Genomic DNA, 108591 nt, shown 5'->3' with positions numbered 1-108591 from the left:
CTTCGGCGCGGTCGCGGTCTCGTTCGCCGAACCCCTCCTTCCCTACGCGATGGGCTTTGCCGCCGGCGGGATGCTCTACGTCATCATCGACGAAATCGTCCCCCAGACCCACGAGCGCGGCCACGAACGGGTGGCGACGCTCGGCACAATCGTTGGTCTCGTCGTGATGCTCTCGCTCGACGTCGCGCTCGGCTGAGTTCGATACTGTCCGTTCGTTCCCGGACCCCGCGAACCGTCGAGCGTCGCTACTCGCTCAGTTCATCGAACTTTTCGACGCCGGCGCGTGCGATTTCGACGTCCTCGTCGGGCATCCCGCCGCTCGACCCGATTGCCCCGACGATTTCGCCACCGCTTTCGAGCGGGAACCCGCCACCGAAGACGACGAGTCGGCCCTCGTCGGTCGTTTGGAGACCGTACAGCGGGCCACCGGGCTGGACCGCCTCGGCGAGTTCGTGGGTCGGCATCTCCAGCCCGGCGGCTGTGTAGGCCTTGTTCCGGGAGATAGTGACGCTCGGCAGCCACGCCCCGTCCATCCGATGCTGGGCGACGAGGTTCCCCTCCGAGTTCGACACCGTGAGCACCGACGGAACGCCGATTGCCTCGGCATGCTGTTCGGCCGCTTCGATTACCGTCGTCGCTCGTTCGAGTGGGATGGTTGCTACCATGTTCTCCACCCATCCGTTCTCGCCCATCACACAAAACCTGAACGTCCGTGCGCTTTCGCGACCTCGTGGCGCTGTTCGTCATGCGGACGGTCATCCTCGTGCCGCTGGTCGCCGGCATGACTCACCTCGTGAGCGCGCTCGGCGTGCTCTAAGCGCGCACGTACTCGATGAGCGCCGCGACGAGTTTGTTCTCCGCACGTCGGAGGTGCTCTTCGGCGGTGCGTCGCTCGACGCCGACCGTCTCGGCGATGGCAGTCGTCGTGGTCTCTCGGGGAATCTCGTAGTAACCGTTGTCGTATGCGGTCGCGAACGTCTCACGCTGGCGGGGCGAGAGGTCGGGAAGGACGCCGTCGAGGGTGAGTAACGGCGCGTCGTGGGCGACGGTCTCGATTTCGCGCTTGCGCTCGACGGTGACGGCGAACCCATCGTCGAGAAGGGCGCGATAACACGACGTGAGGTTGGCCGGATCGAGCGCGAGCACGCGGCAGGATTTCGCGCCGTCGGCGTAGCGCAACGGTGGGAGGAGCAGGCAGTCGTGGCGCGCGAGATACGTCTCGATGAGGTTCCCCTCGTGACGCTTCAGACACTCGCCGGTGATTATCACCACCTCGTCCGGCCGCTGGAGGCGGTCTTGCACGCCGACCTCCTCGCGGACGTGGGCGAGAATCTCGTCGGTCGCGTCCTCCGTGACGTACAGGAGGTCACAGTGGTCGTTACACCACAGCTCGACGCGGGCGTCCGTGCCGGCGGTCGCGGCGGCATAGGTCCCATCGCCCTCGATTCGAAATGTCGCCTCGTACATACGTCGGGGGAACGGCCGCATCGTCCTAAACCCTGCTCCAGGTGGAGGTCAATCCTCGCTGGAGGCGGCAGACGCGGTTCCACCACTCGCCGGCGTAGTGTCGTCGGCTTTCTCGGAGTCTTCGTACGCGATCTGCCAGCCGGTCACTCCCATGAGCAGGAGAACGAGCGGTGAGAGGAACCCGAAGAAGTAGTACGGGGCATACGAGAGCGTCGGAACGCCGAGCGTGCCGGCCATGAACAGCCCGCCGCTGCCCCACGGGATGAGTGCGGCCGTCGTCGTCCCGGCGGCCTCGACGGCACGCGAGAGGTTCTTGCTCTTCAGTCCCTGCTCGCTGTAGAGGTTTCTGAGGGTCATCCCCGGCACGACGATGCTGATGTACTGCTCGGCGGCGAGCATGTTCATCGCAACGGCCGAGATCGCCGTCACGCCGGTGAGACTCGCCACGCCACGGCTCAACCGGCCGAGGTGGTGGGCGAGCACGGCGAGAATCCCGGCCCGTTCGAGGATGCCGCCAAGCGAGAGCGCGGCGAGGGCAATCGTCACGATCCACGCGCCGCCGAGCAGCCCGCCGCTTTCGAGCAGCCCGTTGACGAGTTCCATTCCCGTCTCGGGCCCGGTACCTGACTGGGCGGCCGTCCACGCGGCGGCGAAGTCGGTCCCTTGGACGACCACCGAGGTGAGCACGCCCGCGAAGACGCCCGTCCCGAGCGTCGGCAGCGCCGGAATCCCGTAGATGGCGAGTCCGAAGGTGACGACCAGCGGGACGAACACGAGCGGCGTCACGGCGTACGAGCCCGCGATGGCGTTTTGAATCGCGCCGACGCGCCCGGCGGGAATGCTCCCGGACGCGCTCAGCCCGAGGAACACGTAGAGGACGACCGAGAGACCGAACGCGACGAGCGTCCCGGCACGCATCGCGTTGATGTGGTCGTAGAGGTCGGTGTTCGTCACGGCGGCCGCGAGGTTCGTCGTGTCCGACAGCGGCGACTGCTTGTCGCCCGTGTACGCCCCCGAGAGGATGGCTCCGGCGGTCATCGGGGCGGGAATCCCGAGACCGGAGCCGATGCCGATGAAGGCAACCCCGAGCGTGCCCGCGGTGGTCCACGACGAGCCGACCGCAAAGGAGACGATTGCGGCGAGCACGGCTGTCAGCGGCAGGAATATCGCTGGCGTGAGGAGTTCGAGACCGTAGTACATCAGCCCCGGAATGGTTCCGGCCTGAATCCACGTGGCGATGAGCGCGTAGACGACGAACATGATGAGGATGACGCGCATTCCCATCAGAATGCTGTCGGTGATGCCGTCGTAGAGGGCGTCCCACGAGAAGCCGAGGTGATAGCGGACGAACAACCCGGTGAAGGCGATGCCCCAAAACAGCGGGAACTGTGGGTCCAAGCCGAAGACGACGATGCCGACGCTGAGGAAGAGTATCATCGCCGCGACGGGAACGAGCGACGCCGTGAGCGACGGCCGTTCGTCGGGAGCGATGTCCTCGAACAATCGCGGTTCGTAGGCTACCATCCGTTCACCTCACCGTCGGTGGTAGCCCCACTAAATGGCTTTTCACTCCGCTTGTTCCCGTGCGTTCCGTCGGAACCATCGTATCGGCCACAACACATCGGTTTCACGGGCGACACCTGCTCTGTGGCCGGCGACAGCCATCGCCACGGGACGAATCGACACGTCAGTCCACACGTCTGCCGTTCGGTAGCCGTTCCCATAACACTCCGTCGTTCCAGAACAGGCAAGGATGGTCACCTACCGAATGGAGCGGTGTTTAAGTTCTCACCCGAGATGACAACCGTTCACTATCTCGACGAGGTTGCTGGTTCGTCCCCGTCTGGACCGGACGTGAACACTCGTCCACACAGGGAGACGTTTGTGCTAATAAATAATGCTCCAAGCGGAGGGCGAACTGTCTCGTGTGTCGTTCGCATACACTCCCCTGATGAGCGAACAAGAACCCGCATCGACCGACACCGGCATCGGCGAACCGTCGGATGAGTGGCGCGAGTACCGGGGCGCACCGACCGGCACCGACATCGAGTGCGAGGGGTGGCGACAGGAGGCCGCCCTCCGGATGCTCAACAACAACTTGGACCCCGAGGTAGCGGAAAACCCCGAAGACCTCGTGGTCTACGGCGGCACGGGTCGTGCGGCCCGCTCGTGGGACGCCTACGACGCCATCCTCGACGAGCTGCGCGAGCTGGGTGACGAGGAAACCCTGCTCGTGCAGTCGGGCAAACCTGTGGGACGGTTCCCGACCCACGAGCGCGCGCCACGGGTGCTCATCGCGAACTCGAATTTGGTGGGGAAGTGGGACGACTGGGAGCACTTCCACGAACTCGAAGCCGAGGGCAAGATCATGTACGGCCAGATGACCGCCGGCTCGTGGGCGTACATCGGCACGCAGGGCATCATCCAGGGGACCTACGAGACGCTCGCCGAACTCGGCCGACAGGAGTACGAGAGCGACCTCGAAGGCAAGATCGTCGCCACGGGCGGTCTCGGCGGGATGAGCGGTGCGCAGCCGCTCGCGGTCACGATGAATCGAGGTGTGTGTATCGCCGCCGAGGTCGACGCCCGCCGCATCGAGCGCCGACTGGAGACCGATTACCTGATGGAACGCGCCGAGAGCCTCGACGAAGCGCTCGAAGCCGCCGAGGCAGCGGCCGAAGCTGGCGAACCCTACAGCGTCGCCGTCGAGATGAACGTCGCGGACATGCTCGAAGCGATGGCCGACCGCGAGTTCGTCCCCGACATCGTGACCGACCAGACGAGCGCCCACGACGAGCTTGAGGGGTACTACCCGAGCGGCTACACGGTCGCGGAGGCCGACGACCTCAGGGAATCTGACCCCGAGCGCTACGTCGAGGCAAGCCTCGACACCATGGAGCGCCACGTCGACGCGGTCCTCGACCTCCAGGAGCGCGGCGCGGTCGCCTTCGAGTACGGCAACAACCTCCGCGGACAGGTCGAGGAGCATCGCGGGCGCGAGGACGCCTTCGATTTTCCGGGGTTCGTCCCGGCGTACATCCGTCCGATGTTCTGTCGCGGTCGCGGGCCGTTCCGGTGGGCGGCGTTGTCAGGCGACCCCGCTGACATCCACCGCACCGACGAGGCGGTCACCGAACTGTTCCCCGAGAACGACTCGCTTACCCGCTGGATAGACCTCGCACAGGAGCAGGTCTCCTTTCAGGGCCTTCCCTCGCGGGTCTGCTGGCTCGGCTATGAAACCGATGATGGTCTCACCGAGCGCGCCCGCTTCGCGCTCCGGATCAACGAACTCGTCGCGGAGGGCGAGATTTCGGCACCCATCGTCGTCACGCGCGACCACCTCGATGCGGGCAGCGTCGCCAGCCCGCACCGCGAGACCGAGGCGATGAAGGATGGCACCGATGCGGTCGCCGACTGGCCGATCCTCAACGCCCTGCTCAACTGCGCGGCGGGTGCGGACATCGTGAGCGTCCACGACGGCGGCGGCGTCGGCATCGGCAACGCGCTCCACGCGAACAACCACGTCGTGCTCGATGGCTCCGACCTCGCGGCCGAGAAGGCCCGGCGGGTCTTCACGACCGACCCCGGCATGGGCGTGATTCGCCATGCCGACGCGGGCTACGACGAGGCCATCGACGAGACCGACCAGTCCGACGTGCCCGTGCCGATGCGGGACCGACGATGAACCTGCGCGAGCCGCCAGCGTGGGTCGGTCCCTCCGGGGACCCGAACGACGAGCAGTTCGGCGATGTCGTCGAGCCGACGGCCATCGACGACGCCGGCGAGTTCGACGCCGTGCTCGTCGGCGAGCCGTACGACGGCGCGGTTATCGGTCGGCGCGGTGCGCGCGAGGGACCGGCGGCACTTCGTGAGGAACTCGCCGGCGTCAAGACCCATCACTTCGAGTCGGGACCCGTCGGCTCGGTCGGCGACTGCGGCGACATCGAGATTCCGGATGGTGATGTGGGTGCGGTGCAGGAAACCGTCCGCGAGAGTACCCGTGAAATTCACGCCGGCGACGCGCTGCCGGTCTTCCTCGGTGGCGACAACTCGCTCACCTACCCGAACGCTGCCCCACTGCTCTCGGAGTCACTCGGGGTCATCAACTTCGATGCCCATCTCGACTGCCGTGAGGTGCGCGACGGGCCGACCAGCGGAACGCCCTACCGACAGCTTCACGAATCGGGTCTCGATGCCTACGCCTGTGTCGGCGCGCGCCACTTCGAGACTTCCACTACCTATGCCGAGTACGTCCGCGAGCAGAACGGTGAAATCGTCACGAGCGAGGCGGTCGGCAGCGGTTCCGTGACGGCCGCCGAGCGCGCACTCGACGCGATGGCCGAGGTCGATGCGGTCTACGTCAGCGTGGACCTCGACGTACTCGACGCGACGGCCGCACCGGGCGTGAGCGCACCCACACCCGGCGGACTCACGACGCGCGAGCTGTTTCGAACGCTGCGGGCGGTCGCAGCCGACGCCCGTGTGGCGGGCTTCGAGGTCGTCGAGTGTGCGCCACCGCTCGACACCGATGGGCGGACCGCAGCCGCGGGCGCGCGCGCAATCGCTCACTTCCTCAGCGGATACACCGGAGATTCATCATGACTGAACGCACGACAGTGGTCCACGACGCGAGCGAAATCGTCGTCGGATCCGGAACGGACGCACCGCTCGAAACGTACGAAGACGCCGCCCTCGCCGTCGTCGACGGCCGCGTGGCCGCGGTCGGGCCGACCGACGAACTCACCGACGAGTATCCACCCGAAAACGCCACCCACGCCATCGACGCAGGCGGGCGGAGCGTGATTCCGGGCTTCGTCGATTCCCACACGCATGGCCTGTTCGCCGGCGACCGCTCGGACGAGTTCGCGGCGAAGCTCGGCGGCGAGAACTATCAGGACATCCTCGCCGAGGGCGGCGGCATCCTCAGAACTGTGCGCGCCGTCCGCGAGGCGAGCGACGAACAGCTTCTCTCGAATCTCCTCACCCATCTCGACACGATGCTTGCCCACGGCACGACCACGGTGGAAATCAAATCCGGCTACGGGCTCGACACCGAGACCGAGTTGCGAATGCTCGACGTCATCCAGCAGGCCGACGAGCAGCATCCGGTCGACGTGGTGCCGACGTTCATGGGCGCACACGCCGTGCCCGAGGACGAAGACACCGATGCGTACGTCGACGAAGTGGTCGACGACCAGCTCCCGGCGGTCGCCGACCAAGGAATCGCCGAGTTCTGTGACGTCTTCTGCGAGGAGGACGTCTTCTCGGTCGCACAGTCCAGACGGGTGCTCGAAGCCGGGATGGAGTACGGACTCACCCCCAAGGTCCACGCCGAGGAGTTCGTCCGGCTCGGCGGCGCACAGCTCGCGGCCGAGGTGGACGCGGCGAGCGCCGACCACCTGCTCCACGCGAACGACGACGACCGCACGGCACTCGCCGAGGCGGGCGTCACACCCGTCCTCCTGCCCGGAACGGCCTTCTCGCTCGGCGCGGACTACGCCGACGCGCGGGCGTTTCTCGATGAGGGCGGGTCGGTCGCGGTGGCGACCGATTTCAACCCGAACTGTCACTCCCAGAGCATGGGCTTCGCCATCGCACTCGCCTGTGTCGGGATGGAGATGACGCCCGCCGAGGCGCTCGTCGCCGGCACGCACGGCGGCGCACGCGCGCTCAACAGGGCCAACGAGGCGGGCACACTGTGGGAGGGGATGCCGGCCGACGTGGCCATCGTCGACGCGCCGTCGCATATCCACGTGCCGTACAACTTCGGGGTGAACACCATCGAGACGGTGCTCAAAGACGGCGAGCCGGTCGATGGAGGACAACGGTGAGCGACCGCGAACCCGTGATGCTCGACGGCGCGTCGCTCACGCCCGAGGACGTGGCTGCGGTCGCTCGCGACGGTCGTACAGTCGCCATTGCCGACGCCGCACGCGAAGCCGTCAGGGAATCGCGGGAGCGCGTCGAGGACGTTCTCGACAGCGATGAAGCGGTCTACGGGCTGAACACCGGGTTCGGCCAGCTCGTGACCGAACGCATCCCCGAGAGCGACCGCGAACAGCTCCAGACCAATCTCGTTCGGAGCCACGCCTCGGGTGTGGGCCGCGAACTCGAACCGGAGGAAGTGCGTGCGATGTTGCTCACCAGAATCAACGCCCTCGTGAAGGGGTATTCGGGGGTTCGCGAGGTCGTCATCGACCACCTCGTGAGGATGCTCAATCGAGGTGTGCATCCGGTCGTCCGCTCGCAGGGAAGCCTCGGCGCGAGCGGCGACCTCGCCCCGCTGGCCCATCAGGCGCTCGTGCTGCTGGGCGAGGGTGAGGCCGAGGTCGACGGCGAGCGACTCGATGGAGAGGCGGCGCTCGCGCAGGCCGGTCTCGAACCGCTCTCGCTCGCCGCGAAGGAGGGGCTGGCGCTCATCAACGGCACGCAGCTCACTGTGGGACTGGGTGCGCTCTGTGTGGTCGATGCCGAGCGCGCACTCAGGGGAGCGGACGTCGCCGGTTCGCTCACCACGGAGGTCTCGATGGGCACGACCGCCGCGTGTGACCCGGCGATTCAGGACGTGCGCCCGCACTCGGGACAGGCCGCGAGTGCGCGCAACGTCCGCACCCTCACCGCCGATTCGGACATCGTCGAGTCCCATCGCAACTGCGACCGCGTGCAGGACGCCTACTCGATTCGCTGTCTCCCACAGGTCCACGGCGCGGCCCGGGACGCGGTTTCCCATCTGCGCGAAGCGGTCGAAATCGAGTTAAATAGCGCGACCGACAACCCGCTGGTCTTCGCGGGAAGCGCGGTCGACGACCGCGCGAGCGGTACCGAGAGCGCGGGCGTGCTCTCGGGCGGGAACTTCCACGGCGCGCCGCTCGCACTTCGACTCGATTACGCCACGAACGCGCTCACCGACCTCGCCGCCATCGCCGAGCGCCGGGTCGACCGACTGCTCAACCCGAACCTTCAGGAGGAGCATCTCCCGCCGTTCCTCACGCCCGAGAGCGGCGTGCGCTCTGGCTACATGATAGCTCAGTACAGCGCCGCCGCGCTCGTCAACGAGAGCCGGTCATTGGGCTCGCCCTCGACGGACAACACGCCCGTGAGCGGCGGCCAGGAGGACCACGTGAGCATGAGCACCCAGAGCGCGCTCAACGCCCGCACCGCCGTCGGGAACGCGCTGACCGTGGTTGGCATCGAGCTGCTCTGTGGCGCGCAGGCGATGGAGTTCGTCGACGACGCCCTCGACCCCGGCACCGGCACCGGTGCGGCCTACGGGGCGCTCCGCGAACACGTGCCACCGCTGGATGCGGACCGACCGCTTCACGACGAAATCGAGGTCGCAACGGAGCTGGTGGCCGCGGGGCGGCTCGACGAGACCATCGAGCGCGCACTCGACGAGCCGCTGGCGTAGCACGGTCGTCCTCGCATTCTCGGTCCGTCGAGCGGATGTGGATTGGTGCCACCGAACATTTATTAGCATCTCACCGATAGTGGCTTCGATGAGCACCGACGAGCCGAGCGAGACGGAGACTGCGCACGGCCACGAACACCACGACGTCGAGGGACCGGGCTATCCGACGCCCGCAGCAATGCGGACCGAGTCCGCTCGGGAGAAAACCGCGTTCGTCATGGCACCGCGAGTCGGGATGAACAGTGAGAAAGCCGATTTCGTCGGCGTCGTCGATATCGACCCCGAATCGGCAACGTACTGCGAACTCATCGACACGGTGGAGATGCCGAACAGGGGCGACGAGCTGCATCACTTCGGCTGGAACAGCTGCTCGTCGTCGTGTCATACTGAGGGGTTGCAGCGTGACCACCTCGTCGTTCCCGGCCAGCGCTCCTCGCGCATCCACGTCCTCGATGCCTCGGACCCACGAAACCCCGAAATCGAGCGCGTCATCGAACCGGAAGAGGTCTTCGAGTACGACCTCTCGGCACCCCACACCGTCCACTGCGTGCCGGGCGGGAAGATCGTCATCAGCATGCTCGGGGACGCAGACGGCGAACTCCCCGGCGGATTCCTGCAACTCGACCAGGAGGACTTCACCATCGACGGCCACTGGGAGGCCGACCGCGGCGACATGGCGATGAACTACGACTACTGGTATCAGCCCCGACACGACGTGATGCTCTCGACGGAGTGGGCCGCCCCGACGACCTACTATCCCGGTTTCGACCTCGATGACGTCGAGGCGGGCAACTACGGCGACAGTATCCACATCTGGGACTGGAACACGAGAGAGCACCGCGAGACGCTGACCTTCGGTGAGGAGGGGCTGATTCCGCTGGAGATTCGGATGCTCCACAACCCCGAGGCGACCGAGGGCTACGTCGGTGCGGCGCTCTCCTCGAACATCATCCGCTTTTGGGAGTGCAACGACGGCACGTGGGACTGGGAGAAAGTCATCGACATCGAGGACCGAGAGCATCCCGACTGGGAGATGCCCGTTCCGGGGCTCGTAACGGACACGCTCATCTCGCTCGACGACCAGTATCTGTTCTTCTCGAACTGGCTGCACGGCGACTGCCGGATGTACGACATCAGCGACACGGGCAACCCGCGGCTGGTCGACCGAATCTGGGCCGGCGGCAACTTCGGCGACCGCCAGCAGATACAGGGCACCGACATCCGCGGTGCGCCACAGATGCTGCAACTCAGCCGCGACGGCCGACGGCTCTACTGGACCACCTCGCTGTTCTCGTCGTGGGACAACCAGTTCTATCCCGACATCGGTGAGCGAGGCTCGCTCATGATGAAAGCCGACGTCTCTCCCGAGAAGGGCCGCATGGAACTCGACGAGGACTTCCTCGTCGATTTCGGCGACGCACCGGGTGGGCCAGCACGCGCCCACGAGATACGCTGGCCCGGCGGCGACTGTACGAGCGATGTCTGGCAGTAGATGCTCCACGAAGTGCGGCTCGACTGGCGGAACGGTCCATGTCGGACCATCGAGGTCGATAGTACCGAAACCGTCGTCGAAGCCGCCGAACGAACAGGAGTGAATCTTCCCTACGGCTGTCTGTATGGGGCCTGTGGCACCTGTACGGCCCGTCTGATTGCCGGCGACCTCGCGCACGTCGAACGCCCGCGCGCGCTGAAGCCCCGGCATAGCGAGGCGGGATACGTCCTGCTCTGTATAGCGACGCCGCGTTCGGACTGCCACGTGGAGGTCGGCACGACGGTTCAAGCCGACCTCGTTTCGAATCCATGGAAATAACTCACACACCGCTGGCGCGGTGCGGTTCGATGGGCGCTGCAGGATTTGAACCCGCGACAGCTTGGTCCGAAGCCAAGTACTCTGTCCAAACTGAGCTAAGCGCCCACAGGGAGGGCTATCGGCGAGTCGCAGTTAAATCCCCCGGTCGGCGCGTTTCGCGTTCTTTATCCGCCCACCGGCGGGAGGGTGGCCATGCCCGGCGAGCGCGCTCGCGGCCTGCTCGAACTCACTCGACCCGTGAACGCCGTCGCCGCGGGCATGCTCACGTTCATCGGCGCGTTCGTCGCCGGCGGTCTCGGTATGTCGGTGGCGGTCGGTGCGGCCGTCGGCGCGACCGTCTTCGCCACCGCCGCGGGCAACGCGATGAACGACTACTTCGACCGCGAGATAGATGCAATCAACCAGCCCGACCGCCCGATTCCCCGCGGTGCGGTCACGCCTCGTGTGGCGCTCGGGTTCAGCCTGCTGCTGTTCGCCGGCGCGGTCGTGCTCGCGCTCGCCTTGCCCCTCACTGCCATCGCCATCGCCGTCGTCAACCTCCTCGCGCTCGTCGCCTATACTGAGATTTTCAAGGGCTTGCCCGGCGTCGGCAACGCGGTCGTCGGCTACCTCGGCGGGAGCACCTTCCTGTTCGGCGCGGCGGCCGTCGGGCGGGTTACCGAGGCGGTCGTCGTGCTGTTCGCGCTCGCGGCGCTGTCGACGGTGGCTCGCGAAATCGTCAAAGACGTCGAGGACATCGCTGGCGACCGCCGCGAGGGACTCAATACCCTCCCCATCGCCATCGGCGAGCGGCCAGCGCTCTGGCTTGCCGTGGCCCTGCTCGCGGTCGCGCTGCTCGCCAGCCCGCTGCCCTACCTTCAGGAGACCTTTGGCTGGCCGTATCTCGCCGTCGTCGCGGTCGCCGATCTGGTGATGGCCGTCGCTGCCGTCGAGAGCTTTTCCGACCCGACCGCCGGACAGGAACACCTGAGCTACGCGATGTTCCTCGCCGGCGGGGCGTTCGTCGTCGGCCGACTCGCGGTCGCCCTGTAGGCCGGTGTTCTTTTCCTCGCTGGCGACCTACCGCTACTATGCCAGTCACTGACGATGACGAACTCCGCGCGATACTCGACGGCGAGACGGTGGCGGTCGTCGGCTGTTCGTCGACGCCGGGCAAGGACGCCCACGAGATACCCCAATACCTCCGTGAGCACGGGTACGACGTGATTCCCGTGAACCCGCACGCCGAAGAAATCCTCGACCGTCAGGCGTATGACTCGCTCGCCGATGTCGAAGAAGCAATCGACGTCGTCGACGTGTTCCGGCCGAGCGACGAAGTGAGTGGAATCGTCGATGCGGCGCTCGACCGCGATGACTCTCCAGTCATCTGGACGCAGTTGGGCATTCGAGACAGTGAGGCGACCGAGCGCGCCGAGGAAGCCGGCCGGCAGGTCGTCGAGGACAAATGTATGAAGGTCGAACACCAGCGCCTCTGCTGAACCGTGTGGTGGCCCGTGGAGTCCTGACTCGGATTATTCGCCCGGCGCGGTCGTTTCGTTCGTCTCGTCGGCCGTCGATTCGCCGTCGCTCCCGCCGCCGGGTTCGGCTTCCTCGATGGCCGCCTCCGCGACCAGCGAATCGACATCGATGTCCTGTTCGCGCGCCAGCGCGTCGAGGACGGCACGCTGCTCGTCGAGGTCGCGCTCGATGCGCTCGACGCGCTGGCTGGTGGTTTCGACGTGTGCCTTGACCTCGTTGACCTGCGAGCGCAGCTCGTCGACCTTCTCGTAGAGCGTTTCGGCCATGTCGGCCACCCGCTGGAGCTTCTTTGCCGTGGTGCCGAGTCCCATATCGAGGGGTCGGCACGGAGCTACGTGGCTTTTGTGTTCGCGCTCGAACGGGGCGATTAAGGCGCTGCCACGTCGAAGAGGGGTATGGACGGGTCGCGGGTCGCCCCGCTGGTCGGCATCGTCGGCTGTTGTCTCGTTTTGCTGGCGCTTCTCGCGCCGTATCTCGGTCTCGGCAGCGGGGCGGTCGGGACGTACTACGCCGCCGGCGCACTCAACCCGCTCGTCGGCGGACTGTTCGCGGCGGTGACGACAATCGTTCTCGCCGCCGGCCGCACCGGACGGACCGACCCCGCAACCGCCGCTGGCGTCGCGCTCGTGTTCGGTCTCATCGTTGCGGGCGTGTCGCTCGCGTGGAGCCTGACGGTGCCCGAAAGCATCGTCTTCCAACTTACGACCACCTCGCTCATCGAGTTCCATCGCTGGACGCTGGCGCTCGTCTCGCTCGTGATTCCGGCCAGCGGCGCGTGGTATACCCGCGCGCTCGGACTCGTATAGCGAAAGGTCCTTATTCGGGGACTCGGTAGGTTCGGGTGGACTAGGTCGGGCAGTTAGGCCCTGCTCGTTTCCCGCACCACGGTCTTCAGCGGGGACCGAACCCCGGGTGCGTCCGGACAGACCGGCGCGGGCCCCGCAAGCCAACGTCGAAGCCTCGTCCGTCGGGGGCGGCGGTTCGCGGCCGTTCGTCTGCAGGGACGACCGACCGCGATTGACCGGCGGCAGTCCGTCAGGCGCGGAAGCGAGCAGCGGACCGCCGGACAGCCGTCGCTCGACGGGTCGCGGGGTGGAGGAGGCACGCGGGCTTCCCCGCGCCGGAACGCCGGGCAATCCCGGGCGTCCGTCTCCATTCATTCACCATCAGTCAGACCGCTCGGCTCCCCGTTGGTTGTCCGTCGATGCCGAAACTATCGCGCACTCATTCGAGGTCGATCTCCTCGCCGTTGACGTAGACCGATACGTCGCCCTGACTTTCGAAACTCGTGATGTTGCCGGTGATGCGGTAGGCGTCGCCGCCGCCGCCGAGTCGTCCGGCGACGGTCGACCCGGAGATGATGTCGAGGTCGGGGTCCTGCGTGACGGCATCGTCGTCGATGGGTGCGCCGTAGCTCTGCCCGCGGCGTGCTATCGACCCCGAGACGGTCATGCGGTAGTTCACTTTGTCGTCCGGCTCACCGCCGACGATGACGACGTACTTCGGTTCCGGCGTCGCCGTCGGCGTATCGGTTGCGGTCGGTGTCGGCGTTGGAGTCGGCGTACCGGTCGCGGTCGGCGTGGGCGTGTCGGTCGCCGTCGGTGTCGGCGTCGGAGTGGGCGTATCGGTTGCGGTCGGCGTGGGCGTGTCGGTCGCCGTCGGTGTCGGCGTCGGAGTGGGCGTATCGGTTGCGGTGGTCGTGACCTGTCCCTGAATCGTTTCGGTCGGTGCTCGCGTCGCCGTCTGGGTCGTCTCGGCCATGCTCGTCGTTGTCGCGTTCGACTGGACGGTGGCCGTCTCGGTCTCCTCGCCCGGGGCCGACGCGAGCTGCGAACAGCCCGCGAGCACGAGCAGGGCCGCGAGCAACACGGCTATCACGAATCGTCTGGTCATACCTCAACCAGCCAGCGTGTGGACCATAATACCCTCGATAGTTGTTCCCGGTAGCAACCGTTTCATCCGTGAACAGCCGCTCCACACGAGCCGCGGCCCATCGACCGTCGGCTGCCGGCTCAGTCGCTCGCCAATTCCTCGCGGACGAGGTCGGCGGCGTTTTCGATTGCGCCGACCGAGGAGAGATAGCCCGCGCCGACGGTGGTCTTGAGTGCCTTCGCCGCCGTTCCCCGAAACACCGTCGGGCCGACCTGTGCCACCGCGCCGTCGCCGATGCTGACCAGCCAGCCCGGCGCGTCGAACCTGAACCGTTCCGGTCGCGGCTCGAATATCTCACTACCCTCGTCGTGTTCGGCAAGTGTGACGATGCTCTCGGCGACGCTGCGTGCCTCGCGCACGGCGGCCGCGGCGCTCGCGGGCACCGCCGCCCCGTCGGCATCCGTGACGCGCCCGGCGTCACCGACGACGAACGTGTCCCCGCCGAGGCGGAGCGTATCGGGGACCATCGGGCGTTCGCCGGAGAGTGCATCCGGCCCACGGATACCGCCGGTCCAGAGGAACTGGTCGTAGTCGATTGCTTCCGCTCCGCACTCGACCGTCGAATCGGTGGCACGCTCGACGGCTCGCCCCGTCCGGACGGCCACGTCGCGGCGTTCGAGTTCCTCGTGGACCGCCTCCTGGAAGTTCGCCGGGAAGTTCGGGGCGACGCTGCCGAGGCGTTCGAGCAGGAGGACCTCGCGGTCGATACCCTCCTCGCGCGCGAGCGCGGTCAACTCGCCCGCCACCTGCACGCCCGATAGCCCCGCGCCGCCGACGACGACCCGCCCGCCCGCCGGGAGCGAGAGGAACTCCTCGCGGATGCGCGCGGCGTCGGGCAGTCGCTTGAGTGGGGTGGCGTGGTCCTCGACGCCGGGGAGGTCATGAAAGGCCGTCTCGGCCCCGAGACAGACCGCGCCGATGCCGTAGTCCAATCGGCCGTCGTCGAGTTCCGCAACGTTTCGCTCGTGGTCGACGTCCGTGACGCGCGCGACGCGAACGGTCGCACGGTCGAGAACCTCGTCGAGCGCGACGGTGATTTCGTCGGCGAGGGTCGGCCGGCGCACTACCCGATGGAGTTCGTGCTGGACGAGGTGGTCCGGGCGGTCGTTGACGACGACGAGGTCCGCCGATTCCGGAAGTTTCTTCTCCAACTGGCGGGCGAGCGTGAGACCGGCGTAACCGGCCCCGAGAACGGCGATTCGCATCGTCGTAGGGAGGAGGTCGTCGGTTAAATGGCTTGAGAACGCGAGTGTTCACACGGAACGCCCGACGGGCACACCACCCACTCAGAACAGCGCCTCGGAGTCATCGAGGACGCGCGCGGGACCACCGACCTCCCAGACCCCTGTCTCGACGCCACAGTCGGCGACGGCGCTCTCGACGCGCTCTGCGTACTCTGCGGTGGTGTTGACGTAGACGCTCGCGCCCGTATCGGTCGAGAAATATGCTGGGACGCCGGATTCGCGGAGGTCACGAACCACGTCGAAGATTTCGAGCGTCGCGGGCTGCCAGTAGACCCATCCAGCGGGACCGGTCATCGTGGTCGCGGCCAGCGAGAGCGAGTCGCCCTCGGCGAGTTCGAAGGTGCGCTCGAAGTCGCCCGTCCGAAGCGCGTCGCGCATCTCCGCGAGCTGGCCGTGGATATGAGCGAGTCGCGCCTCGAACATGTGGCTCGCCTCGGCCTCGCGGTGGGCCTCCTCGGTTTCCTTGTAGGCTGGCACGAGCGCGCTCACGATTCGTAGCTCGTCTTCCAATCCCGTGTCGATGCGCTCGGACCGACAGTCTTCGTCGTTGAGACCGGCGTGGAGGTCCGAAAACCCGCCCGTCACCGCGCGCGCGGCCGAAGCCGACCCGCGCCGTGCGACGGTCGAGATTTCAGGGAGGGTGAGGTCGAGGTCCGCCGCCGCACAGAGCGCCCGCGCCGCCGCCGCAAAGCCCGACGACGACGAGCCAAAGCCCACGTTCGTCGGGAAGTCGTTTACACTCTCGAAGCGCACAGGTAAATCGGTTTCCGCGCGCTCGCGCACGTGTGCGACGACTGCTTCGATGCGCTCGCGGCCACGTCCATCGACACGTTCGCTATCCACGACGTAGCGGTCGCCGTCGAGTGATTCGTCGAATTCGACGGTCGTCGTCGTGTTGCTCGGGGCGGTGCAGACGCTGATGGAGTCGTGGTACGGAAGTCGGAGGTCGGCGTCGCGCATCCCGTGGTACTTCACGAGCCCCTGAATCGGGTGTGCCCGCGCGGTGGCTTTCATACCCGTTCGGCGGGTGACGCGCGAATAAACGTCCCGGAAAGCGCTCCGCGTCGAGTCCGATGGTCCAGCCGCTGAACCGAACCCCTCAAACCGCACTCGGTCGGACATCGCTCATGGGAACGCCGCTCGATTCGCGCGAGGCACAGGCTGACGAGGTCATCGACCGCCTCGACGCCGAGTACCCGGACGCAACCATCTCGCTCGATTTCTCGAATCGGTTCGAGTTGCTCGTCGCGGTCATCCTCTCCGCACAGTGTACCGACGAACGGGTCAACGACACCACTCGGGACCTCTTCGCACAGTACGAATCGCCCGAGGCGTTCGCGAACGCCCCACAGGACGAACTCGCCGAGGCGCTGAACTCGATCACCTACTACAACAACAAGGCGAGCTACATCCGTGAATCGGCCCAACTCATCGTCGACGAGCACGAGGGGAAAGTACCCGATTCGATGGGCGAACTCACCGAGCTTCCGGGTGTCGGGCGCAAGACTGCGAACGTCGTGCTCCAGCACGGCCACGATGTCGTAGAGGGCATCGTCGTCGATACCCACGTCCAGCGGCTGACGCGACGGCTCGGACTCACCGACGAAGAACGGCCCGAGCGCATCGAGGAAGACCTGATGGAGTTCATCCCCGAAGAGCGCTGGCGGGCCTTCACCCATCTGTTCATCGCACATGGAAGGGCGACCTGTACGGCCCGCAATCCCGACTGTGAGGACTGTGTGCTCGAAGACATCTGTCCGTCGTCGAAACTCGATTCGCCCATCGACCGTGCCAGCGGCGAGGAGTGGACCTGAGTCGTTTCGAACGATTTCGTCCCCTTTCGGTATGAAACGAGCAAACGGTCGCCGGGGATTTTTATGTGGGCTGTGTCGGCCCGCACGCAGCCCGCGGGCTGCACTGCTGCGCGTGGCATTCGTCGTCCGGCTCCCGGCCGGGCGATTTCGTGTTCAGCCGATGAGGTAGCGCGCGACGTAGCGTGCGATACCCACGAGATAGGCCAGCAGCCAGAAGACCACGTAGCCGAAGACGCCGATACGGAGTCGAGAGCGCCAGTGGGCCATCCGTTCGGAGCCGATTTCGGAAAGGAGAACGTCCTCGTCGTAGTCGTGATAGAGGTTGTGCTCTCGCTTCGCGCGGAAGATGCGGAGTATTCCTGTGAATCCGAAGGCGAGCATCGCGTAGGCCTGGAGTCCAAGGAAGGCATGCAGCGCGGACGCACCGCCGAGCTGGCCGAACAGGCGGGGTAGCATCCAGACCACGAGTGGGACCGTCGTCAGCGCGAGGCCAGTGACGATGAATTTGAGGTGGTAGGTGAGCACGCCCCACGTCACGTTCTCGGTGTCGATCATTATCCACGCGCCGTAGAGAAAGCACGGAAAGCTCGCCGTGACCAACACGGCGACGACCGTCGCCACCGTCGCGTCGGCCAGCCCGAACATGGCGAACGTCGGCGTCGCGCGCGCTAAAGGCTGCCGAAACCCGTGCGTGGGCGGTCGGAACACCTAACCGGGTCGGTGGCGTAGAAGCGGCGATGGCCGACTCCCGACCCACGGCGGACGAGGGAGACGAACAAGCGAACGCGGACGGAGACGAGACGACGGCCGATTCGGCTGCGGCGAAATCGACCGACCAGCTCCGCCAACGGGTCGAGGAGACCTACGACTTCGACGACTTCGGGCCGTCGGACATGGCCCAAATGAGCGCCGAGGAGTGGGAGGCGGCCTTCGACGCCGACTCGTGGATCACAGGGAAAAAGCTCCTCGCGCGCGTCGAAGCCGACCTCAGAAACCGCATCGCCGACCGGGAGGTGTTCGCCCGGCTCGAAGCCGTCGAGGACGGCCTGCTCGCCTATTCCGACGAGGGCTACGCCGTCGTTCATCCCGACGGCAGCGTCGAGGGGCGGGGAACGGTGTTGCGGGACGTCAAACCCACGGTTGCGCTCTGTTCGATGGACGAGTACGACGTCGCCGAACCGCCGGAGGGCGACCTGCTGCCGGAGCCGGAAGCGGTCCCCGAGGGCGGCGGTGAACTCGGTAACTGGATGTTACAGTTCGTCGCTGCCGCACAGCTTCTGGCCGGGCTCGGTCTCATCGTCGCGTGGATGTTTTTCTCCGTCGAGACGCTGTTCGCGCCGGTCGCCGGTCTCGTGTTCGCCCTCTTTGCCCTACTTTTGTTCGTGCAGGTGGCGAACGCGCGGCTGTCGGATAAGTTCCGCTCGGAGGAGTACCGCAATCGGCTTCGGGCGGTCGGCATCGGCTCCGACGAGCGCCCCGAGTTCCTCCCCGAACGGTATCGCGAGCCGGCCGATAGCCCCGCCGTCGAAGGAGAGATTGGGGGCGATTCCGTCGACGAGCGGGACGATTCGGCCCCCTCCGCGTAGCGTGCGATACCCGCATCCGGTGGACTTATGCGAAGCCAGTCCCGAGTGCGGACACACATGAACAGGCGGGATTTTCTGCTGGCAGCAAGCGCCGCGGCGGGTGGCTCGGCCGCCGCCAGCGGGACCGCCGCCGCACAGCAGGCCAACGGTTCCGGCGGCGGTGGCGGGAACGCTACTGGCGGAGGTGGCGGCAACGCCACCGGTGGCGGTGGTAACCAGAGCAGTGGCGGTGGCAACCAGAGCGCTGCCGGCGGGGGCGGCGGAGGTGGGGGTCCGACGAAAACCGTTACTGTGGGTCCCGGCGGTGCACTGACCTTCGAACCCGAGACGCTCACCATCCCGACGGGCGGGAAGGTGAAGTTCGTCTGGGACTCGGGCGGTCACAACGTGAATCCAAAAAGCGGCGACTGGGGCCATCAGCCAATCGAGGACAAGGGTTTCAGCTACACGACACCTCCGTTTCAGAAGACAGGCTCGCAAAAATACTGGTGTGACCCGCACAAATCCGCCGGCATGGTTGGAACCATTCAGGTCGGTTCCAGCGGTGGTGGGGGTGGGGGCGGCGAGGAGGAACCGAGCCCCGAGGAGATGGGCGTTCCCTTCCAAGCGCACTTCGTCGGCATCGCCACCCTCCTGATGATGGTGCTGTCGCTTGTGTACACCTTCTTCCTCGTGAAATACGGCGAATCACCGAACGCGAAGGGAGGCGACTGAGATGTCCTCCTCGAACAGTACCTACGGCGATATCCACAGGTACGAACCGGCCAGGGAGAGTACCGCCGCGGCCGTCGCCATCGTGTTGCTCACCATCGTCGAGGTGGTGTTCGTCGGACTGTTCACGTACGGACTCATCAACGGCTGGGGGACCGAGGAGGTCGGCAACATGTATCTCGGCGCGGTGTTGGCGGTGATCTTCGTCGACCTCGCGTTCGTCCTCCTGCTCTACCGCAAGGAGTTCCTCCCGGACGTGATGATCGTCAAAAAGCGCCGACGCAAGTGGGAGGACCTCTACATCCGCGAGGAACAGATGGAGGGGACCAGCATGGGCGGCGGCGCGTGGGACAGTGTGAAACGAGCGGTCTATCCGTACTACAAGAGATAACAATGCCAGAAAACGAAGACAGCTATCCGGCTGAATCGGGACGCAGACGGTTCGTCAAGGGCGTCGTCGGCGCGTCGGCGCTCGGCGCGACCGGCATCACCGGCGCGACCGGCATCAAATACGCCACCACCTCCTCGGGGACCGGTGGCGGAGCGACGCAGTATTTCGGCATCGAGAACACCGGCGGTCCGGCCCCGCGCGGGATGCCACAGATACCCATCGAAATCGATTCGGACGGCTACCTGAAGGGCGTCTGGCCGGAGGTGAAGACGAAGACGGTCAACGGTGAGGAGGTCAAGGTCGCCGAGATGAAGCTCGGCGGCATCACCTACTCCAGCGAGTGGTTCCAGTACTGTGGCGTCCAGACTTACTCCGGCATCGTGCCGGATGCCGACCAGGACAACTTCTTCCGCGTCTCGGAGTCGGCGTCGACGACCTACGACTGGATGAGCGACCTGAGCGCCGGCGACAAGCTCAACGTCAGCGATTTCGAGAATTACGAGACGTGGGGTAACGGCATCGGCAAGCCCGGTCTCGGCAAACCGGCGATGGCGCGGTGGCGGTCGGAGGACCTCCCACCACAGGAGACGATACCGGTACAGGTGCTCAGAAGCACGCGCATCAAGGATTTGGCCAAGAAAAGCGACCATCCCGAGTGGATTCGGGCGAGCACCGAGAAGGGGTTCATCGCGTGGCTGAACAAGTGTACGCACTTCTGCTGTGTGCCCGGGTTCAAATCGTCGGCTCAGAGCGCGAAGTTCGGCGGGTCGAACGACGTCTACTGTCCGTGCCATCAGTCGGTGTATAACCCGTTCAACCCCGTAAAACTACAGTTCACCTCGCTCCCGCGACCAGAGGACGCTGGAAGCAGCGGTAGTAGCGGGAGCAGCAGCGGCGGGGAGAGCAGCGCATGAGCCTCGAACGCCCCGACGAACACGACCACGGCGGCTGGATGGAACAGAAGGACCTGACACCAATCGAGGAGACGTACCTCACGGTGTTGATGTGGCTCGACAAGCGCCTGCGCATCGTCGACTACCTCGAAGTGCTGGAGAACCTCTACTACAAGGTCAACCTCCAGATGCCAAAGAGCCACACCGAGCAGTACAACCTTGACAACAAGTTCTGGTACTGGTATCCTTTGTATGCGCTCGGAAGTTTCTCGACGATAGCCTACGTCGTCGCCGCACTCACGGGCGCGTTGCTCGGCTTCTATTACGCACCGGCGACCGCCGGCGACCCATCGGCGGCGTACAACTCCCTGGCGATGATCATGACCGAACTCAACTTCGGCTTCTTCCTCCGAAGTCTCCACCGATGGTCGGCGCAGGTGATGACCGCCGCCGTCTTCCTGCACATGCTGCGGGTGTACTTCACCGGCGCGTACAAGGAGCCGCGCGAACTCAACTGGATTCTCGGCATCGTTCTCATCAGCCTGACGATGGTCTTCGGCTACACGGGCTACCTGCTGACGTGGGACCAACTGGCCTACTGGGCGGGCCAGATCGGCGTCGAGATGGCGCTCTCGATTCCGCTCATCGGCCAGTGGGTCGCCCAGCTCATCTTCGGCGGGTTCGCGCTCAGCCAGTCGACGCTCATGCGGATGTATCTGTTGCACGTCTTCTTGCTGCCATTCGTCGTGACGGCGCTGATCGCCGTCCACATCGGCATCGTCTGGATGCAGGGAATCGCGGAGCCACACTAGTACAATGACAGACACAACCGACACTGACGACACGAGAGACGCCACCGAGGAGGTCGCCGCCGACGGCGCGGGCATCGTCGCACCGGACGACGAGACGCCGACGTGGCGTGAACGCAAGGAGCGCCGCCAAGGACTCTCGCGGCTCACCTACGAGTACTTCGAGCGCTCCCGGCGCGAGGACCAGGATTTGCGAAGCGAATCGAGCTACGTCGAACGCGACGTGCTCGCGTTCCCGACGTGGCCCCACGAGATGATCCGAAATCTCTCGTTGACGAGCTTCTTCGTCGGTCTCATCCTCTTTCTGGCGGCCGCGCTGCCGCCGCACCTCGGCGCGCCGGCGGACCCGTCGACGACGCCGGCGATCATCCTGCCGGACTGGTATCTCTACTGGTCGTTCGGACTCCTCAAACTGGGTCCGCTGAACCCCGAACTCGCCATTCTCGGTGGCGAGAAGCTCATGAAGGACGCCACCTACGGCGTGCTCGCCAACCTCGTCGTGGTCGGCATCATCGCTATCGTCCCCTTCCTGAACAAGGGGAGCGCGCGCCGGCCGGTTGAGCAGCCGTTCTGGTCGGCCGTCGGCGTCTTCGGCGTCGTCTTCGCCGTGATGATCAGCGGGCTGTCGATCAAGAACCTCTGGCCGGCGTGGGTGAACGTCCACCTACTGTTCGACATGACGTTCCTCCTGCCCTTCGTGGCCGGATTCATCACGTACGGCATCCTAAAGGCGATGCGTGAGGGCTACATGTTCGAACTCAACCGGCGGTACTACCGGCTGCGTCCACCGCGGTGAGCGACGACAGCGAGGGCGCGAGCGAATCGCGCGAAATCGTCGTCCCGCTGCGCGCCTACAAGGCGGTGACGGTGTTCTCGACGCTGCTGGCCATCGTCTGTGTCATCCTCGGCTTCGGTTTTCTCGACGCCGCCACCGGCGGTGCGGGACCGCTCTCGGTACTGTTCGAGACCATTGGGGTGGCCGACGCCGGCGGGAGCGTCTTCACGCTCGTGAGCGCGCTCGTCGGCATCGGCTTCATCGCGCTCGGGGCCGGCATCTACGTCCTCGGCACGCGCTTTCGTACCGAGAGGATGGGAAAGGCTCAAGACGACAGCGGCGAAGGTTCGGACAATGAGTGACGAATTCGCCAAGGGTCTCGTCGTCCTCTGTGGCGGGCTGTTCGGTTGGATGATCTTTTCGGGCTGGTACACGACCGAGGGTTTCGAGAGCACGCAGCTCATCGCGGAAGTCCCATCGGACCCCGCGATCTATGGGACGATTGCACTCACGCTGCGCGAGGCGCTCTTTTGGTTCGCCATCTTCGGCGCGATCACGTTCTGGGTGCTCATTCCGGCAGGCAGACAGGCCCGCGCCGCGTGGCGTGACCGTCGTTCCTCGAACTGAATCGGAACGATACCTACACTTCAATCGCGGTTTTCGTTATATTCTCCAGTATGTCCCGGTTCTCCACTAGCTCTCCTACTGAACAATCGGCCACAACACGCTCGTTCGGGGACTCAGCACCGAAATCAGTTTGCAGTAGCTGAATCCGTTCACCATTCGTCAAGAGTCCCCAGTCAGCGCCGACCTGTCTCATGTAGCTGGAAAGCTGATCTGCGTGACGATCAAGTGGTTTCTGGAGGTTTTTCGCTTCGACACAGACCGTTGGGATTCCATCAATGCACAGCGCGTAATCGACACGCTTCTCCGCTGAGCCGGATTGTGTTGGATATTCGAATACCACTTCTGGAGAATAGATATTCCAACCAAGAAGATCGATGAGGGGCGTCACCAGTTTTGCTTTCACGTTTGTTTCGGACATCATGGATGAACGATTGATAACTTGTTGAGAGCGAATAACGTACGCTTCGAGCGCTGTTGCATCTCCTTCGTTTTCGCTATCTCTATTTGCTCCGTCTTTCAGCCAAGAGTCGCTGGCGGTAATCGCAGGTGGAACAACCTTCTTGATGCTCTGTGCGGCAAGATGTGGTTCATAAACTGCTGATGTATCGTTAGTCTGCTCAAGCGAGTAAACACCGACAACGCGAACATAGTCTCCCTTAGACGCCATGCCAGCAATATCTGCCTCTAATCGAAGTTCGATTTCCTTGGTCGATACTGGGTCATTCGTCATGATTGCGGCATCGCAGAATATCGCTCTCTGGAAATCACAAAACTCGGACTGGTTCTGGTTAAGGATGAATGGTCCTTTTCGTTCACATCCCCCACACTCGTGGGGCTGCTGAAGATCGCTGTTCTTCTGGGGAATGCGTGTGAGCGTACCGCAGCGTTGGCACTCGAATGTCGCTTCTACGACCCGTGGTGAAGTATCAGAGGTGTTGTGAATCCACCCTTCGAGTTGAATGAGTTGGCCACGGTGCTGTGATTCGAGTTTGTTAATGTCCGTTACATCAGGAAGGTTGAATATTCTAATATTCGCTCGGCCCAAGCTAGGAGATTCCGATAAATCATGCAATCGAAGAGCTTCCTCGGCATATTCCTGAAGACGCTTAGGTTGATTCCTGTAATCGTCTGCAATCTCAGTATCAAATCGGTATATGTCCCGCCAGTCGACGTACAACGAACGTTGTTTCTGTGGGTAGCTCTCTACCAGCTGTTCAATCTCGTCATAGTAGTATTCAGTGTAGAAGTCTCGAAATATACCAATTAATTCTGCATTCTCCGCATGCCCTGCGCACATTCTGTTACCCATCTGGTTACTCGATAATGAAACTGTTGGGAGAATTTAGCCGAAGTCCAAACCACGACTGGTGATTTGTATCGGTATCGTCAGACGACCGCGTTCCAAAGTGGGGCGACGACGAAGAAGACGCTGATGTAGGCCGCATAGAGCACCACGAGCACCGAGGCGGCGATAGCCCCGTTCGGCCGGCCGATTTCACGGTCGTTGCGCGCTTCGACCCGTCTGGCTTCGAGTTCGAAGAAGTCCGTGATGAACATCCCGACGACGAGCACCGACAGCACCATCCCGGAGTGGAGTTCGACGGTTCCGAGGTAAAACGAACCGAGGATGAGCAGGAGCGTGGTGGCGATGTGGGCGGGATGCTGTTCGATGGCATCGGCACCCTCGCTGGCCTGTTGGACGTTCGAGCGGTGTGAAATCGCGCGCGTGATGACGTTCAACACGGCGAGGACGACGAGCACGTACACGATGGCCGGCGGGTGACCGCTGCCGAGCACGGCATCGACCGGACCGAACAGCGAGAGCGGATACATGGGCTACCGTCCGGCGCGACTCCATTAGAAGGTTTCTCATTCCCGGCCGGATTCGGGCAGCGAGACGACCGGCAGCGTGCCGGCCTGCGCCAGCCGCACCGCCGACCCCGATTCGACCGTCCCGGCCACTCGCCCATCGACCAGTAGCTCCACGTCGGCGTCGTCGCGCTCGACGGTGAGCGACAGTCCGGAGAGCGGGAGTACCCAGTGGTCGGGGTCGGTCGCAAAGGGTGAAATCGGCACCACAGTGAGAACGTCGCTACCGTGGACGACGACCGGCCCGCCGGCGGCGTGTGCGTACCCACGACTGCCGGCCGGTGTCGTGGTGGCCACGCCGTCGGCCCGGAACCGCGCAATCGGCGAATCGTGGGCGGGACTATCGAGGGAGAACTCCGAGATGGTCGCCGCCATCGCCGTCGAGAGGGTGATGTCGAACAGCGCGTGAACGGACGCGTCGGCCGTCTCGACGGCCACGAGGGGGCGTTTCTCGACGGTATATCGCCCCGCGAGCACCCGCTCGATGTTCGCCGGCCGGATTCCGTCGGCAGCGACCGGGAAGACCGGTGTGGAGACGTCCGCGGTGGCGAGGTCGGCGAGCGCATCGCTTCCGAGCGCCATCGCGAAATCCGCGGCGGCAGCGGCACCGATGCCGGCTTCGACGACGCCGCCGGCAGCGCGGATCGCCTCGGTGATATCGGCTGTCCCGCCATCGAATGGGAGAATCGCAACGCTCGGTCGGTCGTTTCCATCGGCCCTCTCGCCCTCGCTCATCGCCGTCGATTGTGGCCGCCCGGCCAAAAGACTGCGGGCTTGTGGCAACCTTCGCGCGGGCGAGTCGTTTCGCCGTGTCGGGAAACGCTTTAGCAGCCACGCCGCCATCTCGCCATATGAGCCTCGCCGTCGAGACCCCAGCACCCCCGACGCTCGACCCCGGCGTCGATGCCGACGCCTACGAGGACGCCGACGTGGGTGGCGACGAATATCGCCGCGAGGACCTCGAAACCTTCCTCGAAGCGGGCGCGTGGGCGGAGGCGTTCGAGCGCTGGGCCGCAGAAACGGCAATGACCGAACGCGAGTTCGCCATCGTCCGCGACCTCGGACTGCTCGACCGCTTCGATTTCTTCTGGGACGACTTCGCCGACCGGGTGGGCTATCACGCCCCGGGCCTGCCCGAAGACTGGAAGGAGCGTAACGTCCATCCCGACCTCGATTCGTGGGGGGCGGTTTCGTCCATCAACGCCGGTCTCACCGAACTCGGCCAGCTCGTCTGTGAGGTGCTCAAAGACGATTACATCGACTGGGAAGCCGACTACGAGGCCCCCGACGACCTGCCCGATTTCTGACGCCAATGGTCCCACGAATCGTCCAAGCGGTTAATGTCCCCGGCGGCGAACGGCCGGTATGAGCGAGACGGTCACTCCACCGAGCGAACGCGAATGTGAACTGTGTGGTCGCCGTGACGTCTGGGACGCGACGGACGAAAACTGGCGGGTCGTCGAGAACGGCTCGCCGCACTGTATCCACGAGTGGGACATCAACGGCAGTTACAATCCCTTCGACGGGTAGGCGAGCGAACTCGCCAACAGTTAAGTCCCCGTCGGCGTACGTTCGCGTATGGATGCGACGGAAGCCGAAATCGACTCGCTCGTCGGCCGCGAGGTCTACTCGAACAACGGTGCGTTCGTCGGCGAGATCGAGGACGTCCGCCTCGACCTCGACCGCGAACTCGTCACGGGATTGGCGGTCGGCGGACTGAACCGCGAACTGCTCGCCGGGCGCGCCCGCACCGCTCGCGGAGTCATCGTTCCCTTTCGCTGGGTGCGGTCGGTGGGCGATATCGTGCTCGTCAACGAAGCCATCGAGCGTCTGCGCGAACCCAGCGAGGAGACCGAGTCCGAAGCCACAGTCTAGTTCCCGTTGTCGTCGACGCCGAGCGCATCGAAGAGCTTTCTCCGGACCGCTTGCTCGGTGAGCTGTAGCAGCGTCTCGCGGTTGCCGTCAGTCGTTTCGATACCGGTGAAGATTCCCAGCGGAATCGAAACCGTTGCATCCGTCGAGTGGCCGACGGTCTCGCCGTGTTCCTCGAAGGCGCTTTCGAGGACGTTGCGGATGTTGATGCGGATGTCCTTCGAGCGTGCCGACAGCGTGATGCGCTCGTCGTCGATGGCGAAGACGGCGGTCGTGCTCACTCCCTCCAGATTCAGGAGATGCTGGGCGGCCTGTGCGAGCGCGTCGCGGTCATGGATGTAGCCGGCGTTCGAGACGAGATACGAGCCGTTCACCTCACGGTTGCCGATGGCCTCGGCGAGCACGTCGAGCGTTTCCGGCGACATCGACGGCGATTCGACCTGTTCCAAGGTGTCGTGGTCGGCGAAGGGATAGAGATAGGATGCAGCAGTGAGGTCGGCGGGCGTCGTGTCCCGCTTGAAATCGAGCGTTTCGGCCCGAATGCCATACAAGAGTGCGGTCGCGACGGTCTCGTCGAGGCTGAGATCGAACTCCTGGACGTATTTCGTCAGAATCGTCGAGGTCGAGGAGACGTTCGCGCGCACGTCCGAAAACGCCGCGTCGTAGTCTTCTTCTGATTCGTGATGGTCAATGAGGATGTCGATGGGGCGTTCGATGGCTTGCTCCATCGATTGGGCGTGGTCGACGAGCGCGAGCGTGTCGTAGTCGTCGAAATCGACGTCGGCGCGTGCCAGCAGGTCGACGCCGATGAGGTTGACGAACGCGCGGTCCTCCTGATGGCCGATTTCGCCGTCGTAGAGGATGTCCGCCTCGATGTCGCGTTCCTCGGCGATGGCTTGGAGGGCGACCGCGCTCGCTATCGAGTCCGGGCCGGGGTTGTCGTTGGCGAGGATGGCGAGTCTTTTCTCCGTGCCGTCGAGCACGTCGGCGAGCCGGCCCGCCTTGTGTTCGAGTTCGCCGGTCTCCAGTGCACGCAACGCGGCGTCGGCGATGACCTTCGAGGGGTTGACGACGGCGTCAGCCCCCGCCTCTCGGAGTTCGTCGGCGGTCACCGGGTCCGAGGCGCGCGCGATGACGAACTGCTCGTCGCCGCGTTCGCGGACGTTCTCGATTGCCGCCTCGTTCGCCTCGATGTCCGTCGAGAGCACGAGGAGCACATCCCTCTCCGCGACCGCCTCCGAGACCGCTTCGTCGGCGATGTCGGCGGTCTTGGCGTTCATGTCCTGGTCACGCAGGGCCTCGACGCGTCCCTCGTCGACGTCGACGATGAGGACGTCTTTGCCCTCGTCGACGAGTTCCTCGGCGACGGCGTAGCCCACGCTGCCACAGCCCAAAATCGCGTAGGTGGACATCGAGGCCATCGTGATGCCGGTGCTCATTATCCGTCCACTCTGGGGGAGCCGTGCTTATAATCTGCCCGCTCTCCGGAAGTGACGGCGACGGCGCGCTCTCACGCAAACTATTTGTCGGTGACGACGGAGATTGAGACATGCTCTCGCTTGCAGACTCACCGCTCGCGCGCGACGGCAAGATACTGATTCTCGCCTACGACCACGGTCTCGAACACGGTCCCTCGGACTTCACCGAGCACCCCGAGCGAATGGACCCCCAAACCGTCTTCGACGTGGCAACCCACGACGCCGTCACCTCCATCGCCGTCCAGAAGGGCGTCGCCGAAGGCTACTACCCCTCCTACGAGGACGACGTCTCGCTGCTGACGAAGCTCAACGGAACCTCGAACCTCTGGATGGGCGAACCCGATAGTTCCGTGAACTGCACGGTCGACTACGCCGCCGACATCGGGGCCGACGCCGTGGGATTCACCCTGTATGGCGGGTCGAACAACGAGATCGCAATGGCCGAGGAGTTCCGCGACGCACAGGAGTCCGCCCGCGCCCACGACCTCCCGATGGTGATGTGGTCGTATCCCAGAGGCCAAGGTCTCAAAAACGACACCGACCCGGGAACCATCGCCTACGCCGCCCGCGAGGCGCTCGAACTCGGTGCGGACGTAGCGAAGGTCAAATATCCCGGCAGCCGAGAGGCGATGGAGCACACGGTGCAGGCCGCCGGCGGTGACAACGGCGCGAAGGTCGTCATGTCCGGCGGTTCGAAGGTCTCCGACGAGGCGTTCCTCAAGAACGTGAAGGCCGTGATGGATGCCGGCGGTGCGGGACTCGCCGTGGGGCGGAACGTCTGGCAGCGCGAGAACCCCACCGAACTCCTCGACGCGCTCGAAGCGGTCATCCACGAGGGCCAGTCCGTCGACGCCGCGCTCTCGTGATGGACAGTATCGAAGCGGTCTTCGCGGTGCTCGCGGAAACGGCTCCCGACATCCGCGAGGGGCTGGTCGGTCGGCGCGAGTATCAGGAGGGCGAGAACCCGAGCGGCGAGGAGCAGCTCGCGGCGGACGTCCACGCCGACCAATTGTTGGAGGAGCGCCTGCTCGCCATCGACGGCGTCGGCAGCTACGCGAGCGAGGAGCGCGAGGAAACCGTCGGCGACGAGTCCGGACTCGCCGTCGCGGTCGACCCGCTCGATGGCTCCTCGAATCTGAAGCCGAACAACACGATGGGCACCATCGTGGGAGTCTACGACGCCGAACTGCCGGCCAGCGGGCGCGACCTCGTCGGTGCCGCCTACACGCTCTATGGCCCGATCACGACCATGATGACCGCCATCGATGGCGAAGCCACCGAGAGCGTCGTCGAGGACGGCGAGCGCCACACGGTAAACGAGAGCGTGTCGCTCCCGGCGGAGCCGACCGTCTACGGTTTCGGCGGGCGCGTGCCCGACTGGACCGATAGTTTCACCGACTATGCGCGCGAGACCGAAGCCGATACGAACCTCAAACTCCGCTACAGCGGCGCGATGATCGGCGACGTGAATCAGGTTCTCACCTACGGCGGGGTCTTCGCCTATCCGGCGCTCGAATCGGCTCCATCGGGCAAACTCCGCCTCCAGTTCGAGGGCAATCCGATAGCGTACATTGTCGAGTCGGCCGGCGGGCGCTCCTCGGATGGAAACGGATCACTACTCGACGTCGATCCCGACGAGCTTCACGGGCGGGTGCCGGTCCACGTCGGCAACGAAGGTCTCATCGACCGGCTCGAAGCGACGCTTGAGGATTAATCCTCTCGATTTTTGGCGAGAAGGACCTCGAACGCACTGTCCTCGATAGGCCGTCTTTCGAGGACCTCGAACCCGGCGCTATCGAGATGCCGTGCGCTCGTCTCGGTATCGGGAAAGCTCCAACGCATCTCGACACCTGTCTCCAGCCAGTCTGGGTTATTCCCGCTCCAGCCGTCCGCGCCACCGACGGTGAGCACGGCCAGTCCGCCGGGCCGTAGCACGCGATGGAACTCCGTTGCGACGCGGGTGTGCTCGTCGAGCGGGACGTGAATCAGCGAGAAGAAGGCACACACCGCGTCGAAACTGTCTTCGGCGAATCCGAACGTGCTCATGTCGCCCTGTACGAACAGCGCCTGCGCGACGTTCTCGCGGGCACGGCGGAGCTGTTCGCGCGAGAAATCGATACCGACCACGTCGTGGTCGGTGGCCAGCCGTCTCGCAACCGGCACGCCCGCACCGCAGCCGGCGTCGAGCACGCGCCCATCGTCGGCGAGTCGTTCACACAGCCAGTCGAGAGGGGGCGATTCGGCGGCATCGTCCGAACGCCGCGCCAGATACTCGTCGGCGACCTCGTCGTATCCATCCTTGATGGCGCGCTTGTCGCTCGTCATCGTCCGTCGATGGCGGGGTCGACCCGAAAAGCCACCGGTGGGTACCGGCTCAAATACATGGAAAAGTCTTTCAGCAATTATTGCGCAGTATGGGTATGCAAATCCGTATCGGCGAGGGGGCGAGCGACGAGGAGGCCCACGTCATCGGGAGCGCGCTCGCCGAGCACACCGGCGAGGCAATCGAGGTGTACGTCGGCGACGGTGACGCCCCCGCGACGACCGTCGAACCACCGGCATCCACAGAGCCGTCCGACCAGTCTGCGGAGTCGCCGGCATCGGACACAGCGGGACCGACCGAGCGCGAGCGATTGCTACGGGAGGAGATCGCGGACATCGAGCAGGGTGGTCCGGAGAAATACAAGAACCGACTTGACGAGCAGGGCAAACTGTTCGTCCGCGACCGCCTCGACCTCTGGTTCGACGACGGATTCACCTTCGAAGATGGGAGATTTGCGAACTTCGACGCCGAGGACAGACTGCCGGCCGACGGACTCCTCACGGGAGCCGCCGAGTTCGAGGGCCGCACGCTGCACGCGATGGCGAACGATTTCACCGTGAAAGCCGGCTCGATGGCCGGCAAAGGCGTCGAGAAGTTCCTCCGGATGCAACAGCGCGCGCTCAAGACCGGCCGCCCAGTGCTCTATCTGATGGATTCGTCGGGCGGGCGCATCGACCAGCAGACGGGCTTTTTCGCCAACCGCGAGGGCATCGGGAAATACTACTACAACCACTCGATGCTCTCCGGTCGGGTACCCCAAATCTGCGTGCTCTACGGGCCGTGTATCGCCGGCGCGGCCTATACTCCTGTGTTCGCCGATTTCACGGTGATGGTCGAGGGGATGTCCGCGATGGCCATTGCCTCCCCGCGGATGGTCGAGATGGTCACCGGCGAGGAGATAGACCTCCAAGAGTTGGGTGGCGCGCAGGTCCACGCTGCCGAATCGGGGAGTGCGGACCTCGTGGCCGAGGACGAAGAACACGCCCGCGAGCTCGTCGCTCAACTGATCACCTATCTCCCCGACAACGCCGACGAGAGTCCCCCACGAGCCGACTCGCGCCCGCCGGCGCGTTCGCCTGCCGGCATCGACTCCGTCGTACCAGAGCGGCCGAACCGTGGCTACGATATGCACGACCTCATCGAGCGCGTCGCCGACCAAGGCTCGGTGCTCGAACTCCGCGAGCAGTACGGCCCGGAAATCATCACGGCCTTTTGCCGCATCGACGGCCGACCCGTGGGTGTCGTGGCGAACCAGCCGGCCCAGCGCGCGGGTGCCATCTTTCCCGATGCGGCCGGGAAGGCCGCCGAGTTCATCTGGACCTGCGATGCCTACAACATCCCTCTTCTATACCTCTGCGACACGCCGGGGTTCATGGCCGGCTCCGGTGTCGAAAAGGAAGGTATCCTCGAACAGGGCAAGAAGATGATCTACGCGACCTCCTCGGCCACAGTACCGAAGCAGTGCGTCGTCGTCCGGAAGGCCTACGGCGCGGGTATCTACGCCATGTCCGGGCCGGCGTATGACCCGGAATCCACCCTCGCCCTCCCATCGGGCGAAATCGCCATCATGGGTCCCGAGGCGGCCATCAACGCCGTCTATCGGAATCGTCTCGACGACATCGAGGACGAGGAGGAACGCGCCGCGCGCGAGGCCGAACTCCGTGAGGAGTACCGCGAGGACATCGACGCCCATCGGATGGCCAGCGAGGTCGTCATCGACGACATCGTGCCGCCGAGCGAACTCCGCGACGAACTCGCCACGCGATTCGCGTTCTACGAGGGTATCGAGAAATCGCTGCCCGATAAGAAACACGGCACGATACTCTGAACCGCTCGCCTACCCACAGGCTCACTCGTAGCCGATGTCGGCGGTGAGTTCGGCGTTGCTTTTCTGGAACGTCCCGGAGCCACGGGCGAGTTCGTTGCCGGCGTCGTCGTGGGCGACCGCTTCGGCGATCAACTGGTTCGGGTTGTCGTTGACGACCTCACCCGTAGCGTGAATGGACCCCTCCGACACCGGGCGTTCGAGATGGATGTTGAAGTTCGTCGTGAGCACGAAGACGTCCTCGACCAGCGAGTTGGCCGCGAAGAAGGCCGCGTCGTCGAGCGCCTTGAAATACACCGCGCCGTGGACGGCACCGAGCGGATGGTAGCTCTCCCGGGAGACCGGAATTTCGAGCGTCGCCGTGCCCTCTGCGACGGTGAGCGTCGTTTCCCCGCCGTCGTTGATGGGTGCGCGTTGATACATCCGCTCCAACTTCCGAAAATGCGTCTCGTTCACGGTCGAGAACGGGCGCGGTGGACGATACCGATTTCGATGGCAGTCAGGGCGCGCCGGTGATGACGAACTGGCTCTGGGTATCGCCGTTGGTCACCTGTCGGGTTGCGTCGGGAGAAACCCGAACCGCGTCGCCGGATTCGAGCGACAGCTCCTCGCCCTCGACGAGGAGATACACTTCCTCGTGGCCCTCGTCGCCGTGTTCGTGTTCGAGACCCTCCCATCCCGGTTCGGCATCGACGACGGTCACACCATGACCCTCGCAGTCGAGCGGCTCCCGGAGGAAGTTCATTCCGTGCGTGGTCTCGGTCTCCTCGTAGTTCACCTTCGTGTGCGACATCACCGCTGGTTGGCAGGCCGGACGGAAATACGCAGCGACGGCCAGAACCCAGATAGCCCGCGTGCCGACATCGTCCGTCAGCAACGTTTAGGTTCGGTCGTCACGAGTATACAGACACGTTCCCGAGCTTTCGGGTCAAGGTCCGTAAGCAACGTTTAGGTTCGGTCGTCACCTGCCCCACTCGTGCGCATCGAGAACAGCTTCGTCCCTGTGCACGGCGTCGGCGAGAAGACCGAGCGCCGGCTCTGGGAGGCGGGCGTCACCCACTGGGACGAGTTCGAGCCATCGCTCGTCGGCAACGTGCAGAGCCAAAACATCACCGAGTTCATCGAGCAGGCCCGTGACCGCCTCGCGGCGGGCGACGCGGCGTTTTTCGACCGTGCCTTCCCGTCGGGTAGCCGCTGGCGACTCTACGAGAACTTCCGGGAGAGTGCCTGCTTTTTCGACATCGAGACCACAGGTCTAGACGCCCGCCACAGCGAGGTGACAACTGTGAGTTTCCACCGCGCCGGCGAGACGACGACGCTCGTCCGTGGCGATGACCTCACACGGACGGCCATCGAGCGCGAACTCCACAGGAGTAGTCTGCTGGTCTCGTTCAATGGCAAGCGCTTCGACGTTCCCTTTCTCGAACACGCCTTCGACCTCGACATCACCCAGCCGCATCTCGACGCCATGTATCCCTGCCGCCAGCTCGATCTGACGGGTGGACTGAAGGCAATCGAGCGCGCGGTCGGCATCGAACGCGACCGGCCCGACATCTCGGGGCGGGACGCGGTACGGCTCTGGCACGCCTACGAACGCGGCGACGAGGATGCGTTGACGACGCTGGTCTCGTACAACCGCGCCGATACCGTGAATCTCAAAACGCTGATGGATACCGTTTCGCGCCGACTCCACGATTCGGTGTTCGTCGATGGAAACGAACCGTAGTAAACCAGTCCTGATTCGAAATCCGCTATCGACCGCCGACAACCGTCCGCGCCGCAAAGAGATGGTTTCTGAGGGACTCGAAGGGGTTAGCTGCGTCGCGTGGCGAGCAGCGCGGCCCCGAGCAGCGCGACGAGCGCGACCGCGATGCCGAAGCCGGGACCGCCCGCTTCGGTTCCCTGTCCGCTGCCGTTCGTTCCGCCGGCGGTTCCGGCCGTGGTTTCGCCGCCAGCAGTTCCGGCTGCGGTTCCGGCACTGGTCGTCCCGGTACCGGCCGCTCCGCCCCCGGCGGTTGTGGTAGCGGGCGCGGTGGATTCGGTGACTTCGAGCGTCGCGTTCCGGACGCTGCCGTTGTTGAGCGTGATACCGACCGTGTAGGTGCCCGGCTCGGGTGGGTTCGTCACGCCGCCGTAGCTGATGTTGAGGCGGTCGCCCTCGCTGACGGTGACGGTTCCATCGAAGCCGATGGTGAGGTTCCGTCCCTCGGCACCGATGGTCGGGGCGGTCGTGTTGTTGACGACGCTCTCGCCAGCGAGCGTCGCCGAGAAGATGCTGCCGCCGACCAGACCGATGGAGGCGTTGCTATCGCGGTAGTTGACCGTGAGTTCGGTCAGATTGCCCGTCGCGTTCGGTCCGGCGACCACCGACACGTTGTGGCTGGCGCTCTCGTTGCCGGCTCCGGACGGAACAGCCGTAATCGAAGCATTTCCGGTCGCGGCTCCCGTCTCATCGGTGGCCGTTGCGTTGCCGGTCGTCGCGTTCCCACCGATGGTGAGCGTCGCGTTCCGGAAGCTGCCGTTGTTGACCGCGACGCCGACGGTATAACTACCGTTCTCGGGCGGGTTCGTGACGCCGCCGAAGGTGACGTTCAAACGGTCGCCTTGGCTGGCTTCGACCGTACCGTCGAAGCCGATGGTGAGGTTCCGTCCCTCGGCACCGATGGTCGGGGCGGTGGTGTTGTTGACGACGCTCTCGCCGGCAAGCGTCGCCGAGAAGATGCTGCCGCCGACCAGACCGATGGAGGCGTTGCTATCGCGGTAGTTGACCGTGAGTTCGCTCAGGTTGCCCGTCGCGTTCGCGCCGACGACCGTCGAGACCGTGTAGTTGGCGCTGGTGTTCGGCGCGCTCGGGACGGCCGTGACCGTGGTGTTGCCGTCGGCGGTGGCTGCCGTTCCGTTGCCCATCTCGGTCTCGTTCGCTGCCTCGGCCGTCGTCGTCGCGTTGGCCGTTTCGTCGCCCATCGACTCGTTCGCGGCGGTCGTCGTGTTCGCCGCGTCGGTCGTCTCGTTTGCCGACTCGTTCGTCGTGGTCGTCTCGTTTGCCGTGGCGTTGGCCGCGTCGCTCTCGCTACCGGTGACTTCGAGCGGAACTGTGCGCTCTGCGTCGCCACCGACGACGCTCACGGTGAACTCGTAGTCGCCGGCCGGCACGCCGGTGAAGTTCATGCCGACGATTTCAGTGCGGTCGAGGTCCTGCGTGTCGTATTCTTCGCTATCGAGGATTATCTCGTCTATCTGCTCGTCGCTGAGACCGGGGGCGGTGATTTCGACGTCGTACGTCTCTCCGTCGAACAGTCCGTAGACGATGTTGAGGTTGAGCACGCCTTCGGCGACCGACTCGACGGTATTCGCCGCGGCGTCCCTGAAGCGGACGTTCAACGGCTGTTCCTCCGATGGGCTGTAGAACCCTTCCTCGCTTGCGCTCGCGTTGGTGGCGTTCTCGCCAGCGTCCTGTGCGGCGACCGTGCCGGCTGCGGCGACGCTGCCGACGACGGCGGCAAGCACCACCAGCGCGACGAGACCCACGCTTCGATATGTATTGTCCTGTGTCATGTTTTTCTCGTATCGTGTGGCGAGGGCGGCCAGCGAGCGATTCGGTCATCGAATCGCCCGCCGGAGAGACCGCCATCGCTCCGGTTGGCGTCGATGGGTATGATACACCAACGTGATATATTCTTTTTGGTGCTCCTCGTCACGAACTCATTCGTTCGGGCGTTTCAGTGAGAGGATAGTCCTGTGGAACTCACAGACGAGGGCGTCGTCCCCATTGAACGTCTCGACGTGCATCGTGACGACGCCGCGCTCGCCGTCGCTGGTCTCGCGCTTTTCGATTACGGTCGAACGGGCACGTATCGTATCGCCGTGGAAGACGGGATGGGGGTGTTCGACGTCGTCGTAGGAGAGGTTGGCAACGATGGTGCCATCCGACGTGTCGGGAATCGTCAGTCCCACCGCAAGTGAGAGCGTGTACAGCCCGTTGACGAGGCGCTCGCCGAACTCGGTGTCGGCGGCGAACTCGCTATCGAGATGGAGGGGCTGTTGGTTCATCGTCATATCGCAAAAGCGCTGGTTGTCGCTTTCGCTTATCGTTCGTCGCTTGTCGTGCTCGATGGTCTCGCCTTCCTCGAACTCCTCGTAGTAGCGCCCGGTCATGGCGGACGCTCGCGCGCCGAAGCCAAAAGCCATCGGTCGCGGCTCGCAAATGATGGCGACGCCGATACGGTTATAACAATACCTATAGGGCCGGGCGCACAATCGCCACGGCACGGTCGATGGCGCTGCATCCCGCCGATGGGATGTGCCGTCGAACACTCATCCATCATGACGACGACAGCTCCAACCGAGACCGAGGACCCGCCCGAGACCGCCGCCGAGACCGCCCGCCACCAGCTCGACCGGGCGGCCTCGCATATCGACGTCGACCCCGGCATCGTCGAGCGGCTCAAATACCCGAAATCGGTCCATCGGGTCTCCATCCCGGTCGAGCGCGACAGCGGCGAGACGGAGATATTCACGGGCTATCGTGCCCACCACGACAGCGCGCGCGGGCCGTTCAAGGGTGGGCTGCGCTATCACCCCGACGTGAGCGCCGAGGAGTGTGTCGGCCTGTCGATGTGGATGACCTGGAAATGTGCGGTGATGAACATCCCCTTCGGCGGCGGCAAGGGCGGCGTCGTCGCCAACCCGAAGGAACTGAGCGAGAAAGAAAACGAGCGCCTCACCCGCCGGCTCGCCGAGGAGCTGCGCGATGTCATCGGTCCCATGAGGGACATTCCGGCCCCCGACATGGGCACGAACGCCCAGACGATGGCGTGGTTCATGGACGCCTACTCGATGCAGGAGGGCGAGAGCCATCCCGGTGTCGTCACCGGCAAACCGCCGGTCATTGGTGGGAGCTACGGCCGCGAGGAGGCCCCCGGTCGGAGCACGGCCATCATCACCCGCGAGGCGCTCGACGAATACGGCAAGGACATCGCGGACGCGACGATTGCGATTCAGGGCTTCGGCAGCGTCGGCGCGAACGCCGCCCGCCTGCTCGACGAACTCGGTGCGAACGTCGTCGCCGCCGCGGACGTCAACGGGGCCATCCGCGACCCCGACGGTCTCGACACGAAAGACGTCATCTCACACGAGGAGGAGCCGGGCATGGTCTCGGGCTACGACGCCCCCGAGAGCCTCTCGAACGCCGAACTGCTCGAACTCGACGTCGACGTGGTGATTCCGGCCGCCATCGGCAACGTTCTGACTGTGGACAACGCCGACGACATTCGGGCAGGCCTCGTCGTCGAGGGTGCGAACGGCCCCACGACCACGCGCGCCGACGAGATTTTCGCCGAGCGCGATATCCCGGTGATTCCCGACATCCTCGCCAACGCCGGCGGCGTCACCGTCTCGTATTTCGAGTGGCTCCAGGACATCAACCGCCGCGCGTGGACGCTCGAAGAGGTCAACGACGAGCTGGAAAACGAGATGCTGACGGCGTGGAACGACGTTCGCGGGGCGTACAAGGCCCACGAGGACGTGACGTGGCGCGAGGCCGCCTACATCGTCGGTCTCACGCGCGTCGCCGAAGCTCACAAGGTCCGCGGTCTCTGGCCGTAGATTCAAGCCACGCGCCCGTGTTTTTCGGCTATGGCCAGACGAAGCGTGCTCTTTACACCGGCGGACCGGCCGGACATGTGCAGGAAGGCCCCCGATAGCGGGGCCGACGTTGTGGTCTTCGACCTCGAAGACGCGGTCGCGCCCGCCAGAAAAGACGAGGCGCGCGAAGCGGTCAGCGAGGTCCTCACGAGCGACTTCGACCCCGACTGCGAGGTCTGCGTTCGGGTCACACGGGAGCACGACGCCGACCTCGACGCCCTGCTCGACGGCGACCCACGCCTCGACGCACTGATGTTGCCGAAAGTCGAGGGCGGCGAAGACGTTGCCGCGCTCGCCGACTCGCTCGCCGACCGCGACGCGACGTATCCGGTGTTCGCGCTGGTCGAGACGGCACGGGGCGTACTCAATGCCGACGCAATCGCCGCGGCCGAGACCACGACGGCGGTCTGTTTCGGGGCCGAGGACCTCGCCGCCGATATCGGCGCACGACGAACCGACGACGGTACCGAGGTACTCTACGCGCGCGAGCGCACCGTGCTCGCGGCGAGTGCGGCCGGCATCGACGCTATCGACACGCTCGTGACCGACATCGAGGCGACCGAGCGCCTCCGTGAGGACGCCGACTTCGCCATCGACCTCGGTTATGGAGGAAAGATGGCCATCCATCCCGCACAGGTCCCCGTCATCAACGACGCCTACACGCCGGACGACGAGCGCATCGCGTGGGCCGAACGCGTGCTCGACGGGAAAGACGAAGCAGACGCCGAGGGTCGCGGCGTCTTCCGCGTCGACGACGAGATGATAGATGCGCCGCTGGTCGCACAGGCCGAGCGGGTTCTCGACCGTGCGCGCGCCGCCGATTCGACCTGAAAGCAACGCCTGCGGCCACGGAACCGTGAGATAGCCCGACTCTCGTTTCTGGCCGGTACACGATTATTTATATGAGAGGACGAGAACCCACAGTTGGAGGAAAGAGGAGGGTTAAACACACCCATACACCCCGGGTCATTACCCTCCACACCACATGACACCAGGTAGCTCGATACGGAGACATGACAACGGCGTTCCGAGCGAAAACACGGTACTGAACGGAGTGAACGATGGCGGCAGGTAGCCGGGACGAACGCGAGGGAACGGTGATACAGCGGCTGGGGTCGCGGCTCTCGGCCAGAGTCGAGCGGTGGATGCCGAGTCCGTTCCTGTTCGCGATCTTTCTCACGTACATCGTCTTCGTCGCCGGTCTGCTGGTCGAGGGAGAAGGCCCGGTCCAGATGACACAGTACTGGTTCGACGGGTTCTGGATTCTGCTGTCCTTTACGATGCAGGCGGTGTTAGTGTTGGTCACCGGGTTCGTCCTCGCCTACCATCCGTTCGTCCAGCGACAACTCACACGGCTGCTCTCGATTCCATCGACCGGCAGGCGAGCGTTGCTGTTGGTCGGACTGTTGGCGATGGTCATCGCGTGGTTCCACTGGGGGCTTGGCCTCATCATCGGTGCGATTCTCGCCCGCGAGATGGGGCGACAGGCCCACGAACGCGGCCTGAACGTCCACTACCCGTTGCTCTGTGTTGCCGGGTTCATGGGACTGGCGCTCACGTGGAACATGGGGCTGTCGGGGGCGGCCGTGCTGTTGATGAACACCCCGAACAACGTCTTCATCCAGCAGGGACTCATCGACAGTCTCGTCCCCATATCGAGAACCATCTTCCACCCACAGATGATAACGCTGCTGATACTCGGCATCATCTATGTGCTCGCCCTGCTCTATTTGCTCTCGCCGCCGGATTCGGAGAAGGAGGGGATGACCGAGTTCGTCCCCGAGAGCGAACTCGGTGAGTTCGTGGAGACGGAAGACGAACCGGCGACCCCCGACGGCGGCGAGACAGCAGCGGCGACGGACACCACCGACGGGCCACACTCGACCGAGACGGTGCCCGCAGACCGCATCAACAACAGCCGGATTCTGGGCGGGGTCATCGCCCTCTCCGGCGTCGCCATCACGATCTATACGTTCGCCACACAGGGGCTGAACGCACTGAACCTGAACACGGTGAACTTCGCGTTCCTGTTCATCGGGTTCGCGCTGTTCACCAGCCCGGAAGCCTACGCGGAGCAGTTCGGCGAGGCGGTCACCTCGGCGAGCGACATCATCCTCCAGTTCCCGTTCTATGCGGGCATCATCGGCATGATGACGAACTCGGGACTCGCCGGGACCATCGCCGAGTCCATCGTCGGGTTTGCGGGGACGGAGACGTTCCCGGCCGCCGTCGTGATTATTTCGACAATCGTCAACACGTTCGTGCCCTCGGGCGGCGGCGAGTGGACCGTCATCGGCCCGATAGTCATCCCGGCGGCCCAAAATCTCGACGTTCCTCTCGGGCAGACGATGATCGCCTATACCTTTGGAGCCTCGCTCGCGGACCTCATCCAGCCGTTCTGGGCGCTCCCGCTGCTCGGCATCACCTCGATGCGCGCCCGGGACATCTTCGGCTACACCATCATGATGCTCATATTGGCACTTCCCTTCTTCCTCGTCGCAATCACCGTCGTTCCGTATGCCGGCTCCTTCTGGTCGGGCATCATCCCGTTCTAGCGCCGCGTGCTGCGTTTCGCCGTTCGATGACTGCTCGTGGACCGTTGATTCGGCTGGGGACCACTTCCCGCAGTGGTCCGTCTCGACACGCTTAACATCCGCGTCTCCGACTGTCAACCATGCCCGAGGACGTAAACCCCTTTGAGAGTCTACAGACCCAACTCGACGAGGCCGCAGCCGCGCTGGATATCACGGAGGGCGAACTCGAACGGCTCAAACACCCCGAGCGCGTGCTCGAAACCACCCTCTCGGTCGAGGACGACGATGGCTCGCTGGCGACGTTCAAAGCCTTTCGCTCGCAGTTCAACGGCGACCGCGGCCCGTACAAGGGCGGGATTCGCTACCATCCGAACGTCTCACGGGACGAGGTGAAGGCGCTGTCGGGCTGGATGGCCTACAAGTGTGCGCTCGTCGATATTCCCTACGGCGGCGGCAAGGGCGGCATCGTCATCGACCCTCACGAGTATTCGGAGAACGAACTCGAAGCCATCACACGGGCGTACGCCGCCGAACTCCGGCCGTTGGTCGGACCTGATAGGGACATTCCCGCACCGGACGTGAACACCGGCCAGCGCGAGATGAACTGGATAAAGGACACCTACGAGTTGCTCGAAGATACCACCGCTCCCGGCGTCGTCACCGGCAAGGCCATCGCCGTCGGCGGCAGCGAAGGTCGCGTTGAGGCAACAGGAAGGTCGGTGATGCTCACCGCCCGCGAGGCCTTCGACTACTTCGACATCGAAATGGACGGCGCGACCGTCGCCGTTCAGGGCTACGGCAACGCCGGCGCAATCGCCGCCCGCCTTCTCGAAGACCGCGGGGCGAACATCGTCTCGGTTTCCGATTCCAGCGGGGCGATATACGACCCCAACGGGCTCGACGCCGAGGCGGTTCGGGACCACAAGATGGAGACCGGCAGCGTCACCGACTATCCGAGTACCGAAGACCTCTCCGACGAGGAACTGCTGACCCTCGACGTCGATCTCCTGATTCCGGCGGCGCTCGAAAACGCCATCGACGAGGACGTCGCCGGGGACCTCGCGGCCGACCTCGTCATCGAAGCCGCGAACGGCCCGCTCACACCCGCCGCCGACGACGTCCTCGAAGAGCGTGATGTCTACGTCCTGCCCGACATCCTCGCCAACGCCGGCGGCGTCACCGTCTCCTATTTCGAATGGGTGCAGAATCGCCAGCGATTCTCCTGGTCAGAAGAACGCGTCAACGACGAACTCGAAACCGTCATCGAGGACGCCTTCGCGGCACTCATCGACACCTTCGAGGAACGCGACCTCCCCAGCCTGCGCACCGCTGCCTACGTCATCGCCATCCAGCGCGTCCTCGACGCCGACGAGAAGAACGGACGCTTCCCCTGAAAGCCCTCGTTCGCGTGGTTCGAGAGAGCTTCGCTCTCTCGTCATCACGAAAGGCGCGAAGCGCCTTTCGAACGACTCGGCGCGCTCGCTCGCCCTTTCAATGTCCACCGGGAGAGCGTCGCTCTCCCGAGCCCTGCCTCGCTCCGCTCGGCAGGACACCAGGACCGCACAGCACCGCATTGCGCGCGCCGGACGCGTGGCCCGGCACGCGCTCAAGCCCCCGTCCCTCCCCGTGCGGCTGCGATGAACCGCCATCGCAGCCGCGTGGCTCTCCTCCCGCAACCGCACTACCACCGCGACCACACCGCACCGCCGCTACCGTACCGCACAGCCACAGCACCGCAAACCGCCGACAGCACCGCTCAAATTCCCAGCATCAACGGGCCCATCAACACACCCATCAGATGCACGCGACGCGCGCCGAGTGTCGCTGGCACCAGCCCCACCAACGCGCTCGCCGAGAACGCGCCCACGCCGATGAACCCCGAAAAGAGGTACGCGAGGGCGACCAGCAGACAGAGCACGCCGACCGAGAGATACGTGTAATCGACCCGACCGACTGTCCGCAGATAGCGGTCGCCCACGAGCGGCACGAGCACGAACCCGACGCCGGCCGCAAGGGCGACCCCCGACAGCAGCAGTGGAAGGTCGAGCGGCACGCCGGTCGAATCGAGCGCGACCAACACACCAGTCCGTGGTGAGCCGAGCGCAACCAGCGCGAACAGCGCGAAAATCGTGTTACTGGTATTGACGCCGCTCGTCGCGACCAAAAATCCACGCGCGCCGTCGTCGCTCGGGACCGCAGGCAGCGTCACCGTCGCCGCGACCGCCGCCGACACGCCCGGCAGATAGCCGACGACCGCACCCGACACCGTACCCGCGAGCGCTGTCAGTCCAACTGTTCTTCGGGGCGTCGTCACGGCCGCATCGGCCTGTTCCGGGACGCCGGCCCCGTCGATAGCCTCGATGAGGACGGGAGCACCGAACAACCCAGCGAACAGTGGCATCAGCATGCCGCCGCTCGCAAGCGGCGCACTCGGCTCGATGTCGAGGGTGAGCCAACCCAATCCCGCGCTCAGAAGAAAGGCGAGCAAACCCCCGACACGGGCCGGATTCGACCGCTCGGTGAGAACCAGAAAGAGCGCGACCCCGCCGAGCACGAGCGGTAGACGACTCCGCACCGCCGGATATATCGACACCATCAGCTCGGTCATCGGGAGTGCCAACGGTACGGCCAGCACGACCGCCAGCGCGCTCCCGAGCGCCGACAGCCGCAACGCCTCTCGTCCACGGCCCGCGACCACGAGCCGATGGCCCGGCAGCGCCGAGGCGGCCATCGCCGCATCCGGCACCCCGAGCGCGAGCGCCGGCACCACGTCGAGAAACGTGTGCGTGACACCCGCGGCGAGCATCGCCGCCCCCACGAACAGCGCCGGTCCCGGAACCTGCGGCGCGGCCGCCGCCAACAGCAGCGCGAAGTTGTTCGCATGCAGGCCGGGCACGAGACCACTCACCGTCCCGAGCGCGATGCCGCCGCAAACGAACCCGAGCGCCACGAGTCCCGACTCGGGGGCGAACACCACGCTCTCGGCCAGCGAAACCATTCGCTACGAAGTGGTCACGCCATCCGATGTAAACGCTCGCACGCTATCCGCGAAAACAAATCGAAAATTGGGGGGAGGGGGCGCTCAGCCGAACAGCTCGCCGAGACCCTCGCCGCCCGCGTCGTCGTCTTCGTCGTCCTCTTCCTCGGCTTCCTCCTCGGTCTCGGCTTCCTCTTCGACCTCTTCCTCGCCGGTATCGGCTTCGCCGCCGGCCGCTCCGCCACCCGCACCGCCGGCTCCGCCCGCGGGCACTGCGGCGGCCTGCTCGACGGCCTCCTCGATGTCGACGTCTTCGAGGGCGGCCACGAGCGCCTTCACACGGGACTCCTCGACGTCCGCACCGGCCGCTTCGAGGATGTCCGTGACGTTTGCTTCGTTGATCTCTTCGCCCGTCTCGTTCAGGATGAGTGCTGCGTAAACGTATTCCATTGTTGTTGGTAGTCGTTAGCCGAACATTTCGCCGAGACCCTCGCCCGCGTCGCCGTCGTCATCGTCGTCTTCGTCCTCGGCTTCTGTGTCGGGTTCGGACTCGGTGTCGGCCGATTGGTCGTCGCTCGATTCGTCCTCGTCGCCCGTTTCGGCAGGGGCCGTGACGCCGCGTAGCTCCTCGGGCAGGGCCTCCTCGTCGTCGATGTTGGCCGCGAGCGCGCGCATCTGTGCGTCCGCACGGCTCACGAGGTCGTCGGCGAGGTCCGGGCTGGCGATGGCCGCCTCCAGCCCCAGACTCTTGGCCTCCGTACTGCCCTTGCCGAGCAGCGTGCCCGCAGTTCGAGTGGTCGGATAGGCCGCGTTGACCGAGAGATTTCTCCCGGCTGCGGCAGCCGCCTCGACGTCCGCCCGGTACTCGTCGATGTCGATGGCCAGCTCGTCGGGTTCGAACAGGATACCGTCGGCGTACACGGTCCGGAGGTCGAGACCGACTTCCTTGGGTTCGATTTCGAGTTCACCGAGGACGTTCGCGAGGGTCTGTGAGACCTCCTCGCCCTCCTCCAGGACTGTCGAATCCTCGGTGACCTGAATCGAGCCGTCCATGATGCGCGCGGCCGCGCCGACCTGTTGGAGTTCGCCGACGAACGGACCGGGGTCGATGCCGGTGTCGCCCTCGGGAATCACGATGGGATTTGGCGCGACCTCACCGGCGTTGATGGGTGCCGGCGTCTTCGAGGCCTCCAGCTGTCGGTAGAGTCCGAAGGGATTGGCGTCGGCACCGATGAGTCCGACCTGCCCGTCGACCTCCTCGATGAGGTCGGCGACGCCGCCGTCGGCCTCGTCGAGCGCGCGCACCAGCAGGGTGTTGCGCGCGACGCGGAGTTCCGCCGAACCCCTGAGGTCGCGGCGCATCGCCTGCAACTGCCGGCTCGGAATCCCCGCGATGGAGACGACGCCGACGCTCTCGTATTCGTCGATGAGGTCGGCGAGGTCGGCGACTTCCTGCCGTTTCCATTCGGGAACCGTCTCGGTGTGGTGCTCGCCTTCGGCGGCCATCAGGCCACCTCCACGGACGGTCCCATCGTCGTTTTCACGTACATCGTGTCGATGTTGAGCGGTCCCTTTTCGAGGTTGGCTTCGAGCCGACGAACGATGACGTCGATGTTGTCGGCGATCTCCCCGGCGCTCATGTCGGCCGCCCCCACCCGCGTGTGGAAGGTCCGCCGGTCGCGGCTCCGGAGTTGAACGGTGTTTTTCATCCGCTCGATGGTCTCGACGACGTCGTCGTCGGGCTGGAGCGGCGTCGGCATCTTCCCTCGGGGACCGAGCACCGTCCCGAGATATCGACCGATGTCCTGCATCATCCCGGCCTCGGCGATGAAGAAGTTCGTCTCGCCCGCGAGGTCCTTCGCCTCGTCGTCGTCATCGCCCAACTCTTCGAGGTCGTCGCCGTCGAGTACGTCGTCGGCGACCTCTTCGGCGCGCAGGGCCGTCTCGCCCTCCGCGAACACGACGATGCGGGTCTCTTGGCCTGTGCCCTCCGGAAGAACGATGCTCTCGTCGACGCGGTTCGATGGGTCGTTGAGGTCGAGATCACGCAGGTTGACCGCGAGGTCCACCGTCTCACCGAAATTTCGCGGTGGGGCCTCGTCGAGTGCGCGTGTCACGGCCTCCTCTATGTCCTGATCTGCCATTTTCCACCTCCGTAGTACGCCTTCGCGGCTGCTACGGCGTGAAACAGGCGACGCCTGTCTCATCGAAAACCCACCGCCGTGTGCGTTTAAACCCGTCGAAGCGAACCGACTACTTCACGAGGTCGCGCTCGTCGTCCTGACGCGCCCATTCCAACTCGAACTCGACGCTACGTTCGCTCCCACCGAGTCGTGAGGACTCCTCCTCGACCTCGACTTCGAACTCGCAGGGGTCGGTCGGGTCGATGCGGACGTGCTCGCCGCCGACGGCGAGCGTGAGTTCGCCCTCGCTCCGCAACTCCTCGGCGAAGCTCTCGAAGACATCGGCGATTGCCGCGCGGCTCAACTCGCGTTCGGTTTCGTACTCGTTGGACATGGGGAGGAGCCTACTCCGGAGCAATCCCTAAACCTGCTGGTATCGTTCGACAGAACGATATATTGTCGAGAAAATGAATCGGTCTACGCGGCGGCTTCCTCGGCCAGGATGTCGTCGTACTCGCCGTCATCGACGCGCTCGCCGAAGGTACGCGCGTCCTCGCCGTCGATGGTCACGCCGAGGGTCACACAGGTGCCGGCGACCTCCTTGGCGGCGCTTTTGGTGTCGTAGGCCAGCAGGTCCGAGCCTTTCTGGTCGGCGATCTGTTTGACCTCTTCGACTGTGATGTCGGCGACGAAGTTCGTCTGTGGCTCGCCGCTGCCGGTCTCGAAGCCCGCCGTGTCCTTGACGAGCGCCGTCGTCGGTGGGACGCCAACCGAGATGGAAAACGAGCCGTCGTCGTCGTATTCGACTGTGACGGGGACTTCCATCCCGTCAAACGCTTCGGTTTCGTCGTTGATGTCGGCAACGACCTCCTGGACGTTCACCGGCGTCGGGCCGAGTTCCGGGCCCAGCGGCGGACCGGGGTCTGCCTCCCCGCCGGGAACGAGCACTTCGATGGTTCCAGCCATACCCGGAGAACCGTCGCCGCGAGGTTAAGGATTGCTTTTCGGCGAGCGGATGTGAAGGACTTTTCGACGCCGACCTCTCATCCCTACTCGATGGGGCTTGAAGACGAAATCGAGGACCTCCGCGAGGAGATAGCGGAGACGCCGTACAACAAGTCCACGGAGGCCCACATCGGTCGGCTGAAGTCGAAACTCGCCGAGAAGAAGGAGAAGCTCGAAAACCAGTCCTCCGCGGGCGGCGGACAAGGCTACTCGGTCGAGCAGACCGGCGACGCGACGGTGGCGCTCGTCGGGATGCCGAGCGCGGGCAAATCAACCCTCCTCAACGCGCTCACGAACGCCGAAAGCGAGGTCGGCTCCTACGAGTTCACGACGCTCGACGTGAACCCCGGCATGCTGAAGCACAAGGGGGCGAACATCCAGTTGCTCGATGTCCCAGGATTGATCGAGGGTGCGGCGGGCGGTCGCGGCGGCGGCCAGGAGGTGCTGTCGGTGATTCGGACGGCGGACCTCGTGGTGTTCGTGCTCTCGGTGTTCGAAATCGATAGATACGAGCCGCTCGCGCGCGAACTGTACGAGAACAAGGTCCGCCTCGACACACAGCCCCCGAAGGTCCGCATCACGCCGAAGGGCAAAGGCGGCATCGACGTCACGACGGGACCCGAAGTAGAGTTGGAGGACGATACGGTCCGGCAGGTCCTCCGCGAGCGCGGATACGTCAACGCCGACGTCGCCATCACCGAGTCGGTGGACCTCGATGGCCTGCTCGATGGCATCCTCGACAACCGTGTGTATCTCCCCTCGCTCGTCACCGTGAACAAGGCAGACCTCATCGAGCGCGAGTACCTCGATACCGTGAACGCCGACCTCCGTGAGCAGGGTATCGATCCCGAAGAGGCGATTTTCATCAGCGCAGAGGAGGGGAGAGGTCTCGACGCGCTCACCGAACGCATCTGGGAGGAGCTAGAACTCATCCGCATCTACATGGACAAGCCCGGTCGCGGGACGGACTACGAGGAGCCGCTGATGCTTCGAACTGGGCAGACCGTCGGCGACGCCTGCGAGAAACTCGGCGGTGACCTCGACGAGCGATTCAGGTTCGCCCGCGTCTCGGGACCGAGCGCGAAACACGACGACCAGCAGGTTGGTACGGACCACGAACTCCGGGATGAGGACGTGCTCCGCATCGTCGCGCGACGGTGATGGCAGGCATATCCGCCCTGCGGCGGCTGCTCGCCGTGGCCGTGCTCGCACTCGTCCCGTGGACGATACTTTCCGGCGGCGTGTTCACGCTCGTCTTCCCGTTCGGGTTGGTGAACGCGACGCCGCTGCATCTCACGACGCTGCTCGACTATCTCCGGTTTACGGGTGGGTTCGCGGCGCTGCCGGGATTCCTGCGTGCGTGGCCGACGAGCGTGTTGTGCTATCTCGGTGCACTTCTCAGCGCGCTCGGGGGTGTGATGGGTCGCGAAGACCGGCGCGTGACGGGTGGGTTGCTCGTGCTCGCGGGAATCACGCATCTCGGTCTCGCCGTCGGCTTTCTTCGCACTGGTCGACTGGCGATCCCGCTCGGACCATTCCTCGCGTTCGTGCTCGCGTGGTGGCTGTACTGGCCCGCCCGGAGGACGGTTCCGTAGTCTTTTGCCCCCGGCACGAGTGGGGTTCGTATGGACGCGACGCTCGACCACACGATGATGCGCATCGAGGACCTCGACGAGTCGACCGACTGGTACGCCGAGCATCTCGATTACGAGGAGAAGGGCCGGATGGAGGCCGATTCGTTCACGAACGTCTTCATGGGTCCCGCGGACGTTCACGACGAGGGTGCCCTCCTCGAACTCACCTACAACCACGACGGCCGCTCGTACGACATGGGTGACGCGTGGGGTCACATCGCCGTCCGCGTGCCCGAGGGCGAACTCGAAGCGGCCTACGAGGGACTGATGGCCGAGGGCGTCGAGGACTACCGCGACCCCGAGTCCTGCGGCGGACGCTACGCGTTCGTGAAGGACCCCGACGGCCACGAGATCGAAATCGTCCAGCGCGACCAGGGGGCGAGATGGAGCATCGACCACACGATGATGCGCGTCACCGACGCCGACGCACACATCGGCTTCTGGACCCGGAAGTTCGAGTACGACGAGCGCCCCGAGGGCCGCTGGGAGGCCGATTCCTTTGCGAACTACTTCGTCGAGCCGAAGGGCGCGGCCGACGAGGCGATGAGCGTCGAACTCACCTACAACTACGACGGGCGCTCCTACGAGATGGGCGACGCGTGGGGCCATGTCGCGGTGCGGGCCGACGACCTCGACGAGGCGTGGGATACCCTCATGACCCGGGGCGCGGAGGACTACCGCGACCCCGAATCCTGCGACCATCAGTATGCCTTCACGACGGATTCGGACGGCCACGAGATTGAGGTTGTGACGCGGTAGGCGGTTGCGGAGCGGTGGCGGTAGCGGTGCGGTTCCTGGCGTCTCGGCGAACGAAAGCGAGCCGAGGCTCAGGAGAGCAAGCTCTCCTAGCGGATGAAGGGCGACGGCGCGAGTGAAACGAGTGCCGGAGGGCTTCGGCGGTGCTGTGCGGTTGCGGTGTGGTTTGCGGTAGCTGGAGGTGAGTGATTGCACCGCGAGCGCCGCAGGCGCGAGCGGGCCGACGACCGACCGTAGGGAGGGAGGAGGCTTTTGGTCCAGATTTTGCCAGGGAGGGAGCGCGCCTCGCGCGACCGACCGCAGCAAAAGGTGGAATGGTGGCCTTTTAATCACACGGGCGGGTATCCCGGCCCAATGGACGTGGGTTCGGCCGACAACTTCACGCGGATGGGTACTATCGGAGTCGAAGAGGAGTTCTACGTCGTTGACGATGCGGGACGGCCCACGTCGGGGACCGACGAACTCGTCTACGAGACCGACCCCCCCGAAATTCTCGACGACAGGCTGGCCCACGAACTGTTCAAGTTCATCATCGAGACGCAGACGCCGGTCTGTGAGAGTCCGGAGGAAGCCCACGAACAGTTCGTCGCCGTTCGCGAGGCGCTCGTCGGCCATGCCGCCGACCACGGCTACGGTATCGCGGCGGCCGGTCTCCATCCCGCCGCCCGGTGGCGCGAGCTCGAACACGCCGAGAAACCGCGCTATCGCTCGCAACTCGACCGCATCCGATATCCACAGCACCGAAATACGACGGCGGGGATTCACGTCCACGTCGGCGTCGACGACGCGGAGAAGGCGACGTGGATAGCGAACGAACTCCGCTGGTACTTACCGGTGATGCTCGCGCTGTCGGCGAACTCACCCTTCTGGAACGGCTTCGATACCGAACTCGCCTCCGCGCGTGCGAAGATATTCGAGAACCTGCCCAACACGGGCATGCCGACGGCGTTCGGGAGTTTTCGGGCGTTCCGGCGCTTCGAGCGGCGGATGGTCGAGTTGGATTCCATCGACGACCGCGGCGCGCTCTGGTACGACGTGCGTCCCCACACCGGCCACGGCACCGTCGAGGTGCGCGCGCCCGACGGCCAGTCGAACCCCGACTACGTGTTCGGGTTCGTCGAGTACGTCCACGCGCTCGTGACCGACCTCGCCGCACGGTACGAAGAGCACGCCGAGCCGTGGGCGGCGTATCGCTCCGAGCCATCCGAGAGCGGCCGACTACGGCGAGAGTTTCTCGACGAGAACAAGTGGCGCGCGCTCAGGTATGGTCACGGTGCGTCGTTCATCGACCGTGACGGTACCGGGACGATTGAATTGGCCGAGGTCGTCGAGCGCGAGTGCGAGCGCCTCGGTATCGACGGGATTCGCACGGTCGCAAACGCCGACAGCGGCGCGACCAGACAGCGCCGCCTCCTTCGTGAGGAGGGACTCGATGCACTCTGTGCGGCGCTCGTGCTGTGAGGAAGGCTTTTGCCCGACGACCGACTCGCTTCGGACATGGACGACGCCGACGACGTCGAACCGGCCGACGTGCGCGCGGAACTCGACCGCCAGCGAGCGGACGCTGGCGACGACCCGATTGACGGTGGTCTCGTCGACCTGCTCTCGCGGGCGCTCGACACCGACACGCGCACGCGAGTGTACGTCTTCCTCCGGCGACGGCCGCAGTCGACGGTCGAGGAGGTCGCCGAGGGCACGGGGTTGTATCCGGGTGCCGTCCGCCGGGTTCTCTCGGAACTTCACGACGAGCGGGTCGTCGAGCGCCACGATGAGACGGACCCGACCTACACCGCTGCACGACCGGACGAACTCCTCGACATCGCCGCCGAGCGATTTCGGGACGAACTCGAAACGTTACTTGTCCCAGGTCGCCGGTGTTCGCGGGCTGGCCACACCGAGCCAGTGACGATACCCGTCGAGGAGAACGATAGCGACGAGCGGTAAGGAAGCGACACCACTAAGCCACGGGCGGGTCTGTGACGGGTATGCAGGTCGCGCTCGGCGGCACATTCGACCCGATACACGATGGCCATCGGCGGCTGTTCGCACACGCCTTCGAGCGCGGCGATGTCACTGTGGGACTCACGAGCGATAGCTTGGCACAGGAGACCAGACACGAAGAGCGCTACGTCCGCCCGTTCGACGAGCGCCGGGCGGACCTCGACGCTGAACTCGCCACTCTCGCCGACGAGCACGACCGCGAGTACGAGGTCCGGAAGCTCGACGAACCGACCGGCATCGCCGCCGAGGAGGATTTCGACGTCCTCGTGGTCTCGCCGGAGACCGAAAACGGCGGCAAGCGGGTGAACGAGCGCCGCCGCGAGCGCGGTCTCGACCCGCTGGACATCGAGGTCGTCGACCACCTCACCGCCGAGGACAGTGGCATCGTCTCCAGTACGCGCATCGTCAACGGCGAAATCGACGAACACGGAAACCTCACGCCCGAGCGCGAGGGTCGCCCGTCCCCGGAGTGATCACCACGCCGGCGGTTCAAGACCCGCCTCTTCGAGTACGTCCCGCCAGCGGTTCTGTACCGTGAGTCGGGCAACGCCGACCGCCTCGGCGACCACCGATTGGGAACGCCGGTCGCCGGCGATGAGTGCACCGGCGTAGAGGCTCGCCGCCAGCGCCGCCCGCTTCGAACGCTCCGTTTCGGGGACCGTCGAGAGAAACAGGTCGGCCGCGCGCTCGCGAGTCACCGGGCCGAGGTCGAGGTCATCGGCCGCCCCGTCGAGTTCGGCGAGCCACTCCTCGTTTGCGAGTTCGTCGCGCGCCCGATACATACGCACGCTATGGGACCGAGCCGTAAATCCTCGTGGGGAAGGCTATTGGGAGTCGCGGCCCCAGCGAGCACATGGCCACCGTCGAGACGATATACACCACCCACGAGGGGTCCGCGCCGATGGAGGAAGTCGAGCGAATCGAGGCCGTCGAACGGCAGGGTCTCCGTGGGGACCGCTACATGAAGGGCACGGGCTATTACTCGGGGATGGACGAATGCGAGGTGACACTCATCGAGAGCGAGGCCATCGAGGAAATCCGCGAGGAGTACGACATCGACCTCACCGATGGCCGTCACCGCCGGAACATCGTCACGCGCGCGGTTTCGGTCCACGACCTGCTCGACGAGCGATTCCGCATCGGCGAGGCGACCTTCGAGGGAACGCGCCCGCGCCCGCCGTGTGCCCACGTCGAGCAGGTCGCCGACGAATCCGGCGTCGCCCGCGCGCTCAAAAACCACCGCGGCGGCATCTGCGTCAGCGTCGTCGAGGGCGGGGACATCCACGCCGGCGACGACCTCGAAGTGCTCGGCGAAACGGAAGAGGAGGGCGTGGCCGACGCCATCAAAAGTCGACTGACAGACTGAGCCGACAGGTTCTTTTTCGACTCGCGGAAAGCAGGTGTGCGCGCGGGTAGCCAAGCTTGGAAACGGCGCAGCGCTTAGGACGCTGTCCCGTAGGGGTCCGCCGGTTCAAATCCGGTCCCGCGCATCCACCTTTTGCTGCGGTCGCTCGCCGTGCTCGCTCCCTGACAAAATCTGGACAAAAAGCCTCATCCTTCCCGGTGGTCAGTCGTCGGCCCGCTCGCTCACTTCGTTCGCTCGCGGTTGGTGATATCCGACCGCGCGATACAAATCCACTACTCATGTGGAGCCATCGAACTCGTTGTGAAGTTATTCAGCACAAACTTCTTGTAATCGTGACTCGAATCATGTGTATGAAACGGCGATGGTTTCTGGTGCTCGGTGTTTACCTCATCGCCGCCAACCTTTGGCTTCTCAATACTCTCAATTCACCCATCTTCGAAGAACCGATGGCCGTCGTTACGAACGTCGCATTCCTCTTCGCTGGCCTACTGTTCGTACTCGGCGGAATCAGCGAAAACCTCGGCAACCTCGGCTGGTATCGGTTCGTCGGTCTTGCGAACCTCATCATGGGGGTTGGATTCGCCGCCACGTATCTGCTTCCGATAGCGAACCGGACTTCGACCTATGAAGACGCCGGGATGTTCCTCGCCATCTGTGCCGTAGTCGGCGGCGCATCGCTCGCGTTCATCGGATTCGACTGGGTTCGCGGTGGGCGGTATTTCGACCTCTCTACGTACGAGGAGGACCCGATTCTCGGCACGGCTAGCGAAACTCGAAAATAGCGTCGCCTTCGGCCAGAGGATTTAAAAAGCCGTTTCACGCCGTCACGACGGTTATGCTTCGGGAGTCGTAGGGGTCGGCATGAGCATTCGGACGCGGGTAAGTGGGCGCGTGGCGACGGCCCGGACCACCGCCGAGGAGCGCATCGAGGCGCTCGCGGGCACCATCGACAGGGAGGCGCTGTACGCTGGCATCGCCGCCACCTCGCTTGTGGGGTTGCTCTCGCTGGTTGTCCCCATTATCCCGTTTTTCGAATTCATCACCGGTGGCGTCATCGGCGGGTTTATCGCGGCCTACGCCGCCGGCGGGCTGGTGCGCGGGACCGTCCACGGCGTCGTCGCGGCGGTCATCGGCGGCGTTATCCTCGCCGGCTTGGGCGTCGGACAGGGACTGATTCTCGGGTTCGTCTTCATCGAGACACCGACGATAATCGGTCAGTTCACGCCGGCCATCGCGGCGGTGTTCTCCCGGCAGCCGCTGCTCGCGCTCGTCGCCACGCTCGTAATTCTCCCGGCACTCGTGGGGTTCGACGGGGCCGTCGGCGGCGTGGTCGGCAGCGCGCTCAGGTGGGTTCGGAACCGTCTCGCCTGAGTTATCCCGTCGAGTTTTCGAGAATCAGCCCGTAGACCAGTCCCATCGCCCCACCATAGAGTGCCCACGCCACGACGCCGACGATGCCCCCAACTGTGAGATACGGCACCGGCACCGATAGGCCCATCACCAGTCGGAGCCAGACCGGCATGGCGATGAGATGGAAGAGCACGCCGACGGCGACGCCGTAAAGCTGACCCACGCCGGCACAGGTCACGCCGAGCGCCGAGCGCTGGAGCAGCGGCACGAGCATCTTCTGGAGCGCCGAACTCCGAGACGAGAGCATGATGACCGTGTTGGCAAAGGAGTTTATCGAGCCGGAGACGAAGGCGACAAAGGGGATGCCGAACAGAACGCCGAGCGCCAACAGGACGTACCAGCCGCCGTTGAGCGAGTAGAGGCCGACGATGCCGCCGACCTCGTAGACCATCTCGGTCCGGTAGAGGCTCATGATGAGACCGGCTTGCAGCGCACCGAACAGCCCACCGATGACGACGCCCTCGACCGCAGTCATATCGATGCTCGGCGAGAGGCGCGAACCGAGCGCGGCGAGACGCGAACGGACAGCCATGCCCGATGACTCGGCCACCGAGACAAAAGTCTTCGGCGGGGTCATCGCGGCCACTTATATCACTCAGGTCGTGCCGGCGAACGGGTCGACCTCCGAGGAGCGCTGGTCGATGAGGACGAGCTGGTAGCGCGCGACGTCCGCGGCGTCGGTGTTGAGCGCCTGTGCGTTGAATTCCCACGTTTCGCCGACCTCGAAGTCGCTCTGGCTGTCGGAGGCGTGGCCGATGTCGGTGCCCGAGCGGTCGAAAAACCGGACGTACGCCGCGATGAAATCGAGGGTCACGTCGCCGCGGTTCGCGGCGCGGCCACGGACGCCGCCCGAGCCACGACGATAGAACTCGTGGGTGAGCAGGACGAGACCGTGACTCGTCGGCGTGTCGGTCCGCTCCGCCGAGCCGTTCGGGGTTCCGTTGATGGCGATGCGCCGTGCGTACTTGCCCTCGCCAGCGCCGAGACAGCCAGCCAGCCCCAGACATACCGTGCCCACACCGGCGAGCACGCGGCGTCGTTGCATATCCACGCCTCACCCGCGGCGCTCAAAAGACTATGGACGACGGTGAAAAAGAGTGTCGACATCGAGATACATCCGTGCGAACCGTGAGGCATCGGTGTCACAACCTTTTTGCGGTCCGGGCGGACCCTATCGGGTACGATGGCGAACGTACGCGACCTGCTCGACGAACTCGTCGAGGGGGTCGACACGATACTGTTGTTCTCGCCGAGTGAAGCCTACTACGAACGCTGCCGGGACCTCGATGCCATCTCGGTGGTCGTCTGTGCACCCGACAACGGCGTCGGTGCCGAGCGGTTCGTTCCACTCCCGCTCGAATTCGTCGACGCCAAAGAGCGCATCCGTTTCGGCGTCGAGGGCGCGGCCGAGGAGGACTTCGTCGCCGAGGGCGACGAGGTGGCCTGCGCGCTGAAACTGTTCGACGACGCCATCGACGGCGTCTGCCGGGTGCGGGTGGGCGACCTCACCCACTCGGGAGTCTACGACCTCTTCACGAACTCCAGAGCCGACCCGGAGGTCATCAACGCGGTCGTCGACGTGGCGGTCGAACTCGGCCAGAAGGGCCAGAAGGGCAAACCCGTCGGCGCGCTGTTCGTCGTCGGCGACGCCGGCAAGGTGATGAACAAATCCCGGCCCCTTTCATATAATCCCTTCGAGAAATCGCACGTCCACGTCGGTGACCCCATTGTCAATGTGATGTTGAAGGAGTTCTCCAGACTGGATGGAGCCTTCGTCATCAGTGACTCGGGCAAGATCGTCTCGGCCTACCGGTATCTCGAACCGAACGCCGAGGGTGTCGACATCCCGAAGGGCCTCGGCACGCGCCACATGGCGGCGGCGTCGGTCACGCGAGACACGAACGCGACGGCGGTCGTGCTGAGTGAAAGTGACAGGCTGGTGCGGGCGTTCAAGGGCGGCGAGTTGATCCTCGAACTCGACCCGGAGGAATACTGATGGCCACCCTCGGAACGTTCGTTGGAAGCCTGCTGAGCGGCCGATTCGACCTCGTGTTGGTCACGGTCGTATTGGTCGTCGGCGTGCTGGTGGGCTATCTCGTCGGGCGGGTGAGCCAGCGGACGCTCACGGCCGCCGGCGTCGGCGAGGCCGTCGAGGGGACCGCCTTCGAGCGCGCCGTTGGCCGACTCGGCACCTCGACGGTGTCGGTGCTTGCGGGGCTGTTCGCGCTGTTCGTCGTTCTTGTGTTCGTCGTGCTCGCGCTCACCGTCGCCGCCGTGCTCGACGTGCGGGTGTATCTCCGGCAGTTCATCAACTTCCTGCCACAACTGTTCGTCGCCGCGCTGGTGGTCGTCTTCGGGCTGATCGTCGCCGACAAGGCTGAAGTGCTCGTCTCCGAGCGCCTGCGTGGCGTGAAGCTTCCCGAAATCGGACTGCTCGCGCTACTCGTCAAATACAGCATCATCTACATCGCGGCACTTTTGGCACTCGGCCAGCTCGGCGTGGCGAACGTCGCTCTCCTCGTCCTGCTTGGGGCCTACGCCTTCGGCGTCGTCTTCCTCGGTGGACTCGCCTGTCGTGACCTCCTCGCCGCCAGCGCCGCCGGGTTCTATCTCCTGTTCGCCGAACCGATTGCCATCGGCGACGAGGTCCGTATCGACGGGCGCGCGGGCATCGTCCAGGAGGTCGATGTCTTCGTCACCCACATCGAGAACGACGGCGAGGAGTTCATCGTCCCGAACGACCACGTCTTCCGGTCGGGTATCGTTCGCGTCCGCTAGGCGTCGGCAGCGTCGAACGGTGTGCCGACAGGCGAATCGTCTTTGAGGACGGCATCCGTACGCCGACCATGCACTGGAAACTGTTCGCCACGCTCGCCGAGACGGCCGGCGAGCGCGAAATCGAGGTCGATGTCGAACCGAACGCGACCCTCGACGACGCGCTCGCGGCGCTGTTCGAACGCCATCCGGCCCTCGAAGACGAAATCATCGACGACGGCGCGGTACGCGACCACATCCATCTGCTCCACAACGGCGAGGACCCCTTCGTCGCCGGCGATGGCTTCGACACCGAACTCGACGCGGGCGACGAACTCGCCGCGTTTCCGCCGGTCAGCGGCGGTTAGAGCGAGACGGCCGCATCGAGCGCGATGACGATGGCGCGCTCGACGTTGTCCTTCGCCTTTGCAGGAAGTTCCTCGCCGTCGGTTTCGCCCTTCTGGGTGCCCGTGACGAGGTTGCCATCGACGGTACAGAGCGCGCCCGCACGGAGTCCCTTCCGGCGGGCGAGCGTGAAGATCGCGGCGGCCTCCATCTCGACGGCGAGCACGCCCGCCCGCTCCCACGCCTCGACGTACTCGTCGGTCTCGGCGTAGAAGGCGTCGTCGGAGGCGATGGCTCCGACGTGGACCGGCTCGTCGCGCGTTTCGGCCGCCTCCACCAACCCCGAGAGTACGTCGTAATCGGGCACCGCAGGAAGGCTGTCGCGCTCGTAGCGTCCGGTCGTCCCCTCGTCCTTGGCCGCACCGGTCGCGACCACCACGTCGCCGACCTCGATGTCCTGCTGGAGCGCGCCCGTCGTGCCCACACGAATGAGGGTCTCGACACCCACATTGGACAGTTCCTCGACCGCAATCGCCGCCGATGGACAGCCGATGCCGGTCGAGCAGATAGTAATGGGGGTGTTCTCGTAGGTGGCGTTGACGAGTTTGTACTCGCGGTTTTCGGCCACGGTCGTGGGGTTCTCGCAGTGGCCCGCGATACGGTCGACGCGCCCGGGGTCGCCCGGCAGCAGCGCGATGTCGTTCAGGTCGCCCGGTTCGACGAGCAGGTGTGGCTGTTTGGCCATGCCGAGCGCTCGATGGCCCGGATGAAAAGTGAGTCCATTCGTGACCTTGGTTACATTATTACATATTTGGTTTGCAAATCAACTAAATGACCAAACTTGGGCTGCTGCAGCTGCGAGCAATTCTGTTCGATCTTGGATAGTTGCTACACTCCACTCCTCATATTGATTAGCAATATGATTTGTTATCTTGAACTTTGATTCACGATATGCATCTTTTTTATCCAAGTATGGATTTGCACCAATCCTGATATTTATCTCTGATTCAAGAAGAGTAAGATTCCCGAGACGGTCACGGTACTGCTCAAATGTCCCCTCGTCAGTATTCAGCGTAGCAGGCCACGTCGTGTAACGACTTGCAGAAAATGCAGCTCTCGGGGCAATATGTTCTAAATCAACATCAAACACATTCGTTATCTCTGCCCCACCGAAATACTGCTGCTCAAGGGTTGTGAGCATATATTTCGTCCGGTTATTTAATTTTGCTCGTTTGTTTTCAATTCCAGCTTTAAATTCTGCGTCACTGGGGCCGCGCTCGCTAAACAAATTCTGTATTGTAGTCGTTGATTGATCTTCACCAAAACCTTCGGAACAAAGACGTGAATATATTCGATCAAGTTCCCCACCTGTTGCGTAGTTTGCTGTTTTCCATCTAATCAGGAATGTTTCAAGAAGTTGTAATGATTCAACAACTCGATTTGGATTATCAAACTCTCGGAAAATACGAAGCATGAGCGTACGGGCCTGTACTGAACCAATTGCTTCCAGATGTCGGAGTTTTCGATTGATTGCGTCGTTTGCATCCATATGGAAGGAGGCGATATCACACTCTACTATCTCAACATATGTTTCTGCTCTCTGTGCAAGGTCTGTTATATATTCTTCAACAGAAAGCCCTGAAGCCGAGAGTTTATTATCAATTATATCTTTGAAAGTTTCGTACAATTTATATTCTGAAACGCCATCTGGGTGGTTTGGTATAGGGGCTGACATAATATAATGTCTGAAGAAGCGACTCGGTTTGCGTAGGGCAGGAACGATGAGATCAATAATATCTTCCCACTTGCTTTGCACTAATGAATAATCTATACTGGCGTTGGATACAGCAATACTAAACAAATGGTTTTTCATTAGATCAACCGCCGAAAGCTCAAGACCACGATTATTGAGTGTTTCAAAGAGTTTGAATGCTGATTGCTCACTATCACATTTGATGCTCACAATTGTTATTGACCGAAGAATACGACGATACAACTCATCTAGCTCTTCGATAGAAAGTGCAGAAACTTTCTCTTGATAGAACTCCAGTGCCTCAATTAGTTGACTATCTATACCAGTATTTTCCTCCTCAGATATTATCGATTTATAGGCCTCGTTATCAAAACGACTAAGTTCTAGGTTTTGATGTCTACTCATATCAATTTCTCTTTCCCATAGATAGTCCTCGTTTATTGCCTCAACTATCTCATTCTGACCCTCATCTCGATATCGTTCTCGGATAGCCGCCAGTATGAGGGACAAAGTGGTCAGCCGTTGTTGTCCGTCAACAACCTCCAAGACGTTGATGTCGTTGAGTCCTCCGTTTCGCTCGATTACAACCATCGACCCGAGGAAATGCTGGCGATCACCACCTAGCGAGTCGATATCATCCCAAAGTTCTCTCCATTGATCCTCTGTCCAAGAATATCTTCTTTGATAATTTGGCACTCGGTATTTGTAGTTTCTCTTAAGTACGCTTTCCACTGTATCCTCATCGGCGGAGATTCCGATTCCATTACTCATAGGCTGCTTTCATGTTGTTTCTTATTAAGCGTGTCTATGTCAGTCTGGAAAAATATCGACGGTTGATAACAATGCCTTTCGCCTCTCATCACTCAGTATCTACCACCCTATGAACATAGAACCGTTCGCGCTCGAACGCTGGTTCGGCAAGTACGAACACGACGCCGACATCATGCTCGCCGAAAGCGGCATCAGGAGCCTGCCCGCATCGCGCTTCGACACCGACCCCGGCGACCTCGGCTACGTGATTCCGACCGACGGCGACCCCGAGTTCCGCGAAGAGGTCGCCGCGCGCTACGGCCGCTCGGCCGACGAGGTGATATTCACCTGTGGCACACAAGAGGCGAATTTACTGGCGATGCTCGCAACCCTCGACGACGAGGACCACGCGGTCGTCGTCACACCGACCTACCAGTCGCTGCACGCGCTGCCCCGTTCGCTCGCAAGCGTCTCGACGGTCGAACTCACTCCTCCAGAGTGGAATCTCGACCCCGATGCCGTTGCCGACGCCATCGAACCGAACACCCGGCTCGTGGTCGTGAACGACCCGAACAACCCCACCGGCAAATACCACTCTCAGGACACTATCGACGCACTCTACGACCTCGCGGCCGACAACGACGCCCACCTGCTCTGTGACGAGGTCTATCGCCTACTCGCCGACGACCCCATCCCACCGGTGGCGAGCATCGGCCCGCACGCCATCAGCACGACGAGCCTCACGAAGGCTCACGGGCTGGCGGGCTTGCGATTCGGCTGGCTCGCTGGTCCGCCCGAGGTCGTCGATGCCGCCCGCCGCTGGAAGGATTACACGACGATTTCACCGTCGGTCTTCGGCCAGCACGTCGCCCGACAGGCCCTCGCCGACGAGGAGACGATTCTCGACGAGAACCGTGCGCTCGCGCGTGACCACCGCGAGCGCGTCGGCGAATTTCTGACCGAGTACGGTCTCGATTGGCACGAACCCGTCGGCGTGAACGCCTTTCCGACCATCCCGGAGGGATTCGATGGGTCCCGGGAGTTCTGTCGCACGGTCGTCGAGGAGCAGTCGGTCGTGCTCGCACCGGGCGACGTGTTCGGCTTCGACGACCGCTTCCGGTTGGGCTTCGGTCTGCCGACCGACGAATTGGCGGAGGGGCTGGAACGTGTCGGTCGGGTCATCGAAGCGCACGCGGACGGCTGAACGCCCGAGTGAGTCCGGGACTTCCAAACCGTTTATACCGCCACGTCAGCAATCACGCATATGGCCAGACAGCAGACACAAGTCCGCGACCTCGACGAGGGGAGTTATGTGATGATCGACGACGCACCCTGCAAAATCACCGCCTACAGCACGGCAAAACCGGGCAAACACGGCAGCGCGAAGGCACGCGTCGAGGGCAAGGGCGTCTTCGACGAGAACAAGCGCAACTTCACCCAACCCGTGGACGCGAAGGTGTGGGTCCCCATCATCCAGCGCAAACAGGGCCAAGTCGTCAGCGTCGAGAGCGACGACGTCGCGCAGGTGATGGCACTCGACACCTACGAGACCTTCACCATCAAGACGCCCGGCGACACGGACCTCTCGCCGGACGACGAGATCGAGTATCTGGAGATGGACGAACAGCGAAAGATCGTCTGAATGGGCTTTCCCGGCACGAACGAACCGCGCGAGACGAGCGATTACGTTCTTCTGGGTGCGCCACTCGATATCTCGACGACGTTCCAGCCCGGCACGCGCTTCGGCCCCCGAGAGGTGCGCCACCACGCCCACACCTTCGACGACTACGACCGTCGCACCGACCAACGATTCACCGAACTGGGCGTCCACGACGCCGGCGACCTCGACGGCTGGGATGACGCCACCGAGTACCTCGACTTTCTCCGGGGGATGGTCACGGACATCCACGACGAGGGAAGCGTCCCGCTGCTCGTCGGCGGCGAACACACCGTCAGCGCGGCGGGCGTACGCGCGACCGACCCCGATATCTATGTGTGTCTCGACGCCCACCTCGACCTCCGCGAGGCGTATGCGGGCAACGAACTGAGCCACGCCACCGTTACCCGGCGCGCCCTCGACACTGTTGATAGGGCGGTGATTCTCGGCGCACGAACCGGTAGCGAGGACGAATGGAAGCGCGCCGACCGCGACGACGTGACGGTGGTTCAGCCCGAAGCGGTCCCGGACTGGGAACCCGACTTCGATGGCACAGTCTATCTGAGCGTCGATATCGACGCCGCCGACCCCGCCTTCGCACCGGGCACGGGCACGATGGAGCCGGTCGGGCTGACACCGCGCGAACTGCGGCGGGTCGTCCGGGCGGTCGCCCCCGCAACTACGGGCTTCGACGTGGTCGAGGTCAACGACCGCGACGACGGACAGGCCGCCGCGCTCGGCGGCAAACTCCTCCGGGAGTTCGTCTACTCGCACGCAGCCCGAGCGGACGACTGAGCGTTCGCACTGTTTCGATTCGCTCATGGCGATTCCAATCGGCGTCCTCATCGTCGGCAGCGTCACGGTCGATTTCGCGGTCGCCGTGCCGATGCTCGGCGTGCTCACGCTCGCCACGGTCCTGTTGTTTACCGTTCTGCGAACCGAGCTCTCGCTCAGCACCCCCGAGTCGTACGCGCTGCTCGTCGGCTACGGCCTGTTCGTCGCGTGGGTCGTCGCCGAGACCGTCGGCGTGACACACCTGCTCCGTGGCTCGTGAGCGGGGTCAGTTCGGACTCAGGCGAGCGGTCGAAGCTCGGCGCTGAAATGGCGCAGTTCCTCCATCGCTGGCTCGTCGACGACCTCGTAGCCCGGCAGCTCCTCGCGTCGTTCGGCGACCGCCGCGAACGTCTCAGCGACGTGTTCGAGGTGGTCACGGAAGTACGTTCGTCGGGGGAGACAGAGCCGGACGAGCTGGGGCCGCTCCTCGCCAGGGAAGGCGAGTTCGCCGAGTTCGACGGCGCGCACGCCGCCCTCGCGGTAGAGCGCACAGACGAGCGCCTGTCCCGGGAACGCCTCGCGCGGAATTTCGGGGAGGAACGCGCCGGCATCGACGTAGACCGCGTGGCCGCCGGTCGGCGTGCGAATCGGGACGCCGACCTCTTCGAGGAGCGTGCCGAGTTCGGCGACCTGCTCGACCCGTGATTCGATGTACGGTTCCTCGACCGCCTCGCCCAATCCGACCGCCATCGCTTCGAGGTCGCGGCCGGCCATCCCGCCGTAGGTCGAGAATCCCTCGAACAGGATGCCGCGCTGGCGAGCCTGCTCGTAGAGGTCGTCGTCACCCTCGCGCACGCCGACGAACCCGCCGACGTTGGTGAGACCGTCCTTCTTCCCGCTCATCACCACGGCGTCGGCCATCGAGAGCTGCTCGCGGGCGACGCTGGCGACGCTTTCACCCTCGAATTCGTCCTCACGCTGGGCAACGAAGTAGGCGTTCTCGGCGAACCGACAGGCATCGACCACGAGCCGCGCGTCGAGGTCGTTTGCAACCGTCCGGGCCTCCCAGAGGTTTTCGATGCTGACGGGCTGGCCAGCGAGGGAGTTGTTCGTGATCGTGACGACGACGGCCGGAATCCGCTCGGCACCGACCTCGCTCGCCAGTTCGCGGACTGCATCGGTATCGAGGTTTCCCTGGAAGGGGTCGTCGGGGTCGCTCTCGACCGGGCAATCGACCGGCTCGCCGCCGGCGTTCACGATGTGTGCCCGCGTCGTGTCGAAGTGGGTGTTGTTCGGGACGTACTCGCCCTCGGAGACGAGCGCACCGTAGAGGACGTTCTCCGCGCCGCGACCCTGATGGGCAGGGACGATGCGCGAAAATCCCATCACGTCTTCGACCGCGGCTTCGAGGTTCTGGAAACTCTCGCTGCCGGCGTAGGACTCGTCGCCACGATGCAGCGCCGCCCACTGTTCGTCGCTCATCGCACCCGTTCCGCTGTCGGTCAGCAGGTCGACGAACACCGCATCGGCGTCGAGATTGAACACGTTGTGGCCCGCCTCGCGGAGGTGGCGCTCGCGCGCCTCCCGGTCGGGGAGTTCGATTCGCTCGACGGATTTCGCCTTGTACGCTCGCATACCGCATCGACGGCCGAGCGCGTGAAAACCTTACTCGAAGAGAGGTGTGGTCCGACGGCCGCTTTCGACCCTCGATGGCCGACTTCGGTCACTACTGTTCATCCCAGCGAGCATCGGTAGTGCTCTCCCAGCGTGGGCGCTGCCCTCGAACGACGACACGGGGACTACGCCGTCACGGCGAACGAGTCGACCATCACGGCCGCGGTCGGGGCGAAGGCGACGCCGTCGTGCCAGTCGATACCGAAGGTGTAGCCGGTGTCGTCGGTGGTCACGAACAGATAGCACAGCCGCCAGCGCTCGCCGGCATCGTCGCGGTAGGTACATTCGAGCAGCCGTCCCCGCTCGCCGCTCGTCAGTCGTCTGTTCTCGTCGAGACACACGTCGAGTCCGGTGACGTACGCGTCGGCATCGAGTTCGTCGAGGAAGGCCGTGGCGGCGGCCGCCGCGGTTCGTCCATCCCGGTCGACGAACACGACCGCGCCGACGTCGCTGTCCGGGGCGTCGAACGTCGCGCCGCCGTCGGCGTCGGCGTCGACCGACCAGTGGGCGGGGGAGACGAGGCGGTAGCCGTGTTCCTCGTCGGTGTAGGGTTCCAATGTCGGCTCGGCTGCGGCGTGTGTCATCGTTCACTGTCTGGGTGGTCCGGCGCGTTCACGGTCGTCCGTGGCTGCTCACGCCGTGGCGGAATGTTCGTGTCTGCGTTGGGCGAAGAGTGTGGGCGTCAGGCCAGTCGGTCGGCGACCTTCGCGGCGATGGGCAGCCTGATGGTCTCGCCCTGGTAGGCTTTGACCATCATGTACACCCACGCGGCGAAGCTGCCGACGGCGACGACGAGCCAGACCAGCCCGAGGATCAGCCCGAAGAGGCTGCCCGCGAGGAACATCCCGGAACTCCCGCTGAACGTCGCCATCGAGACGACCGTTCCGAGGAACGTCAGCGCGATGTAAGCGACGGCGAGCAGCCCAGTGAACGCCATGCTCTGGGCGGCGTGCCAGCGGACGAAGCGGTCCTCGCGCTCGATGAGATAGAAGAGCAACCCCGAGACGAACCCGAACAGATACGACAGCGCCCCCGCGGTGGTGCTGTCGAGTCCGGAGCTGCCTTCGGTGGCCGGCGATTCCCGTTCGATACCAACGTCTTGTGTGCTGCTTGCCATCTGTGGTCTCCTGTGGTTTCGTTTCCGTTCGTCCGCACGAACGCCGGCGGCAGTTCCCGCCAACGTCCATAGAGAGACGTCTATACCGGTTATAGCCATCGCGTGCGTTCGTCGCACGTCGCGGAACCGTCCCACACTGTGAGACGGTTTCATGCGGTGGCTATAACCCCCGAAGCGGTCTCTCTCAGGACGAGTCACTCCGGTGGCTCGGAGAACACAATGGATTTCGACGAATTCGTCCGGTCACACGGACCCGAAGAGAGCGCGAAGACGTTCGAACGCGAAAGCTCGAAGATGCTCGACATTGCCCTCGATGGGGCAATCATGGCCAAAGCCGGCTCGATGATCGGCTACACCGGCGACGTCTCCTTCGAGCGCAAGTCCTCTGGCGGGCTGAAGGGAATGTTGAAAAAGCGCGTGACCGGCGAGGGAGCCGTGATGATGCGTGCCTCGGGCAGCGGCCACCTCTATCTCGCCGACGCCGGCAAGGAGGTCCAGATTCTCGAACTCGATGCCGACGACGAGGTGAGCGTCAATGGCAACGACGTGCTCGCCTTCGAGGAGTCGGTGGACTCGGACATCAAGATGATGAGTTCCATCGCCGGCTCCGCTTCGGGCGGGCTGTTCAACGTCCATCTGAAGGGACCGGGCCACGTCGCCATCACCACCCACGGCGAGCCGCTGGTGCTCCCGACGCCGGTCCGGACCGACCCGAACGCCACCGTGGCGTGGAGCGCGAACGTCTCGCCGAATGCGAAACGCGACCTGAACATCAAGAGCTTCCTCGGTCGGTCGTCCGGCGAGAGCTTCCAGCTCGAATTCGCCGGACAGGACGGCTTCGTCATCGTCCAGCCCTACGAGGAACTCACCCCTGATGCGGGCGAGTCGGGCGGCGCGAGCGCCAGCAGCGGCCAGAGTATCAACGTCAGCGACTTCCTCTGAGCACACGCTGACGACCGCCAAGCCTTCCTCAACCGTTTTCACCGGCCGCCCGTGACCGTTTAGTTCGGACAGCACTCAGTTCGACCATGACGAACTGGCGCGCGGTCGGAATCGGACTAGCCGTCGAGTTCGTACTGGGCATCGTCGGCCTCATCGTTCCGGGAGTCGGACAGTTCGTCGCCGGTCTCGTCGGCGGGTTCGTCGCCGGCTACCGGGCCGGTGGCACCGTCGGTAGCGGGCTGTGGCACGGACTGCTCGCCGGCTCGCTCGGCGGTTTCCTGCTGGCGATTCCCGTCGGTATCGCCGTCTCGGTCGCGAGCATCGAGGTCGGCATTCTGGGTCAGCTCGGAAGCCTCCTCGCCGGTCTCGGGACGATGCTGTTCGTGCTCGTCGTCGCCGTCGTCCTCGGGGCGAACAGCGCCCTCGGCGGTATCATCGGCAGCCTCGTCGACGCAGGCCGCTCGCGCGCCGCCCCGCGAAATTCACGCAACCGCCCCAAGGACGCCGACCACACGACAGCGGCCGCCGAGTACGAGGAATCGTCGAGCCCGCGACTGACCGATACGATTCTCGACGGCCGTCGGTGACGCTCGGACGATAGGGCGGCTTATTCGTCCGCCGATTCGACCTCTGGTGTGGAGCTATCGATAGTCGATCTGGCACCGGTACCCGAAGGTGGCACGGCGACCGAGGCGTTCGAGAACACCGTCGAGCGCGCTCAGCACGCCGAAGAACTCGGCTACTCGCGCTTCTGGGTGGCCGAACACCACGACTTCACCGACCGGCTGGCGAGCACCACGCCGGAGGTACTCATCGCCCACCTCGCGGCCAAAACGTCGAGCATTCGCGTCGGCTCCGGCACAGTCCTCCTCAACCACTACAGCCCGTACAAGGTGGCAGAAACCTTCGGCGTGCTCGACGCGCTCGCACCCGGGCGCATCGACTGTGGTCTCGGGCGGGCGACCGGTAATCCAGTAAGTGATTACGCCCTCCAACCCGACCGCAGCCAGCGCCGGCGCAGCGACGACCACGCCGAGAAGATCAACGAGACCGCCGCCCACCTGTATGATGGGTTCCCCGACGACCACCAGTTCAGCGAGTTGGATGTCGCCCGCTCGCGCGAGGACGTCCCCGAGGTGTGGGTACTTGGGTCGAGTCCGTCGAGTGCGGCCATCGCCGGCGAGCTTGGATTGTCCTACTGTTTCGCGTCGTTCATCAGGCCCGGACCCGCCGTCGAGGCGTTCGAGACCTACCGCGAACGGTTCCAGCCCTCGGAGTTCGGTGCCGGACCCGACAGTCCGGAGGGAATGCTCGCGGCGAACGTCACCTGCGCCGAAACCGACGCGGAAGCCGCACGGCTGCGCGCGACGACCGAAGCCTCGCGCAAGCGACTCCAGCGCGGCCGCACCGACGCACCGCCCATTCGCTCGACCGAGGAGGCCATCGAGGAGCTCGGCGGCGTGCCCGAGCCGACCGAACGCCCGCTCGAACCGGGCGAGTGGCCGCGACAGATTTCGGGCAGCCCCGAAACCGCACGGGAGCTATTGGAAGAGATGACCGCCCAAGCCGGCGTCGAGCGGGTCATGGTCCAGAGCCAGCTCGCCGACCCCGACGACGTGCTCCGCTCGCACGAACTGCTCGCCGAAGCGTTCGACCTCTAACCAGTTCCCTCAACGGACGACCGTCACCGGCACCGGCGAGCGCCGCACGACCCGCTCGGCGACGCTGCCGAGCAGGATGCGCGCGAGGTCGGTGCGGTCGTGGCTGCCGATGACCACGTGGTCGACGTCGTTGTCCCCGATATAGTCGATAATGCGCCGTGCGGGGTCGCCGACCTCGATTTCGCTCGTCAGCGCGATGTCCTCCTCGGCAGCCTGCTCGCTCGCGGCCGCGTGGAGTTCCTCGACCTCCGCCCGCGCGCCCTCGTACCACTCCTCGGAGTAGCCGGGCAGTCCGGGAATCCCGGTCGGCGACTGTAAGCCAATCGTGTTCGGGTCGGTGTCGAAGGGGTTGATGACGGTGATGGCGGTGAGTGTCACATCGGGGAGGCCGAGTGCGTGCTCCAGCGCGCGCTCCGAGCGCGGCGAACCGTCGATGGGAACGAGAACGTGTTCGGTCATACGAGCGACTACCGTTGCTTCGCCTATAGCGATTGCCGTTCGGCACTGCTGGCCTCACTCCTCGGCGAGCGCCGATTCGACGAGCCGGCGGCCGCCGATGGCGGCGGGACTGACGACGGTGTTCGCGCCGGCGCGTTCGAGCTTCGGACCGTTCTCGGCCTCGGTGGCGGCGGCCACCACAGTAATCGAAGGGTTCCGTTCACGGACGGTGAGTACCGAGAGCGCGTCGGTCGCGTCGCTATCGCTGGCGACGATGACCGCCCGGGCGCGGTCGATGCCGGCGCGGGCGAGCGCCGCGCCGTCGGTGGGGTCGGCGACGAAGACGGGCAGTTCGCGTTCGGCGGCCGGCGGCAGTTTCGACTCGTCGGCTTCCGGCACGACGAGCACGAGGTCATCCATATCGAGTTCGTCGAGCACCGATTCGGTCAGGCCGCCGTAGCCGAGCACGAGCACATGGTCGTCGCGTTCGGCGAGCTGTGTGTCGGTCATGGTTCCGAGCGCGCGCGTGAGCCGGTCCTCGATGGCCGGGGCCACCAATGCACCGATTGCGAGCCCGAAACTCGCCGTGCCGACGACGATGAGCGAGACGGTGAACAGCCGTGCCTGCCCGGTCACGGGCGTCGCGTCGCCGTAGCCGACGGTGCTCGCGGTGATGATCGTGTAATAGAAGGCGTCGGTGAGCGACCCGACGCCGCGGAAGCCCTCCCGGAGCGTGTAGGCTCCAACGGTGCCATACAGCAGTGCGCCGCTGACGGCGATGAACGCCGCGACCTGCGTCGTCGAGAGGGCGAGTTCCCTGTCGAAGCGGCCACGAGTGAGTGCCAGCACGACGAGCGCCGCCACCGAGAGGGCGGCGACCGGAACGGAGACGACGCTCGACTGGACGATTGCCTGGAACACCGTCGCCGAGAGCAAGAGCACAGTGGCGTACCACGCCGCGCGCCGCCCGGTACGCAGTTCGAGCGCGCTGATGAGGAGGAGAAAGCCGGTGAGAACGGCCGTGAACCCGGCAGTCCGCCGGACGCCGCTGGCGATGAGGCCAGTCAGCGGGCCGAACGTTCCGGGCGAGCCGAGCACGGCGACGCCGGTGAGCATCGACAGTAGCGCCACCACGACGGTCAGCCAGACGGCCACCCGCCGGCCGAGCAGCACGCGTAGCCGCCGCTTTCCCGCCGCCTGCACCGCGTCGAGAACGCGCCTAACTCGCATGCGCGCTCGGCCAATCGCCCATCGTGGGGATAAGAATGCTGGTCGAGTGGGTTCTCCCTCTTCGGTCGGCTCACGGACGCGAGTCGGTTGTCGGCGATATGCCTTCGGGAGCGGGAGTCATCGTGTGGACGAGTTCGACTCATTTATGCGCGCCGACCGAGTCACTCCGACGAATGCGTTCGTGGTCCGACCGGGGGCGGTGGCTCCTGCCGGTCGTGTTGCTCGCGCTCGTCGCCCACGCCGAGACGCTCGGTTACTGGTTCGTCGCCAGCGACACGCTCCCACTCATCGCAACGAGCCGCGTCGCCGACCCCACTGGATTCGTTTCGTTGTTCGCCCAGCCGCTGATGGCCGGCTCGGATTTCACGACCACCGCGCAGTTCTACCGCCCGGTTGCCAGTCTCACCTACGCCATCGACTACGCGCTCTGGGGGCTGAACCCCGCCGGCTACCATCTCACGAACCTGCTGCTGCACGCCGTCGCGGCGGCGCTCGTCGCCGTCTGCACAGTACGAATCACGCGCCGGCGAGCGGTCGGTGCGCTCGCGGGCATCCTCTTTGGGATTCATCCCGTGACGACCGAAATCGTCCCCGTGACCGCACGGCGACAGGACACCCTGCTGACGATACTCGTCCTGGTCTCGCTCGTCCTGTTCGTCCGCTGGTATCGGGCAACGGCCCCGGCCGAGCGGTTCCCGTGGCGCTTTGGGAGTCATCGCTCGCTCGGGGGCGCGCTCCTCGCCTACGCGCTCGCCCTCGGCGCGAAGGAGACGGCCGTCGTCGTTCCGGTGCTGGTAGTCGTCTGGACGCTCCTCCATCGTGAGAGCGACCGACCGCGGCGACTCCTCGAAACGCTGTTCGGGAGCGTTGGCCCGTTCGCCACCGTTACACTGGGCTATCTCGCGGTCCGCATCGCCGTGCTCGGCGGGTTCGGCGGGTATCGCGTGCCGACGAACGTGGCGCTCTCCGACAGACTCCTCTTCGGCGTGAAGTACCTCCTCTGGCTCGTCTACCCGCAAAACACCGTCCCGGAGCTGCCAACGATACGTGCCGCGGGTGCGCCCTCGATGGTCGTCGGCGTCGCCGGCGTGCTGCTGGTCGGTGGCGTCGTGGTGATGACGTTGCTGCGGCGGGGGTACTTCCATCGCGGGCGATTTCGGCGGCTGCGAGTGCTCTCGCCGGTCGCGAGCGTCGTCGGGTTCGCGGCGATACCGCTCGTCCTCGCCGGCGAGTCGCTCGGGTCGGTGGTCCTGCCTCCGGTCGGAGATACCCTCGGGAGCTATCTCATCGGCGTACTGTTCGTCGGAGCCTGTCTCGCCGGTCTCGCCACCGTACTGTTCGCGGGCCGCCTCTCGTTCGACGGGGAACAGCGCCGGCAGCTGGCGTTTTTCGCCTGCTGGGCGTTCGTGCCGTGTGGCCTGCTCATGAGCCGAGGATTCGTCACCAGCAAGCCGCTGACCTTCGGCTTCGGGATGCGCAACGGCTATCTCGCGGCCGCGTCCGCGATGGCCGCGCTCGCGCTGGTGGTGACGCCCTCGCTGCGACGGCTGCTCACTGCCCTCCGGGGCATGCTTACGAGCGAGCGGGGTTTCACCCCGAGCGCCAGCGACGTCGCCTGTGTCGCCGTCATTGGGCTGCTCTTGGTTCCCGTCGTCGGTGCATCGCCGCTGCTGTACGCCGGTAGCGATTGGCAATCGGCGGGCGACCTCAACGAACGGTCACTGTCGGGAGTCAGTGACGCACTCGACGGGGTGTCGGGGAACGAACCGATATATATCGTGAGCTTCCCGAGCGGGCTCGACAGTAGCCAGCGGTCGGCTTCGCATGCACAGTCGGTGACGCCGCTGCGGCCGTACTCGGTCGAGGCGTGGCTCGCGCTCAACGGGTTGTCGAACCCACAGGTACGACTCGTCCGGTCGGCGAGTGTGGCCGCGGTTCCCGAACTCGACATTCGTATCGAGCGACGCGAGCGGTTGACCGCCGTCTGGGTCGAGCGCACTGGGAACGCCACACAGCAAGCGCAAGCGACCGACGCACGGTCGAGCGCGACGGTGGTGGACTGAGATGGAGGGGTCGCGCAAACTCGTCCTCGCGGTGGCGCTTTCGTTCGCGCTCGGCGTCCTGGCCCACGCCGAATCGCTCGGCTACTGGTTCACCTCCTACGATTCGATTGCACTCGTCGAGACGAGCCGCATCGCCTCGCTCGCCGACCTGCGAACCATCCTGACCGAACCGCTGCTCGCCGGCACCTCCTACGTCGAAGCGGGCCAGTTCTATCGACCCGTCGTCAACCTCGTCTACGCCGCCGAGTACGCGCTCTGGGGACTCGACCCCGCCGGCTATCACCTCACGAACCTCCTGCTGCACGGGCTGGTCGGCGTACTCGTCGTTCTCACCGTCCGCTCGCTGACCGACTCGCTGCGTATCGGCGCAGTCACTGGCGTGCTGTTCGCCATCCATCCGCTCGGAACGGACGTGGTGCCGGCGATTTCACGGCGACAGGACGTCCTGATGGCGCTTTTCGGCCTGCTCGCGCTCTGGCTGTTCGTCGAGAGCGTTCGTCGGGACGGCCGACGACTGCGTTCGGGGGCGGCCGTGGCCTACGCGCTCGCGCTGCTATCGAAGGAGACCGCTGCCGTCGTCGGCCCGCTGGCCTTCCTCTGGGTGGTGCTCGACGGTCCCTCGCTTCGCCGAGTCTCGACGTATCGCCGGGCCATCGTCGCGGTGGCTCCGCTGGCGGCCGTCGCGGGGGCGTATCTGGTGGTGCGTGTCGCGGTACTCGGCGGTATCGGTGGCTACACCCATGAGCCGCCGCTGTCCCGAACGCTGCTCTTTCCGGTCCAGTACGTGCTCTCGCTCGTCTATCAGGCCGACGTCCTCGCCGTTGTCCGAGATGTCTCGACACCGCTTGCGGTCGCCGTCGTGGCCGCCGTTCCGCTGGTACTGCTCGTGGGTTTCGCCCGCGAGCGTTCGCCCGACGACATCACCCCACGTCACGTCATCCCGATTGCCCTCGCCGTCGTCGGGTTCGGCGCGCTCGTCGTCATCGTTCGGTTCCCAAACACCTCGCCGCTCTCGTCAATCGGGACCGTCGAGCACGCCGGCTGGTACACTGCCGGTATCGTCTTCGCCGTCGCCGCGACGAGCGCGCTGGTGGGAGCAGTCACCTCGGCGCGCTCGCTCGGTACCCGCCGCTCGACGGGCTTTTTCGTCCTCTGGCTGCTCTCGCCGCTCCCGCTGTTCTTCGTCGCCCGACAGTTCGCCTTTCGAGACGCGTACTTCTTCGCCATCCCGCTGCTCGCGCTCGCCGCGACGTATCTCGACGGCGCGCTCCCCGCAGACTGGACGACGCTCTCGGAACGAAACACCGACGCGCTGGCCGTCGTCGCCGTGGTCGTCCTCCTGATTCCCTCGCTCGCGGCGTCGCCGCTCCTCTATACCGATTCGGGCTGGGGCGAGACGAGCGACGTCACTCGGACGGCGCTCGACGAGATCGACCGCTCGGTGAGCGAGGTCGGTCCTGAGACGCCCGTCGCCATCGCCGGGATACCGACCAAGCTCGATTACCACCCACACCGTCTCGGGCAGGCGCGAAAAGTGACCATGCTCCAACCCCACTCGGTGCGGTCGTGGCTACGGTTACAAGGCCACGACAACCGCGTCGCCGTCGGCCGATTGCAGTCATTCAATACCGTTCCGCGGAACGTCTCGGTACGGGTACGCGAGAACGGACGGCTACTGGTGTGGCTCCGCTACGACTGACGCCTCGTTCGACGGTGTGCAAGCGCTTTTGCCCGCCGACCCGCTGACGTCCGGTGGTGGCGATGACGAACCGTTACCCCCGCCGAGCCCCGTGTGACGAGGCCCGATACCGAGCCACCACCCAAACTTCTATCGTTCGCCGGTGAACGTCGCCGTCGTCATCGGGTCGTTCGTCGACGCAGCGTGTGTATCAACCGCCTCCCGGTAGGCCGCGTAGGCGTTGACACCCTCGCCGTCGATGCTGACGGTTTCGGTACCACGGGTCCCGCCGAACATCGCCCAATCGGTCTCCTTGTCCTCGTTGAACCAACACCACATCTCGACGTTCTCGCGGTCGAAGTATTCGAAAGCGTCCCGAATCCACCCACCTTTCCGCTCGGGGTCGTAGCTCGAATACGTCGCCGAGGAACTCGCCGTCTCGGCGATACAGACCGGTTTGTCCGCGAGCGTGCGCATCCGTCCGAGCATCCCACCGAACACCGCCTCGGGCGAACGCCAGTCCGACCATGCCCTGCTCTCACCCCACTGATAGCCGTCGATGCCGAGCCAGTCGACGGCGTCATCGCCCGGATACAGCTCCTCGGCGGTGTACGAGCCGACGTCGGTGGCGTTGACACACCACATCCACTGGACGGTCTCCTCGCCGATACCCATATCCTCGAACCGACCACGGACGTGCCGCCACATGTCCGTGTAACTCGCCGGCGCGGAGTTCCCTACTGTCGGACTCCACGGGTACCAGTCGCTGTTCATCTCGTGGGCGAGGCGGACGTACGCCCGGCGGTCGTCGCCCGTCCCCGATTGACCGTCCGGGCCGGCGAGGAACTCGCGCAGGCGCTCGGCCCAGCGGTCGATATACCCGTCGTACTCGCCGTTGGCGATGCGCACCTCGATGTCGTCGGGTGTCGTGCCGGCGAGTTGCTGGCGATAGCTGGCATATTGGCCCCGCTCGACGAGCGCGCGGGTATCGACCGATTTGGTGCGCCTGTTCGGCGTGAACGGCTCCCACGTGATGAGCGGGACCCGGCCCGCGTCGTGAATCTTCGGAAGCACACGCTCGAACAGCCAGTCCATGTGGCCCGTATCGGGGTTCCACGGCACGAAGAGGACCTGCACCGGATAGGGCGCTCCCTGCCACCCCTCCATGCGCTCGATGGTCGCGAAGTTCGCGTCGCTGAGACCGTTGTGGATGCCGAGCACCGGCGACGGGTCGGCATCGATCTCCTCGCCATCGAGCGTGACCGTCGCGTCGCCGTCGAGGTCGAGGTCGAGCAACTCGCCGGCGAACGAGTAGCTGTCCCGCCCGCCACCACCGCCCTGTCCCGTCGCCATTCGTCCGGAGACGTCGTCGTTGTCGTCGATGGTTGCCCCGTTCGCGTCGCTCTTTGCGAGGTCGCCGCTGACCGCGAACCGATAGGAAAAGCGCCCGCCGTTGCTGGCGATGGTCAGTGTGTGGTCAAAGGTGGGCGTCGTATCGAGTCGCTCGCCATTGAGGGAGACGTTGGCCTCCCCATCCACCTCGATATCGGTCAGCGTCCCGAAAAAGCTGTAGCTGTCGGCGGAGATGCCGACCACACCCGAAGCACTCGACCCGGCTATCTCGTCGCCGGTGTTGACGTTCGCGCCGTTTGCCGTGCTCTTTTCGAGTTTTCCGGTGACGGCGAACTCGTAGGTCGCCCGCATGCCCGTCCCTTCGATAGTGAGGACGCTCTTCGAGGTCGGATCGAACTGCTCGCCGTCGATGGAGACGTTCGCCGCACCGTCCACCTCGATGTCCGCAAGCGCTCCGGAAAACGCGTAGCTGTCGGCGGAGATGCCGACCACACCCGAAGCACTCGACCCGGCTATCTCGTCGTTGCCGTTGACGTTCGCGCCGTTTGCCGTGCTCTTTTCGAGTTTTCCGGTGACGGCGAACTCGTAGGTCGCCCGCATGCCCGTTCCCTCGATGGTCAGGACGTGGTCGAGATACTGGCTCGGGTCGAGCGGTTCGCCATCGATGGAGACGTTCGCCTCACCGTCCAGTTCGAAGCCGGTGAGGTCGCCGGAGAATCGATAGCTGTCGGCGGAGATGCCGACCACCCCCGAAGCGCTCGACCCGGATATCTCGTCGTTGCCGTTGATGTTCGCGCCGTTTGCCGTGCTCTTTTCCAGTTTTCCGGTGACGGCGAACTCGTAGGTCGCCCGCGAACCCGTTCCCTCGATGGTCAGCACGTGTGATGGTCGAGCAGCCGCTGCCGACGATGCGCCCGCAGCGCCGGCTACCCCGAGCGCCGTCAGTTGTAACAGTCGCCGCCGCGAGAGCCGCCACGACCCCTCCCCTCCCATGCTGTTTGTTCCGTCCCTCATTGCTTATTCACGATGGAAAAGTAAACATATTAAATTTTTCGATGCTAAATGATAATCAAGACGGCTGAATAGTACCTCGTCATCGAGCACCGTTTGGCTACTCTCGTCGGCGAGGCGGCAACGTTTTGCATGACTTCCCCGAAGGGGTTGCTCGATGGAAGAGCGTACGCGCGCGTATCTCCGGGGGCGCTTTCGCGACCACTACCGCCGGACGGAGCCGACGCTACCGCCCGATGCTGACGCGCGCGAGTGGGGGCATATCCCGTGGACTTCGGGACCGGGAACCACGATGGTGCGCCACAACTCGACGCTCGATTTGGGCGACCTCTCGGACTTCCTCGCGCGCGAGCGCCCCCGCCACGTCTACTTCTCGGCGGGGCGCTACGACGACCCCGGCGCGGGGTCGATGGCCGAGAAGGGCTGGCGCGGCTCGGATCTGGTCTTCGACCTCGACGCCGACCACCTTCCAACTGTCGAACTCGGCGAGGATTCGTACAAGGAGATGCTCGAAAAGTGCAAGGCCGCACTACTGCGCCTGCTCGACTTCCTGGAGAACGACTTCGGCTTTCGGGACCTCACGGTCGTCTTCTCGGGCGGGCGCGGCTACCATGTCCACGTCCGCGATGAGGGCGTCCAGTCGCTCGAAAGCGATGCCCGCCGGGAGATCGTCGACTACGTCCGGGGGATCGGTCTCGATGTCGACGCGCTCATCTCTCATGAAGCGGTCGGCGGTACGGCCGGCCGGGCCAGTCCGGCACGAAAGCGCACGCTCGACACGACCGGCGGCTGGAGCCGGCGCGCCCACCGCCACCTCCTCGGTTTCATCGACGAGCTACTCGACATGGACGAAGATGCGGCGCTCGCCCGGCTCCGGGGGTTCGACGGTATCGGCGAAGGCAAGGCCACGGCCGCGCTGCGCGCTGCACGCACCAACTACGGCGAAATCGAGGCGGGCAACATCGACGTTCATCCGGCCTTCCATGCACTCGCCCAGCGACTGCTTCCCGAGGTGGTCGCGGCGGACAACGCACCCATCGACGAACCTGTAACTACCGATACAAACAGATTGATTCGCCTGCCGGGCAGCCTCCACGGCGGCAGCGGGTTGTGTGTCGAGCGGCTCGCACGCGACGAAATCGAGGGGTTCGACCCGCTCGTCGATGCGATTCCGGGAACCTTTCGCGGGCAGGAGATCACCGTCGAGTGCGACGACGAAACGACCGTGGAACTCGCTGGCGATAGTTTTACGGTGACGGCGGGGACATCTCACGTCCCGGAATACGTCGGCGTGTTCCTCATGGCACGAGGCACCGCCGAGAAGGGCGAAGAATGAACCTCGGAGACCTCCAGTCGACCCGGAGCAAGGAGCGCCAGAAGGACAGCCTCCAGCATCTGCGCGAGGAGTTCTATACTGATGTGGGCGCGTTCGTCGCCGAACTCAGAACCGAGCGCGAGCGCGCGGCCGAGGCCGCCGACGACCCCTTCGATGCGCCCGAGGTCCGCCGGCTGACCGACGACATCGAGACGGCCGAGGACACCGTCGAAGCCATCTACGAGCGCCGCGTCGGCAAACTCGTCAAACTCGCCAGCCTCGCTGCCGCCGGCATGCCGGCGGACAAAGACGGTCTCACGAGCGAGGAGCGCGAACTGTTCGGTACGCTCGTCGACGCCATCGAATCGAATCGCGCGCACGTCCTCGATGACGTTCTCGTCGGTGGTGGCCACGCGACCGACGAACCTGTCGAAACCGATGAGCCAGCGGCCACCACCGAACCGGCTGCCACGGCGGCCGACACGGCAGACCACGGGGTGGCACACGGTGGTGGCGATGCGCCCTCGACGGCAGCGACGGAACCGCCGACCGCACCCGAATCCGTCGAACCCGAGGGTGCGGACGGGACAAGCGGGCGCGAATCCCCACCGGAGGCTGAGGGCGGCGTCAGCGCTGCCGACGTGATGGGCGGCGAGACGCCCGAGTCCACGGGTGAGCCGACGGACGCACCGCCGCAGGCTCCGCCGGATGCGGCCGACGCGAGTAATGCGGATGATGACGGAGATTCACGGCGAGAAACGGAGCGAACGACCGTCCGCATCACGCGCGATGTCGGCGAGATTCTCGGGGCCGACGAGCGGACCTACCAGCTCGCAAGCGAGGACGTGGTAACGCTCCCCGATGTGAACGCGACGCCGCTGCTCGAACGCGATGCAGCCAAACGACTCGATTAGTATTTCGCGCTCGCGCCGGTCGTCGCGTAGATGACGTCCATCAGCCCGTCACGCTGGGCCTGCCAGGATTCGAACCCGTCGGGACTGTCGGGATAGTCCTCGTAGTGGTTGAGCAGGCGGTCGGCTTCCCGTTTGGTCTCGTAGAGGTCGAACACCGTCTTCCAGTGGCCGAAGCTCTTGATGGCGGTTCGGATTTTGAGCGGAAGACCGATGGTCGCACTCCCCGAGTAGAGCGCATCGGAGAGTTTCGCCGCGGGCAGGGCGGCCAGCAAGCCGGTGAGGTTGTTCAAGCCCGTGGCACCGACGAAGACGTTGTAGACATCGAGCGCCGCGTAGCGCCCGCCGAAGTGGTCCATCACCCGCTCGTTGTACTCCCAGAGCGCGTCCTCGCTCACGTCGCCCTCGTCGATGGCGTCGATGGCCGCCTCGCCGGCGTATTTTCCCGCGTAGGCCGCACCCGCAATTCCCCCGCCAGTGGTCGGATTCACGTGGGCGGCGGCGTCGCCGATGGCCATGAAGCCCGGTGCGACGCCCGAGTCGTACGGTCGGCGCGTCGGCAGCGCCGCGCCGAGTTTGTCTTTGACGGTCGCATTTTTGAACTCCGGGCGCTCGCGCAGGTCCCGCCGCAGCGCCTGGACGAGTTCCATCGGCTCCTCGCTCATCTGAAAGCCGAGACCGACGTTGATTTCCGTCGGCGTGCGCGGGAAATACCAGAGATAGCCCGCCGCACGCTGGGTGGGTTTGAGCACGAGGGCGTCCTGCCACTCCACAGGCTCGTCGACCTCGACGACCTCGCGGTAGGCCGAGGAGAACTGTGAGTAGTTCACGTTGGTGTCGAAGGTCGCCTCGGCGAGGTCGGCCTTGTCCTGCAGCACCGAGAGCGCACCGGCGGCGTCGATGACTATCTCACTCAGATATTCGACGGGTTCACCCTGTCGCTTGCCCGTCAGCCCCGTCACACGCCCGTCGCTCTGCTCGACATCGTTGACGACGGTATCGTAGTGGATGTCGGTGCCGGCCTGCTCGGCACCCTCGATGACGAGCTTGCCGTATTCGAGCCGGTCGATGACGGCGAGTTCGCCTGGTACTGGGATGTCGAGGACGGCGTCTTCTTGGGGGATTTCGAACCGCCCGTGATCGACATCGGTGTTGGTGAACGAGGGTTCGATATGGGATTTCGGAATCGCCTCGGGGAAGGCGTCGGCCCCCTTGAGCGCGTCGCCGCAGGCGATGTGGCCCGCCTCGTCGGCCGTTTTGCGCTCGACGATGACCACCTCGTAGCCCGCTCGCCCGAGCGTCGCGGCGGCGTAGCAGCCGGCGGTCCCCGCGCCGACGATGGTGACGTCGGGTTCGTGTGTTTGCATTGGGGGATGGTCGAGTGGTGGGTGGAAAACTCTTCCCAACGCGCCGCGGCGGCTCGCGGGGTTGGTAAAGGGTTTTGTCGGAGCCGGCTGGAGTGGCAGTATGACCGATTACACCGTGGAGTTCGTTTCGACCGGCGAGACCATCACCGTCTCGGACAAGGAGACCATCCTCTCGCGCTGTCTGGAGGAGGGTATCGCACAGGAGTACTCCTGCCGGGTCGGGATGTGCCTGGCCTGCTCGGCCGAAATCATCGAGGGCGAGGTCACACAGCCGGCCGCCCGTGGGCTCTCCGAACGCGAAGCTGAGGCGTACGCGCTGACCTGTATGGCGCGGCCGCTCTCGGACCTGAAGATCGACCGCGGGAAGTACCCGCCGAGCATCGAGGCTGACAGTAATCAGTCAGTGCCGGCGGACGACTGAACGCAGGGCGGTTCGACGGCGATGACGAACGAAACCGGGAGCGGAACGAGCGCGACCAGACGCCCGAACAGGCCGACGAAAAGGACGCCAAGGAGGAGATAGACGAGCGCGACGAGCGCGTTGTGGCGCGGGGCGTGTTCGTGGATACCGGGGATGAGCGTAACTGGGTGGCGCTTCGTGGCCGATTCAGCGTTCCGGTCGGCATCGTCGGGGCGGGTGCGGTTCATGTTATCGGAGTTCCACCGGACATCGACCGGCAGTGCCGCGCGCAAGCGGTGCATCAGCGGCGTTCCGGTGCGTCCGGTGGCGTGTCGGCCGCCCCGAGGTGCATCCGCCGGTCGTAGTAGGTGTGAACGAGCGCCGAGAGAAAGACGATACCGGCGACGAGCGCGGCCCACGTCAGTTCGGGCACCAGCTCGAAGGAAGTGAGCCAGACGCCCGTGACGCCCGCCAGCGCCATTGCCGACAGGCCGAGGTAGTACCGACTCCACGGGATGTCGTCCTCGCCGACGACGTCGAGGTAGACGTCGAGACTTTCGGCCGCGGCGGTGAGCGAGACGGTGCCGCGTGCGTCGTCGAATGCGACGATTCCCGTCGAATCCATCTTCGGCAGGTGGAACTGCTGGAGGGCGGTGTAGACGCGCTTGCGCTCGGCCGCACTGAGGTCGGCCCGCGAGACGCCGTTTTCCCACGCCGCGACCTGTTCGGCGAGGTCGCCGATGCTCGCCGCTTGCTCACCCTGTTTGAGCGAATGGAGGACATACCGGCGGCGGTGGTTGCTGAGAACGTCGAACACGTCGTCCTTCGATACCTCTTGGGAAGACTGTTCGATAGCAACCGGCCCAGTCTCCGGGCGGGCGGGGGATTGAAGGCTCATAGCGGTGAATGAACCGATTGGCATGTCAGCGTACTCGCCGCACGCCCTTCACGTGGCGAACTCGTTGCGCGCTGCGTCGGCCGTGCACCCCTCGCACGCCGTGCGCCGCCCGTTCTCCACGAGCGCGTCGCTGAGCGGTACGTAACCATGAGAGCTGACGGCGGGCCGGATGCTAGCTCCGGCTTCAGACGAGCCGTTCGGCGTCGCGTTCGTATCGTTCGTAGACGGCGGTTCCCCACTCCCGCAGCGCCGCCGAATCGCTTTCGAGCAGTGCGCGTGGCAACCCGTCGTCGTCCTCCAGGCCGACCTGGACGCTATCATCGAACAGGACGACGGAGTACGGTATCGGCTCGTCGGCGACGGACAGTTCGAACCGTCCGGTGTCGACCAGCGTCTCGTAGCAGTCCGCGTAGCTCGGGTTCGAGCGGAACGTCTCCGCGACGTCCGGCTCGACGACTGCCTCGAAGGTCGCCCCCTCTTCGACGCGTTCGGCGAGCGTCCGCATGGGGCTGAGACCGGTCACGGCCAGCAGCGCACGACCCTCCTCGATGGTCCTGAGTGACTCCTCGTGGCGATTGACGGGTGCGTAGGGGTCGCCCTCCCCGGCGAGTGTCACCTCCACATCGGCAAGCGATGCGATATCGGGGTCGAACCCCTCGTCGGGAAGCCACTGGACAATCGATTCCAGTTTCGTGGCGACTTCGACGGTCTCGACGAGGTCACCGAACGATGCGGCGACCGCCTTGCCGGTGTGAGTGGCCACGTAGCCGCCGTTCGTCCGTCGAATCAGCTCCCGGTCTTCGAGCGCGGTGATGTTGCGCCCGACCGTCGTCCGCGAGACGTCGAACCGGTCCCTGAGGTTCGCCCGCGAGAGACAGCCATCCGATGCGAGTGCGGCGAGTATCTCGGCGCGACACGCAGACCGGGCAACGAACTCGATGGTTTCGATTGCCGCGGCGGTATCACTCATGCTGGTTCGATGACCGCAGCATAGCTGAATAAAGATACTATCTAACTGACTAGAGTCGGCGCGAGTGCCGCGTGCGAGACGTCCGGCTGTCAGGCGGTGTTTGAAACCGTTCAGGCAGTCATTACCGCCGCTTCAGGTCGCGTTTGAACCGCTCAAACGACGCCTTCGATGCTTTCAGGCGGCGTGATACAATGGGGACGGGGGTCCAGCCGTCAGGTAGCGCGTTCGACCCGCGGCGGTCGTGGGACGCGCAACCGCCGGGCCGCCCGGCGGCGGTCCCCGATGACGGAGACCGACAAAGGAGACCCAAGACAATGGCAGACGACAAATCACCGCTGACCCGACGACGGGTACTCGGCGGCATGGCAACGATTGGAGCTGCGGGTGCTGTGGGCGCGGGCACGTGGTCGCGATTCACGGACGAAGAGAACAAACAGGTCACGGTGAGCGCCGGGACTCTCGACCTTCAGGTCGAGCACAACGGTCAATGGTACAACGGCGACACCGTCAAGGTGGAAGGCGGTCCGCTCAAAAACGGCGGGAAGTTCAAGGACTGCGAGACACTCAAGAACACCGGCAACGTCACGGGAAACAACCTGCGTATTAGGCTTCCAGAAGACGGTCTGGTGGACTACGAGAACGGTCTCGAAGAACCCGAAGAGGGTATCGATACTACCGGTGGCGATCCAGGTGCCGGTAGGGGCGAACTCAGCCAGTACCTGAGCATCAAGGGAAGTCTCAGTTGTACCAGCGATCCCTGTACGCCTAGTTCGGATGGGGCGAAAGTGGGGTACGTACCCCTCGAAGATGCTCTCGGACATGATATCGAGGTCCCGGTGAACATGGGCGAAAACGACACCTGTGAGCTGTGCTTCACCGTCAAGCTCAGCGAGGAGGGCGAGAACGCCAACGCTAACGATGCGATGGGTGACTCCACCCAGTTCGACATCGACCTCACCCTCGAACAGAACCCAAGCAGCGGCAGCTAGATCGGTTTTCGGGACCGATTTCGACCCGTCAAAACCGAACCCGAACCGCTCGGGTTTTTGAATGAAGCGAAAAATGATATACGAAACGAAATTCGGAGGGAAACGGTCGTGAGGGACATCCCATATAGACGTATCGCGCTCGCGGTCGGTGTCATCGTGGTACTCGCAGTCGTGATTCCTGTGGCTGCTTTCACCGTTCCGCAAGTCGTCGGTGCAGACAACAGCTACGTGGTCATGTCATCGAGTATGGAGCCGACCTTCGACGCCGGTGCGGTGGTTTTCGTGAAGACGGTTCCGCCGGAATCAATCGAGAAGGGGGACGTCATCACGTACCGCGAGGGTGAGAAGGAGGTAATCAGGGACGGAAAGGTAAATCGCATCACCCACCGGGTGATCGGGGTGAGCGAATCGAAGGGTGCGCCCGTGTTCACGACGAAGGGCGATGCGAACGACGCACCGGACCCGCAACCGGTCCCGGCGTCGGCGCTCATCGGCACGGTGCTGTTCTCGATTCCGTATCTGGGCCATCTGATCGCGTTCATGACCACCGACCTCGGCTACGCGGCGTTCATCGGCGTTCCGCTCGGCTTGCTCATCCTCAGTGAGGTATGGGATCTCGCACGCGCGTTCCGTCGTGGCCGAGCTACAGCAACCGAAGCCGATACCACAACAAAGGAGGAGACCGATGACTGAGAGACGACGGCTGTTACCGGTCGTTGCAGTGGTCGCTATCCTCCTCATCGCCGGCTTCGGTGGCGGGTTCACGCTGGCGAGGATGAGCGATACGGAGACGAAACAGGTCTCGGTTGCGGCGGGAACGTGGACGACGACACCGGAGACGCCGATGCCGCCGGAGCACGCGATCAGCTTCGCCGCGTTCTGTGTCGCGGACGGTACCGACGCTCCGGCGTCCGCGGTGACAATAACGAACGTCGTGCGCGACGATGAGGGTGAACCGTTCGGTATCACCTACGAGTCCACCGTCGAACTCAGTACGGTCGTCCTCAAGGGGAGTCAGACAGTCGAGAACTTCCCGGGTGGAACGGGCGACACGGTCTACTTCGGCAGCGGTACGTCCGGGACCGCCGACCAGACGCCATCAGAGCCCTGTCCGAACGGCGAAACGGTGGTCGTCAAGTTCGAGTACAACGAGGATAGCGGCGAGTTCGTTCCCGAAATCGAAGACGAGAGCTCGGGTTCAGACGAGGACATCGGAGCGCAATCGCTCGAAGCCACGGCTAACGAGACCGTCGGCGCAAACGAGGCGAACACGACCTCGCCGACGGCATCTATCGAAACCACGGCCGGAGCCGCGACGACCGAGACGCCGACGGCAACGCCGGCTCCGATATCGACTGACACGGAGACGGCAACACCAACTGAAGGTTCGGCGACCGAGACATCCGTTCCAATGAACGAGACAATCAGTAACGAGTCGACAGGGACTGATGGCGATGGGTGAGTCCGTGACCACGAAAGCCATCTCAGTCTCGTCCGCCGTGCTGGCTCGATTCCGACAGCCAGCCTACACCGGTGAGAACCGGTGTGTTCCGTGTACGGTCGTCAATCTCGTCATCGCCGTAGCGGCGAGCGGGCTGGTCGCGGTACTCTCCCTTCCGGTCGGCGGCCTGGTGTTCGTCGTCTCGGTCGGAACGATCTACCTACGGGGCTATCTCGTTCCGGGAACGCCACGTCTCACGAAGCGGTATTTCCCCGACTGGCTGCTCCAGCACTTCGACGAGGGGAGCGTCACGGCCGGCACCCCGGTCGAGGAAGGTCCCGAAATCGACCCCGAATCCGTGCTAGTCCGTGCGGGTGCACTCGTGGAGTGTCGAGACCGCAACGACCTCTGTCTGGACGAGGCGTTTCGGGCGGCGCTGTACGAGCACATCGTCACGGAGCGGGAAGCGGTCGAGCAACCCTCTCGTTCGCGGGTCGCTGGGATGCTCGCCATCGACACCGGTCGGTTCTCGTTCGAGGAGCGTGGCGAGGGGTTCGTCGCACGCGCCGACGGCCGACCCGTCGGACAGTGGCCTTCGCGCGCCGCGTTGTTCGCCGATTCCGCCGCCGCGACGCTACTCGCCGACCGGGATACCGAATGGGAACAGCGTTCACCCATCGAACGCAGCCAGCTGTTGGCGGGTCTCCGACTGTTTCTCGATGCCTGCCCAACGTGCGCGGGACCGCTCGCGCTCGGCGAGGAGACCGTCGAATCGTGCTGTCGTTCCATCGAGGTCGTCGCGGTCACGTGTAAAAAATGTGATTCGAAGCTCTTCGAGATCGACCATGCGGCAGCGGAGGTCTGACGGATGGGCAGGCCTCCTTATCGGGGGTAGAATGGCGACCGCCGAACCAATGCCGACGGCAACAGAGACGACCGAATCGGTCGCACCCGCAAGCGTGACCACGAGCGATGTGATTCCACTCTTGGCAGACGAGGCAACAACCGACCGATAGTGACGACTTGAACGACCGGGTATAGCCGCAGACGACTTTAGGCCGCTGGGCGAAGACGACGAACCATGCCCGAGTCAGCGCCGTGGTTCGACGAATACGAACAGTTCGGCATCCCCGAAACCCTCGAACCGTACCCCGACGAGCCGGCCCATTCGGTCCTCTATGAAAGCGCTGACGCCCACCCCGAGCAGGGGCTGGTCCAGCTCGGCGAGAAAGTCACCTATCCGGCCCTCGCTACCCAAGTCGACAGGCTGGCGAGCGCGCTCACAGAGCGCGGCGTCGGCAAGGGCGACCGGGTGGCGACCATCCTCCCGACCTCCATCCAGTTCGTGCTCGCCGATTACGCCATCTCGCGGACCGGCGGCGTCCACATTCCGAACGACTTCCTCGATGCCGACGACGATCTGCGCTATCGCCTCGAACAGGGTGCTCCCGAGGTGCTCATCGGACAGGACGACCACCGCGACCTGCTGCGCTCGCTGCGCGACGACCTCGACATCGAACACCTGATCCTCACCGACATCGAGGATTACTCCGAGGACCCGCCGAGCGAACACGACGACGTCGCCGACGCCGAGTGGCTGCCCGACGTGCTCGAACGTGCCGACGACGACCCTCCCGACATCGACTTCGACCCCGCCGAGGACGTTCACACGCTGCTCTTTACCGGTGGAACGACCGGCCAGCCGAAGGGATGCCTGCTCACCCATCGCAACGTCACCGCGAACGCGCTCCAAGGAACGGCGAACATGAGCCGGATGGCCCAACTGATGCGGGGCGGTGAGACCGCACTGATGGCGCTGCCGCTCTATCACGCCTATGGGTATTCGGTGATGCACTCGCTCATCGAGCTCGGGCTGGACGTGCTGACCGTCCCGGACGCGCGCGATACGGGGATGATGCGCGACCTCATCACCGAGTACGACCCGGTCATCATGATGGGTGTGCCAACCCAGTTCATGGAGATCGTCGACGAGGAACTCGGCCAGGATATCATCGGCATCTCGGGGTCGGCACCGCTCGCAAGCGAGACCAAAGACGCCTTCGAGGAGAAAAGTACGGGCGTCTCGCAGGGGTACGGTCTCTCTGAGATGTCGCCCATCACGCATTTCAACACGCGTGGCTTGCTCGATATGATGACCGGCGGTAGCACCGACGACGGCGGGTTCGACCAGCCCACGATTGGCGTGCCGGTGCCCGACACGGAGGTCAAACTCGTCGACGTCGATTCCGGCGAACCGATTCCGCTCGATGAGGCCATCGAAGAGGAGCGCGAGGGCGAGATGTACCTCAACGGACCGCAGCGCATGCAGGGCTATCTCGACGCTGACAAACAGCCCTTCGACGACAAGGGGTTCGTGAGCACTGGCGACATCGCCAAGATCGACGAGAGCGGCCGGTTCTACGTCGTCGACCGGGTGAAGAACATGATCAACGTCTCCGGGCTGAAGGTCTACTCCGAGGAGGTAGACGAGGAACTGTTCGGCCATCCGGGCATCAAACGCCCGGCGACGGTCGGGGTTCCCGACCCCGAGCGACCGGGCAGCGAGCGCGTGAAGGTCTACGTCGAGCCGGACCCCGACTACGACGGCGAACTCACCGAGGAGGAGGTCGTCGAGTATCTGGACGGTCGTGTCGCAAAGCACGCCGTACCCTCCGAAGTCGAGGTCGTCGAGAGCATTCCGCTCACCGACATCGGCAAGACCGACAAGAAGACACTGCGCGAGCGTGACGAACCCGAGGCCGAGGCGGCCGAATAGCGCCTCACCGCCTTCGAATTCATTGTAAACTCACCCGCCGCATCGAGATCATCACCGACGGCGATGCCGAGATACCCGACGTGGAGACGCTCGTCGAGATCGACGACGCGCCGGACACCGCACCGGCCGACGACTGACTGCCCCTCATTCAGTCTCCGGCAGCACAACGCATTTGACCGAACGTCCCCTATGAGCGGTATGACGTTCCAACCTGAAAACGGGCTGAGCCAAGAAGATGTCACCGAACGCGTCGATGCAGCCATCGACGAGAACGAGGTGGTGTTGTTCATGAAGGGCAACGAACTGATGCCCCAGTGTGGCTACTCCGACCGCGCGCTCGGACTGATTTCCCAGTATCGCGACGACTTCACAACGGTGGACGTGCTCGAATCCATCGACGAGTATCGGACGGCGCTCGAAGCCCACAGCGGCTGGACGACGACGCCACAGACCTACGTCGACGGCGAGTTCATCGGCGGCAGCGACGTGCTCGCCGAACTCGATGAACAGGGTGACCTCGAACCGGCGTTGGCCGGCGAGTGATGGCGATGAATGAAGGACAGGGAATATACGTACGGGGTGCCTATGAACCGACGAACGGGCAGCGTCGGCAGCACGCCCGACTGCCGGTGATACAATGAACGACTGTGTATTCAAACTCCACTCGACGCTCGAACTGCCCCTCGAAGACCTGCACGAGTTCCTCGACGACCCGACCCTCCCCGAGGAACTCCAGTCGGTCGACCTCACCCGTCGGAACAACACGCTCATCGTCAGCGCCATCGCCGACGACGACTCCCTTAGTAAATATACGCCGACGGCACAGTTGAAGGCCAGCGTGACCGAAAACCGGGTCTACGAGGAACCACCCGAAGAGCAGAAACCACCCGCCGGCGGCCCGCGCTGGGGCGGTCCCGGCGAGGAGGACGAGATGCCACCCTCCGAACTCGTCGAGTACGCCTGTTTCAAGGGCGACCGCGAGACCGTCCTCCAGAACACCGCCGTCCAGTACGCGATGTTCGAGGTTCTCCGAGACATCGCCCGCATCGCCGAGAAGGGTACTCTGACGGCGATCACCGCCCGCGAGGGCGAGCTCAGCGCCACCCGTATCGTCGACGGCGAGGACCGCCCCGCCTCCCTCGAAGTCGTCGAGGACCCCTCGGAGGGCCCGGCCGCGAGCAAGGGCGTCGACTGGCGCAACAACGAGTTCATCTCGTAGCTCTCCGCCGAACCACCGATAGCCGACGGTTCGATACTTCCGATCCTTCCGTCACCTCGCGTGTGGCATTTGCTGGCAACGAACCTTTCGCCCTTGCACACGGACCCTCCGACATGGCCCTCGGAAATCCTGATTGATTACACGAACACCGGCAGCGTTTTTCATACCGAGACCTAATTCGCCCCTGAACCGCAACCCCACCGTTCGGCCCGCTGGCCCCACACGGGGGACCCAATTTTGAGGAAGGTTTATATAGTAGTAGTCCTAACCCAGAGTTAGGATGACACCAGAACTCCAGCAGTTCGACGAGCGAGACGCCGACGCGCTGAGCCGCTACGAGTACGCGGATAGCGTGGTCTATGCGGCCGACATCGGCCTCGACGCGGGCGAGGCGGCGGTCGACGTCGTTGATGGAACTGTGATGGTCGTGCGCGGCGACGAGCAGGCCGACTTCGAGATTCCCGAATCCGGAACGGCCGAAGCGACTATCAAGAACGGCGTTCTCACCGTCGAGGTAGCGTAATGGAACTCACCGTCAAACCGCTCAAACAGAAGGACGCCGGGCGCGGACTGGCGGCGGTCGACCGCGCGGCGATGGACGAACTCGACCTCGAAAACGGCGATTACATCCTCATCGAGGCCGGCGAGGGCCGCGCCATCGCGCGCGTCTGGCCGGGTTATCCCGACGACCAGGGACAGGGCGTGATCCGCATCGACGGCCAACTGCGTAGCGAAGCCCAAGTGGGCATCGATGACCGCGTGAGCGTCGAGAAAGCGGATGTGAAGCCAGCTCAATCAGTTACTGTGGCGTTGCCACAGAACCTCCGCATTCGGGGCAACATCGGTCCGTACGTTCAGGACAAGCTCTCGGGACAGGCCATCACGCAGGGCCAGACCATCCCGTTCTCGCTCGGGTTCGGGCCATTTTCGGGCGGGTCGGGTCAACGCATTCCCCTCCGAGTCGCCGAGACCGACCCCGACGGCACGGTCATCGTCGCCGAGAACACCGACATCGAGATCAGCGAGAAGCCAGCCGAGGAAATCGTTGCCGACGCCGGCGGTGGCGGCGACGGCGCAACCACCCCGTCGGTGACCTACGAGGACATCGGCGGACTCGACCGCGAACTCGAACAGGTCCGGGAGATGATAGAGCTGCCGATGCGCCACCCCGAACTGTTCCAGCAGTTGGGCATCGACCCGCCCAAGGGGGTCCTCTTGCATGGGCCGCCCGGCACCGGTAAGACCCTCATCGCCAAAGCCGTGGCGAACGAGATCGACGCCCACTTCGAGACGATTTCCGGGCCGGAAATCATGTCGAAGTACTACGGCGAGAGCGAGGAACAGCTCCGGGAGATGTTCGACGAGGCCGAGGAGAACGAGCCGGCCATCGTCTTCATCGACGAAATCGACTCGATTGCACCGAAACGCGACGAGACGTCCGGCGACGTCGAGCGCCGCGTCGTGGCCCAGCTCCTCAGCCTGATGGATGGTCTCGAAGAGCGCGGGCAGGTCACCGTGATTGCGGCCACCAACCGCGTGGACGCCATCGACCCCGCGCTCCGGCGCGGCGGCCGGTTCGACCGCGAGATCGAGATCGGCGTGCCCGACAAGGAGGGTCGCAAGGAGATCCTGCAGGTCCACACGCGCGGAATGCCGCTCGCGGAGGACATCGACCTCGACACCTATGCCGAGAACACGCATGGATTCGTCGGGTCGGACCTCGAATCCCTTGCCAAGGAGTCGGCGATGAACGCCCTCCGCAGGATTCGCCCGGAACTCGACCTCGACGAGGAGGAGATCGACGCCGAGGTGCTCGAATCGATGCAGGTCACCCGCGACGACGTGAAGAGCGCGCTCAAGGGTATCGAGCCGAGCGCGCTCCGGGAGGTCTTCGTCGAGGTGCCCGACGTGACGTGGGACAGCGTCGGCGGACTCGACGACACCAAGGAACGCCTCCGCGAGACCGTCCAGTGGCCGCTCGACTACCCCGACGTGTTCGAGGCGATGGACATGAACGCCGCCAAGGGCGTGATGATGTACGGCCCGCCCGGCACCGGCAAGACGCTGCTCGCCAAAGCCATCGCCAACGAGGCCGAGTCGAACTTCATCTCCATCAAGGGTCCCGAACTGCTCAACAAGTTCGTCGGCGAGTCGGAGAAGGGCGTCAGGGAAGTGTTCTCCAAGGCACGCGAGAACGCTCCCACGGTCATCTTCTTCGACGAAATCGACGCCATCGCGGGCGAGCGCGGCCGCAACATGGGCGACTCGGGCGTGGGCGAGCGCGTCGTCTCCCAGCTGCTGACCGAACTCGATGGTCTCGAAGAGCTGGAGGACGTCGTGGTCATCGCCACCTCCAACAGACCCGATCTCATCGACAGCGCGCTGCTCCGCCCGGGCCGGCTCGACAGGCATGTGCACGTCCCGGTGCCCGACGAGGACGCTCGGAAAGCCATCTTCGCAGTCCACACGCGCGACAAACCGCTCGCCGACGGCGTGGACCTCGCGGACCTCGCCCGGCGGACGGAGGGCTACGTCGGCGCGGACATCGAGGCGGTCACGCGCGAGGCCGCGATGGCCGCGACGCGGGAGTTCATCTCGATGACCGACCCCGAGGACATGGACGGCAGCGTCGGCAACGTCCGCATCGACGACGACCACTTCGAGCAGGCACTCGGGGAAGTCACCCCGAGCGTCACCGCCGAGACCAGAGAACGCTACGACGAAATCGAAGAGCGCTTCGACAGCGGCGAACCCGCCACCGAGGAACGCGAGGTCGGCCGCACCTTCCAATAGTACCTTTTTACTGCGGGGGGATGCGCTCCCTCGTGCCGCTCGGTCGCGCACCCCCGCTTGCAAAAAGCTACGCTAAAAACTTCCGCTCGCAAAACCGCGCGAGCGGTGTTCTCGTGAACGACCGCAGAGAGTGAGCGAGAGCCAGAGAGACGCGAAGCGTCTCTCGTGAACCGCACTCGCTACGCTCGTGCGGACACTTTGTTCTCCGCAAACCGTACCGCACAGCACCGCCGAAGCCCTCGGCGCGCTCCCTTCGGTCGCGGTGTTCGCTACGCTCACACCACGCGCCTCGCCCTTCATCCACCAGGATCGCACCGCCGGCCGCCACCGCCGGGCGGTCGGAGCCGCCGAAATCCACGTCCGTGTTCGTCGTTCGAGCATCGAACCAGAACCCATTACCTCGGCCGCATCCTATCGGTTCCAATGGTTGCCAGCCCGCTCGCAGACCTTGGGATGGGTGTTTCCGGTCAGCTATCGGGACTCGCCACGGGCGGCTACGGGCTGGCGGTGTTCTTTCTGATTGGCTTGTTCGGCGGCGCACACTGTATCGGGATGTGCGGACCACTCGTTGCGACCTACGCCGAGCGCATGGAGTCGGACGACCGCTGGTCGGGCGCGCTCACCCTCTACGAAGTGCGCCAGCACGCCCTCTTCAACCTCGGGCGCACGGTCAGTTACGCACTCATCGGCGGAATTTTCGGTCTCGCCGGCGCGGCGTTGTACGGCACTGTCGAACTCGCGGGCGTGCTCGGTCCGATGCAGGGCGCGGTCGGCGTCCTCATGGGCGGAGCCATTGTCGTGATGGGCGCGACGCGGCTCGCGGGCTATCGACAGGGCGCGGTCGAGGGCATCGTCGCCGGCACCGGTCTCGGGTCACTGTTCGCGCGCAGTTATACGGCCATCTCAACGCGCATCGACCGCTGGGTCAACGGCGTCGGTATCATGGGTTTGGGCGCGCTCCACGGCCTGCTCCCGTGCATGCTGCTCTATCCCGCCTTCCTCTACGCCTTCGCACAGGGGTCGCCCCTGCATGGATTCCTCGCACTCGGCGCGCTCGGTCTCGGTACGATTCCCAGTGTGTTCCTCTACGGGACGGTCATCCAGTCGGTGAGCGCGCGCCAGCGACAGGTCGTCCACTACGGGCTTGGCGTACTGTTCATCGGTCTCGGTTACGTACTGCTGGCGATGGGTTTCATGCGCTTTGGCATCGCACTCCCGCTGCCGGACATTCCCTACTACCAGCCCCTCACCGGACCGGGTGGGAGCGCCTGAATGGCAGCGTGCACGCTCTGTGAACTCCCCGTCGAGGAGCCAGTCACCGACCCGGATGTCGACGGCGACTTTTGCTGTCGTGGCTGTCTCGAAGTCGCCCGCCTCGTCGGAGATAACGAGGAGACCGAGCTCTCGATTACGGCCATCCGTGAGCGCGCCACCGACGAGGACCCCGAACTCTCGGTTCTCGACGGCGCGGAGACGGCGTATCTCTCGGTGGACGGGATGCACTGCCAGACCTGCGAGGGGTTCATCGAACTGCTCGCCGAGGAGGTCGGGGGTGTTCACGAGGCGCGCGCGAGCTACGCGACCGAGATGCTGCGGGTCGTCTACGACCCCGACGAGACCGACCGCGACGCGCTCGCCGAAGCCGTCAGCCGGCTCGGCTATCGTGCGAGCGGTCCCGACGAGGAGGACGACTCGCTGCGTTCGCGCGTCGAGTTCGGGAAATACCGTGCGATTCTCGCCGCAGTGGTGATGATGCCGGTGTTGATTCCCTACGTGCTGTTCATCTATCCCGTCTATCTCGGCATCTATCCCGAGAGCTTCCTCTACGGGACGACCATCGAGGCGATGGTGTTCGGCCCGCTCGCGGTCTGGAGCACGCTGATTCTCATCGGGCTTGGCTACCCCATCTTCCGGGGGGCCTACGTGAGCCTGCGCGTCGGCCGACCGAACATGGACGTGCTCATCGCCATCGCCGTGCTCGCAGCCTATGGCTACTCGATGGCGACGTTTCTGACTGGCGGGCGCGACCCCTACTTCGACGTCGCGGTGATGGTCCTCGGCATCGTCACCATCGGCAATCACGTCGAGTCACGGGTCAAGCGCGCCGCACTCGGCAACCGGGCCGCCCTCACCGACTCGCGGACGAGCGAGGCGCGCCGGATGGTCGGCGACAGTACCGAGACAATCGATATCGACGCCTGCGAACCGGGCGACCGGCTGCTCGTCAAGCCCGGCGAGCGGATTCCTGTGGATGGGGCCATCGCCGAAGGGACCGCCGCCATCGACGAGGCGCTCGTCACCGGCGAATCCGTCCCCCAGCGCAAGGCCGCCGGCGACGAGGTACTGGGTGGGTCGGTGCTCACCGACAGCGCACTCGTCGTCGAGGTGGGGCCCGATGCGACCAGCACCATCGACCGGCTCGTCGAACTGCTCTGGAGCGTCAAGAGTTCGGACTCCGGTGTTCAGCGCCTCGTCAATCGCTTCGCGGTCGTGTTCGTCCCGCTCGTGGTCTCGCTCGCCGTGCTCACAACGGTGGGCTGGCTCGCGCTCGGCAACGCGCCGAGTGAGGCCCTGCTGGCCGGCGTTTCAGTGCTCGTCATCTCCTGTCCGTGCTCGCTCGGCATCGCCACGCCGCTCGCGCTCGCGGCGGCCACCCGCGACGCCGCCGACAACCGGATGCTCGTGCTCAACGAGACCGTGCTCGAACGAATCGACGACTCGGACATCGTCGTCTTCGATAAAACCGGGACGCTCACCACAGGAAAAATGGAATTCGCCGACGTCGTCGGCGAAAACGAGGACGAAGTGCTTGCGATGGCCGCCGCCGTCGAGCGCCGGTCGAGCCATCCCATCGCCGCCGCCATCGACGCGGCCGCACCGCCGACCACCCGCTCGGTTGCGGAGTTCGAACGCGCCGACCGCACCGTCTCGGCGCTCGTCGAGGACACCCGCGTGGTCGTCGGCCATCCCGACTCGTTCGGTGAGGAGTGGATGACCCCCGAGGGAATCGAGCAAGCAGTCACGGAAGCCTACGAATCCGGAACGCACCCGACGGCGGTCGCGTGGGACGGCGAAGTGCAGGGACTGGTGACGGTCCGCGATACGCCCCGCGAGGGCTGGGCAGATGTCGTCTCGGAACTCGCAACGGTCGAGCGCGAAATCGTCGTGTTGACCGGCGACGACGAGCGGATGACGGGCACGTTCGCGGACCATCCCGACGTCGACCAGGTCTTTTCGGGCGTGCGCCCCGAGTCGAAGGGCGCAATCGTCCGCGGCCTGTGCGAGCGCGGAACGACGACGATGGTCGGCGACGGGACGAACGACGCGCCGGCGCTTGCGAGCGCGGATTTGGGGGTTGCTGTCGCAAGCGGCACCGAAATCGCCATCGAGGCCGCTGACGCCGTCGTGATGGACGACCGCCTCGACGCCGTACCCGAACTGTTCGCGTTGGCGGGCGCGACGCGCGGGCGCATCAAACAGAATCTCGTCTGGGCGGGTGCGTACAACGCCGTTGCGATTCCGCTCGCCGTCACAGGGATTATCACGCCGCTGCTGGCTGCGCTCATGATGGCCGTCAGCAGCCTCATCGTGGTCTACAACTCCAAACGTCGGTTGATAGACGATGCCGAACGGTCGATGCCATCCGACGGCCGTCCGCAGGTACCGGCCCAGCCACAGTCGAACTGAATCTCGCGGGCTACGGCCTTCGCTCGGCGATTTCACGAATCGAATCGGTGAGGATATCGACGCCGATGGCGATGGACTCCTCGTCGACGTCGAAGGTTGCAGTGTGATGGCCGCCGGGATGGTCGGTACCGACACAGACGTAGGCCGCGTGACCGCCGTCTTCCTGGACTTTTCGCATGAGGTAGGTCGCGTCCTCGCTGCCGCCGAGGTCGTCGCGCTCGGTCGGCGTTTCGACCACGTCCATCCCGGCGATGATGTCGTGAACGATGGCCACGAGTGCTTCGTCGCTCGTCGCGCTCGGCGCACCACCGACCGTCGAGGTCTCGACCGAACAGCCGTGCATTCCGGCGGCGTTTTCGAGGACGCGCTCGGCACGCTCACGAGTGTACTCCATCAGCCCCGTGCTCCGACCGCGGACTTCACCCTCGATGAACGCCTCCTCGGGGATGATGTTGGTCGCGGTGCCGCCGCCGACCATCCCGGCGTTCACGCGAGTCGGGCCGTCGTCGTGGCGCGGGATAGCATAGAGGTTTTGCACCGCGGTCGCCATCGCCTGCACGGCGTTGTCGCCCTCGTTTGGCTTGCCGCCGGCGTGGGCCGACATGCCTGTGAACTCCGCACGGAAGTGATGGACCGCGAGGAACCCGTCGATGCCAGCGACCACCTCGCCGGTGGGATGGTCGAGACCCACATGCACGGCGAGCAGGTAGTCCACGTCGTCGAGATGGCCGCTTTCGGCCATCGGCTTCCCGCCGGCGACCATCTCCTCGCCCGGCTGGAAGAGCACCTTCAGAGTCCCCCGGAAATCGCTCTCTTTGATGTCGTCAGAACTCTTCGAGTTCTGACTGCCTGCTGAGCTTTGCTCGGCAATGGCTTCGAGCACCCCGATGCCGATGGCCGCGTGGGCGTCGTGCCCGCAGGCGTGCATCGCCCCCGTCTCGGAGCGAAAGCCCTCCCTGACCGGTGTGTGCTCTTCGGAGTCGGATTCCTCGCGGAGCAGGCCGTCGATATCGACTCGAAGAGCGACCGTGGGTCCCGCGCCGCGTTCGAGCACCGCCACCACGCCGGTGTACCCACCCGAAAGCCGGTCGAGAACGTCCTCCCGTGCGCCGGCCTCGCGGGCGCGGTCGCGCCAGTCTTCGAGTTCGGCGTCGTCGGGCACGGCCGTGCGCTCGTCGTCAGCAAGGGCGTCGGGACCGACGTATAACTCGTCGACGCCGATGCGCTCGCATTCGGCGACGATGCGGCTCGTGGTGTAGAACTCCCGCCATGCGGGTTCGGGATGGCGGTGGAGGTCGCGGCGCAACTGGACGAGTTCGTCGTGGCGCGTCTCCTGCATACACCGACTGCAAGCCGCCGAAGCTTAAATCCGAACGACTCAGCGCACCTGTTCGATTTCGACCTCGACGTGGACGCCGGCGGGGAACTCGCCGCCGGCGACGCTGCGGGCGAACTCGTCGTGGCCGACGATTTCGATGGTTCGTGAATAGACGGTGTAGGTCCAGTCGGAAAACCGGCCGCCGGTCGTCGAGAGTCGTTTCGACTGGGGCGCGCGCTGCTGGCGGGGCTGGCCCGCGTGCGGGCCGCCGAACTCGACGCCCTTGCGCGCAGCGGTCTCTTTGACGTCCTCGACCACCCGGTCGAGCGCGCCCCGGTCGCCGCTCGTGAGGTCGAGTTTCGTGACGAAAGGCATGTTCGGTGGTCGTTCGGATACCTCAAAACACGCTCGGTTGGTCCCGCACAGCGGGCGAAACAACAACCAGTTAAAGGCTGCCCGAATAGTCAGGCCAATGGCAGTCGAAGCGACGAGCGCGGGGGCTATCCTCTTTCGTGACACGAGGGGCCGCCGCGAGTACCTCCTGCTCAAGAGCCGCCCCGGGGACTGGGAGTTCCCCAAAGGCGGCGTCGAGGGCGAGGAAGAACTCCAGCAGACGGCGATTCGAGAAGTAACGGAGGAAGCGGGCATCAGCGACTTCAGACTCCTAGATGGGTTCCGCCGCGAGTACGACTACGTGTTTCAGGCCGGCGGCGAGACCATTCACAAAACTGTCCACCTGTTCATCGCCGAGTCCGAGGAAGCGAGCGCCGAGCTCTCGCACGAACACCGCGACCACCAGTGGCGCGACTACCAACAGGCGCTCAACACCATCACGCAGGACGGCCCACGCGACATCTTCCGGGAGGCCCACGACTTCCTCGACGATGGAGGCTACTGACCAGTCGGCTCCCGAACCATCGTGAGCGCCGACAGCGAGTTCGTCTTCGAACTCGGGGTGTGCGGCTGGACCGAGCGCAACTGGCCGCCCGGTGGCACACTCGACGCCGACACGGCGGCCATCGTCGCGCGCCAACTCGGCACCAAACACCGCCGCTGGGACACGGTGATAATCGAGGCCAGTCGGAAAAAGCTCGCCCGCAGAGCGCGCTTCGGTCCACGCGCGCTCGACGGCGACCTGCTACATGTGGTCGAGAACGCGCCCGCCGAGTGGAAATGGTATCAGGAGTGCCTCCCCAAACCCGACTTTCCGTGGCGATACGTCCGCGAGGCGGTCCACCGCGCCGCCGGTCGGGACATCGTCGAAACCCGCAGTCGAGGAAATCGCATCGAACTCCGTCGTAAGTGGAAATATCCGAACTGGGTCGAGCGGGTGGTCGCCATCGAGAACAAGCCCGACCTCGATGCGAGCGCCGCGCGCGCCCTCGCGGGTCAAGTCGAACGCGACGTGGCACTCGCGCTCTGTGATGAGGTCTGGGTCGCCACCGCCCGCACGGGAAACTCCATCGAGCCCGTTCTGCTGGAGGACTTCCCCGTCGAGGCAGGCGTTCTCGTCTTCGATGCGGAGGATGACGCGGCGACGGTCGCGTGGCATCCCCGGACGCTCGCCGCCGGCGAGTCGGGCACGCGCATCACTGAGCGGGCCGATAGTGGCGGTGCGGCGACCGTCGAGTTCGCCAGTCCGGAGTGGAAGGCCGAGAAACGACTTGCCATCGCCGAACGGGCCTACGAGCGCGGCTGGCGCTCGTATATCGATACGATGCGCCCGGATTGCCGACACTTCGAACTCCGTGAGTCCGGCCGAACGGCCCTGCCGTGGTGTGCGGCCAAAGGGAGACACCAGAGCGCCGCCGAGTGTTCGGGGTCCTGTTCGGAGTTCGAACCCGAGCCACCCACGTGGCGCTCGCAGGGCTGGCCAATCGAGGGCGGTCCCGGGAGGGCAATCGACCGACTGCTCGCCGACCGGCGCGCGCGCCAGCGACCCGAAGAGTAGCTACTCGTCGAGCGCTTCGACGACCACGCTCTCGCGCTCGACGGCCAGCCGAAACGTCGGCACGGTCTTCTGAACGACCTCGACGACGCCACGGCGGGCGAGACCGCGCAGCGCCGAGCGCACGTCCTCGGCGGCGGGGTCAATGTCGTGGGTATCACGGAGCTTGTGGAGGACCGAAACGACACTCTCGGCCCGGTCAGCGGCGTCGGCGACGACCTCGAAGACCTGTGCTTGGAGTTCGGGGACTTTCACCGTTCGTGGGCCGTCGCTCTCGGTGTCGGCTCCGACGAGGTCGGCGGCGTCGGCGGTCGCGCGAATCAAACTGTCCTCGTCGCGGTAGTAGTACGCCTTGAGTTCGTTTTCGAGGTACTGGTGGACCTCGCTACCGCTGTCCATGTCCCAGCGCTCTTCGAGTTCGCCGTTCTTCGTCGGCTGGAGGGCCACCACGTCGGCGAGACGCTCCGTTGCCTCCTCGGAGAGGGCCATCGAACGGCGGTATGGAAAGCGGCTATATCCGCTTTCTGGAATCGCGTCGCCGTCCGCGCTCGATTGTGTGACCGGCGAGTTCAACCATCCGTGCGTGTGACAGACACACCAAAGCAGTAACGTTACAAACGCTCGGCCCGACAAGAGTGCAAATGGGCCGGTATGAGTGTCTCGTTCCCAGTTCGAGCGTATCCACATCACTACATGACCAATGACGGACACGAACGCCGACACGGACGGGGGACGGCCTGCTGCCACCACGACTGACCGCCCACCTCGGCTCTCCGTCGAAGAGACCGGCGACCTCGCTCGCACCGTCATCGAGAACACCGAGGAGGTCATCGTCGGCAGCCACGACGCCATCGAACACATCGTGACGGCGATGCTCGCGCGCGGACACGTCCTGCTCGAAGACGTTCCGGGGGTCGGGAAGACGATGCTCGCACGCGCGGTGGCGCGCTCGTTCGAGTGCTCGTTCAGCCGCGTTCAGTTCACGCCTGACCTCCTTCCTTCGGACGTGACAGGGGTAAACGTCTTCAACCAGAAGACCAGGGAGTTCGACTTTCAGCCCGGGCCCCTCTTCGCCAACGTCGTGCTCGGCGACGAGATCAATCGCGCCCCACCCAAGACCCAGAGCGCGCTCCTCGAAGCGATGGAGGAGGCCCAAGTCACCGTCGACGGCACGACTCGTTCGCTTCCGGACCCTTTCACCGTGATTGCGACCCAAAACGCCGTCGAGCGCAATCGTACCTATGAACTCCCGCTGGCCGAGGTCGACCGCTTCATGAAGCGCCTCGAACTCGGCTACCCCGACCCGAGCGCCGAATCGGCGATGCTCGACAACGTGGTGGGAACCCACCCAATCGAGACGCTCGAACCGGTCGCCACGCTCGACGAACTCCGGGCCGCCCGCGCGACCGTCGCCGAAATCACGGTCGAGCAGCCCGTCCGCGAATACGTCACCAGAATCGCCAATCACACCCGCGAGCGCGCCCGGCTCGGCGTCAGCCCGCGTGGCTCGCTGTCGCTTTTGCGTGCCGGACAGGCGCGGGCCGCCCTCGACGGGCGCGAGTACGTGATTCCCGACGACATCCAGCACGAGGCGGTGGTGACGCTCGCCCATCGCGTGCGCCCGGTCGCGGACACCGAGAGCACGGGTGAGGACGTGATTCGGGCGGCGCTGTCGGCGGTCCGCGTCGAATGAGACCGACGCGCCGCGCGCTCGCGCTCGTCGCGGTCTGTGCGCTCGCCGTCTGGCTCGCCATCACCTTCGGCGCGCGCTCGCTGAACGCGCTCGTCGTCCCGGCACTGGTCGCGCTCGCCGCGGCCGCCGCCCAGTTGCTCCTCGCCGAGCGACCCACCATCACCCGGAGCCAGCCCGCGGCGGGGTTTCCGGGCGACGTTCGACGAATCGAACTCGTCGTCGAGAGTGGCCAGCCGCTCTCGGCGCGGGTCACCGAAGAGGTCGGCGACGGGCTTCGCTCGGAGTTCACTTCGGCGACGCTGAGCGTTCCCACGACGGTCGAGTACGAGGTCGAACTCGAAGCCCGCGGCGAGCGCCGGCTCGGGCCGCTCGCGCTCACGGTCACGGACGTGTTCGGGCTGTTCTCGAAGACCTTCGAGTACCCGAAACGCACGCCCGTGCTCGTCTACCCGCCAGTCGAGGACCTCGCGGCCGCGGGCGTGCTCGGCGGTGCCGTCGAACGTACCGACCACCGCGAACGCTTCGACGAACTCCGCGAGTACGTCCCCGGCGACAGCCTCAGAGATGTACACTGGAAATCCAGCGCGAAACGCGACGACCTCGTGGTGATGGAGTTCGACGGCACGCGGGAGCTGACCGGTCTCACTCTCGTCGCCGAGTCGACCGCCGGCCACGCCGACGCGATGGCGAGCGCGGCCGCGAGCGTCGCCGTCGCACTGCTCGATGCCGGAATCGTCGTTTCGCTGTGCTATCCCGATGGACGGGTCGAGCGCGCCGGCGGCGAGCCACAGCGCGAGCGGGTGTTGAGTGCGCTCGCCCGAACGGGACCGGGTCGCGTCGAGCGCGACGCCGACGTTCGCGTGCTCGCCGACGACCGCGGCACGCGACTCACGGTCGAGGGTCGTGAGCTACCGTTCGAGCGCGTGACAGGGGGGTCGAGCGCCGTGGCTACCGACGGCGGCACGACCGCCGGGGTGGAGCCGTGAGCGTCGCGACCGGCCGTTCGTGGGTCGGCGATTGGTCGCGGCGTGCGCTCGCCCTCGGCGCGGCGGCGCTGCTCATGGGGTCGTATCTCGCGGTTCTCGCCACTATCACCGACATCGCCGGCGGCACCGACAGATTGGTCCTGTTCGTCGCCGGCAGCCTGCTCGCGGCGACGCTGCTCGCACGCTTCCTGCCGGCGTTTCTCGCGCCCGTCCTCGCGGCTGGGCTGTTCGCGGTCGGTCTCTGGAGCTACGTGCAGGCGGTGCCGAACGGCGGCGTGCTTCTCCGGTCGCTCGGCGTGGTGCGGTCGGACGTGATTGCACTCCTGACGGGGCTGTCGATACTCCGCATCGCGGAGGCGGGCGTCTGGGCGGTCGGGTTCGCGCCCGCGCCGACGTTCCTGACGTGGTATTTCGCGCTGCGGCGGCGCTACGTCGCCAGCGCGCTCGTCGGCGGCGCGGCGCTCTCGTTTTTCGTCCTCACCGGCGATGCGGGACCGGTGGTGGTGCTCGTCGGCGTCGTCGGGGCCGCCGGCGTCGTCGGTTTCGGCGACCTCGAACGCCACCGCGGCGGCGTGCGACAGGTCGAGACGCTCGTCGTCGTGCTCGCGGCGATGATCGTGCTCGCGCCGCTGGTCAGTATCGTTCCCGGCGGTGCGACCGACCCGCTGGTGTCCTCGGGCGGAGGCGGTCCCGAAACCGTCGAGGCCGGACTGCTCGCGGGCGGCGACGAGGTGAACGTTCAGGGGTCGATATCGCTCTCGCCGAAGGTCCGGTTCACCGTCGAGAGCAGCAGTGCCGACTACTGGCGCGTGGCCGGCTACGACCGCTATACGGGGCAGGGATGGGTCAGGACCGGCGACGACCGTCCATACAACGGCTCGCTCGCCGGCCCGCCCGGCGATTCGACACGACTCACCCAGACCTACACCGTCAAGACGCCGCTGTCGATTCTGCCGGCGGCGTGGAAACCCACCGACCTCTCCGGCGCGCCGGCCGACGATGCGCGCGTGAGTTCGCTCGCCGGTCTCCAGCCCGATGGAACGCTCGACAACGGCACGACCTACACCGTCACGAGCCAGCGACCGAACTGGACCGCCGACGAACTCCGCTCGGCCGGACAGGACTACCCGGATGGCCTTCGGAGCCGATACACACAACTGCCCGAGAGCACGCCCGACCGTGTCGCCAACCGGACCGACCGCCTCACCGCGAACGCCGACAACCCCTACGACACCGCCCGCATCATCGAGCGCCATCTCGAACGAACGAAAAACTACTCGCTCAACGTCAGCCGACCCAATGGAAACATCGCCGATTCGTTCCTCTTCGAGATGGGGAAGGGCTACTGCACCTACTACGCGACGACGATGGTGACGATGCTGCGCACGCAGGACATCCCAGCGCGGTTCGTGACGGGCTACACCTCGGGCCAGCGCGTTGCGGAGGACGAGTGGGTCGTCCGCGGTCTCGACAGCCACGCGTGGGTCGAGGTGTACTTCCCCGAGACCGGCTGGGTGCGCTTCGACCCGACGCCGGGCGGACCGCGGTCGGCCGTCGAGGAGAGCAACCTCCAGAACGCACGCGCTGGCAACGTCTCGAACGTCGACACCAATCAGTCGGAGGACGGCGAGTGGACGCCAACGACGGAGACGACGACCGCCGACGAGAGCGAGAGTACGGGCGCGGACACCACTCAATCGGCCAATCCGGCAGGTCTCGAACGCGCCGTCGAGCAGGACGCGGCGGCCGCGGCGAACGGCTCGACAACGCCGGCCGGCAGGGGAGCGGCTGCGGGCACGACGCCGGGCGGCGATTCGTCGTCATTGCCGGACCTGCCGTCGCCATCGCGCGAGCAGGTGGCGTTCGGACTCGTCACGCTCGTCGGTCTCGTGGCGGGCACACGCCGATTCGGGCTGGGTAAACGACTCTACCGCGCGCTCTGGCTTCGTTACTGGCCGAGCGGCTCGCCAACGACGGTCGTCGAGGGGGGCTTCGAACGCCTCGAATACCTGCTCGCCGACGAGCACCGCCCGCGTCGGAACGGCGAGACGCCACGCGAGTATCTCGCTGCCATCGGGGCCGACGAGCGTGCTGCCCGCGTCGGCGAACTCTTCGAGCGGGCTCACTACGGTGGGACGGTGAGCGAGGCCGACGCGGCGGAGGCGCGGACACTGGTCGCGGAGCTTCGCGCCGAACGCACGCCGGTTCTCGGTCGCTTCCGGCGCTCGCGCGAGCGAGGTCCCGACAGTATTTAATATGGCCACCTCGTATATTCCGGTGTAATGTCGGAAGTCTGCTCGACGTGCGGCCTGCCCGAGGAACTCTGCGTCTGCGAAGACGTCGCCAGAGAGTCCCAGCAGATCACCATCCGCATCGACGAGCGCAGATACGGAAAAGAGGTAACGATAGTCGAAGGGTTCGACCCACAGGACGTCGACATGTCGAGTCTGTCCTCGGACCTGAAATCGAAGTTCGCCTGTGGCGGCACCATCGAGGACGACGCCATCGAGCTTCAAGGGAATCATACGGGTCGCATCGAGGACTTCCTCCGCGAGAAGGGCTACAACGTCGCATAACCACTTTTTTACAGGGGCCCTCCCTCGCGCTTCGCGCTCGGTCGAACCCCCTGCAAAAACCTGGACTAAAAACCCCCGCTTGCAAACCGCGCGAGCGGTGAACCACACTCACTTCGTTCGCGTGGACACGACCGCTCCGCACTGCAACCATCGGCCGCACAGCACCGCAGAATTTCTCACTCCCGACGGTCGTTCGCCTTTCATCCGCCAGGAACCACCCAGCCACCGTACTGTTCCGTACCGCAGATCACAAACGATATGCAGCCGCCACCGCTCTTGACGGTTCCAGATGAGTTGGCGAGAGATTAGGCCCGTTGCGCTCGCCGCCGTCAGGCGCGAAAACGGCGAGATTCTGGTCGCAGAGCACGAGGACCCTGACGAGAACGACCCGTTCTACCGGCTCATTGGCGGCGGAGTCGAGTTCGGCGAGCACAGCCGCGACGCGGTCGTCCGGGAGTTCCGCGAGGAACTCGATGTCACACTCACCAACGTCGCTCACATCGGAACCTACGAGCGAACGTTCACCTTCGACGGCGAACGGAGCCACGAAATCTGGCGGGTCTTCGCGGGCGATATCGCCGAGGGCTGGCCCTACAAGCACGAGCGATTCGAGGGCCACGAACCGGAACTCGGCGAGACGTTCGCGGTGACGTGGCTGGCCCCCAACCGACTCCGTAACGACGTGACGTTCTACGATCCAATAGTGCTCGACGACCTCGACTGAGGTCGCGGCGGCTGCGGTGCGGATGCGGTTCCTGGCGGATGAAGGGCGAGGGGAGCGAGGCGCGAAGCGCCTCGAATGCGAGCGGGGAGGAACGACCCGCGAGCACGCGAACGGAGTGAGCGCCCGAGGGCTTCGGCGGAGGCGGTACTGTGCGGCGACGGAGAGCGCCAGTGATTGTACCGCGAACGAGCGGAGCGAGTGAGCGGGCCGACGAACGACCATCGGAAGTGAGGAGGCTTTTGGTCCAGATTTTGCCAGCGAGCGAACGAAGTGAGCGAGCACAGCAAAAGGTGGGGATTAGTAGATGAGTTCGTCGTCGTTGGCGACCATGTAAAGGGTACGTGCGGAGATGTTGACGGCGTGGTCGCCGACCCGTTCGAGGTCCCGAATCGTGAGCAAGAGCCTGGAGACATCGGCCATGAGCTGGTCGGTGTCCTCGGCGTCGAGTTCGGATTCGATGAGGTCGCGGACGACGGTTTCGGAGGCACGCTCACAGAGGTCGTCGAGTTCGTCGTCGCGCTCGTCGATGGCGTAGCAGCCGTCGGTATCGTTGTCGGCGTAGGCGTCCATCGCGTCCTCGACCATCTCCTGGGTGAAGCGACCGATGCCCTGGATATCGACTTCGGGGAAGACATCGCGTTCGGCCTGGAGGGTGTAGCCGCCGAGGTTGGTGGCGAGGTCGGCGACCCGTTCGAGGTCGGTGATGATCTTGAACGAGGCGGCGATGAACCGAAGGTCGCCGGCGACGGGCTGCTGGAGGGCGAAGAGGTCGATACAGCTGCGTTCGAGGTCGAGGTACATCCGGTTTATCTCGTCGTCGCCCTCGATGACCTCGCGGGCGAGGCGCTCGTCCTTGCGGGCAAGCGCGTCGAGACCCATTCGCAGGCGTTCGAGCACGACTTCGCTCATGTAGAGGACGTCCTCGCGGAGGCTTTCGAGTTGGTCCTGATAGCTTTCGCGGGGCATGCCCACCTGTCGGACCGTCCACCTAATGTACCCTTCGCCGAAATGGCTGACTGCACGCCGACGAGCGACTGGATTCGGTTGAATACCCATTTCATCGGAGAGCTATGTACCGCTACAATACCTCCGTACTTGGTTCGCGCCGATAGCGCTAGTAATCGATTGAGTGTCGGTCTTTGCCGAGTGACTATATATTTTGAATGGGTTTATTGTGGTAGCGTGACGAGCGGGAGGCATGGAGACGCGCAAGGTGCAGGTCACGGGGGGGTCGACGTACACGGTTTCGTTGCCGAAGGGATGGGCAACCGACCACGACGTCGAAGCCGGGAGCGAAATCGAGTTCTACCCCGAGGAGGGGTCGTTGTTGCTCGCGCCGCGGACCGAGACCGAAAACTCCGAGGGAACGCTCGACGTCACGGGGTTGGGCAACGGCGAGCTCACCCGCGCGGTCGTGACGATGTACGTCAGCGGCTTCGATGTCATCACGCTCGAAACCGCGAGCGTCGATGCCGCCCAGCGCCGGACAATCCGAGAGACCGCCCAAGGACTGGTGGGTCTCGAAATAATCGAGGAGACAGCCGGACACGTCAGTCTACAGGACCTGCTCGACTCTTCGGAGCTGTCGATTCACAACGCCATCACGCGGATGCGACTGGTCGCACTCACGATGCTTGAGGACGCCGTGACGGCGCTTCGGACGGGCGACGGAGATTTGGCAGCCGATGTCATCGAACGCGACGAGGACGTCGACCGGCTGTGGTACATGACCTCTCGTGTCTTTCGCGCTGCGCTGCGCCATCCGAGCGCGGCGACCGACATCGGCCTGCCCCGGGAGACGTGTTTCGACTACCACACGAGCGCGCGCCAGCTCGAACGAATCGCCGACCACGCGACCAAAATCGCCGACCACGCGGACGCGCTCGACGGCGTTCCCGACGACGCGGGCGAGGCGCTCGGGTCGCTGCACTCTGATGCCGCAACGGTCGTCGAGACGGCGATGGACGCGCTGCTCACCGACGACCCCGACGAGGCCGTCGAACTGGCCAACGAGGCGATGGCACACATCGAGGCAGTCGATGCACGTGTCCGCGAGGTCGATGACCTGCTTCGAACACTCGACACCCAGCGCGTCCAGCAGCTCGGACTCGTCGTGGATTCACTGTCGCGCAGCGCCGACTACGGAGGCAACATCGCCGAGACCGCGCTCCAGAAGGCCGCACCGCGACCATAACGTCCCGAACGGGCCACAGCGCCGTCAGTCGGGCCGTTCCATCCGGAAGCGGTCGCCGGTCCGGCAGTAGTAGTTGCCGGCGAGGCGGCCGACCGCATCGAGTTTTCGCACGTCGAGTTTTCCATCCGTGGTCACGCTCTCGTCGAGATGGACCGAGACGACCTCGCCGAGGACCATCGCGTTCGAGCCGACCTCGATGAACTCGTGGAGTTCGCACTCGAAGGCGACCTCGGCCGCGGCGACACGGGGCGGGCGGACTTCTGCGGAAGCCACGCGGTCGAGAGCGGCGTGGTCGAACTCGCTTTCGCCCGGTGGGAGCGTCGCACTCGTCTCGTTCATCGCTGCGGCGAGCGGTTCGGTGACGATGTTGACGACGAACTCGCCAGTTCGACGGGCGTTGCGCGCCGAATCCGAGAGTCCGTCGGGGCGACCCGAGCGGTCGGCGGGCGCGAACATCACGACCGGCGGCGACGTGCTCACCACATTGAAGAACGAGTACGGCGCGAGATTCTCGACGCCCTCGGACGAGAGCGAACTCACCCACGCGATGGGTCGTGGGACGACCGCGCCGGCGAGGGTGCGGTACAGCGAGTCGCGCTCCGTGGGGTCGATGCGCACGATTAGACGCCCGCGCCGGTCGGAGCGTCCGGTAGGTCGTACCGATGGACCTCGATGCCCAACGCTTCGAGTGCGGCCTCCAGATGCTCGTCGCCGACGTACTCCGCACCGTCCGCGACGCGCAGTTCCTGTGCCATCGCGTACACCTCGCCGCGGCGGTCGTCAGGGATACGATATTTGTCGGTAGCGAGTTCGATTGTCAGTCCGTTGTGGTCGCGGGTGTACAGCGACTGGAACGGGCCGCGGTCGAACTCGTTGAAGCGCTTTCCGGTCGCTTCGAGTCCCTCGCGTGCCTCCTCGAAGCGCTCGGGGTCGAGGCGGAAGGCGAGGTGATGGACCGCCCCGACGCCGGGTCGCTGTCCGCCGGGACGGGACTCGCGGTCGTCGGTGACGAAGAAGGTCAAAATTCGGCCGTCGCCGGTGTCGAAGAACAGGTGTTCGACTTCCGGCTGGTCGAGGTTCGGCTGGCGGAGCACCAGCGGCATTCCCAGGACATCCCGATAGAAGGCGATGGTGTCCGCGGGGTTGCTCCCGATGAGCGTGATGTGGTCGGTGCCGACGACCGGCACGGGACTGTTCGGTGGCTCGGCGCTGACGTCGGCGGGCGGTTCCTCGCTCATGGGATTTGACGGTCAGACGGTGGCTCCGCAGTCATTTCAACCCATCGGGGGTGCTCTCGGGACCTACGAGAGGAAGGTCGGTCGCTCATTCGTCCTCCCGGGCGAGAAACGAAAGCGCCGCGCCCAGCAGTGCGAGGTTCTTCAGGAAGTGAATCAGCTGACCCTCGCGCTGCTCGTCGTCCATGTTCCAGAAGTCGTGCATGCCCGGCGTGACGCCGACGAAAAACGTCGCAATCGCGCCCGCCGCGAATTTCCTGGCCTTCCCGGTCGCGAGCGCACTCCCGCCGACCAGCAGCGCGCCGCTGGCGAACGGCACGAGTTTGTCGGCTTCTGGAACGTCGTTCGAGTCGGCGTACGCCACGGTGCCCTCCATATCGCGGAAGTTGTCGAACGCCATGAACGCGAGCACGCCGCCGAACAGCGCGCGCCCGATGGTCGAGACGCGTCCCATCAGACGGCCTCCATGCGGTTCGTCGGTTGCCATGCTGTTCTCCTACTGAGTGTAGCAATCGGTATCACGACGTTACCTAGTACGAAGCCGAACCGGTATATACCTTCCCAGACGGAGAGGTAACCGGGTAACACCGATGTCATCACAGCGAGAGCGCCCCGTCGATGAGGCCTGTGCGGTCGTGGAGTCGTTCGAGCAGGTCGGTTCGCAGTGGCGGCTGGTCGTGCTCTACGAATTACAGGGCGGCGAACAACGGTTCAACGAACTCAAGCGCTCGACCGACGCGAGTTCCCGGACCCTCTCGCGCGTGCTCGACGACCTCCAAGACACGGACCTCGTAGACCGCAGAACCGAGGAGGACGCCCCTATCGCCACGTACTACCGCCTCACCGCGAAGGGAGAAGCGCTCTGTCCGGTGTTCGACGAAATCGAGGCGTGGGCCGACGACTGGCTCGACGGCGAGACACGGCCATAGCCGGTTCAGTCGTACTTTTCGGGGTAGGCCTCGGCCAAGAGCTGGACATCGAGACGCTCGCGGATGGGGTCGATGACCGCCGAGATGGACTCGGCGGCAGCGTTTTTCAGGTCTTGGGGGTGAAGTTCCTCGCTCACGAAATCGTCCTCCAGTTCGTCGTAGCTCTCGTATACGAGGTCGCCACCGTACTCGTCGGGCCGCTCGACCACGAAGGACTCGCCGCGTTCGTCGAAAATCGGGAAGACGAGATACTCCAGGTATTCGAGCACGCCGTTGTCCGTGACCTCGCCCTGCGGGCAGTACGCCCCCTGTAACTTCTCGGCCACGGTCTCGGGGTCGTCGGTGAGATTGACCTTCGAAGTCGCATCCGAGGCGCTCATCTTCCCGCCCGCAAGCCCCGAGAGAAGGGGAGCGAACACACATACTGGAGGTTCCTCATCACGCTTTGCGAACAGCTCGCGGCTGAGCATGTAGATGCCGCGCTGGTCGATGCCGCCGTAGGCGATGTCGGCATCGAGCGCGTCGATATCGAGGGTTTGCATCAGCGGATAGATAAGCCCACCGAGTTTGGGGTTCTCGGATTGGCGAACGACCTCGCTGCCGGCGCGCTGGACCCGTGAGACGGTCGTGTCGGCAGCCATCCGCAGCAGGTCGAGCGAATACTCGGAGCTGAGTTCGAAGTCCCTCCCTTGGACGAACGAGATTTCGTCGGGGTCGGCTCCGGCGGCTTCGACCATCCCCTCGATGGCCGCGCGGTAGTAGGTGGTGCGCGCATCGAGCAACTCGAAGGGGCTCTTCTCGTCGTCGAGGTGGGCGTGGAGGTCCGCGATGAGGACCGTGACATCGAGGTCGGCCCGGAGGAAGTCCGCGAGCTTGCGAATCGTCGTGAAGTGGCCGATGTGCATCTCGCCGGTGGGCGCGTAGCCGATGTAGATAGTTGGGTCGTCGTCGAGCAATCCGTCGAGTTCCTCCTCGGTGACGACCTCGGCGGTGTTGCGCGTCACGAGATGGTTGCGCTCGCTGTCGTTCATACCTGTGCTGTCCCATGCGCGTTGTTAAGCGATTCCTTTTTCGGCCCATCTGCGAAAGAGCGCGTCGCCAGATGGCTCACTCCTCGGTGTCGTATGACTCCCCGACGGCGGCAGGGACCCGCGTGTAGCCAATGAGGGTGAGCACCACGAGGACGGCCACATAGGGGAACAGTCCCGTGATGCTGCCGGG

120 protein-coding genes, 2 tRNA genes, 1 other RNA gene and 1 pseudogene (2 of these 124 only partly in view) are annotated in these 108591 nt (G+C 64.9%); 76 read left to right on the top strand and 48 right to left on the bottom strand.

Annotated features, from left to right (window positions below; translation table 11 throughout):
* Window positions 1–196, top strand: partial view of a ZIP family metal transporter gene (locus ACQUQO_RS01590; RefSeq protein WP_435076182.1) — the end only. Its footprint begins 647 nt before the window's first position; the window shows 196 of its 843 coding nt (coding positions 648–843); its start codon lies off the left edge, out of view; the stop codon is at window positions 194–196.
* A gap of 49 nt (window positions 197–245) precedes the next feature.
* Here ACQUQO_RS01590 and ACQUQO_RS01585 read toward each other — a convergent pair whose 3' ends face one another.
* The 3 genes from ACQUQO_RS01585 to nhaC form a co-directional block, all read right to left on the bottom strand.
* Window positions 246–665 (bottom strand): GlcG/HbpS family heme-binding protein, encoded by a 420-nt coding sequence (locus tag ACQUQO_RS01585; protein WP_435076181.1) that lies wholly within the window; start codon window positions 663–665, stop codon window positions 246–248.
* A gap of 148 nt (window positions 666–813) precedes the next feature.
* Window positions 814–1467: a helix-turn-helix domain-containing protein gene (locus ACQUQO_RS01580; protein WP_435076180.1), complete on the bottom strand. Its 654-nt coding sequence runs from the start codon at window positions 1465–1467 to the stop codon at window positions 814–816.
* A gap of 48 nt (window positions 1468–1515) precedes the next feature.
* A complete protein-coding gene (nhaC, locus tag ACQUQO_RS01575) occupies window positions 1516–2991 on the bottom strand; it encodes a Na+/H+ antiporter NhaC (RefSeq protein ID WP_435076179.1) in 1476 nt (491 codons plus the stop codon).
* 427 nt (window positions 2992–3418) lie between these two features.
* On the opposite strand from nhaC, the gene hutU reads away from it, so the two are divergent.
* The 6 genes from hutU to ACQUQO_RS01545 all read left to right on the top strand — a co-directional run bounded on the left by hutU (window position 3419) and on the right by ACQUQO_RS01545 (window position 10685).
* Complete coding sequence (gene hutU / locus ACQUQO_RS01570; protein WP_435076178.1) at window positions 3419–5152, top strand: urocanate hydratase; 1734 nt, start codon at window positions 3419–3421, stop codon at window positions 5150–5152.
* Window positions 5149–6069 (top strand): formimidoylglutamase, encoded by a 921-nt coding sequence (hutG, locus tag ACQUQO_RS01565; RefSeq protein ID WP_435076177.1) that lies wholly within the window; start codon window positions 5149–5151, stop codon window positions 6067–6069. Before hutU ends, hutG begins: the two co-directional genes overlap by 4 nt.
* Window positions 6066–7298, top strand: coding sequence for an imidazolonepropionase (gene hutI, locus ACQUQO_RS01560; protein WP_435076176.1), 1233 nt, complete (start codon window positions 6066–6068; stop codon window positions 7296–7298). The genes hutG and hutI overlap by 4 nt, the downstream gene beginning before the upstream one ends.
* Window positions 7295–8875 (top strand): histidine ammonia-lyase, encoded by a 1581-nt coding sequence (gene hutH / locus ACQUQO_RS01555; RefSeq protein WP_435076175.1) that lies wholly within the window; start codon window positions 7295–7297, stop codon window positions 8873–8875. Before hutI ends, hutH begins: the two co-directional genes overlap by 4 nt.
* Before the next feature lie 88 nt (window positions 8876–8963).
* On the top strand, window positions 8964–10367 hold the full coding sequence (locus ACQUQO_RS01550) for a selenium-binding protein SBP56-related protein (protein WP_435076174.1): 1404 nt from the start codon (window positions 8964–8966) through the stop codon (window positions 10365–10367).
* Window positions 10368–10685, top strand: coding sequence for a 2Fe-2S iron-sulfur cluster-binding protein (locus ACQUQO_RS01545; protein ID WP_435076173.1), 318 nt, complete (start codon window positions 10368–10370; stop codon window positions 10683–10685).
* A 30-nt stretch (window positions 10686–10715) separates the two neighbouring features.
* On the opposite strand, the gene ACQUQO_RS01540 is transcribed toward ACQUQO_RS01545, so the two are convergent.
* Window positions 10716–10790 (bottom strand) — tRNA-Arg (locus ACQUQO_RS01540).
* 87 nt (window positions 10791–10877) lie between these two features.
* On the opposite strand from ACQUQO_RS01540, the gene ACQUQO_RS01535 reads away from it, so the two are divergent.
* A complete protein-coding gene (locus tag ACQUQO_RS01535; RefSeq protein ID WP_435076172.1) occupies window positions 10878–11717 on the top strand; it encodes a geranylgeranylglycerol-phosphate geranylgeranyltransferase in 840 nt (279 codons plus the stop codon).
* 38 nt (window positions 11718–11755) lie between these two features.
* Entirely contained in the window at window positions 11756–12163 is a 408-nt protein-coding gene (locus tag ACQUQO_RS01530) for a CoA-binding protein (RefSeq protein WP_435076171.1), read from the top strand.
* A 33-nt stretch (window positions 12164–12196) separates the two neighbouring features.
* Here ACQUQO_RS01530 and ACQUQO_RS01525 read toward each other — a convergent pair whose 3' ends face one another.
* Window positions 12197–12514, bottom strand: a complete 318-nt coding sequence (locus ACQUQO_RS01525) for a DUF5798 family protein (RefSeq protein ID WP_435076170.1) — start codon at window positions 12512–12514, stop codon at window positions 12197–12199.
* Window positions 12515–12598: 84 nt separating this feature from the next.
* Here ACQUQO_RS01525 and ACQUQO_RS01520 point away from each other — a divergent pair, with 84 nt between their 5' ends.
* Entirely contained in the window at window positions 12599–13009 is a 411-nt protein-coding gene (locus ACQUQO_RS01520; RefSeq protein ID WP_435076169.1) for a DUF7548 family protein, read from the top strand.
* A 33-nt stretch (window positions 13010–13042) separates the two neighbouring features.
* Window positions 13043–13355, top strand: an RNA gene (gene ffs / locus ACQUQO_RS01515) — signal recognition particle sRNA.
* 72 nt (window positions 13356–13427) lie between these two features.
* Here the strand turns inward: ffs and ACQUQO_RS01510 are convergent.
* The 3 genes from ACQUQO_RS01510 to mvaD form a co-directional block, all read right to left on the bottom strand.
* The gene (locus ACQUQO_RS01510) at window positions 13428–14096 is read right to left on the bottom strand and encodes a hypothetical protein (protein ID WP_435076168.1); all 669 of its coding nucleotides are present in this window, start codon (window positions 14094–14096) and stop codon (window positions 13428–13430) included.
* 119 nt (window positions 14097–14215) lie between these two features.
* Window positions 14216–15340, bottom strand: coding sequence for an NAD(P)/FAD-dependent oxidoreductase (locus ACQUQO_RS01505; RefSeq protein WP_435076167.1), 1125 nt, complete (start codon window positions 15338–15340; stop codon window positions 14216–14218).
* 81 nt (window positions 15341–15421) lie between these two features.
* On the bottom strand, window positions 15422–16393 hold the full coding sequence (gene mvaD / locus ACQUQO_RS01500) for a phosphomevalonate decarboxylase MvaD (RefSeq protein WP_435076166.1): 972 nt from the start codon (window positions 16391–16393) through the stop codon (window positions 15422–15424).
* A gap of 113 nt (window positions 16394–16506) precedes the next feature.
* Between mvaD and nth the strand changes: the two genes are divergently transcribed.
* Window positions 16507–17193: an endonuclease III gene (gene nth, locus ACQUQO_RS01495; protein ID WP_435076165.1), complete on the top strand. Its 687-nt coding sequence runs from the start codon at window positions 16507–16509 to the stop codon at window positions 17191–17193.
* 153 nt (window positions 17194–17346) lie between these two features.
* Here nth and ACQUQO_RS01490 read toward each other — a convergent pair whose 3' ends face one another.
* The gene (locus ACQUQO_RS01490) at window positions 17347–17838 is read right to left on the bottom strand and encodes a DUF7321 family protein (RefSeq protein WP_435076164.1); all 492 of its coding nucleotides are present in this window, start codon (window positions 17836–17838) and stop codon (window positions 17347–17349) included.
* A 92-nt stretch (window positions 17839–17930) separates the two neighbouring features.
* Between ACQUQO_RS01490 and ACQUQO_RS01485 the strand changes: the two genes are divergently transcribed.
* Genes ACQUQO_RS01485 through ACQUQO_RS01450 form a run of 8 tightly spaced genes read left to right on the top strand, consistent with a single transcriptional unit; the run spans window position 17931 to window position 22985 of the window.
* Window positions 17931–18779: a DUF7319 domain-containing protein gene (locus ACQUQO_RS01485; protein ID WP_435076163.1), complete on the top strand. Its 849-nt coding sequence runs from the start codon at window positions 17931–17933 to the stop codon at window positions 18777–18779.
* A gap of 57 nt (window positions 18780–18836) precedes the next feature.
* Window positions 18837–19493 (top strand): plastocyanin/azurin family copper-binding protein, encoded by a 657-nt coding sequence (locus tag ACQUQO_RS01480; protein WP_435076162.1) that lies wholly within the window; start codon window positions 18837–18839, stop codon window positions 19491–19493.
* 1 nt (window position 19494) lies between these two features.
* The gene (locus ACQUQO_RS01475; RefSeq protein ID WP_435076161.1) at window positions 19495–19881 is read left to right on the top strand and encodes a DUF7318 family protein; all 387 of its coding nucleotides are present in this window, start codon (window positions 19495–19497) and stop codon (window positions 19879–19881) included.
* Window positions 19882–19883: 2 nt separating this feature from the next.
* Window positions 19884–20795, top strand: coding sequence for a ubiquinol-cytochrome c reductase iron-sulfur subunit (locus tag ACQUQO_RS01470; protein WP_435076160.1), 912 nt, complete (start codon window positions 19884–19886; stop codon window positions 20793–20795).
* The gene (locus ACQUQO_RS01465) at window positions 20792–21586 is read left to right on the top strand and encodes a cytochrome b (protein ID WP_435076159.1); all 795 of its coding nucleotides are present in this window, start codon (window positions 20792–20794) and stop codon (window positions 21584–21586) included. Before ACQUQO_RS01470 ends, ACQUQO_RS01465 begins: the two co-directional genes overlap by 4 nt.
* Window positions 21587–21590: 4 nt before the next feature.
* Entirely contained in the window at window positions 21591–22379 is a 789-nt protein-coding gene (locus ACQUQO_RS01460; RefSeq protein WP_435076158.1) for a cytochrome bc complex cytochrome b subunit, read from the top strand.
* Entirely contained in the window at window positions 22376–22720 is a 345-nt protein-coding gene (locus ACQUQO_RS01455) for a DUF7315 family membrane protein (RefSeq protein ID WP_435076157.1), read from the top strand. Before ACQUQO_RS01460 ends, ACQUQO_RS01455 begins: the two co-directional genes overlap by 4 nt.
* Window positions 22713–22985 carry a DUF7314 family protein gene (locus ACQUQO_RS01450; protein WP_435076156.1) on the top strand — a complete coding sequence of 91 codons (273 nt, stop codon included), beginning with the start codon at window positions 22713–22715 and terminating at the stop codon, window positions 22983–22985. Before ACQUQO_RS01455 ends, ACQUQO_RS01450 begins: the two co-directional genes overlap by 8 nt.
* 13 nt (window positions 22986–22998) lie before the next feature.
* On the opposite strand, the gene ACQUQO_RS01445 is transcribed toward ACQUQO_RS01450, so the two are convergent.
* The 3 genes from ACQUQO_RS01445 to ACQUQO_RS01435 all read right to left on the bottom strand — a co-directional run bounded on the left by ACQUQO_RS01445 (window position 22999) and on the right by ACQUQO_RS01435 (window position 25589).
* Window positions 22999–24294, bottom strand: a complete 1296-nt coding sequence (locus tag ACQUQO_RS01445; RefSeq protein WP_435076155.1) for a type I restriction endonuclease — start codon at window positions 24292–24294, stop codon at window positions 22999–23001.
* A gap of 77 nt (window positions 24295–24371) precedes the next feature.
* Complete coding sequence (locus tag ACQUQO_RS01440) at window positions 24372–24818, bottom strand: DUF7313 family protein (RefSeq protein WP_435076154.1); 447 nt, start codon at window positions 24816–24818, stop codon at window positions 24372–24374.
* Window positions 24819–24854: 36 nt separating this feature from the next.
* Entirely contained in the window at window positions 24855–25589 is a 735-nt protein-coding gene (locus ACQUQO_RS01435; protein ID WP_435076153.1) for an ATP-NAD kinase, read from the bottom strand.
* Between the two features lie 116 nt (window positions 25590–25705).
* Between ACQUQO_RS01435 and ACQUQO_RS01430 the strand changes: the two genes are divergently transcribed.
* Genes ACQUQO_RS01430 through ACQUQO_RS01420 form a run of 3 tightly spaced genes read left to right on the top strand, consistent with a single transcriptional unit; the run spans window position 25706 to window position 26729 of the window.
* Window positions 25706–26161, top strand: a complete 456-nt coding sequence (locus ACQUQO_RS01430; RefSeq protein WP_435076152.1) for a hypothetical protein — start codon at window positions 25706–25708, stop codon at window positions 26159–26161.
* Between the two features lie 58 nt (window positions 26162–26219).
* The gene (locus ACQUQO_RS01425) at window positions 26220–26384 is read left to right on the top strand and encodes an HEWD family protein (protein ID WP_435076151.1); all 165 of its coding nucleotides are present in this window, start codon (window positions 26220–26222) and stop codon (window positions 26382–26384) included.
* A gap of 48 nt (window positions 26385–26432) precedes the next feature.
* Window positions 26433–26729, top strand: coding sequence for a PRC-barrel domain-containing protein (locus ACQUQO_RS01420; protein ID WP_435076150.1), 297 nt, complete (start codon window positions 26433–26435; stop codon window positions 26727–26729).
* Here the strand turns inward: ACQUQO_RS01420 and ACQUQO_RS01415 are convergent.
* A complete protein-coding gene (locus tag ACQUQO_RS01415; protein ID WP_435076149.1) occupies window positions 26726–28165 on the bottom strand; it encodes a DHH family phosphoesterase in 1440 nt (479 codons plus the stop codon). The two genes, ACQUQO_RS01420 and ACQUQO_RS01415, sit on opposite strands and share 4 nt — an antisense overlap.
* Before the next feature lie 110 nt (window positions 28166–28275).
* Here ACQUQO_RS01415 and ACQUQO_RS01410 point away from each other — a divergent pair, with 110 nt between their 5' ends.
* A complete protein-coding gene (locus tag ACQUQO_RS01410; RefSeq protein ID WP_435076148.1) occupies window positions 28276–29070 on the top strand; it encodes a class I fructose-bisphosphate aldolase in 795 nt (264 codons plus the stop codon).
* Window positions 29070–29918, top strand: a complete 849-nt coding sequence (locus ACQUQO_RS01405) for a class 1 fructose-bisphosphatase (protein WP_435076147.1) — start codon at window positions 29070–29072, stop codon at window positions 29916–29918. The genes ACQUQO_RS01410 and ACQUQO_RS01405 overlap by 1 nt, the downstream gene beginning before the upstream one ends.
* Here the strand turns inward: ACQUQO_RS01405 and ACQUQO_RS01400 are convergent.
* A complete protein-coding gene (locus ACQUQO_RS01400; RefSeq protein ID WP_435076146.1) occupies window positions 29915–30529 on the bottom strand; it encodes a methyltransferase domain-containing protein in 615 nt (204 codons plus the stop codon). The two genes, ACQUQO_RS01405 and ACQUQO_RS01400, sit on opposite strands and share 4 nt — an antisense overlap.
* A gap of 95 nt (window positions 30530–30624) precedes the next feature.
* Between ACQUQO_RS01400 and ACQUQO_RS01395 the strand changes: the two genes are divergently transcribed.
* On the top strand, window positions 30625–32355 hold the full coding sequence (locus ACQUQO_RS01395; RefSeq protein ID WP_435076145.1) for an acyl-CoA carboxylase subunit beta: 1731 nt from the start codon (window positions 30625–30627) through the stop codon (window positions 32353–32355).
* Window positions 32356–32376: 21 nt separating this feature from the next.
* Here the strand turns inward: ACQUQO_RS01395 and ACQUQO_RS01390 are convergent, their stop codons facing one another.
* Entirely contained in the window at window positions 32377–32808 is a 432-nt protein-coding gene (locus ACQUQO_RS01390; RefSeq protein ID WP_435076144.1) for a PaaI family thioesterase, read from the bottom strand.
* A 43-nt stretch (window positions 32809–32851) separates the two neighbouring features.
* Window positions 32852–33145, bottom strand: a complete 294-nt coding sequence (locus ACQUQO_RS01385) for a cupin domain-containing protein (protein WP_435076143.1) — start codon at window positions 33143–33145, stop codon at window positions 32852–32854.
* 183 nt (window positions 33146–33328) lie between these two features.
* On the opposite strand from ACQUQO_RS01385, the gene ACQUQO_RS01380 reads away from it, so the two are divergent.
* On the top strand, window positions 33329–34078 hold the full coding sequence (locus tag ACQUQO_RS01380) for a ribonuclease H-like domain-containing protein (protein WP_435076142.1): 750 nt from the start codon (window positions 33329–33331) through the stop codon (window positions 34076–34078).
* A gap of 86 nt (window positions 34079–34164) precedes the next feature.
* Here ACQUQO_RS01380 and ACQUQO_RS01375 read toward each other — a convergent pair whose 3' ends face one another.
* Window positions 34165–35907, bottom strand: a complete 1743-nt coding sequence (locus ACQUQO_RS01375) for a PGF-CTERM sorting domain-containing protein (protein WP_435076141.1) — start codon at window positions 35905–35907, stop codon at window positions 34165–34167.
* 147 nt (window positions 35908–36054) lie between these two features.
* Complete coding sequence (locus ACQUQO_RS01370; protein ID WP_435076140.1) at window positions 36055–36507, bottom strand: MaoC family dehydratase; 453 nt, start codon at window positions 36505–36507, stop codon at window positions 36055–36057.
* 168 nt (window positions 36508–36675) lie between these two features.
* Between ACQUQO_RS01370 and gdhB the strand changes: the two genes are divergently transcribed.
* From gdhB to ACQUQO_RS01350, 4 genes are all read left to right on the top strand, one after another.
* The gene (gdhB, locus tag ACQUQO_RS01365) at window positions 36676–37956 is read left to right on the top strand and encodes a glutamate dehydrogenase GdhB (protein ID WP_435076139.1); all 1281 of its coding nucleotides are present in this window, start codon (window positions 36676–36678) and stop codon (window positions 37954–37956) included.
* 30 nt (window positions 37957–37986) lie between these two features.
* Entirely contained in the window at window positions 37987–38826 is an 840-nt protein-coding gene (locus ACQUQO_RS01360; RefSeq protein WP_435076138.1) for an HpcH/HpaI aldolase/citrate lyase family protein, read from the top strand.
* Window positions 38827–39056: 230 nt separating this feature from the next.
* Window positions 39057–40550, top strand: coding sequence for a short-chain fatty acid transporter (locus ACQUQO_RS01355; RefSeq protein ID WP_435076137.1), 1494 nt, complete (start codon window positions 39057–39059; stop codon window positions 40548–40550).
* A gap of 119 nt (window positions 40551–40669) precedes the next feature.
* On the top strand, window positions 40670–41923 hold the full coding sequence (locus tag ACQUQO_RS01350; RefSeq protein ID WP_435076136.1) for a Glu/Leu/Phe/Val family dehydrogenase: 1254 nt from the start codon (window positions 40670–40672) through the stop codon (window positions 41921–41923).
* A 362-nt stretch (window positions 41924–42285) separates the two neighbouring features.
* Here the strand turns inward: ACQUQO_RS01350 and ACQUQO_RS01345 are convergent, their stop codons facing one another.
* The 6 genes from ACQUQO_RS01345 to ACQUQO_RS01320 form a co-directional block, all read right to left on the bottom strand.
* Window positions 42286–43527 (bottom strand): tripartite tricarboxylate transporter permease, encoded by a 1242-nt coding sequence (locus ACQUQO_RS01345; RefSeq protein ID WP_435076135.1) that lies wholly within the window; start codon window positions 43525–43527, stop codon window positions 42286–42288.
* An 84-nt stretch (window positions 43528–43611) separates the two neighbouring features.
* The gene (gene rpl12p, locus ACQUQO_RS01340) at window positions 43612–43956 is read right to left on the bottom strand and encodes a 50S ribosomal protein P1 (protein ID WP_435076134.1); all 345 of its coding nucleotides are present in this window, start codon (window positions 43954–43956) and stop codon (window positions 43612–43614) included.
* 15 nt (window positions 43957–43971) lie between these two features.
* Window positions 43972–45012: a 50S ribosomal protein L10 gene (locus ACQUQO_RS01335; protein WP_435076133.1), complete on the bottom strand. Its 1041-nt coding sequence runs from the start codon at window positions 45010–45012 to the stop codon at window positions 43972–43974.
* Entirely contained in the window at window positions 45012–45650 is a 639-nt protein-coding gene (locus ACQUQO_RS01330; protein WP_435076132.1) for a 50S ribosomal protein L1, read from the bottom strand. Before ACQUQO_RS01330 ends, ACQUQO_RS01335 begins: the two co-directional genes overlap by 1 nt.
* A gap of 109 nt (window positions 45651–45759) precedes the next feature.
* Window positions 45760–46023, bottom strand: a complete 264-nt coding sequence (locus tag ACQUQO_RS01325) for an amphi-Trp domain-containing protein (RefSeq protein ID WP_435076131.1) — start codon at window positions 46021–46023, stop codon at window positions 45760–45762.
* 83 nt (window positions 46024–46106) lie between these two features.
* On the bottom strand, window positions 46107–46595 hold the full coding sequence (locus tag ACQUQO_RS01320) for a 50S ribosomal protein L11 (protein WP_435076130.1): 489 nt from the start codon (window positions 46593–46595) through the stop codon (window positions 46107–46109).
* 90 nt (window positions 46596–46685) lie between these two features.
* Here ACQUQO_RS01320 and ACQUQO_RS01315 point away from each other — a divergent pair, with 90 nt between their 5' ends.
* The 6 genes from ACQUQO_RS01315 (at window position 46686) to ACQUQO_RS01290 (ending at window position 51498) form a co-directional block, all read left to right on the top strand.
* A complete protein-coding gene (locus ACQUQO_RS01315; protein ID WP_435076209.1) occupies window positions 46686–47795 on the top strand; it encodes an OBG GTPase family GTP-binding protein in 1110 nt (369 codons plus the stop codon).
* Window positions 47795–48229, top strand: a complete 435-nt coding sequence (locus ACQUQO_RS01310) for a TIGR04206 family protein (RefSeq protein ID WP_435076129.1) — start codon at window positions 47795–47797, stop codon at window positions 48227–48229. Before ACQUQO_RS01315 ends, ACQUQO_RS01310 begins: the two co-directional genes overlap by 1 nt.
* Before the next feature lie 30 nt (window positions 48230–48259).
* Entirely contained in the window at window positions 48260–49027 is a 768-nt protein-coding gene (locus tag ACQUQO_RS01305; RefSeq protein ID WP_435076127.1) for a VOC family protein, read from the top strand.
* A gap of 351 nt (window positions 49028–49378) precedes the next feature.
* Entirely contained in the window at window positions 49379–50485 is a 1107-nt protein-coding gene (locus ACQUQO_RS01300; protein WP_435076126.1) for a glutamate--cysteine ligase, read from the top strand.
* Window positions 50486–50521: 36 nt separating this feature from the next.
* Window positions 50522–50968 (top strand): transcriptional regulator, encoded by a 447-nt coding sequence (locus ACQUQO_RS01295; protein ID WP_435076125.1) that lies wholly within the window; start codon window positions 50522–50524, stop codon window positions 50966–50968.
* Window positions 50969–51009: 41 nt separating this feature from the next.
* Entirely contained in the window at window positions 51010–51498 is a 489-nt protein-coding gene (locus ACQUQO_RS01290; RefSeq protein ID WP_435076124.1) for a phosphopantetheine adenylyltransferase, read from the top strand.
* Here ACQUQO_RS01290 and ACQUQO_RS01285 read toward each other — a convergent pair whose 3' ends face one another.
* Entirely contained in the window at window positions 51499–51807 is a 309-nt protein-coding gene (locus ACQUQO_RS01285; protein WP_435076123.1) for a transcription initiation factor IIB family protein, read from the bottom strand.
* A gap of 71 nt (window positions 51808–51878) precedes the next feature.
* On the opposite strand from ACQUQO_RS01285, the gene ACQUQO_RS01280 reads away from it, so the two are divergent.
* From ACQUQO_RS01280 to ACQUQO_RS01265, 4 genes are all read left to right on the top strand, one after another.
* Window positions 51879–52391, top strand: coding sequence for an MOSC domain-containing protein (locus tag ACQUQO_RS01280; protein ID WP_435076122.1), 513 nt, complete (start codon window positions 51879–51881; stop codon window positions 52389–52391).
* A 40-nt stretch (window positions 52392–52431) separates the two neighbouring features.
* Window positions 52432–52515 (top strand) — tRNA-Leu (locus ACQUQO_RS01275).
* Window positions 52516–52741: 226 nt separating this feature from the next.
* Complete coding sequence (locus ACQUQO_RS01270; protein ID WP_435076121.1) at window positions 52742–53173, top strand: hypothetical protein; 432 nt, start codon at window positions 52742–52744, stop codon at window positions 53171–53173.
* Window positions 53174–53252: 79 nt separating this feature from the next.
* Complete coding sequence (locus ACQUQO_RS01265) at window positions 53253–53762, top strand: hypothetical protein (RefSeq protein WP_435076120.1); 510 nt, start codon at window positions 53253–53255, stop codon at window positions 53760–53762.
* A gap of 1 nt (window position 53763) precedes the next feature.
* On the opposite strand, the gene ACQUQO_RS01260 is transcribed toward ACQUQO_RS01265, so the two are convergent.
* Together ACQUQO_RS01260 and ACQUQO_RS01255 are read right to left on the bottom strand one after the other, a co-directional pair.
* A complete protein-coding gene (locus ACQUQO_RS01260) occupies window positions 53764–54333 on the bottom strand; it encodes a hypothetical protein (RefSeq protein ID WP_435076119.1) in 570 nt (189 codons plus the stop codon).
* Between the two features lie 63 nt (window positions 54334–54396).
* Window positions 54397–54846 carry an FxLYD domain-containing protein gene (locus ACQUQO_RS01255; protein ID WP_435076118.1) on the bottom strand — a complete coding sequence of 150 codons (450 nt, stop codon included), beginning with the start codon at window positions 54844–54846 and terminating at the stop codon, window positions 54397–54399.
* 138 nt (window positions 54847–54984) lie between these two features.
* Between ACQUQO_RS01255 and dacZ the strand changes: the two genes are divergently transcribed.
* From dacZ to ACQUQO_RS01240, 3 genes are all read left to right on the top strand, one after another.
* Entirely contained in the window at window positions 54985–55797 is an 813-nt protein-coding gene (gene dacZ, locus ACQUQO_RS01250) for a diadenylate cyclase DacZ (protein WP_435076117.1), read from the top strand.
* Window positions 55797–56579, top strand: coding sequence for a mechanosensitive ion channel domain-containing protein (locus ACQUQO_RS01245; protein ID WP_435076116.1), 783 nt, complete (start codon window positions 55797–55799; stop codon window positions 56577–56579). Before dacZ ends, ACQUQO_RS01245 begins: the two co-directional genes overlap by 1 nt.
* A gap of 68 nt (window positions 56580–56647) precedes the next feature.
* Entirely contained in the window at window positions 56648–56923 is a 276-nt protein-coding gene (locus ACQUQO_RS01240) for a ubiquitin-like small modifier protein 1 (RefSeq protein WP_435076115.1), read from the top strand.
* Here ACQUQO_RS01240 and ACQUQO_RS01235 read toward each other — a convergent pair.
* A complete protein-coding gene (locus ACQUQO_RS01235) occupies window positions 56920–57645 on the bottom strand; it encodes a nucleoside phosphorylase (RefSeq protein ID WP_435076114.1) in 726 nt (241 codons plus the stop codon). The two genes, ACQUQO_RS01240 and ACQUQO_RS01235, sit on opposite strands and share 4 nt — an antisense overlap.
* Before the next feature lie 78 nt (window positions 57646–57723).
* Window positions 57724–59424 (bottom strand): DUF262 domain-containing protein, encoded by a 1701-nt coding sequence (locus tag ACQUQO_RS01230; RefSeq protein ID WP_435076113.1) that lies wholly within the window; start codon window positions 59422–59424, stop codon window positions 57724–57726.
* Between the two features lie 109 nt (window positions 59425–59533).
* Here ACQUQO_RS01230 and ACQUQO_RS01225 point away from each other — a divergent pair, with 109 nt between their 5' ends.
* From ACQUQO_RS01225 to ACQUQO_RS01210, 4 genes and pseudogenes are all read left to right on the top strand, one after another.
* The gene (locus ACQUQO_RS01225; RefSeq protein WP_435076112.1) at window positions 59534–60607 is read left to right on the top strand and encodes a pyridoxal phosphate-dependent aminotransferase; all 1074 of its coding nucleotides are present in this window, start codon (window positions 59534–59536) and stop codon (window positions 60605–60607) included.
* Between the two features lie 60 nt (window positions 60608–60667).
* Window positions 60668–61045 (top strand): translation initiation factor IF-5A, encoded by a 378-nt coding sequence (locus ACQUQO_RS01220; protein ID WP_435076111.1) that lies wholly within the window; start codon window positions 60668–60670, stop codon window positions 61043–61045.
* A complete protein-coding gene (locus ACQUQO_RS01215; protein ID WP_435076110.1) occupies window positions 61046–61855 on the top strand; it encodes an arginase family protein in 810 nt (269 codons plus the stop codon). It begins immediately after the preceding gene.
* A pseudogene (locus ACQUQO_RS01210) lies at window positions 61794–62114 on the top strand (sodium:calcium antiporter); the annotation flags it as partial. The gene ACQUQO_RS01215 and the pseudogene ACQUQO_RS01210, both read left to right, overlap by 62 nt.
* Before the next feature lie 17 nt (window positions 62115–62131).
* On the opposite strand, the gene ACQUQO_RS01205 reads toward ACQUQO_RS01210, so the two are convergent.
* The 3 genes from ACQUQO_RS01205 to ACQUQO_RS01195 form a co-directional block, all read right to left on the bottom strand.
* Complete coding sequence (locus ACQUQO_RS01205; protein ID WP_435076109.1) at window positions 62132–63469, bottom strand: tryptophanase; 1338 nt, start codon at window positions 63467–63469, stop codon at window positions 62132–62134.
* Between the two features lie 164 nt (window positions 63470–63633).
* Entirely contained in the window at window positions 63634–64092 is a 459-nt protein-coding gene (locus ACQUQO_RS01200) for a hypothetical protein (RefSeq protein ID WP_435076108.1), read from the bottom strand.
* A gap of 98 nt (window positions 64093–64190) precedes the next feature.
* Window positions 64191–64625: a DUF4870 domain-containing protein gene (locus tag ACQUQO_RS01195; RefSeq protein ID WP_435076107.1), complete on the bottom strand. Its 435-nt coding sequence runs from the start codon at window positions 64623–64625 to the stop codon at window positions 64191–64193.
* 219 nt (window positions 64626–64844) lie between these two features.
* On the opposite strand from ACQUQO_RS01195, the gene ACQUQO_RS01190 reads away from it, so the two are divergent.
* The 3 genes from ACQUQO_RS01190 (at window position 64845) to ACQUQO_RS01180 (ending at window position 67228) form a co-directional block, all read left to right on the top strand.
* The gene (locus ACQUQO_RS01190) at window positions 64845–65567 is read left to right on the top strand and encodes an AIM24 family protein (protein ID WP_435076106.1); all 723 of its coding nucleotides are present in this window, start codon (window positions 64845–64847) and stop codon (window positions 65565–65567) included.
* An 86-nt stretch (window positions 65568–65653) separates the two neighbouring features.
* Entirely contained in the window at window positions 65654–66154 is a 501-nt protein-coding gene (locus tag ACQUQO_RS01185) for a DUF5518 domain-containing protein (RefSeq protein ID WP_435076105.1), read from the top strand.
* Between the two features lie 48 nt (window positions 66155–66202).
* The gene (locus ACQUQO_RS01180; RefSeq protein ID WP_435076104.1) at window positions 66203–67228 is read left to right on the top strand and encodes an LLM class flavin-dependent oxidoreductase; all 1026 of its coding nucleotides are present in this window, start codon (window positions 66203–66205) and stop codon (window positions 67226–67228) included.
* A 9-nt stretch (window positions 67229–67237) separates the two neighbouring features.
* Here the strand turns inward: ACQUQO_RS01180 and ACQUQO_RS01175 are convergent, their stop codons facing one another.
* A complete protein-coding gene (locus tag ACQUQO_RS01175; protein WP_435076103.1) occupies window positions 67238–67687 on the bottom strand; it encodes a universal stress protein in 450 nt (149 codons plus the stop codon).
* Between the two features lie 54 nt (window positions 67688–67741).
* Window positions 67742–68896 (bottom strand): NAD-binding protein, encoded by a 1155-nt coding sequence (locus ACQUQO_RS01170; protein WP_435076102.1) that lies wholly within the window; start codon window positions 68894–68896, stop codon window positions 67742–67744.
* Between the two features lie 173 nt (window positions 68897–69069).
* On the opposite strand from ACQUQO_RS01170, the gene ACQUQO_RS01165 reads away from it, so the two are divergent.
* Window positions 69070–70959, top strand: a complete 1890-nt coding sequence (locus tag ACQUQO_RS01165; protein ID WP_435076101.1) for a phospholipid carrier-dependent glycosyltransferase — start codon at window positions 69070–69072, stop codon at window positions 70957–70959.
* A 1-nt stretch (window position 70960) separates the two neighbouring features.
* Window positions 70961–72658 (top strand): glycosyltransferase family 39 protein, encoded by a 1698-nt coding sequence (locus ACQUQO_RS01160; protein WP_435076100.1) that lies wholly within the window; start codon window positions 70961–70963, stop codon window positions 72656–72658.
* A gap of 129 nt (window positions 72659–72787) precedes the next feature.
* On the opposite strand, the gene ACQUQO_RS01155 is transcribed toward ACQUQO_RS01160, so the two are convergent.
* Window positions 72788–75004, bottom strand: coding sequence for a glycosyl hydrolase (locus tag ACQUQO_RS01155; protein WP_435076099.1), 2217 nt, complete (start codon window positions 75002–75004; stop codon window positions 72788–72790).
* 154 nt (window positions 75005–75158) lie between these two features.
* Between ACQUQO_RS01155 and priS the strand changes: the two genes are divergently transcribed.
* Both priS and ACQUQO_RS01145 read left to right on the top strand, forming a co-directional pair.
* On the top strand, window positions 75159–76337 hold the full coding sequence (priS, locus tag ACQUQO_RS01150; protein WP_435076098.1) for a DNA primase small subunit PriS: 1179 nt from the start codon (window positions 75159–75161) through the stop codon (window positions 76335–76337).
* Window positions 76334–77230, top strand: coding sequence for a DNA replication complex subunit Gins51 (locus tag ACQUQO_RS01145; protein ID WP_435076097.1), 897 nt, complete (start codon window positions 76334–76336; stop codon window positions 77228–77230). The genes priS and ACQUQO_RS01145 overlap by 4 nt, the downstream gene beginning before the upstream one ends.
* On the opposite strand, the gene ACQUQO_RS01140 is transcribed toward ACQUQO_RS01145, so the two are convergent.
* Window positions 77227–78594 (bottom strand): geranylgeranyl reductase family protein, encoded by a 1368-nt coding sequence (locus ACQUQO_RS01140; RefSeq protein ID WP_435076096.1) that lies wholly within the window; start codon window positions 78592–78594, stop codon window positions 77227–77229. The two genes, ACQUQO_RS01145 and ACQUQO_RS01140, sit on opposite strands and share 4 nt — an antisense overlap.
* Before the next feature lie 100 nt (window positions 78595–78694).
* Between ACQUQO_RS01140 and ACQUQO_RS01135 the strand changes: the two genes are divergently transcribed.
* The gene (locus ACQUQO_RS01135; RefSeq protein WP_435076095.1) at window positions 78695–79015 is read left to right on the top strand and encodes a 2Fe-2S iron-sulfur cluster-binding protein; all 321 of its coding nucleotides are present in this window, start codon (window positions 78695–78697) and stop codon (window positions 79013–79015) included.
* Here the strand turns inward: ACQUQO_RS01135 and ACQUQO_RS01130 are convergent.
* The 3 genes from ACQUQO_RS01130 to ACQUQO_RS01120 form a co-directional block, all read right to left on the bottom strand.
* Entirely contained in the window at window positions 78991–79296 is a 306-nt protein-coding gene (locus ACQUQO_RS01130; protein ID WP_435076094.1) for a hypothetical protein, read from the bottom strand. The two genes, ACQUQO_RS01135 and ACQUQO_RS01130, sit on opposite strands and share 25 nt — an antisense overlap.
* Window positions 79296–79892 (bottom strand): DUF7344 domain-containing protein, encoded by a 597-nt coding sequence (locus ACQUQO_RS01125; RefSeq protein WP_435076093.1) that lies wholly within the window; start codon window positions 79890–79892, stop codon window positions 79296–79298. The genes ACQUQO_RS01130 and ACQUQO_RS01125 overlap by 1 nt, the downstream gene beginning before the upstream one ends.
* A gap of 184 nt (window positions 79893–80076) precedes the next feature.
* Window positions 80077–80862 carry a helix-turn-helix transcriptional regulator gene (locus ACQUQO_RS01120; protein ID WP_435076092.1) on the bottom strand — a complete coding sequence of 262 codons (786 nt, stop codon included), beginning with the start codon at window positions 80860–80862 and terminating at the stop codon, window positions 80077–80079.
* Window positions 80863–81176: 314 nt separating this feature from the next.
* On the opposite strand from ACQUQO_RS01120, the gene ACQUQO_RS01115 reads away from it, so the two are divergent.
* The 11 genes from ACQUQO_RS01115 (at window position 81177) to ACQUQO_RS01065 (ending at window position 93767) form a co-directional block, all read left to right on the top strand.
* Window positions 81177–81851 carry a SipW-dependent-type signal peptide-containing protein gene (locus ACQUQO_RS01115; protein ID WP_435076091.1) on the top strand — a complete coding sequence of 225 codons (675 nt, stop codon included), beginning with the start codon at window positions 81177–81179 and terminating at the stop codon, window positions 81849–81851.
* Window positions 81852–81959: 108 nt separating this feature from the next.
* Window positions 81960–82544, top strand: a complete 585-nt coding sequence (locus ACQUQO_RS01110; RefSeq protein WP_435076090.1) for a signal peptidase I — start codon at window positions 81960–81962, stop codon at window positions 82542–82544.
* Entirely contained in the window at window positions 82537–83313 is a 777-nt protein-coding gene (locus ACQUQO_RS01105) for a hypothetical protein (RefSeq protein WP_435076089.1), read from the top strand. Before ACQUQO_RS01110 ends, ACQUQO_RS01105 begins: the two co-directional genes overlap by 8 nt.
* Entirely contained in the window at window positions 83306–84157 is an 852-nt protein-coding gene (locus ACQUQO_RS01100; RefSeq protein ID WP_435076088.1) for a hypothetical protein, read from the top strand. Before ACQUQO_RS01105 ends, ACQUQO_RS01100 begins: the two co-directional genes overlap by 8 nt.
* 216 nt (window positions 84158–84373) lie before the next feature.
* A complete protein-coding gene (locus ACQUQO_RS01095) occupies window positions 84374–86068 on the top strand; it encodes an AMP-binding protein (protein WP_435076087.1) in 1695 nt (564 codons plus the stop codon).
* 198 nt (window positions 86069–86266) lie between these two features.
* Entirely contained in the window at window positions 86267–86611 is a 345-nt protein-coding gene (locus ACQUQO_RS01090) for a glutaredoxin family protein (protein WP_435076086.1), read from the top strand.
* A gap of 94 nt (window positions 86612–86705) precedes the next feature.
* Window positions 86706–87287, top strand: a complete 582-nt coding sequence (locus ACQUQO_RS01085; RefSeq protein ID WP_435076085.1) for a DUF7110 family protein — start codon at window positions 86706–86708, stop codon at window positions 87285–87287.
* A gap of 280 nt (window positions 87288–87567) precedes the next feature.
* Entirely contained in the window at window positions 87568–87810 is a 243-nt protein-coding gene (locus tag ACQUQO_RS01080; protein WP_435076084.1) for a DUF7127 family protein, read from the top strand.
* On the top strand, window positions 87810–90080 hold the full coding sequence (locus tag ACQUQO_RS01075) for a CDC48 family AAA ATPase (RefSeq protein ID WP_435076083.1): 2271 nt from the start codon (window positions 87810–87812) through the stop codon (window positions 90078–90080). Before ACQUQO_RS01080 ends, ACQUQO_RS01075 begins: the two co-directional genes overlap by 1 nt.
* A gap of 423 nt (window positions 90081–90503) precedes the next feature.
* Window positions 90504–91352 (top strand): sulfite exporter TauE/SafE family protein, encoded by an 849-nt coding sequence (locus ACQUQO_RS01070; RefSeq protein WP_435076082.1) that lies wholly within the window; start codon window positions 90504–90506, stop codon window positions 91350–91352.
* Window positions 91353–93767, top strand: a complete 2415-nt coding sequence (locus tag ACQUQO_RS01065; RefSeq protein WP_435076081.1) for a heavy metal translocating P-type ATPase — start codon at window positions 91353–91355, stop codon at window positions 93765–93767.
* A gap of 10 nt (window positions 93768–93777) precedes the next feature.
* On the opposite strand, the gene ACQUQO_RS01060 is transcribed toward ACQUQO_RS01065, so the two are convergent.
* Window positions 93778–95106 (bottom strand): amidohydrolase, encoded by a 1329-nt coding sequence (locus tag ACQUQO_RS01060; RefSeq protein WP_435076080.1) that lies wholly within the window; start codon window positions 95104–95106, stop codon window positions 93778–93780.
* 39 nt (window positions 95107–95145) lie between these two features.
* The gene (locus tag ACQUQO_RS01055) at window positions 95146–95460 is read right to left on the bottom strand and encodes a 30S ribosomal protein S10 (RefSeq protein WP_435076079.1); all 315 of its coding nucleotides are present in this window, start codon (window positions 95458–95460) and stop codon (window positions 95146–95148) included.
* Between the two features lie 97 nt (window positions 95461–95557).
* Here ACQUQO_RS01055 and ACQUQO_RS01050 point away from each other — a divergent pair, with 97 nt between their 5' ends.
* Both ACQUQO_RS01050 and ACQUQO_RS01045 read left to right on the top strand, forming a co-directional pair.
* Complete coding sequence (locus tag ACQUQO_RS01050) at window positions 95558–95983, top strand: bis(5'-nucleosyl)-tetraphosphatase (RefSeq protein WP_435076078.1); 426 nt, start codon at window positions 95558–95560, stop codon at window positions 95981–95983.
* 21 nt (window positions 95984–96004) lie between these two features.
* On the top strand, window positions 96005–97036 hold the full coding sequence (locus tag ACQUQO_RS01045) for a DUF5787 family protein (RefSeq protein ID WP_435076077.1): 1032 nt from the start codon (window positions 96005–96007) through the stop codon (window positions 97034–97036).
* Here the strand turns inward: ACQUQO_RS01045 and ACQUQO_RS01040 are convergent, their stop codons facing one another.
* Window positions 97037–97522 carry a DUF5797 family protein gene (locus ACQUQO_RS01040; RefSeq protein ID WP_435076076.1) on the bottom strand — a complete coding sequence of 162 codons (486 nt, stop codon included), beginning with the start codon at window positions 97520–97522 and terminating at the stop codon, window positions 97037–97039.
* Between the two features lie 211 nt (window positions 97523–97733).
* Here ACQUQO_RS01040 and ACQUQO_RS01035 point away from each other — a divergent pair, with 211 nt between their 5' ends.
* The 5 genes from ACQUQO_RS01035 (at window position 97734) to ACQUQO_RS01015 (ending at window position 103012) form a co-directional block, all read left to right on the top strand.
* On the top strand, window positions 97734–98726 hold the full coding sequence (locus ACQUQO_RS01035) for an AAA family ATPase (protein WP_435076075.1): 993 nt from the start codon (window positions 97734–97736) through the stop codon (window positions 98724–98726).
* A complete protein-coding gene (locus ACQUQO_RS01030) occupies window positions 98723–99712 on the top strand; it encodes a DUF58 domain-containing protein (RefSeq protein ID WP_435076074.1) in 990 nt (329 codons plus the stop codon). Before ACQUQO_RS01035 ends, ACQUQO_RS01030 begins: the two co-directional genes overlap by 4 nt.
* Window positions 99709–101967 carry a transglutaminase TgpA family protein gene (locus tag ACQUQO_RS01025; RefSeq protein ID WP_435076073.1) on the top strand — a complete coding sequence of 753 codons (2259 nt, stop codon included), beginning with the start codon at window positions 99709–99711 and terminating at the stop codon, window positions 101965–101967. Before ACQUQO_RS01030 ends, ACQUQO_RS01025 begins: the two co-directional genes overlap by 4 nt.
* A gap of 27 nt (window positions 101968–101994) precedes the next feature.
* On the top strand, window positions 101995–102288 hold the full coding sequence (gene yciH / locus ACQUQO_RS01020; protein WP_435076072.1) for a stress response translation initiation inhibitor YciH: 294 nt from the start codon (window positions 101995–101997) through the stop codon (window positions 102286–102288).
* A gap of 289 nt (window positions 102289–102577) precedes the next feature.
* Entirely contained in the window at window positions 102578–103012 is a 435-nt protein-coding gene (locus ACQUQO_RS01015) for an NUDIX domain-containing protein (protein ID WP_435076071.1), read from the top strand.
* A 297-nt stretch (window positions 103013–103309) separates the two neighbouring features.
* Here the strand turns inward: ACQUQO_RS01015 and phoU are convergent, their stop codons facing one another.
* Entirely contained in the window at window positions 103310–103978 is a 669-nt protein-coding gene (gene phoU, locus ACQUQO_RS01010; protein WP_435076070.1) for a phosphate signaling complex protein PhoU, read from the bottom strand.
* A 232-nt stretch (window positions 103979–104210) separates the two neighbouring features.
* Between phoU and ACQUQO_RS01005 the strand changes: the two genes are divergently transcribed.
* Complete coding sequence (locus ACQUQO_RS01005; protein ID WP_435076069.1) at window positions 104211–105206, top strand: PhoU domain-containing protein; 996 nt, start codon at window positions 104211–104213, stop codon at window positions 105204–105206.
* Window positions 105207–105230: 24 nt separating this feature from the next.
* Here ACQUQO_RS01005 and ACQUQO_RS01000 read toward each other — a convergent pair whose 3' ends face one another.
* The 3 genes from ACQUQO_RS01000 to ACQUQO_RS00990 all read right to left on the bottom strand — a co-directional run bounded on the left by ACQUQO_RS01000 (window position 105231) and on the right by ACQUQO_RS00990 (window position 106895).
* On the bottom strand, window positions 105231–105827 hold the full coding sequence (locus tag ACQUQO_RS01000; RefSeq protein WP_435076208.1) for a flavin reductase family protein: 597 nt from the start codon (window positions 105825–105827) through the stop codon (window positions 105231–105233).
* Window positions 105827–106444 carry a VOC family protein gene (locus ACQUQO_RS00995; protein ID WP_435076068.1) on the bottom strand — a complete coding sequence of 206 codons (618 nt, stop codon included), beginning with the start codon at window positions 106442–106444 and terminating at the stop codon, window positions 105827–105829. Before ACQUQO_RS00995 ends, ACQUQO_RS01000 begins: the two co-directional genes overlap by 1 nt.
* A gap of 85 nt (window positions 106445–106529) precedes the next feature.
* Complete coding sequence (locus ACQUQO_RS00990; protein ID WP_435076067.1) at window positions 106530–106895, bottom strand: DoxX family protein; 366 nt, start codon at window positions 106893–106895, stop codon at window positions 106530–106532.
* A gap of 136 nt (window positions 106896–107031) precedes the next feature.
* Between ACQUQO_RS00990 and ACQUQO_RS00985 the strand changes: the two genes are divergently transcribed.
* Complete coding sequence (locus ACQUQO_RS00985) at window positions 107032–107370, top strand: winged helix-turn-helix transcriptional regulator (protein ID WP_435076066.1); 339 nt, start codon at window positions 107032–107034, stop codon at window positions 107368–107370.
* 5 nt (window positions 107371–107375) lie between these two features.
* Here the strand turns inward: ACQUQO_RS00985 and ACQUQO_RS00980 are convergent, their stop codons facing one another.
* Both ACQUQO_RS00980 and ACQUQO_RS00975 read right to left on the bottom strand, forming a co-directional pair.
* Window positions 107376–108401 (bottom strand): tyrosine--tRNA ligase, encoded by a 1026-nt coding sequence (locus ACQUQO_RS00980; RefSeq protein ID WP_435076065.1) that lies wholly within the window; start codon window positions 108399–108401, stop codon window positions 107376–107378.
* A 76-nt stretch (window positions 108402–108477) separates the two neighbouring features.
* A protein-coding gene (locus ACQUQO_RS00975) for an ABC transporter permease (protein ID WP_435076064.1) crosses the window boundary here: on the bottom strand, window positions 108478–108591 show its final stretch. 948 nt of this gene lie beyond the right edge of the window; 114 of the gene's 1062 nt are visible here — the last part of the coding sequence; the start codon falls outside the window, past its right edge; it ends in the stop codon at window positions 108478–108480.

It is taken from the genome of Halococcus sp. AFM35, from assembly GCF_051195015.1.
In the GTDB taxonomy this organism is placed as follows: domain Archaea; phylum Halobacteriota; class Halobacteria; order Halobacteriales; family Halococcaceae; genus Halococcus.
The sequence above is the reverse complement of the archived record's forward strand: the minus strand, read 5'-3'. Positions and strand labels throughout refer to the sequence as shown.

Bases quoted from the DNA above. Each gene is read 5' to 3' on its own strand.
- ACQUQO_RS01585 (WP_435076181.1), bottom strand. From the start codon at position 665: ATGGTAGCAACCATCCCACTCGAACGAGCGACGACGGTAATCGAAGCG.
- ACQUQO_RS01580 (WP_435076180.1), bottom strand. From the start codon at position 1,467: ATGTACGAGGCGACATTTCGAATCGAGGGCGATGGGACCTATGCCGCC.
- nhaC (WP_435076179.1), bottom strand. From the start codon at position 2,991: ATGGTAGCCTACGAACCGCGATTGTTCGAGGACATCGCTCCCGACGAA.
- hutU (WP_435076178.1), top strand. From the start codon at position 3,419: ATGAGCGAACAAGAACCCGCATCGACCGACACCGGCATCGGCGAACCG.
- hutG (WP_435076177.1), top strand. From the start codon at position 5,149: ATGAACCTGCGCGAGCCGCCAGCGTGGGTCGGTCCCTCCGGGGACCCG.
- hutI (WP_435076176.1), top strand. From the start codon at position 6,066: ATGACTGAACGCACGACAGTGGTCCACGACGCGAGCGAAATCGTCGTC.
- ACQUQO_RS01550 (WP_435076174.1), top strand. From the start codon at position 8,964: ATGAGCACCGACGAGCCGAGCGAGACGGAGACTGCGCACGGCCACGAA.
- ACQUQO_RS01545 (WP_435076173.1), top strand. From the start codon at position 10,368: ATGCTCCACGAAGTGCGGCTCGACTGGCGGAACGGTCCATGTCGGACC.
- ACQUQO_RS01535 (WP_435076172.1), top strand. From the start codon at position 10,878: ATGCCCGGCGAGCGCGCTCGCGGCCTGCTCGAACTCACTCGACCCGTG.
- ACQUQO_RS01530 (WP_435076171.1), top strand. From the start codon at position 11,756: ATGCCAGTCACTGACGATGACGAACTCCGCGCGATACTCGACGGCGAG.
- ACQUQO_RS01525 (WP_435076170.1), bottom strand. From the start codon at position 12,514: ATGGGACTCGGCACCACGGCAAAGAAGCTCCAGCGGGTGGCCGACATG.
- ACQUQO_RS01520 (WP_435076169.1), top strand. From the start codon at position 12,599: ATGGACGGGTCGCGGGTCGCCCCGCTGGTCGGCATCGTCGGCTGTTGT.
- ACQUQO_RS01510 (WP_435076168.1), bottom strand. From the start codon at position 14,096: ATGACCAGACGATTCGTGATAGCCGTGTTGCTCGCGGCCCTGCTCGTG.
- ACQUQO_RS01505 (WP_435076167.1), bottom strand. From the start codon at position 15,340: ATGCGAATCGCCGTTCTCGGGGCCGGTTACGCCGGTCTCACGCTCGCC.
- mvaD (WP_435076166.1), bottom strand. From the start codon at position 16,393: ATGAAAGCCACCGCGCGGGCACACCCGATTCAGGGGCTCGTGAAGTAC.
- nth (WP_435076165.1), top strand. From the start codon at position 16,507: ATGGGAACGCCGCTCGATTCGCGCGAGGCACAGGCTGACGAGGTCATC.
- ACQUQO_RS01490 (WP_435076164.1), bottom strand. From the start codon at position 17,838: ATGTTCGGGCTGGCCGACGCGACGGTGGCGACGGTCGTCGCCGTGTTG.
- ACQUQO_RS01485 (WP_435076163.1), top strand. From the start codon at position 17,931: ATGGCCGACTCCCGACCCACGGCGGACGAGGGAGACGAACAAGCGAAC.
- ACQUQO_RS01480 (WP_435076162.1), top strand. From the start codon at position 18,837: ATGAACAGGCGGGATTTTCTGCTGGCAGCAAGCGCCGCGGCGGGTGGC.
- ACQUQO_RS01475 (WP_435076161.1), top strand. From the start codon at position 19,495: ATGTCCTCCTCGAACAGTACCTACGGCGATATCCACAGGTACGAACCG.
- ACQUQO_RS01470 (WP_435076160.1), top strand. From the start codon at position 19,884: ATGCCAGAAAACGAAGACAGCTATCCGGCTGAATCGGGACGCAGACGG.
- ACQUQO_RS01465 (WP_435076159.1), top strand. From the start codon at position 20,792: ATGAGCCTCGAACGCCCCGACGAACACGACCACGGCGGCTGGATGGAA.
- ACQUQO_RS01460 (WP_435076158.1), top strand. From the start codon at position 21,591: ATGACAGACACAACCGACACTGACGACACGAGAGACGCCACCGAGGAG.
- ACQUQO_RS01450 (WP_435076156.1), top strand. From the start codon at position 22,713: ATGAGTGACGAATTCGCCAAGGGTCTCGTCGTCCTCTGTGGCGGGCTG.
- ACQUQO_RS01445 (WP_435076155.1), bottom strand. From the start codon at position 24,294: ATGGGTAACAGAATGTGCGCAGGGCATGCGGAGAATGCAGAATTAATT.
- ACQUQO_RS01440 (WP_435076154.1), bottom strand. From the start codon at position 24,818: ATGTATCCGCTCTCGCTGTTCGGTCCGGTCGATGCCGTGCTCGGCAGC.
- ACQUQO_RS01435 (WP_435076153.1), bottom strand. From the start codon at position 25,589: ATGAGCGAGGGCGAGAGGGCCGATGGAAACGACCGACCGAGCGTTGCG.
- ACQUQO_RS01430 (WP_435076152.1), top strand. From the start codon at position 25,706: ATGAGCCTCGCCGTCGAGACCCCAGCACCCCCGACGCTCGACCCCGGC.
- ACQUQO_RS01425 (WP_435076151.1), top strand. From the start codon at position 26,220: ATGAGCGAGACGGTCACTCCACCGAGCGAACGCGAATGTGAACTGTGT.
- ACQUQO_RS01420 (WP_435076150.1), top strand. From the start codon at position 26,433: ATGGATGCGACGGAAGCCGAAATCGACTCGCTCGTCGGCCGCGAGGTC.
- ACQUQO_RS01415 (WP_435076149.1), bottom strand. From the start codon at position 28,165: ATGAGCACCGGCATCACGATGGCCTCGATGTCCACCTACGCGATTTTG.
- ACQUQO_RS01410 (WP_435076148.1), top strand. From the start codon at position 28,276: ATGCTCTCGCTTGCAGACTCACCGCTCGCGCGCGACGGCAAGATACTG.
- ACQUQO_RS01405 (WP_435076147.1), top strand. From the start codon at position 29,070: ATGGACAGTATCGAAGCGGTCTTCGCGGTGCTCGCGGAAACGGCTCCC.
- ACQUQO_RS01400 (WP_435076146.1), bottom strand. From the start codon at position 30,529: ATGACGAGCGACAAGCGCGCCATCAAGGATGGATACGACGAGGTCGCC.
- ACQUQO_RS01395 (WP_435076145.1), top strand. From the start codon at position 30,625: ATGCAAATCCGTATCGGCGAGGGGGCGAGCGACGAGGAGGCCCACGTC.
- ACQUQO_RS01385 (WP_435076143.1), bottom strand. From the start codon at position 33,145: ATGTCGCACACGAAGGTGAACTACGAGGAGACCGAGACCACGCACGGA.
- ACQUQO_RS01375 (WP_435076141.1), bottom strand. From the start codon at position 35,907: ATGACACAGGACAATACATATCGAAGCGTGGGTCTCGTCGCGCTGGTG.
- ACQUQO_RS01370 (WP_435076140.1), bottom strand. From the start codon at position 36,507: ATGACCGGGCGCTACTACGAGGAGTTCGAGGAAGGCGAGACCATCGAG.
- gdhB (WP_435076139.1), top strand. From the start codon at position 36,676: ATGACGACGACAGCTCCAACCGAGACCGAGGACCCGCCCGAGACCGCC.
- ACQUQO_RS01360 (WP_435076138.1), top strand. From the start codon at position 37,987: ATGGCCAGACGAAGCGTGCTCTTTACACCGGCGGACCGGCCGGACATG.
- ACQUQO_RS01355 (WP_435076137.1), top strand. From the start codon at position 39,057: ATGGCGGCAGGTAGCCGGGACGAACGCGAGGGAACGGTGATACAGCGG.
- ACQUQO_RS01350 (WP_435076136.1), top strand. From the start codon at position 40,670: ATGCCCGAGGACGTAAACCCCTTTGAGAGTCTACAGACCCAACTCGAC.
- ACQUQO_RS01345 (WP_435076135.1), bottom strand. From the start codon at position 43,527: ATGGTTTCGCTGGCCGAGAGCGTGGTGTTCGCCCCCGAGTCGGGACTC.
- rpl12p (WP_435076134.1), bottom strand. From the start codon at position 43,956: ATGGAATACGTTTACGCAGCACTCATCCTGAACGAGACGGGCGAAGAG.
- ACQUQO_RS01335 (WP_435076133.1), bottom strand. From the start codon at position 45,012: ATGGCCGCCGAAGGCGAGCACCACACCGAGACGGTTCCCGAATGGAAA.
- ACQUQO_RS01330 (WP_435076132.1), bottom strand. From the start codon at position 45,650: ATGGCAGATCAGGACATAGAGGAGGCCGTGACACGCGCACTCGACGAG.
- ACQUQO_RS01325 (WP_435076131.1), bottom strand. From the start codon at position 46,023: ATGTCCAACGAGTACGAAACCGAACGCGAGTTGAGCCGCGCGGCAATC.
- ACQUQO_RS01320 (WP_435076130.1), bottom strand. From the start codon at position 46,595: ATGGCTGGAACCATCGAAGTGCTCGTTCCCGGCGGGGAGGCAGACCCC.
- ACQUQO_RS01315 (WP_435076209.1), top strand. From the start codon at position 46,686: ATGGGGCTTGAAGACGAAATCGAGGACCTCCGCGAGGAGATAGCGGAG.
- ACQUQO_RS01310 (WP_435076129.1), top strand. From the start codon at position 47,795: ATGGCAGGCATATCCGCCCTGCGGCGGCTGCTCGCCGTGGCCGTGCTC.
- ACQUQO_RS01305 (WP_435076127.1), top strand. From the start codon at position 48,260: ATGGACGCGACGCTCGACCACACGATGATGCGCATCGAGGACCTCGAC.
- ACQUQO_RS01300 (WP_435076126.1), top strand. From the start codon at position 49,379: ATGGACGTGGGTTCGGCCGACAACTTCACGCGGATGGGTACTATCGGA.
- ACQUQO_RS01295 (WP_435076125.1), top strand. From the start codon at position 50,522: ATGGACGACGCCGACGACGTCGAACCGGCCGACGTGCGCGCGGAACTC.
- ACQUQO_RS01290 (WP_435076124.1), top strand. From the start codon at position 51,010: ATGCAGGTCGCGCTCGGCGGCACATTCGACCCGATACACGATGGCCAT.
- ACQUQO_RS01285 (WP_435076123.1), bottom strand. From the start codon at position 51,807: ATGTATCGGGCGCGCGACGAACTCGCAAACGAGGAGTGGCTCGCCGAA.
- ACQUQO_RS01280 (WP_435076122.1), top strand. From the start codon at position 51,879: ATGGCCACCGTCGAGACGATATACACCACCCACGAGGGGTCCGCGCCG.
- ACQUQO_RS01270 (WP_435076121.1), top strand. From the start codon at position 52,742: ATGAAACGGCGATGGTTTCTGGTGCTCGGTGTTTACCTCATCGCCGCC.
- ACQUQO_RS01265 (WP_435076120.1), top strand. From the start codon at position 53,253: ATGAGCATTCGGACGCGGGTAAGTGGGCGCGTGGCGACGGCCCGGACC.
- ACQUQO_RS01260 (WP_435076119.1), bottom strand. From the start codon at position 54,333: ATGGCTGTCCGTTCGCGTCTCGCCGCGCTCGGTTCGCGCCTCTCGCCG.
- ACQUQO_RS01255 (WP_435076118.1), bottom strand. From the start codon at position 54,846: ATGCAACGACGCCGCGTGCTCGCCGGTGTGGGCACGGTATGTCTGGGG.
- dacZ (WP_435076117.1), top strand. From the start codon at position 54,985: ATGGCGAACGTACGCGACCTGCTCGACGAACTCGTCGAGGGGGTCGAC.
- ACQUQO_RS01245 (WP_435076116.1), top strand. From the start codon at position 55,797: ATGGCCACCCTCGGAACGTTCGTTGGAAGCCTGCTGAGCGGCCGATTC.
- ACQUQO_RS01240 (WP_435076115.1), top strand. From the start codon at position 56,648: ATGCACTGGAAACTGTTCGCCACGCTCGCCGAGACGGCCGGCGAGCGC.
- ACQUQO_RS01235 (WP_435076114.1), bottom strand. From the start codon at position 57,645: ATGGCCAAACAGCCACACCTGCTCGTCGAACCGGGCGACCTGAACGAC.
- ACQUQO_RS01230 (WP_435076113.1), bottom strand. From the start codon at position 59,424: ATGAGTAATGGAATCGGAATCTCCGCCGATGAGGATACAGTGGAAAGC.
- ACQUQO_RS01225 (WP_435076112.1), top strand. From the start codon at position 59,534: ATGAACATAGAACCGTTCGCGCTCGAACGCTGGTTCGGCAAGTACGAA.
- ACQUQO_RS01220 (WP_435076111.1), top strand. From the start codon at position 60,668: ATGGCCAGACAGCAGACACAAGTCCGCGACCTCGACGAGGGGAGTTAT.
- ACQUQO_RS01215 (WP_435076110.1), top strand. From the start codon at position 61,046: ATGGGCTTTCCCGGCACGAACGAACCGCGCGAGACGAGCGATTACGTT.
- ACQUQO_RS01205 (WP_435076109.1), bottom strand. From the start codon at position 63,469: ATGCGAGCGTACAAGGCGAAATCCGTCGAGCGAATCGAACTCCCCGAC.
- ACQUQO_RS01200 (WP_435076108.1), bottom strand. From the start codon at position 64,092: ATGACACACGCCGCAGCCGAGCCGACATTGGAACCCTACACCGACGAG.
- ACQUQO_RS01195 (WP_435076107.1), bottom strand. From the start codon at position 64,625: ATGGCAAGCAGCACACAAGACGTTGGTATCGAACGGGAATCGCCGGCC.
- ACQUQO_RS01190 (WP_435076106.1), top strand. From the start codon at position 64,845: ATGGATTTCGACGAATTCGTCCGGTCACACGGACCCGAAGAGAGCGCG.
- ACQUQO_RS01185 (WP_435076105.1), top strand. From the start codon at position 65,654: ATGACGAACTGGCGCGCGGTCGGAATCGGACTAGCCGTCGAGTTCGTA.
- ACQUQO_RS01175 (WP_435076103.1), bottom strand. From the start codon at position 67,687: ATGACCGAACACGTTCTCGTTCCCATCGACGGTTCGCCGCGCTCGGAG.
- ACQUQO_RS01170 (WP_435076102.1), bottom strand. From the start codon at position 68,896: ATGCGAGTTAGGCGCGTTCTCGACGCGGTGCAGGCGGCGGGAAAGCGG.
- ACQUQO_RS01165 (WP_435076101.1), top strand. From the start codon at position 69,070: ATGCGTTCGTGGTCCGACCGGGGGCGGTGGCTCCTGCCGGTCGTGTTG.
- ACQUQO_RS01160 (WP_435076100.1), top strand. From the start codon at position 70,961: ATGGAGGGGTCGCGCAAACTCGTCCTCGCGGTGGCGCTTTCGTTCGCG.
- ACQUQO_RS01155 (WP_435076099.1), bottom strand. From the start codon at position 75,004: ATGAGGGACGGAACAAACAGCATGGGAGGGGAGGGGTCGTGGCGGCTC.
- priS (WP_435076098.1), top strand. From the start codon at position 75,159: ATGGAAGAGCGTACGCGCGCGTATCTCCGGGGGCGCTTTCGCGACCAC.
- ACQUQO_RS01145 (WP_435076097.1), top strand. From the start codon at position 76,334: ATGAACCTCGGAGACCTCCAGTCGACCCGGAGCAAGGAGCGCCAGAAG.
- ACQUQO_RS01140 (WP_435076096.1), bottom strand. From the start codon at position 78,594: ATGCAAACACACGAACCCGACGTCACCATCGTCGGCGCGGGGACCGCC.
- ACQUQO_RS01135 (WP_435076095.1), top strand. From the start codon at position 78,695: ATGACCGATTACACCGTGGAGTTCGTTTCGACCGGCGAGACCATCACC.
- ACQUQO_RS01130 (WP_435076094.1), bottom strand. From the start codon at position 79,296: ATGCACCGCTTGCGCGCGGCACTGCCGGTCGATGTCCGGTGGAACTCC.
- ACQUQO_RS01125 (WP_435076093.1), bottom strand. From the start codon at position 79,892: ATGAGCCTTCAATCCCCCGCCCGCCCGGAGACTGGGCCGGTTGCTATC.
- ACQUQO_RS01120 (WP_435076092.1), bottom strand. From the start codon at position 80,862: ATGAGTGATACCGCCGCGGCAATCGAAACCATCGAGTTCGTTGCCCGG.
- ACQUQO_RS01115 (WP_435076091.1), top strand. From the start codon at position 81,177: ATGGCAGACGACAAATCACCGCTGACCCGACGACGGGTACTCGGCGGC.
- ACQUQO_RS01105 (WP_435076089.1), top strand. From the start codon at position 82,537: ATGACTGAGAGACGACGGCTGTTACCGGTCGTTGCAGTGGTCGCTATC.
- ACQUQO_RS01100 (WP_435076088.1), top strand. From the start codon at position 83,306: ATGGGTGAGTCCGTGACCACGAAAGCCATCTCAGTCTCGTCCGCCGTG.
- ACQUQO_RS01095 (WP_435076087.1), top strand. From the start codon at position 84,374: ATGCCCGAGTCAGCGCCGTGGTTCGACGAATACGAACAGTTCGGCATC.
- ACQUQO_RS01090 (WP_435076086.1), top strand. From the start codon at position 86,267: ATGACGTTCCAACCTGAAAACGGGCTGAGCCAAGAAGATGTCACCGAA.
- ACQUQO_RS01085 (WP_435076085.1), top strand. From the start codon at position 86,706: ATGAACGACTGTGTATTCAAACTCCACTCGACGCTCGAACTGCCCCTC.
- ACQUQO_RS01080 (WP_435076084.1), top strand. From the start codon at position 87,568: ATGACACCAGAACTCCAGCAGTTCGACGAGCGAGACGCCGACGCGCTG.
- ACQUQO_RS01075 (WP_435076083.1), top strand. From the start codon at position 87,810: ATGGAACTCACCGTCAAACCGCTCAAACAGAAGGACGCCGGGCGCGGA.
- ACQUQO_RS01070 (WP_435076082.1), top strand. From the start codon at position 90,504: ATGGTTGCCAGCCCGCTCGCAGACCTTGGGATGGGTGTTTCCGGTCAG.
- ACQUQO_RS01065 (WP_435076081.1), top strand. From the start codon at position 91,353: ATGGCAGCGTGCACGCTCTGTGAACTCCCCGTCGAGGAGCCAGTCACC.
- ACQUQO_RS01060 (WP_435076080.1), bottom strand. From the start codon at position 95,106: ATGCAGGAGACGCGCCACGACGAACTCGTCCAGTTGCGCCGCGACCTC.
- ACQUQO_RS01055 (WP_435076079.1), bottom strand. From the start codon at position 95,460: ATGCCTTTCGTCACGAAACTCGACCTCACGAGCGGCGACCGGGGCGCG.
- ACQUQO_RS01050 (WP_435076078.1), top strand. From the start codon at position 95,558: ATGGCAGTCGAAGCGACGAGCGCGGGGGCTATCCTCTTTCGTGACACG.
- ACQUQO_RS01040 (WP_435076076.1), bottom strand. From the start codon at position 97,522: ATGGCCCTCTCCGAGGAGGCAACGGAGCGTCTCGCCGACGTGGTGGCC.
- ACQUQO_RS01035 (WP_435076075.1), top strand. From the start codon at position 97,734: ATGACGGACACGAACGCCGACACGGACGGGGGACGGCCTGCTGCCACC.
- ACQUQO_RS01030 (WP_435076074.1), top strand. From the start codon at position 98,723: ATGAGACCGACGCGCCGCGCGCTCGCGCTCGTCGCGGTCTGTGCGCTC.
- yciH (WP_435076072.1), top strand. From the start codon at position 101,995: ATGTCGGAAGTCTGCTCGACGTGCGGCCTGCCCGAGGAACTCTGCGTC.
- ACQUQO_RS01015 (WP_435076071.1), top strand. From the start codon at position 102,578: ATGAGTTGGCGAGAGATTAGGCCCGTTGCGCTCGCCGCCGTCAGGCGC.
- phoU (WP_435076070.1), bottom strand. From the start codon at position 103,978: ATGCCCCGCGAAAGCTATCAGGACCAACTCGAAAGCCTCCGCGAGGAC.
- ACQUQO_RS01005 (WP_435076069.1), top strand. From the start codon at position 104,211: ATGGAGACGCGCAAGGTGCAGGTCACGGGGGGGTCGACGTACACGGTT.
- ACQUQO_RS00995 (WP_435076068.1), bottom strand. From the start codon at position 106,444: ATGAGCGAGGAACCGCCCGCCGACGTCAGCGCCGAGCCACCGAACAGT.
- ACQUQO_RS00990 (WP_435076067.1), bottom strand. From the start codon at position 106,895: ATGGGACGCGTCTCGACCATCGGGCGCGCGCTGTTCGGCGGCGTGCTC.
- ACQUQO_RS00985 (WP_435076066.1), top strand. From the start codon at position 107,032: ATGTCATCACAGCGAGAGCGCCCCGTCGATGAGGCCTGTGCGGTCGTG.
- ACQUQO_RS00980 (WP_435076065.1), bottom strand. From the start codon at position 108,401: ATGAACGACAGCGAGCGCAACCATCTCGTGACGCGCAACACCGCCGAG.